Origin of the sequence: Pelomonas margarita (assembly GCF_043555875.1) — a bacterium.
Taxonomy (GTDB): domain Bacteria; phylum Pseudomonadota; class Gammaproteobacteria; order Burkholderiales; family Burkholderiaceae_C; genus Pelomonas; species Pelomonas margarita.
In genome coordinates this window covers 1-111,545 of record NZ_JBIGHW010000012.1, presented here as the reverse complement: position 1 = coordinate 111,545, position 111,545 = coordinate 1, and the positions used below count along the sequence as shown (strand labels likewise).

At 69.4% G+C, this 111,545-nt stretch carries 103 protein-coding genes (1 of these 103 running past the window's edge); 36 read left to right on the top strand and 67 right to left on the bottom strand.

The window, feature by feature from the left end; all coding sequences use genetic code 11:
- From ACG0Z3_RS18935 to ACG0Z3_RS18885, 11 genes are all read right to left on the bottom strand, one after another.
- Nucleotides 1-620, bottom strand: the 5' portion of a protein-coding gene (locus ACG0Z3_RS18935) for a tetratricopeptide repeat protein (RefSeq protein WP_394400344.1). 76 nt of this gene lie to the left of the window's left edge; 620 of the gene's 696 nt are visible here — the first part of the coding sequence; the start codon lies at nt 618-620; the stop codon falls past the left edge of the window.
- Nucleotides 617-1,033 carry a cytochrome c-type biogenesis protein gene (locus tag ACG0Z3_RS18930; protein WP_394400342.1) on the bottom strand — a complete coding sequence of 139 codons (417 nt, stop codon included), beginning with the start codon at nt 1,031-1,033 and terminating at the stop codon, nt 617-619. Before ACG0Z3_RS18930 ends, ACG0Z3_RS18935 begins: the two co-directional genes overlap by 4 nt.
- Nucleotides 1,030-1,560 (bottom strand): DsbE family thiol:disulfide interchange protein, encoded by a 531-nt coding sequence (locus tag ACG0Z3_RS18925; protein ID WP_394400340.1) that lies wholly within the window; start codon nt 1,558-1,560, stop codon nt 1,030-1,032. Before ACG0Z3_RS18925 ends, ACG0Z3_RS18930 begins: the two co-directional genes overlap by 4 nt.
- The gene (locus ACG0Z3_RS18920) at nt 1,557-3,470 is read right to left on the bottom strand and encodes a heme lyase CcmF/NrfE family subunit (RefSeq protein ID WP_394400338.1); all 1,914 of its coding nucleotides are present in this window, start codon (nt 3,468-3,470) and stop codon (nt 1,557-1,559) included. The genes ACG0Z3_RS18925 and ACG0Z3_RS18920 overlap by 4 nt, the downstream gene beginning before the upstream one ends.
- Nucleotides 3,467-3,889, bottom strand: a complete 423-nt coding sequence (gene ccmE / locus ACG0Z3_RS18915) for a cytochrome c maturation protein CcmE (RefSeq protein ID WP_394400336.1) — start codon at nt 3,887-3,889, stop codon at nt 3,467-3,469. Before ccmE ends, ACG0Z3_RS18920 begins: the two co-directional genes overlap by 4 nt.
- Nucleotides 3,886-4,044 (bottom strand): hypothetical protein, encoded by a 159-nt coding sequence (locus ACG0Z3_RS18910; RefSeq protein ID WP_394400334.1) that lies wholly within the window; start codon nt 4,042-4,044, stop codon nt 3,886-3,888. The genes ccmE and ACG0Z3_RS18910 overlap by 4 nt, the downstream gene beginning before the upstream one ends.
- Nucleotides 4,041-4,781 (bottom strand): heme ABC transporter permease CcmC, encoded by a 741-nt coding sequence (ccmC, locus tag ACG0Z3_RS18905; protein WP_394400332.1) that lies wholly within the window; start codon nt 4,779-4,781, stop codon nt 4,041-4,043. Before ccmC ends, ACG0Z3_RS18910 begins: the two co-directional genes overlap by 4 nt.
- A complete protein-coding gene (ccmB, locus tag ACG0Z3_RS18900; RefSeq protein WP_394400330.1) occupies nt 4,778-5,452 on the bottom strand; it encodes a heme exporter protein CcmB in 675 nt (224 codons plus the stop codon). Before ccmB ends, ccmC begins: the two co-directional genes overlap by 4 nt.
- Complete coding sequence (gene ccmA / locus ACG0Z3_RS18895) at nt 5,449-6,069, bottom strand: heme ABC exporter ATP-binding protein CcmA (RefSeq protein WP_394400328.1); 621 nt, start codon at nt 6,067-6,069, stop codon at nt 5,449-5,451. The genes ccmB and ccmA overlap by 4 nt, the downstream gene beginning before the upstream one ends.
- Before the next feature lie 69 nt (nt 6,070-6,138).
- Nucleotides 6,139-6,969 (bottom strand): BON domain-containing protein, encoded by an 831-nt coding sequence (locus ACG0Z3_RS18890; RefSeq protein WP_394400326.1) that lies wholly within the window; start codon nt 6,967-6,969, stop codon nt 6,139-6,141.
- Nucleotides 6,970-7,104: 135 nt separating this feature from the next.
- Nucleotides 7,105-7,959 (bottom strand): phytanoyl-CoA dioxygenase family protein, encoded by an 855-nt coding sequence (locus tag ACG0Z3_RS18885; RefSeq protein WP_394400324.1) that lies wholly within the window; start codon nt 7,957-7,959, stop codon nt 7,105-7,107.
- A 151-nt stretch (nt 7,960-8,110) separates the two neighbouring features.
- Between ACG0Z3_RS18885 and ACG0Z3_RS18880 the strand changes: the two genes are divergently transcribed.
- A complete protein-coding gene (locus ACG0Z3_RS18880; protein ID WP_394400322.1) occupies nt 8,111-9,472 on the top strand; it encodes a S41 family peptidase in 1,362 nt (453 codons plus the stop codon).
- On the opposite strand, the gene ACG0Z3_RS18875 is transcribed toward ACG0Z3_RS18880, so the two are convergent.
- The 3 genes from ACG0Z3_RS18875 to ACG0Z3_RS18865 form a co-directional block, all read right to left on the bottom strand.
- Complete coding sequence (locus tag ACG0Z3_RS18875; RefSeq protein WP_394400320.1) at nt 9,429-10,127, bottom strand: hypothetical protein; 699 nt, start codon at nt 10,125-10,127, stop codon at nt 9,429-9,431. The two genes, ACG0Z3_RS18880 and ACG0Z3_RS18875, sit on opposite strands and share 44 nt — an antisense overlap.
- 107 nt (nt 10,128-10,234) lie before the next feature.
- The gene (locus ACG0Z3_RS18870) at nt 10,235-12,469 is read right to left on the bottom strand and encodes a penicillin-binding protein 1A (protein WP_394400318.1); all 2,235 of its coding nucleotides are present in this window, start codon (nt 12,467-12,469) and stop codon (nt 10,235-10,237) included.
- A gap of 48 nt (nt 12,470-12,517) precedes the next feature.
- Nucleotides 12,518-13,363, bottom strand: coding sequence for a transposase (locus ACG0Z3_RS18865; RefSeq protein ID WP_394400316.1), 846 nt, complete (start codon nt 13,361-13,363; stop codon nt 12,518-12,520).
- Nucleotides 13,364-13,407: 44 nt separating this feature from the next.
- Here ACG0Z3_RS18865 and ACG0Z3_RS18860 point away from each other — a divergent pair, with 44 nt between their 5' ends.
- From ACG0Z3_RS18860 to ACG0Z3_RS18850, 3 genes are all read left to right on the top strand, one after another.
- A complete protein-coding gene (locus ACG0Z3_RS18860) occupies nt 13,408-13,647 on the top strand; it encodes a hypothetical protein (RefSeq protein WP_394400314.1) in 240 nt (79 codons plus the stop codon).
- An 11-nt stretch (nt 13,648-13,658) separates the two neighbouring features.
- Nucleotides 13,659-14,279, top strand: a complete 621-nt coding sequence (locus ACG0Z3_RS18855; protein ID WP_394400312.1) for a UPF0149 family protein — start codon at nt 13,659-13,661, stop codon at nt 14,277-14,279.
- Nucleotides 14,280-14,342: 63 nt separating this feature from the next.
- A complete protein-coding gene (locus ACG0Z3_RS18850) occupies nt 14,343-14,654 on the top strand; it encodes a hypothetical protein (protein WP_394400310.1) in 312 nt (103 codons plus the stop codon).
- Nucleotides 14,655-14,681: 27 nt separating this feature from the next.
- On the opposite strand, the gene ACG0Z3_RS18845 is transcribed toward ACG0Z3_RS18850, so the two are convergent.
- Nucleotides 14,682-16,532: an ABCB family ABC transporter ATP-binding protein/permease gene (locus ACG0Z3_RS18845; RefSeq protein WP_394400308.1), complete on the bottom strand. Its 1,851-nt coding sequence runs from the start codon at nt 16,530-16,532 to the stop codon at nt 14,682-14,684.
- Between ACG0Z3_RS18845 and ACG0Z3_RS18840 the strand changes: the two genes are divergently transcribed.
- The 3 genes from ACG0Z3_RS18840 to ACG0Z3_RS18830 all read left to right on the top strand — a co-directional run bounded on the left by ACG0Z3_RS18840 (nt 16,531) and on the right by ACG0Z3_RS18830 (nt 18,673).
- Nucleotides 16,531-16,953, top strand: a complete 423-nt coding sequence (locus ACG0Z3_RS18840; RefSeq protein WP_394400306.1) for an acyl-CoA thioesterase — start codon at nt 16,531-16,533, stop codon at nt 16,951-16,953. The two genes, ACG0Z3_RS18845 and ACG0Z3_RS18840, sit on opposite strands and share 2 nt — an antisense overlap.
- Nucleotides 16,954-17,201: 248 nt before the next feature.
- On the top strand, nt 17,202-18,005 hold the full coding sequence (locus ACG0Z3_RS18835) for a hypothetical protein (protein WP_394400304.1): 804 nt from the start codon (nt 17,202-17,204) through the stop codon (nt 18,003-18,005).
- 71 nt (nt 18,006-18,076) lie between these two features.
- Entirely contained in the window at nt 18,077-18,673 is a 597-nt protein-coding gene (locus tag ACG0Z3_RS18830; protein WP_394400302.1) for a phage tail protein, read from the top strand.
- A 65-nt stretch (nt 18,674-18,738) separates the two neighbouring features.
- On the opposite strand, the gene ACG0Z3_RS18825 is transcribed toward ACG0Z3_RS18830, so the two are convergent.
- Genes ACG0Z3_RS18825 through ACG0Z3_RS18790 form a run of 8 tightly spaced genes read right to left on the bottom strand, consistent with a single transcriptional unit; the run spans nt 18,739 to nt 27,247 of the window.
- Nucleotides 18,739-19,503, bottom strand: a complete 765-nt coding sequence (locus tag ACG0Z3_RS18825; protein ID WP_394400300.1) for an enoyl-CoA hydratase — start codon at nt 19,501-19,503, stop codon at nt 18,739-18,741.
- Nucleotides 19,504-19,516: 13 nt separating this feature from the next.
- Nucleotides 19,517-20,050 (bottom strand): DUF1569 domain-containing protein, encoded by a 534-nt coding sequence (locus ACG0Z3_RS18820; RefSeq protein ID WP_394400298.1) that lies wholly within the window; start codon nt 20,048-20,050, stop codon nt 19,517-19,519.
- A 3-nt stretch (nt 20,051-20,053) separates the two neighbouring features.
- Nucleotides 20,054-21,268: an acetyl-CoA C-acyltransferase gene (locus ACG0Z3_RS18815; RefSeq protein ID WP_394400296.1), complete on the bottom strand. Its 1,215-nt coding sequence runs from the start codon at nt 21,266-21,268 to the stop codon at nt 20,054-20,056.
- 29 nt (nt 21,269-21,297) lie between these two features.
- Nucleotides 21,298-21,828, bottom strand: a complete 531-nt coding sequence (locus tag ACG0Z3_RS18810; protein WP_394400294.1) for a DUF4442 domain-containing protein — start codon at nt 21,826-21,828, stop codon at nt 21,298-21,300.
- 11 nt (nt 21,829-21,839) lie between these two features.
- A complete protein-coding gene (locus tag ACG0Z3_RS18805; RefSeq protein ID WP_394400292.1) occupies nt 21,840-24,236 on the bottom strand; it encodes a 3-hydroxyacyl-CoA dehydrogenase/enoyl-CoA hydratase family protein in 2,397 nt (798 codons plus the stop codon).
- 25 nt (nt 24,237-24,261) lie between these two features.
- Entirely contained in the window at nt 24,262-24,687 is a 426-nt protein-coding gene (locus ACG0Z3_RS18800) for a DUF2147 domain-containing protein (protein WP_268167254.1), read from the bottom strand.
- A gap of 49 nt (nt 24,688-24,736) precedes the next feature.
- A complete protein-coding gene (locus ACG0Z3_RS18795; RefSeq protein ID WP_394400289.1) occupies nt 24,737-26,527 on the bottom strand; it encodes an acyl-CoA dehydrogenase C-terminal domain-containing protein in 1,791 nt (596 codons plus the stop codon).
- A gap of 36 nt (nt 26,528-26,563) precedes the next feature.
- Entirely contained in the window at nt 26,564-27,247 is a 684-nt protein-coding gene (locus ACG0Z3_RS18790) for a TetR/AcrR family transcriptional regulator (protein ID WP_394400415.1), read from the bottom strand.
- 239 nt (nt 27,248-27,486) lie between these two features.
- Between ACG0Z3_RS18790 and ACG0Z3_RS18785 the strand changes: the two genes are divergently transcribed.
- The 4 genes from ACG0Z3_RS18785 to ACG0Z3_RS18770 all read left to right on the top strand — a co-directional run bounded on the left by ACG0Z3_RS18785 (nt 27,487) and on the right by ACG0Z3_RS18770 (nt 29,750).
- Nucleotides 27,487-28,044, top strand: a complete 558-nt coding sequence (locus tag ACG0Z3_RS18785) for an HNH endonuclease (protein ID WP_394400287.1) — start codon at nt 27,487-27,489, stop codon at nt 28,042-28,044.
- Between the two features lie 102 nt (nt 28,045-28,146).
- Nucleotides 28,147-28,641: an outer membrane lipoprotein gene (locus tag ACG0Z3_RS18780; protein WP_394400285.1), complete on the top strand. Its 495-nt coding sequence runs from the start codon at nt 28,147-28,149 to the stop codon at nt 28,639-28,641.
- A gap of 80 nt (nt 28,642-28,721) precedes the next feature.
- The gene (locus tag ACG0Z3_RS18775) at nt 28,722-29,213 is read left to right on the top strand and encodes a hypothetical protein (RefSeq protein WP_394400283.1); all 492 of its coding nucleotides are present in this window, start codon (nt 28,722-28,724) and stop codon (nt 29,211-29,213) included.
- 72 nt (nt 29,214-29,285) lie between these two features.
- A complete protein-coding gene (locus tag ACG0Z3_RS18770) occupies nt 29,286-29,750 on the top strand; it encodes a DUF1203 domain-containing protein (RefSeq protein ID WP_394400281.1) in 465 nt (154 codons plus the stop codon).
- 72 nt (nt 29,751-29,822) lie between these two features.
- Here the strand turns inward: ACG0Z3_RS18770 and ACG0Z3_RS18765 are convergent, their stop codons facing one another.
- The 4 genes from ACG0Z3_RS18765 to ACG0Z3_RS18750 all read right to left on the bottom strand — a co-directional run bounded on the left by ACG0Z3_RS18765 (nt 29,823) and on the right by ACG0Z3_RS18750 (nt 34,405).
- A complete protein-coding gene (locus ACG0Z3_RS18765; protein WP_394400279.1) occupies nt 29,823-30,578 on the bottom strand; it encodes a nitrilase-related carbon-nitrogen hydrolase in 756 nt (251 codons plus the stop codon).
- A complete protein-coding gene (locus ACG0Z3_RS18760) occupies nt 30,575-31,807 on the bottom strand; it encodes a saccharopine dehydrogenase family protein (protein ID WP_394400277.1) in 1,233 nt (410 codons plus the stop codon). Before ACG0Z3_RS18760 ends, ACG0Z3_RS18765 begins: the two co-directional genes overlap by 4 nt.
- The gene (locus tag ACG0Z3_RS18755; protein ID WP_394400275.1) at nt 31,807-32,349 is read right to left on the bottom strand and encodes a GNAT family N-acetyltransferase; all 543 of its coding nucleotides are present in this window, start codon (nt 32,347-32,349) and stop codon (nt 31,807-31,809) included. The genes ACG0Z3_RS18760 and ACG0Z3_RS18755 overlap by 1 nt, the downstream gene beginning before the upstream one ends.
- 61 nt (nt 32,350-32,410) lie before the next feature.
- On the bottom strand, nt 32,411-34,405 hold the full coding sequence (locus ACG0Z3_RS18750; protein WP_394400273.1) for an SDR family oxidoreductase: 1,995 nt from the start codon (nt 34,403-34,405) through the stop codon (nt 32,411-32,413).
- Nucleotides 34,406-34,578: 173 nt separating this feature from the next.
- Between ACG0Z3_RS18750 and ACG0Z3_RS18745 the strand changes: the two genes are divergently transcribed.
- Both ACG0Z3_RS18745 and ACG0Z3_RS18740 read left to right on the top strand, forming a co-directional pair.
- Nucleotides 34,579-35,256, top strand: coding sequence for a phasin family protein (locus tag ACG0Z3_RS18745; protein WP_394400271.1), 678 nt, complete (start codon nt 34,579-34,581; stop codon nt 35,254-35,256).
- A gap of 23 nt (nt 35,257-35,279) precedes the next feature.
- Nucleotides 35,280-36,524, top strand: a complete 1,245-nt coding sequence (locus ACG0Z3_RS18740; RefSeq protein WP_394400269.1) for a patatin-like phospholipase family protein — start codon at nt 35,280-35,282, stop codon at nt 36,522-36,524.
- Nucleotides 36,525-36,528: 4 nt separating this feature from the next.
- Here the strand turns inward: ACG0Z3_RS18740 and ubiM are convergent, their stop codons facing one another.
- Nucleotides 36,529-37,686: a 5-demethoxyubiquinol-8 5-hydroxylase UbiM gene (gene ubiM, locus ACG0Z3_RS18735; protein WP_394400267.1), complete on the bottom strand. Its 1,158-nt coding sequence runs from the start codon at nt 37,684-37,686 to the stop codon at nt 36,529-36,531.
- A gap of 110 nt (nt 37,687-37,796) precedes the next feature.
- On the opposite strand from ubiM, the gene ACG0Z3_RS18730 reads away from it, so the two are divergent.
- The 4 genes from ACG0Z3_RS18730 to ACG0Z3_RS18715 are packed head-to-tail and all read left to right on the top strand — an operon-like array spanning nt 37,797 to nt 40,189.
- Nucleotides 37,797-38,177: a thiol-disulfide oxidoreductase DCC family protein gene (locus ACG0Z3_RS18730; RefSeq protein ID WP_394400265.1), complete on the top strand. Its 381-nt coding sequence runs from the start codon at nt 37,797-37,799 to the stop codon at nt 38,175-38,177.
- Nucleotides 38,174-38,710 (top strand): demethoxyubiquinone hydroxylase family protein, encoded by a 537-nt coding sequence (locus ACG0Z3_RS18725; RefSeq protein ID WP_394400263.1) that lies wholly within the window; start codon nt 38,174-38,176, stop codon nt 38,708-38,710. Before ACG0Z3_RS18730 ends, ACG0Z3_RS18725 begins: the two co-directional genes overlap by 4 nt.
- A gap of 10 nt (nt 38,711-38,720) precedes the next feature.
- A complete protein-coding gene (ubiG, locus tag ACG0Z3_RS18720; protein ID WP_394400261.1) occupies nt 38,721-39,458 on the top strand; it encodes a bifunctional 2-polyprenyl-6-hydroxyphenol methylase/3-demethylubiquinol 3-O-methyltransferase UbiG in 738 nt (245 codons plus the stop codon).
- Complete coding sequence (locus ACG0Z3_RS18715) at nt 39,455-40,189, top strand: SDR family NAD(P)-dependent oxidoreductase (RefSeq protein WP_394400259.1); 735 nt, start codon at nt 39,455-39,457, stop codon at nt 40,187-40,189. Before ubiG ends, ACG0Z3_RS18715 begins: the two co-directional genes overlap by 4 nt.
- Here the strand turns inward: ACG0Z3_RS18715 and ACG0Z3_RS18710 are convergent.
- The 3 genes from ACG0Z3_RS18710 to ACG0Z3_RS18700 are packed head-to-tail and all read right to left on the bottom strand — an operon-like array spanning nt 40,161 to nt 45,130.
- On the bottom strand, nt 40,161-41,906 hold the full coding sequence (locus ACG0Z3_RS18710; protein WP_394400414.1) for an ABC transporter ATP-binding protein: 1,746 nt from the start codon (nt 41,904-41,906) through the stop codon (nt 40,161-40,163). The two genes, ACG0Z3_RS18715 and ACG0Z3_RS18710, sit on opposite strands and share 29 nt — an antisense overlap.
- Before the next feature lie 37 nt (nt 41,907-41,943).
- Nucleotides 41,944-43,722 carry an ABC transporter ATP-binding protein gene (locus ACG0Z3_RS18705; protein WP_394400257.1) on the bottom strand — a complete coding sequence of 593 codons (1,779 nt, stop codon included), beginning with the start codon at nt 43,720-43,722 and terminating at the stop codon, nt 41,944-41,946.
- Between the two features lie 7 nt (nt 43,723-43,729).
- Nucleotides 43,730-45,130 carry a sodium:solute symporter gene (locus tag ACG0Z3_RS18700; RefSeq protein ID WP_394400255.1) on the bottom strand — a complete coding sequence of 467 codons (1,401 nt, stop codon included), beginning with the start codon at nt 45,128-45,130 and terminating at the stop codon, nt 43,730-43,732.
- Nucleotides 45,131-45,235: 105 nt separating this feature from the next.
- On the opposite strand from ACG0Z3_RS18700, the gene ACG0Z3_RS18695 reads away from it, so the two are divergent.
- The 3 genes from ACG0Z3_RS18695 to ACG0Z3_RS18685 are packed head-to-tail and all read left to right on the top strand — an operon-like array spanning nt 45,236 to nt 49,363.
- Nucleotides 45,236-48,034 (top strand): ExeM/NucH family extracellular endonuclease, encoded by a 2,799-nt coding sequence (locus ACG0Z3_RS18695; protein ID WP_394400253.1) that lies wholly within the window; start codon nt 45,236-45,238, stop codon nt 48,032-48,034.
- Between the two features lie 32 nt (nt 48,035-48,066).
- A complete protein-coding gene (locus ACG0Z3_RS18690) occupies nt 48,067-48,570 on the top strand; it encodes an FxDxF family PEP-CTERM protein (protein WP_394400251.1) in 504 nt (167 codons plus the stop codon).
- 40 nt (nt 48,571-48,610) lie between these two features.
- Nucleotides 48,611-49,363 carry an FxDxF family PEP-CTERM protein gene (locus tag ACG0Z3_RS18685; RefSeq protein WP_394400249.1) on the top strand — a complete coding sequence of 251 codons (753 nt, stop codon included), beginning with the start codon at nt 48,611-48,613 and terminating at the stop codon, nt 49,361-49,363.
- 51 nt (nt 49,364-49,414) lie between these two features.
- Here ACG0Z3_RS18685 and ruvC read toward each other — a convergent pair whose 3' ends face one another.
- The 12 genes from ruvC to dusB all read right to left on the bottom strand — a co-directional run bounded on the left by ruvC (nt 49,415) and on the right by dusB (nt 60,323).
- Nucleotides 49,415-49,963, bottom strand: coding sequence for a crossover junction endodeoxyribonuclease RuvC (ruvC, locus tag ACG0Z3_RS18680; protein WP_394400247.1), 549 nt, complete (start codon nt 49,961-49,963; stop codon nt 49,415-49,417).
- A gap of 131 nt (nt 49,964-50,094) precedes the next feature.
- The gene (locus ACG0Z3_RS18675; protein WP_394400245.1) at nt 50,095-51,093 is read right to left on the bottom strand and encodes a phosphatidate cytidylyltransferase; all 999 of its coding nucleotides are present in this window, start codon (nt 51,091-51,093) and stop codon (nt 50,095-50,097) included.
- Nucleotides 51,093-51,743 (bottom strand): lysophospholipid acyltransferase family protein, encoded by a 651-nt coding sequence (locus ACG0Z3_RS18670; protein ID WP_394400243.1) that lies wholly within the window; start codon nt 51,741-51,743, stop codon nt 51,093-51,095. Before ACG0Z3_RS18670 ends, ACG0Z3_RS18675 begins: the two co-directional genes overlap by 1 nt.
- Nucleotides 51,744-51,820: 77 nt before the next feature.
- Entirely contained in the window at nt 51,821-52,210 is a 390-nt protein-coding gene (locus ACG0Z3_RS18665; protein WP_394400241.1) for a GFA family protein, read from the bottom strand.
- Nucleotides 52,207-52,740: a GNAT family N-acetyltransferase gene (locus tag ACG0Z3_RS18660; protein WP_394400239.1), complete on the bottom strand. Its 534-nt coding sequence runs from the start codon at nt 52,738-52,740 to the stop codon at nt 52,207-52,209. The genes ACG0Z3_RS18665 and ACG0Z3_RS18660 overlap by 4 nt, the downstream gene beginning before the upstream one ends.
- A gap of 35 nt (nt 52,741-52,775) precedes the next feature.
- Nucleotides 52,776-53,456 (bottom strand): energy transducer TonB, encoded by a 681-nt coding sequence (locus tag ACG0Z3_RS18655; protein ID WP_394400237.1) that lies wholly within the window; start codon nt 53,454-53,456, stop codon nt 52,776-52,778.
- Nucleotides 53,456-55,066: a GMC family oxidoreductase N-terminal domain-containing protein gene (locus ACG0Z3_RS18650; protein ID WP_394400235.1), complete on the bottom strand. Its 1,611-nt coding sequence runs from the start codon at nt 55,064-55,066 to the stop codon at nt 53,456-53,458. Before ACG0Z3_RS18650 ends, ACG0Z3_RS18655 begins: the two co-directional genes overlap by 1 nt.
- A complete protein-coding gene (locus tag ACG0Z3_RS18645) occupies nt 55,063-55,572 on the bottom strand; it encodes a hypothetical protein (protein WP_394400233.1) in 510 nt (169 codons plus the stop codon). Before ACG0Z3_RS18645 ends, ACG0Z3_RS18650 begins: the two co-directional genes overlap by 4 nt.
- Nucleotides 55,572-56,981, bottom strand: a complete 1,410-nt coding sequence (locus tag ACG0Z3_RS18640; RefSeq protein WP_394400231.1) for a coniferyl aldehyde dehydrogenase — start codon at nt 56,979-56,981, stop codon at nt 55,572-55,574. The genes ACG0Z3_RS18645 and ACG0Z3_RS18640 overlap by 1 nt, the downstream gene beginning before the upstream one ends.
- A gap of 272 nt (nt 56,982-57,253) precedes the next feature.
- Entirely contained in the window at nt 57,254-58,831 is a 1,578-nt protein-coding gene (purH, locus tag ACG0Z3_RS18635) for a bifunctional phosphoribosylaminoimidazolecarboxamide formyltransferase/IMP cyclohydrolase (protein WP_394400229.1), read from the bottom strand.
- Between the two features lie 176 nt (nt 58,832-59,007).
- Complete coding sequence (locus ACG0Z3_RS18630) at nt 59,008-59,256, bottom strand: helix-turn-helix domain-containing protein (protein WP_394400227.1); 249 nt, start codon at nt 59,254-59,256, stop codon at nt 59,008-59,010.
- A 17-nt stretch (nt 59,257-59,273) separates the two neighbouring features.
- Nucleotides 59,274-60,323 (bottom strand): tRNA dihydrouridine synthase DusB, encoded by a 1,050-nt coding sequence (gene dusB / locus ACG0Z3_RS18625; protein WP_394400225.1) that lies wholly within the window; start codon nt 60,321-60,323, stop codon nt 59,274-59,276.
- A gap of 69 nt (nt 60,324-60,392) precedes the next feature.
- Between dusB and ACG0Z3_RS18620 the strand changes: the two genes are divergently transcribed.
- Complete coding sequence (locus ACG0Z3_RS18620; RefSeq protein WP_394400223.1) at nt 60,393-60,890, top strand: YqaA family protein; 498 nt, start codon at nt 60,393-60,395, stop codon at nt 60,888-60,890.
- A complete protein-coding gene (locus ACG0Z3_RS18615) occupies nt 60,887-62,374 on the top strand; it encodes a carboxypeptidase M32 (protein ID WP_394400221.1) in 1,488 nt (495 codons plus the stop codon). Before ACG0Z3_RS18620 ends, ACG0Z3_RS18615 begins: the two co-directional genes overlap by 4 nt.
- Before the next feature lie 250 nt (nt 62,375-62,624).
- Here the strand turns inward: ACG0Z3_RS18615 and ACG0Z3_RS18610 are convergent, their stop codons facing one another.
- The 4 genes from ACG0Z3_RS18610 to ACG0Z3_RS18595 all read right to left on the bottom strand — a co-directional run bounded on the left by ACG0Z3_RS18610 (nt 62,625) and on the right by ACG0Z3_RS18595 (nt 66,481).
- Nucleotides 62,625-62,810: a hypothetical protein gene (locus ACG0Z3_RS18610; RefSeq protein ID WP_268167217.1), complete on the bottom strand. Its 186-nt coding sequence runs from the start codon at nt 62,808-62,810 to the stop codon at nt 62,625-62,627.
- A 13-nt stretch (nt 62,811-62,823) separates the two neighbouring features.
- A complete protein-coding gene (lpxC, locus tag ACG0Z3_RS18605) occupies nt 62,824-63,759 on the bottom strand; it encodes a UDP-3-O-acyl-N-acetylglucosamine deacetylase (protein ID WP_394400219.1) in 936 nt (311 codons plus the stop codon).
- Between the two features lie 102 nt (nt 63,760-63,861).
- On the bottom strand, nt 63,862-65,829 hold the full coding sequence (locus tag ACG0Z3_RS18600) for a sensor histidine kinase (RefSeq protein WP_394400217.1): 1,968 nt from the start codon (nt 65,827-65,829) through the stop codon (nt 63,862-63,864).
- Between the two features lie 91 nt (nt 65,830-65,920).
- Nucleotides 65,921-66,481 carry a TetR/AcrR family transcriptional regulator gene (locus tag ACG0Z3_RS18595; RefSeq protein ID WP_394400215.1) on the bottom strand — a complete coding sequence of 187 codons (561 nt, stop codon included), beginning with the start codon at nt 66,479-66,481 and terminating at the stop codon, nt 65,921-65,923.
- A gap of 109 nt (nt 66,482-66,590) precedes the next feature.
- Here ACG0Z3_RS18595 and ACG0Z3_RS18590 point away from each other — a divergent pair, with 109 nt between their 5' ends.
- From ACG0Z3_RS18590 to ACG0Z3_RS18580, 3 genes are read left to right on the top strand one after another with little or no spacing between them, the layout of a single operon-like run.
- On the top strand, nt 66,591-67,283 hold the full coding sequence (locus ACG0Z3_RS18590) for an SDR family oxidoreductase (protein WP_394400213.1): 693 nt from the start codon (nt 66,591-66,593) through the stop codon (nt 67,281-67,283).
- 14 nt (nt 67,284-67,297) lie between these two features.
- Nucleotides 67,298-68,116: an alpha/beta hydrolase gene (locus tag ACG0Z3_RS18585; protein WP_394400211.1), complete on the top strand. Its 819-nt coding sequence runs from the start codon at nt 67,298-67,300 to the stop codon at nt 68,114-68,116.
- The gene (locus ACG0Z3_RS18580; RefSeq protein WP_394400209.1) at nt 68,113-69,300 is read left to right on the top strand and encodes a Bcr/CflA family efflux MFS transporter; all 1,188 of its coding nucleotides are present in this window, start codon (nt 68,113-68,115) and stop codon (nt 69,298-69,300) included. Before ACG0Z3_RS18585 ends, ACG0Z3_RS18580 begins: the two co-directional genes overlap by 4 nt.
- A gap of 52 nt (nt 69,301-69,352) precedes the next feature.
- Here the strand turns inward: ACG0Z3_RS18580 and ftsZ are convergent, their stop codons facing one another.
- From ftsZ to mraZ, 15 genes are all read right to left on the bottom strand, one after another.
- Nucleotides 69,353-70,600 carry a cell division protein FtsZ gene (gene ftsZ, locus ACG0Z3_RS18575; protein ID WP_394400207.1) on the bottom strand — a complete coding sequence of 416 codons (1,248 nt, stop codon included), beginning with the start codon at nt 70,598-70,600 and terminating at the stop codon, nt 69,353-69,355.
- A 96-nt stretch (nt 70,601-70,696) separates the two neighbouring features.
- Nucleotides 70,697-71,926: a cell division protein FtsA gene (gene ftsA, locus ACG0Z3_RS18570; RefSeq protein ID WP_394400205.1), complete on the bottom strand. Its 1,230-nt coding sequence runs from the start codon at nt 71,924-71,926 to the stop codon at nt 70,697-70,699.
- Between the two features lie 8 nt (nt 71,927-71,934).
- Nucleotides 71,935-72,768: a cell division protein FtsQ/DivIB gene (locus ACG0Z3_RS18565; protein WP_394400203.1), complete on the bottom strand. Its 834-nt coding sequence runs from the start codon at nt 72,766-72,768 to the stop codon at nt 71,935-71,937.
- 8 nt (nt 72,769-72,776) lie between these two features.
- The gene (locus ACG0Z3_RS18560) at nt 72,777-73,751 is read right to left on the bottom strand and encodes a D-alanine--D-alanine ligase (RefSeq protein ID WP_394400201.1); all 975 of its coding nucleotides are present in this window, start codon (nt 73,749-73,751) and stop codon (nt 72,777-72,779) included.
- A complete protein-coding gene (gene murC / locus ACG0Z3_RS18555; RefSeq protein ID WP_394400199.1) occupies nt 73,748-75,139 on the bottom strand; it encodes a UDP-N-acetylmuramate--L-alanine ligase in 1,392 nt (463 codons plus the stop codon). Before murC ends, ACG0Z3_RS18560 begins: the two co-directional genes overlap by 4 nt.
- On the bottom strand, nt 75,136-76,221 hold the full coding sequence (gene murG, locus ACG0Z3_RS18550) for an undecaprenyldiphospho-muramoylpentapeptide beta-N-acetylglucosaminyltransferase (protein WP_394400197.1): 1,086 nt from the start codon (nt 76,219-76,221) through the stop codon (nt 75,136-75,138). The genes murC and murG overlap by 4 nt, the downstream gene beginning before the upstream one ends.
- Before the next feature lie 142 nt (nt 76,222-76,363).
- A complete protein-coding gene (gene ftsW, locus ACG0Z3_RS18545; RefSeq protein ID WP_394400413.1) occupies nt 76,364-77,638 on the bottom strand; it encodes a putative lipid II flippase FtsW in 1,275 nt (424 codons plus the stop codon).
- 2 nt (nt 77,639-77,640) lie between these two features.
- The gene (gene murD / locus ACG0Z3_RS18540) at nt 77,641-79,344 is read right to left on the bottom strand and encodes a UDP-N-acetylmuramoyl-L-alanine--D-glutamate ligase (RefSeq protein WP_394400195.1); all 1,704 of its coding nucleotides are present in this window, start codon (nt 79,342-79,344) and stop codon (nt 77,641-77,643) included.
- A 3-nt stretch (nt 79,345-79,347) separates the two neighbouring features.
- The gene (gene mraY, locus ACG0Z3_RS18535; protein WP_394400193.1) at nt 79,348-80,526 is read right to left on the bottom strand and encodes a phospho-N-acetylmuramoyl-pentapeptide-transferase; all 1,179 of its coding nucleotides are present in this window, start codon (nt 80,524-80,526) and stop codon (nt 79,348-79,350) included.
- Nucleotides 80,516-81,988 carry a UDP-N-acetylmuramoyl-tripeptide--D-alanyl-D-alanine ligase gene (locus ACG0Z3_RS18530; RefSeq protein WP_394400191.1) on the bottom strand — a complete coding sequence of 491 codons (1,473 nt, stop codon included), beginning with the start codon at nt 81,986-81,988 and terminating at the stop codon, nt 80,516-80,518. Before ACG0Z3_RS18530 ends, mraY begins: the two co-directional genes overlap by 11 nt.
- Complete coding sequence (locus ACG0Z3_RS18525; protein WP_394400189.1) at nt 81,985-83,451, bottom strand: UDP-N-acetylmuramoyl-L-alanyl-D-glutamate--2,6-diaminopimelate ligase; 1,467 nt, start codon at nt 83,449-83,451, stop codon at nt 81,985-81,987. The genes ACG0Z3_RS18530 and ACG0Z3_RS18525 overlap by 4 nt, the downstream gene beginning before the upstream one ends.
- Nucleotides 83,451-85,184 carry a peptidoglycan D,D-transpeptidase FtsI family protein gene (locus ACG0Z3_RS18520; protein WP_394400187.1) on the bottom strand — a complete coding sequence of 578 codons (1,734 nt, stop codon included), beginning with the start codon at nt 85,182-85,184 and terminating at the stop codon, nt 83,451-83,453. The genes ACG0Z3_RS18525 and ACG0Z3_RS18520 overlap by 1 nt, the downstream gene beginning before the upstream one ends.
- Nucleotides 85,185-85,240: 56 nt before the next feature.
- Nucleotides 85,241-85,504 (bottom strand): cell division protein FtsL, encoded by a 264-nt coding sequence (gene ftsL / locus ACG0Z3_RS18515; RefSeq protein WP_394400185.1) that lies wholly within the window; start codon nt 85,502-85,504, stop codon nt 85,241-85,243.
- 86 nt (nt 85,505-85,590) lie between these two features.
- Nucleotides 85,591-86,532 (bottom strand): 16S rRNA (cytosine(1402)-N(4))-methyltransferase RsmH, encoded by a 942-nt coding sequence (gene rsmH, locus ACG0Z3_RS18510; protein WP_394400183.1) that lies wholly within the window; start codon nt 86,530-86,532, stop codon nt 85,591-85,593.
- Between the two features lie 11 nt (nt 86,533-86,543).
- Nucleotides 86,544-86,984, bottom strand: coding sequence for a division/cell wall cluster transcriptional repressor MraZ (gene mraZ / locus ACG0Z3_RS18505; RefSeq protein ID WP_394400181.1), 441 nt, complete (start codon nt 86,982-86,984; stop codon nt 86,544-86,546).
- A 405-nt stretch (nt 86,985-87,389) separates the two neighbouring features.
- Here mraZ and ACG0Z3_RS18500 point away from each other — a divergent pair, with 405 nt between their 5' ends.
- Both ACG0Z3_RS18500 and groL read left to right on the top strand, forming a co-directional pair.
- Nucleotides 87,390-87,680 (top strand): co-chaperone GroES, encoded by a 291-nt coding sequence (locus ACG0Z3_RS18500; RefSeq protein WP_394400179.1) that lies wholly within the window; start codon nt 87,390-87,392, stop codon nt 87,678-87,680.
- 83 nt (nt 87,681-87,763) lie between these two features.
- Nucleotides 87,764-89,413: a chaperonin GroEL gene (gene groL / locus ACG0Z3_RS18495; protein ID WP_394400177.1), complete on the top strand. Its 1,650-nt coding sequence runs from the start codon at nt 87,764-87,766 to the stop codon at nt 89,411-89,413.
- Nucleotides 89,414-89,496: 83 nt separating this feature from the next.
- Here groL and ACG0Z3_RS18490 read toward each other — a convergent pair whose 3' ends face one another.
- Nucleotides 89,497-90,324 carry a MipA/OmpV family protein gene (locus tag ACG0Z3_RS18490; RefSeq protein WP_394400175.1) on the bottom strand — a complete coding sequence of 276 codons (828 nt, stop codon included), beginning with the start codon at nt 90,322-90,324 and terminating at the stop codon, nt 89,497-89,499.
- Nucleotides 90,325-90,575: 251 nt separating this feature from the next.
- Between ACG0Z3_RS18490 and ACG0Z3_RS18485 the strand changes: the two genes are divergently transcribed.
- On the top strand, nt 90,576-92,618 hold the full coding sequence (locus ACG0Z3_RS18485; protein WP_394400173.1) for a DUF1631 family protein: 2,043 nt from the start codon (nt 90,576-90,578) through the stop codon (nt 92,616-92,618).
- Here the strand turns inward: ACG0Z3_RS18485 and yihA are convergent.
- Nucleotides 92,592-93,326 (bottom strand): ribosome biogenesis GTP-binding protein YihA/YsxC, encoded by a 735-nt coding sequence (yihA, locus tag ACG0Z3_RS18480; protein ID WP_394400171.1) that lies wholly within the window; start codon nt 93,324-93,326, stop codon nt 92,592-92,594. The genes ACG0Z3_RS18485 and yihA overlap by 27 nt on opposite strands.
- A gap of 70 nt (nt 93,327-93,396) precedes the next feature.
- Between yihA and ACG0Z3_RS18475 the strand changes: the two genes are divergently transcribed.
- The 3 genes from ACG0Z3_RS18475 to ccsB all read left to right on the top strand — a co-directional run bounded on the left by ACG0Z3_RS18475 (nt 93,397) and on the right by ccsB (nt 97,515).
- The gene (locus tag ACG0Z3_RS18475) at nt 93,397-94,017 is read left to right on the top strand and encodes a c-type cytochrome (protein WP_394400169.1); all 621 of its coding nucleotides are present in this window, start codon (nt 93,397-93,399) and stop codon (nt 94,015-94,017) included.
- A gap of 67 nt (nt 94,018-94,084) precedes the next feature.
- Complete coding sequence (locus tag ACG0Z3_RS18470; protein ID WP_394400167.1) at nt 94,085-96,169, top strand: cytochrome c biogenesis protein ResB; 2,085 nt, start codon at nt 94,085-94,087, stop codon at nt 96,167-96,169.
- Complete coding sequence (ccsB, locus tag ACG0Z3_RS18465) at nt 96,166-97,515, top strand: c-type cytochrome biogenesis protein CcsB (protein ID WP_394400165.1); 1,350 nt, start codon at nt 96,166-96,168, stop codon at nt 97,513-97,515. Before ACG0Z3_RS18470 ends, ccsB begins: the two co-directional genes overlap by 4 nt.
- 11 nt (nt 97,516-97,526) lie before the next feature.
- On the opposite strand, the gene ACG0Z3_RS18460 is transcribed toward ccsB, so the two are convergent.
- On the bottom strand, nt 97,527-98,543 hold the full coding sequence (locus ACG0Z3_RS18460) for a sensor domain-containing diguanylate cyclase (RefSeq protein ID WP_394400163.1): 1,017 nt from the start codon (nt 98,541-98,543) through the stop codon (nt 97,527-97,529).
- A 77-nt stretch (nt 98,544-98,620) separates the two neighbouring features.
- Nucleotides 98,621-99,085, bottom strand: a complete 465-nt coding sequence (locus tag ACG0Z3_RS18455) for an Lrp/AsnC family transcriptional regulator (RefSeq protein ID WP_394400161.1) — start codon at nt 99,083-99,085, stop codon at nt 98,621-98,623.
- A 118-nt stretch (nt 99,086-99,203) separates the two neighbouring features.
- Here ACG0Z3_RS18455 and ACG0Z3_RS18450 point away from each other — a divergent pair, with 118 nt between their 5' ends.
- Nucleotides 99,204-102,815, top strand: a complete 3,612-nt coding sequence (locus ACG0Z3_RS18450; RefSeq protein ID WP_394400159.1) for an indolepyruvate ferredoxin oxidoreductase family protein — start codon at nt 99,204-99,206, stop codon at nt 102,813-102,815.
- 171 nt (nt 102,816-102,986) lie between these two features.
- On the opposite strand, the gene ACG0Z3_RS18445 is transcribed toward ACG0Z3_RS18450, so the two are convergent.
- A complete protein-coding gene (locus ACG0Z3_RS18445) occupies nt 102,987-103,532 on the bottom strand; it encodes a DinB family protein (RefSeq protein WP_394400157.1) in 546 nt (181 codons plus the stop codon).
- A gap of 128 nt (nt 103,533-103,660) precedes the next feature.
- Here ACG0Z3_RS18445 and ACG0Z3_RS18440 point away from each other — a divergent pair, with 128 nt between their 5' ends.
- The 4 genes from ACG0Z3_RS18440 to ACG0Z3_RS18425 all read left to right on the top strand — a co-directional run bounded on the left by ACG0Z3_RS18440 (nt 103,661) and on the right by ACG0Z3_RS18425 (nt 111,503).
- On the top strand, nt 103,661-106,351 hold the full coding sequence (locus tag ACG0Z3_RS18440; protein ID WP_394400155.1) for a sensor domain-containing diguanylate cyclase: 2,691 nt from the start codon (nt 103,661-103,663) through the stop codon (nt 106,349-106,351).
- Between the two features lie 105 nt (nt 106,352-106,456).
- The gene (locus tag ACG0Z3_RS18435) at nt 106,457-108,982 is read left to right on the top strand and encodes a S8 family peptidase (protein WP_394400153.1); all 2,526 of its coding nucleotides are present in this window, start codon (nt 106,457-106,459) and stop codon (nt 108,980-108,982) included.
- 287 nt (nt 108,983-109,269) lie between these two features.
- Nucleotides 109,270-111,351 (top strand): TonB-dependent receptor, encoded by a 2,082-nt coding sequence (locus ACG0Z3_RS18430; RefSeq protein ID WP_394400151.1) that lies wholly within the window; start codon nt 109,270-109,272, stop codon nt 111,349-111,351.
- 2 nt (nt 111,352-111,353) lie between these two features.
- Entirely contained in the window at nt 111,354-111,503 is a 150-nt protein-coding gene (locus ACG0Z3_RS18425) for a hypothetical protein (RefSeq protein WP_394400149.1), read from the top strand.
- Nucleotides 111,504-111,545: the final 42 nt, after the last annotated feature.

The window sequence follows — 111,545 nt, the reverse complement described above, 5'->3', positions numbered from 1 at the left end:
TCACGCAGGTGGGTCCACAGCCGTGCAGCCTCGTCGCGTCGGCCGGCCTGCCAGGCCACGGCAGCGGCCAGCGCCAGCGCGCGCGGGTGCTCGGGCGCCAGTGCCAGGGCCTGGGCGATGAGTTGCGCCGGCTCGCCCTGCAGCGCGCCGCCACGGCCGGTGGCCAGCAGGTCGGCCAGGGCGGTCAGCGTGTCGGCATCGGGCTGCAGCGCCAGCGCACGGCGGTAGGCCTCAGCGGCCTCGGCATCGCGGCCCAGCACGGCCTGCGAGCGCCCCAGCATGGCCCAGTCAGCCGCGCTCGCCGCGCCAGGGTCGGCGGCCAGCCGGCCGGCCAGCCGCTGCACCATGGCCTCGCCGGCATCCACCGGCGGACGTGCCTGCCAGCCCTGCAGGCTGCCGGTAGCGGCATAGCCCGCCAGGCCCACGCACAGCACGAAGCCCGCCAGCGCCAGGCGCTGGCGCCAGGGCAGCGGCGGGTGTTCGGCCGGTCGCGTGGCCATCACGGCCGCCACCAGCGCCGCCGTGACCTCGGCGCGCTGCGGAGATTCGGTCGGCAACTGCTGCAGCTGCTCGCGCAGCCCGCGCAGCTGGGACAGGTGGCGCAGGGGGTCGTGGGTCATGTCGGCGGCTCGTCCGGGTCGGGGTCGAAATCCTGCGCGGGCACGGCCGCACGGCGCCGCAGCGCCAGCACCAGCCCGGCGAGCGCGGCGCCAAACAGCAGCACCGGGCCCAGCCACAGCAGCCAGGTGCTGGCCTTGAGCGGCGGCTTGTAGCGCACGAAGTCGCCGTAGCGCGCCGTCAGGTGCGCCAGCACCTCGTCGTCGCTGCGGCCGGCCTGCACCTGCTCGCGCACCTGAGCCTTCAGGTCCAGGGCCAGCGGCGCGTGGGAGTCGGCCAGCGTCTGGTTCTGGCAGACCAGGCAGCGCAGCTGCGTGGCCAGGTGCTGCACACGCGCATCGACCTCGGCCGGCGGCGGCGATCCCGCCACAGCCACGCCCGCCCCCAGCAGCCATGCCAGCGCGACGCGCCTCATGCGCCCTCCTTGAGCAGCGGCTCGATACGGCGCGCGATGACCTCGTCGGTCAGCGGGCCCACATGCTTGAAGAGAATGCGGCCCTGCGCATCGACGACAAAGGTCTCCGGCACGCCGTACACGCCCAGCTCGATGCCCGCGCGGCCATCCAGGTCGGCGCCAATCTCGGCGAACGGGTCGCCCAGCTGGGCCAGCCAGCGGCGCGCGGCCTGCGGCTCGTCCTTGTAGTTCAGCCCGGCCACGCGCACGCCAGGGTGGCGCCGCGCCAGCGCCAGCAGCTGCGGGTGTTCCTCGCGGCAGGGCCCGCACCAGGAGGCCCACACGTTCAGCAGCGTCACCCGCCCGCGCCAGCCATCAGTGCGCAGACCCGCCCCGCCATCGTGCAGCGCCGTCAGCGTCAGCGCCGGTACGGGCTTGCCCACCAGCGGCGACGGCAGCTCGTGCGGGTTAAGTTGCAGCCCGCGGGCCAGCAGCAGCGCCAGCAACGCGAAGGCAAGCAGCGGCAGCCAGATGCGCCAGCGGCTCATGCGGGCGCTCCCCGGTAGCGCCGGTCCGACGCCGCCAGCAGCCCGCCGAGCGCCATCAGCACGCAGCCGCCCCAGATCCAGTTCACGCAGGGCTTGATGGACACGCGCACGATCCAGGCCCTGCCACGCGGTGTGTCCAGCGGCTCGGCCAGCGAGGCGTAGAGATCGCGCCACCAGCCGCTGTCGATGCCAGCCTCAGTCATGGGCATCTCGCTGCTGTTGTAGACGCGCTTCTCGGGCCGCAGCACCGCGACGGTATGACCGTCACGGCTGAAGGCCAGCTGCGCCTGCGCAGCGCGGTAGTTCGGCCCCTCCACCGTGCGCAGCGACTGCATCTGCACGCGGTAGCCGCCCACCTCGGCCACGTCACCCGGCGCCAGCTGCACGTCCTGCTCGACCTGCAGGCTGCCGACCAGCGTGACGCCGACGATGAACACGCCCACGCCCGCGTGGGCCAGCTGCATCGCCGCCACCGAGCGCGGCATGCCGGTGCGCCAGCGCGCGCCCACATCGGCCGCCACCGTAGCGAGTACCCACCACGCCAGCAGCAGGCCCAGCACACCCGGCAGCGACGTCAGCCCGCTGGCCCACGCCTGCACCCCGGCCGCCAGCGGCGCCAGCAGCAAGGGCAGGCGCAGCCGCTTCAGCAGCTCGGCCGTGTCGGCTTGCTTCCAGCGCAGCAGCGGCCCCAGGCCCATCAGCAGCACGACCGGCGCCATCAGCGGCACGAACACGGCCTCGAAGTACGGCGGCCCCACCGACAGCTTCTGCCCGGTCAGCGCATCCAAGAGCAGCGGGTACAGCGTACCCAGCAGCACGGCGCCGCAGGCGGCCACCAGCATCGCGTTGTTGGCCAGCAGCGCCGTCTCCCGGCTGCGCCAGTGGAAGCGCGCGCCCAGGCCCAGCCGGCCGGCGCGGGTGGCATACAGCGCGAGCGAACCGCCCACCACCACCACGAGGAAGGCGAGGATGAACAACCCGCGCCGCGGGTCGGTCGCGAACGCGTGCACCGAGCTCAGCACGCCGGAGCGCACGAGGAAAGTGCCAAGCAGCGCCAGCCCGAAGCACAGCACCGACAGCAGCACAGTCCAGGCCTTGAAGGCGCCACGCTTCTCCGTCACGGCCAGCGAGTGCAGCAGCGCCGTGCCAGCCAACCAGGGCATGAAGGATGCGTTCTCCACCGGGTCCCAGAACCACCAACCACCCCAGCCCAGTTCGCTGTACGCCCACCAGCTGCCCAGCGCGATGCCCAGCGTCAGGCTGCTCCAGGCCGCCAGCGTCCAGGCCCGCGCGCGGCGCGCCCAGGCCGGCGTGATCTCGCTGCCCAGCAGCGCCGCGACCGCGAACGCGAAGGCCACCGTGAAACCGACGTAGCCCATGTAGAGCATTGGCGGGTGCAGCACCATGCCGGGATCCTGCAGCAAGGGGTTGAGGTCGTTGCCGTCCGGCAGCGCCGGCAGCACGCGCTCGAACGGGTTGGACGCAGCCAGCAGGAACAACAGGAAGCCCGCCGCCAGCCCACCCATCACGCCCAGCACCCGAGCCCGCAGAGCATCGGGCCAGTCGCCGCTGGCGGCGCGCAGCGCCAGCATCCAGCCCGACAGCAGGGCCGCCCAAAGCAGCAGCGAGCCCTCATGCCCGCCCCACACCGCCGCCAGCCGGTAGGCCAGCGGCAGCTCCCGGTTGGCATGCCGTGCCACATAGGCCACCGAAAAATCGGCGCTCGCAAACGCCCAGCTCAGCGCGGCGTAGCCCGCGAGCACGAACACGCCCAGCCAGACCGTCAACGGCGCGGCCAGCCGCATGCCGCGCAGGTCGTCCCGCGCCGCCGCCCGCAGCGGCAGCACAGCCAGCAGCACCGCCACGGCCAGCGCCAACCACAACGCCAGATGCCCCAGCTCGACGATCAAGGCGCGTGCCCTCCCGCTTTCAGCGCGGCTGCTGCCTCGGGAGGCATGTAGTTCTCGTCATGCTTGGCCAGCACCTCGCGGGCCAGGAAGTCGACGCCGTCCAGCCGGCCCTGCACCACCACGCCTTTGCCTTCCTTGAACAGGTCGGGCAGCGCGCCCTGGTAGCGCACGGGCAGGCGCTGCGCGCCGTCGCTGACGACGAAGCGAACCGCCAGCCCCTCACGGCTCAGGCTGCCGGGCTCCACCAGCCCGCCGACGCGGAAGCTGCGCCCCTGCGGGGCCTCGTGCGCGACGACCTGGGTCGGCGTGTAGAAGAACACCAGGTTGGAGCGCATGGCATTGACCACCAGCGCCGCGATGACGCCCAACACGGCCAGCACACCCGCCGCCAGCGCGAGTCGACGATGACGCAGCTTCATGCCAGGTCCCGTTCGTCGACACCGGACTCGTCGTCCGCAGCCAGCGCACGGCGCGCCCGGGCCAGCCGGCGCGCAGCCAGCAGCGGCTCCAGCACAAAGACCAGCGCGCCCAGCAGGTAGCTGCCAAGCACAAAGGGCCAGGGGTTGGTACTCATGTGTCGACTCCCAGTTGGCGGGCCCAGCGCGTGCTGGCCTCGCGCTCCAGCACCAGCGCGCGGGCGCGCAGGAACACCACGGCAAAGGCATAGGCCCAGCAGGCCAGCGTCATCAGCAGCATGCCCAGCAGCATCGTGTGCGCCATCGTGGGCGCCGCCGTCAGGCTGACACTGGCGCCCTGGTGCAGCGTGTTCCACCAGCGCACCGAAAAATAGATGACCGGCACATTCACCACCCCCACCAGCGCCAGCAGCGCGCTGGCCGCATCGGCGCGGTGCGCGTCCTCGATGGCACCCGCCAGCGCCATGTAGCCGGCAAACAGGAACAGCAGGATCAGCTCCGATGTCAGCCGTGCATCCCACACCCACCAGGTGCCCCAGGTGGGCTGCCCCCACAGCGCGCCCGTCACCAGCGCGAGCAGCGTGAACAGCGCCCCCGTGGGGGCTATCGCGTGGGCCAGCAGCGACGCCATGCGCGCCTTGAACGCCCACCCCACAACAGCCCAGAACGCCATCGCCACGTACAGCACCATGGACAGCCAGGCCGTGGGCACGTGCAGGAAGATGATGCGGTACACCTCGCCCTGCGTGGCATCGGTGGGCGCCACCACGAAGCCCACCACCAGGCCCGCCACGCCCGCCAGCGCCGCCAGCGCCCACAGCCAGGGCAGCAGCGTGCCGGCCAGCGCGAAGAAGCGCTGCGGCGCAGCAAAGGTGTACAGGCGCAGCCGGTTCATGACAGCGAGATCCGCAATGCGGCCGCCGTGGCCCAGGGCACGCACAACAGCGCCGCCAGCAGCAGCGCGGCCAACAGCGACAGGTGACCGTCTACCGCCAAGCCGGCCTGGCGCGCCGCCAGCGCGCCGCTGCCGAAGATCAGCACCGGCACCGCCAGCGGCAGCACGATCAGCAAGTTCAGCAGCGCACCGTGGCGCAGGCCCAGCGTTAGCGCGGCAGCCAGCCCGCCCAGCAGGCTCAGCAGCGGCGTGCCCAGCAGCAGCGTCAGCGACAGCAGGCCCAGCTCCGACACCGGCAGACCGAACATCAGGCCCAGCAGCGGTGCCACCAGCAGCAGCGGCAGGCCATGGATCAACCAGTGGCTGGCCGCCTTCACCGCCGCCAGCCGCAGCGCGGAGTGCGGTGCCATCAACAGCTGATCCAGCGTGCCATCCTGGGCGTCGGCCTCGAACAGTGCATGCAGCGACAACAGCGCCGCCAGCAGCGCGCAGACCCAGATCACGCCGCCCGCCATCTCGCGCAGCCGCTGCGGTTCCGGGCCAACACCCAACGGGAACAGGCTGGCCGCGACGATGAAGAACACCAGCGGCAGCAGACCCTGCGTGGGGCGACGCAGCGCCAGGCGCAGCTCACGCCACAGCAGCAACCGGGCCGACACACCCGCGCTCATGCGGACAGCCTCAACTCGTCACCCCGGCATACGACCAGGGCCGCCGCTTCCTGGTGGCTGGTGAACAACACCGCGCCACCGCTGCGGGCGTGCGCGTCTAACAGGCCCTGCAGGCGACGCACGCCGTCATCGTCAAGCGCGTCAAAGGGTTCATCCAGCAGCCACACGGTGCCGGCAGGTTGTGGCAGGGCCAGCGCCGCCAGCGCCGCGCGGCGCCGCTGGCCCTGGCTGAGCTGGCGCACCGGCCGCGCGGCCTCGCGCAGCAGGCCCAGCCGCTCCAGCGCCGGCCGCAAGGGCTCGCTGGCCGACAGCCCCTGCAGGCTGGCAGAGAAGCGCAGCGATTCGCTGACGCTGAGTTCGGCGGACAGCGCCTGGGCATGCCCGAGGTAGCGTAGCGTGCCCCGCGTCACGCGGCCCGCCGACGGCGCGCGCAGCCCGGCCAGCGTGCGCAGCAGCGTGGTCTTGCCACAGCCGTTGGCGCCCCGCAGCCAGCGGCAGTCGCCGGCGTGCAGCTGCAGGTTCAGCCCGCGCCACAGACGCCGGCCACCGCGCTCGGCGCAGAGATCGGCGGCTTCCAGCAGGGCGGCTTCAGGGGCGGAGGGAGGCGTCGGGGACATGCCGGCGCAGTGTCATGCCCCGCCCCCTGCCCTGCTTTGAACTGGATCAAGCCAGCGACAAAAACCCGCTCACGACCGTGCCGGCGAGAGGCTCAGCCCCGCCAGCAGCGGCAGCGTCAGCCGGTTGTCCACCGCTCTCACGCCGGCCGCGCTGGCCGCCACGACCGCCGCATGCTCACGCGTGGTCGCATCAGGCGCCTGGCCGTCCAGCCGCACCACACCCTCGTGGGTGCTGACTGCAATCGGCAGCGGGGCCAGCGTGGCGTCCGCGGCGAGCGCACTGCGCACCTGCGCCGTGATGCCGCTGTCCTCGGCGATGGGCTGCGCCGCGGCATCGACCGGCGATGCCACCGCAACAGGGCCGGCGGCCGTCGGCGGCAGTTCCAGCGGCAACTCAGCGGCCGGCGGCGGCTGCAGCGCCGGCGTGCGCGGCGCGACCCGTGCCACCGGCTCGGCGCGCGGCGCTGCCGTGCGCAGGGTCGGCCGCTCAGCCGCAGGCTCGGCAGCCACGGCGGGCGGCACCGGCTCTGCAGCGGGCTCGGCCGAGGGCGCTGCTGCCGCCAGCACCGGGTCGGGCTGCACCGTGCCGCTGATCACCGCCGGCGACACGGGCGTCATGCCCGGGCGGCCCAGATACTGCAGATCCCACAAGGCCAGCCCGGCCACCGCCACGGCACCCGCGCCCACCGCCATCCACCAGGCCGTCGGCCGCGCCCATTGCGGTGCCGGCGCTGCGGCCATGGCGGACACCCGCTCGGGGTGCCCGGGCTCGCCAGCCCATGGCGCCCGCACATCCAGGCGCGCACCCGGCCGGGGCGCATGGCGCGCCGGCATTGCAGACGGTGTCGTGTCGATGTGTCGGGCCCAACCGTCGGCGTGCACAGATGTCGGGAACTTCATGTCAGCCTCCTGTCGTCGTCTGTCGACGTTTGCGATGGAGGCAACTGTGGGCGGCGGCCGGCGTCGGCCGTGCCGGCGTGGCGGCCCTCGGGCTGTAGGACGATGGGCAGCGCCCGTGAGCGGATGTGAGGCCTGTCAGAAACCTTGTACGGGCAACTGCGCGCCACGCTGCAACCAGTTGCGCGGCGAGTAGCGGCTGGCCGCGTCCGTTACATGCAGCGTGTAGGCATGGCGCGACTTCTCGGAGCGGTTGGCCGCCGAGTAATGTGGCAGCAGGCCGTGGAACACCACCAGCGACCCGGCTTCCACCTCCAGCGGCACGGCCTGCCGGGAATCGGCCGCCGGCCATGGCGTGGCGTCGACCTGTTCCATCCAGGCCTTGCGGCCCTCGCGCACGAAGCGCTCGCGCAGCACACCGCGCGGGCCCTGATGGCCGCCGGGCTCCGCCCACAGGCAGCCGTTCTGCAGCGTCGCGTCTTCCAGCGCGAACCAGAAGGTGGTCACCGTGATGGGGTCGCTTTCGAAGAAGCTGGCGTCCTGGTGCCAGCGCACCTCGCCGCCGATGCCGGGCTGCTTGAAGATGAACATGCTCTGCCAGACCTGCGGCCTCGTCAGGCCCAGGCCAGCAGCCACGCCGCGCAGCGCTTCGCCCTTGGAGAAGGCGCTGAAGACCGGATCGAGGTCGTGCATCGCGTGGCCGATCTTGTTGATGGCCAGCTCCTTGGGCACGCGCAGGCGGCCCTCCGCATCAAAGGCCTCTTCCTCGAAGAAGCAGCGCACCTGATCGCCGCTGTCCAGGAAGTAGTCGTCCACATGGCGCTGCTGCTCCTCGGTCGTGAACACCGGGCGCTGCTCGCCGGGATCGAATGCGTCGACGATCTGCAGCGCGCGCTCGCGCAGAGAGGCGATGTCGGCGGCGGACTTGAAGCCGGGGATGACGAGAAAGCCCTGGTCGGCATACATGGCGGCGAGGTCGGCAGCGGTGCTCATGGTGTCTCGGACAACTGGGTGCCTGATTGTGTGGCCTCCGCCGACCCAGCGCTTACGATGGCCGCCGACGGCTGGTCTGACGCCACCGTCGCACGGCGCGCGCCGGTCGTGGCGACGCTCGCAACGCCCACCCCGTTCGTTGGATTCCGCCATGAAGAAGATGCTGATCGCGCTGCTGCTCGTGCAACTGCTGGGCTGCGCCGCCGTGGCGCCGCTGCCGCCAGGCGCGACGCTGGACGCCGCGCAGCGGGCCGAGGCCTTCGACACCGTGCGGCATCGCGTGCGGGAGCAATACGTCGACCCGCAACTGCGCGGCGTGGACTGGGACGCCAGTGCCGCTCGCCTGCGCCCGCAGGCCCTGGCCGCCGCCACTGACGAGCAGTTCTGGGAGCTGCTGGATCGCCTCACCGCCGAGCTGGGCGATGCTCACACTCAGGTGCTGTCGCCACGCCGCCATGCATGGTGGAAGGCCAAGCAGTCGCTGACGCTGGGCCTGCGCGTCAACGAGATCGCTGGGGAGCTGGTGGTCACGGGCGTGGCGCCGGGCTCGGACGCCGAGCGCCAGGGCCTGAAGCCCGGTGACGCGGTACAGCGCATCGCTGGCCAGCCGGCACTGGACTGGTGGCACGCCACGCTGGCGGACGCACGCAAGAGCTCGACGCCACGGGCCCAGCTGCGCAGCGCCGCCCGGCGGCTGAATGCCGGCGATGCCGGCAGCACTGAACCCACGCTGGCTCTGGATCTGGAGGCTGGCGGTCAGCGCCGGCAGCACATGCTCACGCGCGCCCTGCTGCCGGACCGCCCGGTGATGAGCAGCCAGCTGCTGCCCTCGGGCCACGGCTATCTGCGCCTGTCAGCCTTCGACCCCGACCTCGCTAAGCGCACCCCGCTGGGGGTGGCCCTGTTCGACCTACGCCAGGCGCCCGGCCTGGTCATCGACCTGCGCCAGAACAGCGGCGGCTCTATGGCCATGGCCACCACGCTGCTGACAGAGTTGTTCCCGCGCAAGGTGGCCGTGGGCAAGCTGCTCACGCGCGACGGCAAGCCACTGACCCGCCTGTTCGGGCTGTTCAACGTCACCGGGACCGAGCTGATGACGCACGGCAACGCCGCGCCCTACGGCGGCGCCGTGGTCGTGCTGGTGGACGAGGGCAGCGCCAGCGCCAGCGAGCTGGTGGCGGCAGCGCTGCAGGGGCTGGGCCGCGCCCAGGTGGTGGGCCGCACCAGCTGCGGCTGCCTGCTGGGCGTGCAGGGCCTCATCGAGCTGCCCGGCGGCGGCGCACTGTCGTTCAGCCAGGTGGACTTCGCGCTGCAAGGCAGCCCGCGCATCGAAGGCCGGGGCGTGGTGCCGGACGTGGCCGTGCCGCTGGACCGCGCCGCACTGCAGGCAGGCCGCGACCCGGACCTGGAGGCCGCCGTGGCATTGCTGGGCCGCCTTGCCGCGCGCGGCCCGGTGGCTGCCAAGCCGCTCAGCGCTCCGACACCAGCAGCAGCGCCCATGCAGCCTCGGTGACGGCGCGGCCCAGCGGCGTGGCGGGGTCGGGCCGGCGCAGCCGCGGCGTGACCCCTGACAGGTCCAGGCTGCCCACCACAGTGCCCTGGTGCAGCATCTCGTAACCCACCGCCTGCGGCTGCGGTGGCGCGCCGCCCTCCCGCTGGTGCGCCGAGCGCAGGCCCACGGTCAGGTCGCCGCGCCGGTAGGCCCCCTCGCGCACGCGCTGGCCCTGACGCAGCGGCCCCTCGCCGATCTGCAGCATCGCTGCCGGGCCCCGGCCCCACTGGCAACTCAGCACCCAGGACGGCGGGGCCAGGCCGGCCGCTGACGACGGCGTCCAACCCTCGCAGACGATGACGGTCTCGCCCGCCTGAAAGCGCAGCGGCTCGCGCACACCGGCGGGCAGCGGCTCGAACAGCGACAGCCTCTCGGCCCCGCGCGTGTAGCGCACGCGCTGGCCGTCCAGCGTCAGCTCGCCCTGGCGGCCCCAGGGCAAGCGGCCCAGAGGCTCCTCGGCCACGCCGGCCACCGACGGCGCCTGCGCCATGCGGGCCTCGGTGGCCACCTCACGCGGCGCGGCACGGTCGCGCGCTTCTCGTCCCTCTCGCCCCTCACGCAGGGCAGCGCAGCCAGCCAGCAGCAGCAGGGCGACGAGGAGCAGGGAGCGCGGCATGGCGAACAACGGGCAGTGCAGAGGCCACCCACTCTAGGCCCGCAGCGGCCCCGCCATGAACTGTTACCCCGGTGAGGCCTGCTCACATCTCGGCAGGCCGACCACGCTCAGGGCGGCGCCGACGCGGGCGTGTCGGGCGGCGTGGCCTCGGCCGGCTGGTCGGCCACGCCGATGCGGGCAATGGCCAGGTCGCCCGCAAACTCGCTGTAGAACCACTGGCCGTCCTGCTCCAACAGGCCGCCGTCCTGTGGCGGTGCCAGCGGACTGCTGGGCTGGCCGCGCAGCGCCACGGCCATGGTCGAGGCCCACACCGGCAGCGCCAGGCCGCCGCCGCTCTCACGCTCGCCCAGGGACTTGGGCGTCGGATAGCCGATCCACACCGCGCCGGCGCGAGCCGCCTGGAAGCCGCAGAACCAGGCGTCCACCGCGTCATTGGTCGTACCTGTCTTGCCGTACAAGTCCCAGCGGCCCAGCAGGCTGCTGGCACGGGCGCCGGTGCCCTCTCTCGTGACTGCGGCGAGCAGCTGTGACGTCATGAAGGCATTGCGCGGACTGATGGCTGGCCGCAGCTTGGGCGGCTCGGCCTGGAACAGCAGCTCTCCCTGGGCATCCTGCACGCGCTGGATCAGCCAGCCGGTGGGCAACTGGCCGCCGTTGGCAAAGACGGCATAGGCCTGAGCCATCTGCAGCGGCGTGACAGCACCGGAGCCCAGCGCCAGCGTCAGGTTCAGCGGCTGGCGCTCCTCGTCCAGCCCGAACTTGCCGGCCCAGCCGCGCACGCGCTGCGGCCCCAGCGCCTGGGCGACGCGGATGGTCACCATGTTCTTGGAGCGCGCCAGGCCCTCGCGCAGCGTCAGCGCGGGCTCGTACTGGCCGTCGTAGTTGCGCGGCGCCCACTCGCCCTGAACGAAGGGCTCGTCGCTGACCAGGGTGCCGGCCCAGCCGCCCTGCTCGATCAAGGCCGAGTAGACGAAAGGCTTGAAAGCCGAGCCCGGCTGGCGCCAGGCCTGCGTGGCGTTGTTGACCTGATTGCGCGCGAAGTCGAAGCCACCCACCAGGGCACGGATGGCACCGGTCTGCGGATCCAGCGTGACGACAGCGCCCTCGGCCTGCGGCGTCTGGCTGAGCAGCCAGGTCTTGCCCGAGGCCAGAACGCGCACGACGGCGCCGCGCTTGGCCGACTGCAGCGGCCGCGCCGCGCCGCCCTTGAGCTGCAAACGCTCGCCATCGGCCAGCACGAGCTGGGCGCCGGCCTTGTCCTGCGCCAGCAGCACGGCGGTGCGCAGCTCACCCAGGTCGGGGTGGGCGTCGAAGGCGGCGTCCAGCGCGTCGTCGAAGCCCTCGTCCTGGTCGCTCGCGGGCAGCTTCGCCGTCGCCTCGGGGCCGCGGAAGGGCTGGCGGCGTTCCAGATCGAACAGCGCCTGGCGCAGCGCCTGCTGCGCGGCCGCCTGCTCGGCGTACAGCAGCGTCGTCGTCACCGTGATGCCACGTGTGTAGACATCCTCGCCAAAGCGCGTGAGCATCTCCTGGCGCACCTGTTCGGCGGCGTGGTCGGCCACGCCGGACAGCCGCTTCGGGCGCTGGATGACCAGCGGCTTGTCGCGGGCCGCCTGGGCCTGCACAGCCGTGATCTGGCCCACGCTGGCCAGGCGTTCCAGCACCACGGCCTGACGGCGCCGCGCGCGCTCGGGATAGAGAACGGGGTTCAGGCCGTTAGGGTTCTTAGGCAGGCCGATCAGCAGCGCCATCTCACCGGTGCTTAGGCGCTCCAGCGGCTTGCCGAAATAGCGCTCGGCCGCCGCGGCGAAGCCGTAGGCGCGGTTGCCCAGGTAGATCTGGTTCATGTAGATCTCCAGGATCTGCGCCTTGCTGAGCGCTCCTTCGATCTTCAGCGCCAGCAGCGCTTCCACGAACTTGCGGGTCCAGCGCTGCTGCTTGCTCAGGTAGGTGTCACGGGCGAGCTGCTGCGTGATGGTGGACGCGCCATGCAGCGGCCCGCTGTGCGTGAGGTTGCGCACGAAGGCGCGCAGGATGCCGCCGAAGTCGATGCCGCCATGGGTCCAGAAGTCGGCGTCTTCGACGGCCAGCAGCGCATCCTGCAGGGGCTTGGGGATGTCCTTCAGCGGCACGAAGCGGCGCCGCTCGGCCCCGAACTCGCCCAGCAACTGGCCGTCGGCGCTCATCACGCGCAGCGGCTGGTGAGGCTGGTAGTCGGTCAGCGTGTCCAGCGCGGGCAGCTGGGTCCAGACGATGGCCGCCGCGATGGCGGTGAGCAGCAGCGTCGCCAGCGGGATGCCAACCAGCGCGGCCAGCCAGGGACGTCGGGCAAGGAGCTTGAGCATGGCGCGCATCCTAGAGGCTGCACAGCGCCACGCCGGCGGGGCGCACGCTCAGGGGCTGCGCTCGGCCGCAGCGATCAGCCGGCTGATGCGCGACACCGACAACCCCAGCCGCTCAGCCAGCTCGGTCATGGACACCCCCCCTTCGGTGTGGGCCAGCCACAGCGCCTGCTCACGCCCACCTTCGGCGCGGCGCAGCCACTCGGCCCAGCCGGTGCGAGCCACGCGTCGCGGCGCCACGCCGGCCGCGCGCATGCGGCGAGCGAAGTCGGCGTCGCCCAGGAAGATCTGCTCGCGCAGCCGGCCCGGCCACAGCTGCAGCCCCGGCTCGGACGCCACCAGCCGCGCATAGCGCTCACCCGCCAGACGGCGCTGCGCGGCAGTGGCCGCGGGCTTGCCCAGCAGGTGGCCGTGCAGGCCATCCACATCCAGCCAGGCGGGCGCGGCCTCCATGCCGGCCAGCGCGCGGAAGCTGGAGCCTGCCCACTCGGCCGCGCCGCGCGCCAGTCCGGCGCGCACGGGGTTCAGGTCCACCCAGCGGCAGGCGTCCAGCAGATGCTGCTCGCGATCCACCAGCACGGCATGGAAGCGCCCCTGAAACAGCGACCCGGCAAAACCATGGCGCCGCTGCGCATGCTGGGTGTAGACGCCGTTGAGGTGGCGCATCAACGCCGACAGGTTGGCGCGCCGCGTGAACAGCAGCAGCTCGTAGTGCTCCGGCATCAGCGCATAGGCCAGCGCCTGCGCATCGAAGCGGTGCAGCGCCTGGGCCAGCAGCGCCCGCATCTCGGCGCGGTCAGCGTCGTCGGCAAAAGCCTGCAGCCCGCCATCGGCAGGACAGCGTGCGCTGATGAGGTAGACCGCGCCGGCGATCTCGAGTCGAGGGGGTCGCGCCATGCGGCGACCTTATGCCGACCGGCCCGGAATGGCAAGATAGCCGGATGAAGACGCATCAGATCGAGATCCAGAAGTTCAAGGCTGCGGCCAACAACGTCCATGGCCAGGTGCTGTTCAAGGTGGACGCGCTCGTGTCCCACCGCGAACCGCTGGAAGGGATGGAGCCCAGCAGCATGCTGATGCTGACCGAGCAGAATGCCCGCGTGCTGATGGCGCTGCTGAAGGCGCAGCTGGCCGAGTTCGACACCAAGAAACCCAAGAGCCGCCACGGCCGCCACGGCTGAGAACGACACCCATGAACTACCCCCACTACAACCCCGCCTCCGACAACCGCCCGCTGTCCGACGAGGAGCTGAACGACCTCGACGAGTTGCTGGCCGACCTGCCCGCCGACGCCGCCCTCAACATCGAGGCGCTGGACGGCTACCTGGCCGGCCTGCTGCTGACGCCCGGCCGCGCGCTGGCCGACCTGCCCGGTGCCGACTGGCTGCCGGTGATCTGGGGCGGCGACGGCGAGGACGACGACAACGCGCCGTTTGCCAGCGGCAAGCAGCGCAAGAAGGTGGTGATGCTGGTACTGCGCCACCTGCAGTCCATCGCGCTGGCCTGGGCCGAGCGTCCGCAGGCCTGGGAGCCGATCTTCAGCTTCGCCGACGGCGAGGACGAGGACGAGGACACCGAGTACGCCGACGCCGAGGACTGGGCCGCCGGCTTCCTGACCGCTGTGGACCTGGCGCCCGAGGCCTGGGCGCCGCTGTTCGAGGGCGGCGCCACGGCACCGCTGCTGGCGCCCATCGCGGCGCTGGGCAGCCCCGAAGGCGCGCTGGCCGAGGCCGGCGCCGAGGCGCGCGACGAAGCCAGCCGCGGCATTCCTGACGCCATGCTGGCGTTGTGGGCGATTCACCAGCAAGCGTGATCCACGGGCCGCATCCCTTCAACGCAGGTGGATGCCGCCCCGGCTTTGCTTCACACTCCCGCCATGCTCAACACCGTGCTCGCCGCCCTGGGCCTCGCCACCTGCATCGCGCTGGCCGTGCACATGGCCCTGCCCGACCGGCTGCGTCGTCGCGTGGACACGGTCTTCGCCCGGCTGGGTGACACGCTGCGGGCGCAGATCGACCGTGCGACCGGCTGGCGCCGACGCCAGCGCCAGACGCGCGCTGCCGCGCTGGAGGCCGAACGCGTGATCCGCCGCGCCCGCGAGTCCGCCCAGAGCGGCCGCGTGGAGGGCGAGTGGGACGGCAACGTCTACCGACCCAAGAGCTTCGAGAAGCCCAAGAAGCCACACTGACGGCGCGTCCGGGGGCTCACCGGAGCCTCAACCGGCGGACTGCTGCAGCCGCCACATTTCCGCATAGCGGCCGCTGCGGGCCAGCAACGCGTCATGCCGGCCTCGCTCGACGATGCGGCCCTGCTCCAGCACCAGGATTTCGTGCGCGTCCACCACCGTGGACAGGCGGTGCGCAATGACGAGCACGGTCTTGTCCTGGCCGGCGGCCTCCAGCTCGGCCTGGATGGCACGCTCGTTGGTGGAGTCCAGCGCCGAGGTGGCCTCGTCGAAGATCAGCAGCGGCGGGTTCTTCAGCAGCGTGCGGGCGATGGCCACGCGCTGCTTCTCGCCGCCCGACAGCTTCAGCCCGCGCTCGCCCACCATGGTGTCATAGCCCTTGGGCGTGGCGGCGATGAAGGCATGGATGTGGGCCGCCCGGGCGGCCGCCTCCACCTCGGACTGGCTGGCGCCAGGGCGGCCGTAGGCAATGTTGTAGGCCACGGTGTCGTTGAACAGCACGGTGTCCTGCGGCACGATGCCGATGGATTTGCGCAGACTGTGCTGGGTGACGGTACGGATGTCCTGTCCGTCGATGCTGATGCAGCCGGCGCCGACGTCGTAGAAGCGGTACAGCAGCCGCGCCAGCGTGCTCTTGCCGGAGCCGCTGGGGCCGACGACGGCCACCTTTTTGCCCGCCGGGATCTCGAAGCTGACACCATGCAGGATGGGGCGCTCAGGGTCGTAGGCGAAGTGCACGTCGTCAAAGCGTACGGCGGCGCTACTGACGGCGAGCTCGCGCGCATCCGCCGTGTCGGCCACCTCGCGCTGGCGGTCCAGCAGGACGAACATCTTCTCGATGTCGGCCAGGGCCTGCTTGATCTCGCGGTAGATGACGCCCAGGAAGTTCAGGGGGATGTAGAGCTGGATCATGAAGGCATTGACCATGACCAGGTCTCCCAGGCTCAAGCGCCCGTCCACCACGCCCTGCGTCGCCCGCCACAGCATCAGCACCAGCGCCATCGCGATGATGAGCTGCTGGCCGGTATTGAGCAGCGACAGCGTCGTCTGACTCTTGAGCTGCGCTCGGCGCAGCTTCTCCAGGCTCTCGTCGTAGCGGCCGGCCTCGAAGCCCTCGTTGTTGAAGTACTTGACCGTCTCGTAGTTCAGCAGCGAGTCGATCGCGCGGCTGTGGGCCACTGAGTCGAGCTCGTTGAGCTGGCGCCGGAACTTGGTGCGCCATTCGGTGACGACGACGGTGAACGCGATGTAGACGGCCAGCGCCGCCACCGTGATGCCGGCGAACCAGACGTCGAACTGCACGCCCAGCAGCGTCAGCACCAGCACCACCTCGATCAGCGTGGGCACGATGCTGTAGAGCGAGTAGCTGATCAGCGAGTGCACGGCGCGCGTGCCGCGCTCGATGTCGCGCGTCATGCCACCGGTCTGGCGCTCCAGGTGAAAACGCAGGGACAGGTCGTGCAGATGCCGGAACACCTGCAGCGAGATGCTGCGCGCCGTGCCCTCGGTGGCTTTGGCGAAGATCAGCTCACGCAATTCGGTGAATAGCGACGTGGACAGCCGCAGCGCGCCATAGGCCAGCAGCAGCCCCAGCGGCACAACCAGCAGGGCCTGAGGCTCACCGGGCTTGAGATCCAGGCTGTCGACGAGGTGCTTGAGCAGCACGGGCACGCCGACGTTGCTGAGCTTGGCGCCCACCATGAAGGCCAATGCGAGGCCGACGCGCCAGCGGTAGCGCCACAGGTAGGGCAGCAGTCGGGCGACGGTGCCCCAGTCGCCACGCGCGGCAGGGCCGCTCGGTGGCACGGATGATGCTGAAGGTGAGGATCTCAAGCGCAGGCCCGACAATATGAACGCCGGATTCTCCCCACTGAACGACATGCCTCAGGATTCCATCCCCGCCCAGCACAAAGCCGGCGACCGCGAGCTCGTGCTGCGCGTGATGCCCATGCCCGCCGACTCCAACGCCAATGGCGACATCTTCGGCGGCTGGATCATGGCGCAGGTGGACATTGCCGGTTCCATCCTGCCGGCCCGGCTGTCACGCGGCCGGATCACGACAGTGGCGGTCAACGAATTCACGTTCAAGCAGCCTGTCTCCATCGGCGACCTGCTGAGCTTCTACGCCACCATCACCCGCGTGGGCCGCACCTCCATCACGGTGCATGTGGAAGTGTTCGCCGAGCGCGACCCCGAGAACCTGCACATCGTCAAGGTCACCGAGGCCAACCTGACCTACGTGGCCATCGATCGCGAAGGCAAGCCTCGCCTGGTCAACCCGGCTCGCGACACACCGGCCTGACGCCACGCGCCACCGACCCACGTCGCGGCGCAGCACCAGAGCGCCGCCCCCGCGAGCAGAGCCGCAGGCGGCCGGGACCCGCCGAGCACCTCACCGGTTTTCAAGCCCGAGTTTCCCGATGTCAGCGGTTTTGCCACCTACGCGCAGGCACTTCGCTGCTGCCGCCGCAAGTCATTGACGGACAAAGAAAACCTGCTGCCGGCATGCTTTCTGCTCGCCCCTGGACACCGCCTTCCAGGGAGATTCGCATGCCCTTCCTCTCGCGTCCCCAACTCGGCCTGATCACAGCACTGCTGCTGGCCGGCGTCGCGGCCCAGGCAGCCCCGGTGCCCGCTGGCCTGAGCATCACCGGTCAGGTCAGCTTCGATCTGCCCAACTCCACCACACCCACCGGCGGCGCCGCGCAGACGGGGCAGCTCAGCTTGCTCAGTGGCGGCGGCAGCACGTCCAGCAGCTTCAACGGCAGCCCTGCGGGCGGCCCGCTGTCCGGCGCCTTCACCGCCACGGGCGACGGCATCGGCGCGGCCCTGTCTGGCAGCGGCAGCATGAGCAGCCCGACCGCCCCGGACATGACCGCCGGTTTCGTATTTGTCGACTACCGCATCGACCTGATCAACACCTCAGCCACCCAGACCTTCACCATCCTGTTCCAGGCTGCCTACGGGCAGGGCAACCTGGCTCAGGCCAGCGGTGACGATGCCTTCGCGGCGTCCTCGCTCAGCGTCTATGACGCGGTCTACACCGAGCTGATCTACACCGACTTCTTCACCGACACGCTCAACCCCGGCAACAACAAGGCCCTGGCCAGCGTCGCCGACACCTTCTCCATCACCCTGGCACCGGGTCAGTCGGGCTATTTCACTGCCCTGCAGACGATGCGAGGCGGAGTGTTTGAGCCAGGCAACTTCAACGCCGGGCTGGATGCCTTCCTCAGCCTGCAACGCATCGACGCCAGCGGCGACGACCCCGGCAGGCTGCCGCTGCCGGCCAGCCTGCCACTGGCCCTGACCGCGCTGGGCCTGCTGGGCCTGGTTCGCAAGGTTCGCAGCTGACCCACTCCCCCTGAGCGGGTCGGGTCGGCCCGCAAGTCTCGCAATCACTTCCATCACCCCGGAGGCCTGTCATGACCCTGCGCTACCTGATCCCGCTGTCTGCCGCCCTGCTCGCACCGGCCGCCCATGCCACCTGCTCCACCGAGCCCATCCTGGGCTCGATTTGCATGTTCGCGGGCAACTTCTGTCCACGCAGTTATGCCGAGGCCGCTGGCCAGACTCTGGCGATCAGCCAGAACACAGCACTGTTCTCCATCCTGGGAACGACCTACGGCGGCAATGGCCAGACCACCTTCGCCCTGCCCGATCTGCGCGGGCGCAGCGCCATCGGCGACGGACAGGGCCCCGGGCTTTCTCAGGTCGGACTGGGCGAGCGAGCCGGCACTGAAACCGTGACCCTCAACGTCAGCCAGATGCCGGTCCACAGCCACGCCGCAGTGGCGCGCGGCACGACAGGTGCCGGCACCACCGACAGCCCGGCCAGCGCGGTGCCGGCCAAGCTGGCACGCTCCAATATCTACAGCAGCGGTGCAGCAGACACAAATATGGGTACGAGCGCCATCACGGTGACGTCGGCGGGGGGCAGCCAGCCGGTGCCCATGCGCAACCCCTACCTCGGGCTCAAGATGTGCATCGCGCTGGAGGGCATCTTCCCCTCGCGCAACTGAGGCCAGGGCGGCCCGCAGGAAATCAACGGGCCACAGGCGGGGCCTCTTGACCCCGTCTCTGGCTCTCAGCTGAACTTCGAGAAGTCCGGCACGCGCTTCTGGAAGAAGGCCTGGAAGGCTTCCATGGCCTCCGGGCTGCGCAGCCGGGCACTGAACAGCTCGGCCTCGCGCGTGACAGCCGCCTTGATGGCCTCGCGCTGCGGGCCGCGGATCAGCTGCTTGCTGTCGCGCACGGCGCCCGGGGCCAGCGTGTTGAAGCGCTCGGCCACACGGCGCGCATGGTTGAGCACCTCGCTGCCGGGCAGTACGCGATTGGCAATGCCGCACTCCACGGCCTGCTCACCGGTGAAGGGGTCACCCAGCAGCAGCTTCTCAGCTGCACGCACATTACCCATCAACTGGGGCACGACCACGCTGGACGCGAACTCGGGCACAAGACCCAGCCCGACAAAGGGCATGGCCAGGCGCGCCTCATCTGAGACGAAGACGAGGTCGCAGTGCAGCAGCAACGTCGTGCCGATGCCGATCGCCGCGCCGGTCACGGCTGCCACGACGGGCTTGCCGCAGTCCAGCAAGGCATGCATGAACTGGAACACGGGCGCATCCTCGCCGCGCGGCGGCCGGCCCATGAAGTCTTCGAGATCATTGCCAGACGTGAAGATGCCGGGCTGGCCCGTGATCAGCACGGCCCGCACCTCGGCTGCCGCATCGGCGGCGCGCAGCGCGTCGGCCATCTGCTGGTACATGTCCTGCGTGATGGCGTTCTTTTTCTCGGGGCGGGCGATCTCGATCGTCGCCACGCCGTTGACGGTGTAAGTCTTGATGGTCATCGGGCTCTCCGGTTCAGGCCTGGGCCGTCCTGGCGTGGAACTGTGTCCAGTGATTGGCCAGGTGCATCAGGTGCGCACGTTCGTACTGCGCCTTGGTCAGTTCGCCATAGGCGAAATGGGGTCGCAGCGTACCGCTGAATTCAGCAAACGCGTCCATCGCCGCCAGCAAACGGTTCACCGCATCCTTCAGCGCCTGGGCTGCGTCCAGCGCGGGCGCCCCGGGGATGGGCTCGCTCAAGTCGTGGCTCATCTCGCCCCGGCCGCTGAAGACGGCGAAGGCCGCCGAGCCCACCGTGGAGCGGAACCAGGCCCCCTTGAGCATCGGAAAGCCCTGCATGGAGAACTCGATGCTCTGGGCCAGGTGCTGCAGGACCTGGCTCAGGTTCCAGGGGTTGCCCTGAACGAGCTTGTCCTGGAACAGCAGTTCCAGCACAGCCTGGCGGGCCTGTTGCCAGGCCGTGAAGGTCTTGAGCCGGCCCGAGCAGCCGGCCAGCGGCGCCGCTGCGAGCAACACCGTCGTGGTCTTCAGCGCGCAGCGGCGGTCCATGGATTACAGGCGCTCGAAGATGCCTGCAGCGCCCTGGCCGGCGCCGACGCACATCGTCACCATGCCGTACTTGCCGCCAGTGCGGCGCAGGCCGTGGATGACCGAGGCCGCGCGGATGGCACCGGTGGCGCCGAGCGGGTGACCCAGCGCGATGGCGCCGCCGTTGGGGTTGACCTTGGCGCGGTCCAGCTCGATGCCCTTGCTGTCCAGATCGTTCAGCACGGCCAATGACTGCGCGGCAAAGGCTTCGTTCAGCTCGATCCAGTCCAGCTGTGCGGCAGTGATGCCGGCGGCCTTCAACGCAGCCGGGATGGCCTCGATGGGGCCGATGCCCATGATCTCGGGCGGCACGCCGCGCACGGCGAACGACACGAAGCGGGCCAGCGGCGTCAGGTTGTAGCGCTTGAGCGCCGCTTCACTGACGATCAGCAGGCCGCCCGAGCCGTCGGACGTCTGCGAGCTGTTGCCGGCGGTGACGCTGCCCTTGGCAGCGAACACGGGCTTGAGCTTGGCCAGGCCCTCGATCGATGTATCGGGGCGCGCGCCTTCGTCGAGCTTGACGGTGCGGGTCTTCACGTTGACGGTGCCGTCGGCCAGGTTGGGCGTGCGCTCGACGACGTCGAACGGCGTCATCTCGGCGTCGAAGTAGCCGGCCTGCATGGCGGCCACGGCGCGGCGGTGAGACTCCACCGAGAACGCATCCTGTGCGTCGCGGCTGATCTTCCACTGCGCGGCGACCTTCTCGGCCGTCAGGCCCATGCCGTAGGCGATGCCGATGTTCTCGTCACGTTCGAAGATCAGCGGCGACAGGCTGGGCTTGTTGCCGCCCATGGGGATCATGGACATGCTCTCCACGCCGCCGGCGAACATCACGTCAGCCTCACCCACGCGGATGCGGTCAGCCGCCATCTGCACGGCGGTGATGCCCGACGCGCAATAGCGGTTCACGGTCACGCCGCCGATGGTGTTGCCCAGGCCGGCCAGCACCGAGGCCACACGGGCGATGTTCATGCCCTGCTCGCCTTCGGGGAAGGAACAGCCGACGATGGCGTCTTCAATGGCCGCGGGGTCCAGGCCCGGGGCCTGGGCCAGCGCGGCCTGCATCACCTTGACGAGCATTTCGTCAGGGCGGGTGTTCTTGAAGTAGCCGCGGCCGCTCTTGCCGATCGGCAGACGGGTGGCGGAGACGATGTAGGCGTCTTGGACTTGCTTGCTCATGGTGTTTCCTTGGTCAGTTGGGGACAGAGCTACGCGCGGGTACGCGCTTCGGTCTGTCCCGCAAGGTCTTGGGATTGGGGCTTCTCTTTGGGCACCCAGGCCCAGACAAATTCACACTCGATCGGCTCGATGCCGGCTTCATCGGTCACAGTGACGGCGACGCGCACTTCGCCCTTGGTCTCGCTCGCCATGCAGGCGCGCTGGGCCTCGGTCAGATGCGCACGAGCGACGAGGCCGCCGGTCGCGCGCTTCCTGAAGTTCACCTGCAGCGACTTGCACAGCGGCAGGCAGTCGTCGCGCACGTTCATGCCCACCACCATGCCGGTCGCCGTTTCGGCGAGCAACGACATGGCAGCCGCGTGCACGCCCTTGATGTGGTTCTGCACCGGGCGCTTGTTGGCGACGCGGATCTCGCTGCGCTCGGGCGTGAGCGCGACGAAATCGAGCGCCGCCGTGCCGGTGAAGGGCACCGCACGGCGCAGCGCGAAGTTGCGCGCGGCGCTTCGCAGCGGGCCGGGCAGGCCGTCCAGCTTGGCGAGGGTGCGTTGAAGCCGGTTCACGAACTGGGACCTTAGTTGCGCACCGGCTTGCCGGTCTGCAGCATGCCCATGATGCGTTCCTGCGTCTTGGGGTTGTCCAGCAGCGAGCAGAAGTGCTTGCGCTCCAGCGCCATCAGGTACTCCTCCGTCACCAGGGAGCCGGCCTCGACCTCGCCGCCACAGACCACGTCGGCGATCGCCGCAGCCAGGTGGTAGTCGTGCGCGCTGACGAAGCCGCCGTCACGCATGTTGGCGACCTGGCCCTTGATTGTTGCGATGCCGCTGCGGCCGGCCACTGGGAACAGCGCCTTGTGCGGCGGACGGTAGCCCGCCTCGGACATGCCGATGGCGGTGGCCGTGGCCACGTGCAGCAGTTCGTCCTTGTGAGGCACGATGATGTCGCTGTCCAGCAGGAAGCCGTTCTTCTTGGCCTCGTGGGCCGACGTCGCGACCTTGGCCGTGGCCGCGGTCAAGAAGCCGTCCTTCAGGAAGCTCAGGATGTCCGCACCGGCGTTGCCGGCGGCAGCCATCTCGGCGGCACGGCGGGCAATGTAGGTCAGGCCACCACCGCCGGGGATCAGGCCCACACCGACTTCGACCAGGCCGACATAGCTTTCCACGTGGGCAACACGGCGCGCGCAGTGGACGGCCAACTCGGCACCACCACCCAGCGCGAGGCCGCGCATCGCAGCGACGACCGGCACGGCGGCGTAGCGCAGGCGCAGCATCATGTCCTGCAGCTTCTTCTCTTCCGGCGCGATGCCCTTGCTGCCCATCTTCATGAAGACGGGCATCAGGCTCTCGAGATTGGCGCCGGCCGAGAACACGTCGTCCGGCGACCAGATCACCAGGCCTTGATAGTCGGCTTCAGCGATCTCGACGGCCTTCAACAGGCCCTCGGTGACGGCCGGGCTGATCAGGTGCAGCTTGGCGGTGATGGAAGCAATGACAACCTTGCCGTCCAGCGTCCAGACGCGCACTTCGTCGTTCTTGAACAGCTCGGTACCGGACTTCAGCGGGTCGGCAGCGCCGGTGCCCAGCAGCGATTCACGGAAGGCCTGGCGGCTGTAGACCGGCAGCTCGCTGCGCGGCTTGAACTTGCCCTCCGCGGCGCTCCACGAGCCCGCAGGCGTGTGCACGCCACCCGCTTCGGCGACGGGGCCGGACGTGACCCAGGCCGGCAACGGCTCGGTGCTGAGCGCCTTGCCCGCGGCGATGTCTTCGGCGATCCAGCCGGCCACCTGGTTCCAGCCGGCGGCTTGCCACAGCTCGAACGGGCCTTGGCTGCTGCCGAAGCCCCAGCGCATCGCGAAGTCGATCTCGCGCGCGGTGTCGGCCACGGTGTTCAGGTGCACGGCAGCGTAGTGGAAGCTGTCGCGCAGGATGGCCCACAGGAACTGGGCCTGCGGGTTGGTGGACTCACGCAGCAGCTTCAGGCGGTCGGCCGGGGCTTTCTTGAGCATGCGGGCGACGATCTCGTCGGCCTTCTTGCCGCCGGCAACGTACTCACCGGTCGCGAAGTCCAGACGCTGGATGTCCTTGCCGACTTTCTTGTAGAAGCCGGCGCCGGTCTTCTGGCCCAGCGCGCCCTTGGCAATCAGGCCGGCCAGCACGGCGGGCGTGGCGTAGGTGCTGTAGAACGGGTCGTCCTTCAGGTTGTCCTGCATCGTCTTGACGACGTGGGCCATGGTGTCCAGGCCGACGACGTCCGCGGTGCGGAAAGTGCCCGACGACGCGCGGCCCAGCTTTTTGCCGGTCAGGTCGTCGACCACGTCCACGCTCAGGCCGAACTTCTCGGCCTCGATCATCGTGGCCATCATGCCGGCGATGCCGACGCGGTTGGCGACGAAGTTGGGCGTGTCGTGGGCGCGCACCACGCTCTTGCCCAGCGACGTCGTGACGAAGGCTTCGAGCTGGTCGAGGATTTCTGGCTGCGTGGTCGGCGTGTTGATCAGCTCGACCAGCGCCATGTAGCGCGGGGGGTTGAAGAAGTGGATACCGCAGAAGCGCGGCTTGATCTCCTCGGGCAGCACTTCGCTGAGCTTGGTGATGCTCAGGCCCGAGGTGTTGGACGCGACGATGGCATGTGAGGCGACGAACGGCGCGATCTTGGTGTACAGGTCGAGCTTCCAGTCCATGCGCTCGGCGATGGCCTCAATGATGAGGTCGCAGCCCTTCAGCACGTCCAGGTGCTCTTCGTAGTTGGCCTGCTGGATCAGCGCGGCCTCGGCGCTGTCACCCAGCGGCGCGGGCTTGAGCTTTTTGAGGCCGTCGACTGCCTTGGTGACGATGCCGTTCTTGGCACCTTCCTTGGCGGGCAGGTCGAACAGCACGACCGGCACCTTGCAGTTGACGAGGTGGGCGGCGATCTGCGCACCCATCACGCCGGCGCCGAGCACGGCGACCTTGCGGACTTGGAATCGACTCATGGGATCTATCTCCTAAAGGTTCAGTTCACTCGACGCGGATCCACGTCTGCGTGCGGTAGAAGGGGCCGATGTAGCCGCGCATCTCCAGTTTCTTGCCACCGTCCACGGGCTTCAAGCGCGTGCGGTAGGTCTTGCCGTTGTTGGGGTCGAGGATCTCGCCGCCCCCCCAGATGCCGTCACCCTCGCCCTTGACGCCGCGGATGATCTGCAGCCCCACCACGGGCTGGTTCTTGCGGTCGTCCGCGCACTTGTCGCACTTGGCGTCCGGCTGCGCGGCGGGATCCAGCAGCTTGTCGATACTGCCGACCAGGGTGCCCGCCTGTTCGCTGATGCGGACAAGCGACTTCGCGGTTTTGCCGTCGTCGTCGATGGTCTTCCAGAGGCCCACGGGGGTGGCCTGCGCGAAGGCAAGCGTGGGCAGCAGCAGTGCAGCAGCGAACAGGGATTTCATCGGGCGTTGTCCTTGTCGTCCAGTGAATCGTTCAGCGGTGAGGCCGGGGTCAGAACAGAGCTTCGTCCATCGCCATCAGCGGCGACAGGCCGGCGCGGCAGGTGCGGATCAGCGAGGCCGTCTCGGGCAGCAGCTTGGCGAAGTAGAAGCGCGCCGTGTGCAGCTTGGCCGTGTAGAACGGGTCGCCGCTGCCTTGCTTGGCCAGCGCGATCTTGGCGGCTTGAGCGAAGAAGTAGGCAAATGTCATGTGGCCCACCACGCGCAGGTAGTCCACCGCGGCGGCGCCGACTTCGTCGGGGTTGCCGAAGGCCTTCATGCCGATTTCCTGCGTCAGCTTGTTGACCTTGTCGCCCAGGTCGGCGAGCGGGTTCACGAATTCCTGCATGGCTTCGTTGGTGCCCTCTTCCTCGATGAAGGCGGCGATCTTCTTGCCGAACTTCTTCAGCGTGGCGCCGTTGTTGCCCAGCACCTTGCGGCCCAGCAGGTCCAGCGACTGGATGGTGTTGGTGCCTTCATAGATCATGTTGATGCGCGCGTCGCGCACGAACTGCTCCATGCCCCACTCGTGGATGAAGCCGTGGCCGCCGAACACCTGCAGGCAGTGCGATGTAGCCAGCCAGCCGTTGTCCGTGATGAAGGCCTTGATGATGGGCGTCAGCAGCGCGACTTCGGCATCGGCCTCCTTGCGCTCGTCCTCGTCGTCGCTCTTCAGCGCCTTGTCGAGTTGCAGCACCGTGTAGGCCTGCAGCATGCGGCCGCCTTCGGCGAAGGCGCGCGCGGTCAGCAGCATCTTGCGCACATCGGGGTGCACGATGATGGGGTCGGCGGCCTTGTCCGGCGCCTTGGGGCCGCTCAGGGCGCGCATTTGGATGCGGTCCTTGGCGTAGGCCACGGCGTTCTGGTAAGCCACCTCGGTCAGGCCCAGCGACTGGTTGCCCACACCCAGGCGGGCGGCGTTCATCATCACAAACATCGCGGCCAGGCCCTTGTTGGGCTGGCCAACCAGCGTGCCGGTCGCACCTTCCAGCACGATCTGCGCGGTGGCATTGCCGTGGATGCCCATCTTGTGCTCCAGGCCGGCGCAGAAGACGGGGTTGCGACTGCCCAGCGAGCCGTCAGCGTTCAGGTTGAACTTGGGCACGACGAAGAGCGAGATGCCCTTGGAGCCGGCCGGTGCGTCCGGCAGGCGGGCCAGCACCAGATGGACGATGTTCTCGGCCAGGTCATGCTCGCCGGCCGAGATGAAGATCTTGGCGCCGGTGATCTTGTAGGTGCCATCGGCCTGCGGTTCGGCCTTGGTGCGCAGCAGGCCCAGGTCCGTGCCGCAGTGCGGCTCGGTCAGGCACATCGTGCCCGTCCACTCACCGCTGGTGAGCTTGGGCAGATAAGTGGCCTTCTGCTCGGGCGTGCCGTGCGCATGCAAGGCCTCGTAGGCACCGTGGCTCAGGCCGGGATACATCGTCCAGGCCTGATTGGCCGAGTTCAGCATCTCGTAGAAGAACTGATTCACCGTGTGCGGCAGGCCCTGGCCGCCGTAGTCAGGGTCGCAAGACAGCGCCGGCCAGCCGCCGTCGACGTACTGCTTGTAGGCCTCCTTGAAGCCCTTGGGCGCGGTCACCTCGTGCGTGGCCTTGTCGAGCGTGCAGCCCTCGGCATCGCCGCTGAGGTTGATGGGGGCGATGACTTCGGCGGCGAACTTGCCACCTTCTTCAAGCACCGCATTGATCGTGTCGGCGTCGATGTCCTCGTGGCCGGGCAGCATCTTCAGCTCGTCGACGACATTCAGCAGCTCGTGCATGACGAACTGCATGTCACGCAGGGGCGGGTTGTACTGGGGCATCGGGAACTCCTGGAGCAGTCGGTGGATAGGAAGGGGTCAGCGCTTGACGGCGCTGGTCTTGGAACTCTTGAGCGAGGCCTCGATGTCGAGGCCCGCAGGTGTGGCGTAGTACTGCATCGTTCGCTCGAAGCCCACCCCTGCGCGCGCCAGCGCGCCAGGGATGCGCATGAAGCGCGCGTCATGGTGCAGCGACAGGATCAGGCCGTGCAGCTCGAAGCAGACCTGCTCCACATCCGCATCAGCCTGCAGATGGCCCTCGACGATGGCCAACTGCGTGGCCTTCTGCAGCGCCGCGTGCCAGGCCTTGACCATGGCCACCAGCGCATCGCGCACCGGGCCCGGCCTGTCATCGAACTCCACGGCACCGCTGATGTAGATGCAGCCGGAATCGACTTCGACAGACACGCGACGCACCCAGCGCTCGAACATGGCACGCAGGCGCGGCAAGCCACGTGGCTCGCGGATCGCGGTGAAGAAGACTTCCTCTTCGAACTTGGCGTGGTACTCCGTGACCACGGCGATCTGTAGCTCTTCGCGGGATCCGAAGTGCGCGAAGACGCCCGACTTGCTCATGCCCGTCTGATCAGCCAGCGCGCCGATGGACAGGCCTTCCAGGCCCATGTGCGACGCCAGGCCCAGCGCGGCCTCGAGGATGGCCGCGCGGGTCTGCTGGCCTTTCTGCAGGGAACGCGCCACACGCACCGGCTTGGCGGCGCGCAGCGGGGCGGCTTTCTTGGCGGGGACGGGAGGCGTGGACACAGGGCAAGAATAAAACGAACGATCGTTCTATTTTGCAGGTCGCTCGTGTGACAACGCCAGCTTGCCCCCATGAAATCCTAGGGTGATGTGCCTAATACGCACGCCACCCTAGGGATCACCCTGAGATTCCCGCATGTCACGGAACCACGCTTGAGCGCTGGCCTGGTTCTCGCTAGGCTCCGGGCAGGAGGTGTGACTCTGTGGACGTGCTCCAACTTGATGTCTCCGGCCGGCCCCAGGCCTGGATCACCACGCGCGAGGCGGCGGTGATCTACGCCAGCGACGGCGTTGCCTGGACACTGGGCGACCCCTGCCAGGTACTGCGAGGCGGCCTGCAGCGCATCACCGGGCGGCAGTCGCGCATCGAGGTGCACCCCATCATTGCCGTGCGTGGCGCCGTGCCCAGCCGGGCCTGGCGGCAGGCGCCGGCGCTGAGCAACAGCAAGCTGTTCGTGCGCGACCGCTTCGTCTGCGCCTACTGCGGCCACCGCTGCCTGCCGGAAGACCTGACGCGGGAGCACATCCAGCCCACCTCGCGCGGCGGCGCCGACACCTGGATGAACTGCATCACCGCCTGCCGCCCATGCAACGGCCGCAAGGGCAGCCGCCTGCCTGAGGAGGCGCGCATGAGCCTGCTCTACCTGCCCTACGTGCCCAGCCTGCACGAGGACATGATCCTGCGCGGCCGCCGCATCCTGGTCGATCAGATGGAGTTCCTGCTCGCCAGCGTGCCGCGCTCCAGCCGGCTGCACGGCTGAGCGCACGCAGCGCGTAAAGAGTTGTAGCCGGACGCCTCCCCACGTCAACGGCCTGACAATTCGGTGCGTTGGGCAGATGTCGTGCCCAAGGAGACCCGAATCATGTCCAAGCTCTTCACCACCCTCACCCTCGTCGCTGCCGTGGCACTGTCGGCCTGCTCGACGACCAACCCCGACGTGGTCAAGCGCGGCGACGCGCAGCGCATGTCGCAACTGCAGGACGCCACTGTGCTGTCCTCGCGGCCCGTCACTGTGGACGGCTCGCAGAGCGGCGTAGGCGCCGTGGCCGGCGGCGTGACCGGGGCCATTGCCGGCAGCACCGTGGGCGGCCGGCGCGAAGGTCAGATCGTCGGCGTGCTCGGCGCCGTGGCCGGCGCCGTCATCGGCAATGCCATCGAGCGCGCCTCCACCCAGGAAGACGCGCTGGAAATCATCGTCCAGCTGCGCAACGGCGAACGCCGCTCCATCGTGCAGGCCAAGGGCAACGAGACCTTCAACAGCGGCGACCCAGTCGTGCTGGTCACCACCGGCAGCAAGACCCGCGTGACGCGCGCCCCGACCGTGGCGCCCGCGCCTGCCGCAACCGGCAAGAGCTGACACCACCAGCAGGCCCGATGGCCATCGACAATGGCGGGCTTCGGCCCGCCATTTCCATTTCTGCCGCCCTTCCTGACGCCATGTCCGACGCCCCTGACACCGACGAACCTCTGCACGAACCCCGCCTGTGGCGCGACAACGGCTGGACCGCCCAGGTCATCAAGAACGAGGACGACGAGGGCTGGGCCGTGGCCATGTTCAAGGCCGGCGAAAGCGAACCCGCCCTGGTCGGCCCCTGGACGATGGGCCGCGACAAGAAGAACCCCAAGCCGCTGGACAGCGCCGCGTTCAATACGCTGGTGAAGACGGCCTCTGAGGTCATCCGCCGCCATGAACAACAACTGCACGCGCAGCTGAACAAGGCACTGCATGTCGCCCGCGACGGCACGTGGATCAAGGTGACGCTGGAGATCGTGCCGGCCGAGGACGAGCCCTACGCCTGGCTGCGCGCCCTCGACACCGCCGGCGAGCCTCTGGCCCAGGTCAAGGTCGGCGCCAACTTCCGCTTCACGCAATCGGCCGCCGAGGCCTGGGTGGACGCCGGTTTCGAACGCCCGGCCGGGCGCGATTGAAGGTCCGATAGCGGCCAGACACGCCGCAGCCACCCGAGAAGAATGGTGCGCACCCCCTCAACGGAGCACACCATGTCCTTTCGCATCACCGGGCTGCCGGCCCAGCCCTTCGCTCATCTCTTCGGCCTCAGCGAAGCAGCGCTTGCCCACCATCGCGCCCTGCGTTTGACCACGAACGAGGGCGACCGCTACCCTGACCGCGTCACGCTGCGACTGGCTCGCGCTGGCGAGACGGTGCTACTTGTCAACCACGAGCACCAGGGCGCCGAAACCCCCTATCGCTCGCGCCACGCCATCTTCGTGCGCGAGCACGCCGAGGCGACGTTCGATGCCGTCGGCACCGTACCGCTCGTGCTGCGCAGCCTGATGTCGCTGCGCGCCTTTGATGCGAACGACATGATGGTCGACGCCGATGTGGCCGAAGGCGAGGCGGTTCAGGGCCTGATCGAGCGCCTGCTGGCTCAGCCCGAGGTGGCGTACATCCACGCCCACTACGCCCGCCGCGGCTGCTACGCCGCGCTGATCCGGCGCGCCTGAGCCAGGCCTACGGCGCGTTTCAGCTCTCTGAGCCGGGCGCGCAGGGCCCGCCCGCCAAGCACCGCCGCTGCATCAACCCGCGCCCAGCGCCACCACCATCAGCGCCGCCGCATCGACCGGCAACGTGCGGACAAGGCGACCGTCCGGCGCGATGACGACACCCCCACCGAAGCCACGCGCGCAGGGTTCGTTCAACGATTCGGCCCAGTTGCTGTTCAGCACCCATGCTCCCAGCGCGCGCGCCATGGCCGAAGCGCCATCACGGTAGGCTTGGCCGAGTTCCGCGTCGGCCTCTGAGATGTAGCTGGGCCAGAAGATCACGCGCGGCCGCACATCGCCGGTGGGCAGTGCCGCGTGCAGCAGCGGCAGCAGTTCGTCGCCATCCAGCATCTCGCGGCACAGCACCGACACGGCGAGCACGCTGCCCAGTCCAGTCCAGCACCGCTCCTGGCCGGTTGTGAAGAACGTGGCCTCGCTGGGCGTCAGGCCGCGCTTGTGTGTACGGCACAGCTCACGCCCATCGGCTGCGATGGCAATGTGGCTGTTGAAAACCTCGCCCGCCGCGCCTAACGTTGGCATGCCTACGACCGCCGCGATGCCGAGCAGAGCGCAGGCCGCGCGAATACGCTGCTGTGCATCCGCCAGCGCCACGGCGTCGAGCAGTTCCGGCACGCGGCGATGAAAGCCCGTGACAGCCAGCTCCGTGCAGACGCAGCCCTCGGCGCCCGCAGCCGCCGCCTCCTCCAGCGCAGCCAGCACCTCACCGACGTTGCCGTCCAGCGTCCAGTGCATGCGTGGCTGGGCAATGGCCCACAACGCTGACGTCAAGGCGCGATCTCGAAGCTCAACCCGGCGCGCGCCTGCAGCCGTCGTGCGAGCGCGAGGCCCATCGCCGCACCCGGCGTCCACACGCCACCAGGTGTGACGTCGCGGCCCACATCCTGGACCAGGCACAGCGCGGTCTCGCTGATGAGCTTGCAGGTGGAGCCGTAGCCCGGGTCGCGGTCGCCCTTGACGATGGCCCGCAGCAGCTTGCCGCCGCTGGAGCGGCCGGTGAACCAGACCTCGTAGCGGCCTGCCTCGCGCGCTGCGCGGTCGGGGCCGTCGCCAGGCTGCGTCAGCACGAACCGGCGCAGCAGTGCCCGCGTCGGGCCGATGCCCAGCAACAGATTCTGGGCTTGCGTGATGCACTTCAGCACCGTGGCCCGGCGGCGCCCCTTGTCGCCATAGCCGGGGCGGCCGGTCAGCAGCTTCTCGCTGTAGACGAAATCCTCGCCCCAGGGGTGGCCGCGCAGCGCGTTGCTGCGGTGGACATTCTTGGTGTTGATGGTGGCCATCACGAACGGGCCAGCCCAGGCGTCGGCCCAATCGTCGAAGGCCACGCGCTGGTCATCGGGCTGGCGCGGCCCCTTGAAGCCGGGCGTCAGCGCAAAAGGGTTGGCCAGCAGCTTCATGAGGCTGGGCTCACGCCGCACGGCCTCGATGGTCTCCATCATGCTGGCCAGCGTGCCACCGGAGGCGCCGCCCTTCAGGCGCGCGACACGCCCGCGCACCTCGTGCAGCGCGCCGCCAAAGCGCGACTGCGCCTCGGCCTGCAGGTAAACCACGCCGAGGTCGAAGGGGATGGAATCGAAGCCACAGGAAAACACGATGCGTGCGCCGCTCTGCCGGGCCAGGGGCGTCAGCTTGTCGATCATTCGCGCCATCCACAGCGGCTCACCGCAGAGGTCCACGTAGTCCGTGCCGCCCTCGGCGCAGGCCGTGGCCAGCGGCTCGCCATGTAGCTGGTAAGGACCGACGGTCGTGATGACGCAGCGCGTACGCGCCACTAAGGCCTTCAGCACGGCCGCATCGCCAGCATCCGCCTTCAGCAGCGCGACGGACGGCGGCAGGTGCAACTCATCGCGCACCCGGGCGAGCTTGTCGAGGCTGCGCCCGGCGATGGCCCAGCGCGCGCCAGCCGCGCCGCTGAGGTGCAGGTACTCGGCCACCAGCCGGCCGGTGAAGCCGGTGGCGCCAAAGACGACGAGGTCAAACTCGCGGGCTGGCGCGGTCATCAGGCCATCGCCTTCATGGCCAGCCAGTCGCTGCGCAGCAGGCTCAGCGCATAGCAGTCCACATACTCGCCGGCCACGAACACGATGCCGCGCTGGATGCCCTCGTGCTGGAAACCGCACTTCTCGGCCACGCGCCGCGACGCGTGGTTGTGCACGGACATGCCGCAGGACAGCCGGTTGACCGGCCAGTTCTCGAACAGGTAATCCACCAGCAGGCCGGCGGCCTCGGTGGTCAGGCCCTGGCCGCGCATGGAGATGTCCGCCATCGTCCAGCCGATCTCGCGTGCCGTCGGGTAACGGGCCGCCGCAAAGTGAACCACGTCGCCGATGACGCTGCCGTCGATGAGGTGGCAGATCAGCAGGCGCTCGGCGTCATCGCTGGAGAAGCCGTTGTCCTTCCAGCGCTGCTCCACCGTGTGCGGCGTCATCATGCGCGTGCCCATGAAGGGGCCGCGGATCTGCGGGTCGCTGGATGTGCGCTTGAGCCAGGGCAGGTCTTCTTCGGTGACGTGGCGCAGGCCGACGCGTTGTCCTCTGAGCATGTTGCAGATCCCTGAACGAAAAAGCCCGGCCGAAGCCGGGCCGTGATGCGAGTGTGCCTCGTCAGAAGTGGATGCCGCGCATCATCTGCTGCAGCGCAATGGCCTCGGGCGACAAGCCGCCCTTGCCGCCCTTCTCGCCCTTGGCTGCATCGCTATCCGGGAACATGCGGAAGCTGGTGTTCATGACGATCTGCGCGATGCGCGGTGCGGCGGCGTGCAGCAGTTCGCCCGAGATGCCCAACCGCGTCGCGATGCGCACAGGCTTGTTGATGCAGGCCTCGGCAATCATGTCGGCGGCCTCTTCCGGCGACAGCGTCGGCACGTTGTTGTAGATCTTGGTGGGCGCGATCATGGGCGTGCGCACCAGCGGCATGTTGATGGTCGTGAATGTGATGCCGGTGTCGGCGAACTCGCTGGACGCGCAGCGCGTCCACGCATCCAGCGCGGCCTTGCTGGCCACGTAGGCGCTGAAGCGCGGCGCGTTCGTCAGCACGCCGATGGAGCTGATGTTCACCACATGGCCGCGCCGCTTGGCCGCCATGCCGGGCAGCAGGCCCATGGTCACGCGCAGGCAGCCGAAATAGTTCAGCTGCATGGTGCGCTCGAAGTCGTGGAAGCGGTCGTAGCTGCTCTCTACCGCGCGGCGGATGGAACGGCCCGCGTTGTTGATGAGGAAGTCCACGCCGCCAAAGTTCTCGGTGCACCACTGGATGAGATTGGCCGCACCGGCCTCGTCGGCGATGTCGCAGGCAAAGGCATGCACCTGGGCGCTCTTGCCAGCCTTGTCCTTGATCTCCTTGACGGCCTCGTCCAGTTTGATCTGGTCACGCGCACAGATCAGCGTGATGGCGCCGGCCTCGGCGAATTTGATGGCCGCCGCCAGGCCGATTCCCGAGGAGCCTCCCGTGACCAGCACTACCTTGCCACCGGTCGCGCCCTTGAGCGAGCGGTCGATGAACAGCGCCGGGTCCAGGTGGCGCTCCCAGTAGTCCCACAACCGCCAAGCGTAGTCTTTCAGGTCGGGGCAGGCGATGCCGCTGCCCTTGAGCGCGGCCTCGGTGTCGCGGCAGTCGAAGCGCGTCGGGTAGTTGATGAAGGTGAACATGTCCTCGGGCAGGCCGAGATCCTTCATCACCGCGTTGCGGATGCGGCGCACCGGCGCCAGCGCCATCAGGCCCTTCTTGACGCTCTTGGGGATGAAGCCCATCAGCGCCGCGTTGATGAAGAGGTTCATCTTGGGCGCATGCGCGGCCTTGCTGAAGATGTCCAGCACATCGCCGACGCGGTAGCCCTTGGGATCCACGAGGTGGTAGCAGCCCTGGCCCTTGGTGACCTTGTGGGAGATGTGATCCAGCGCCTCGACGACAAAGTCCACAGGCACGATGTTGATGCGCCCGCCCTCCAGGCCCACGCTTGGCATCCACGGCGGCAGGATCTGGCGCATGCGCTGGATCAGCTTGAAGAAGTAGTACGGCCCGTCGACCTTGTCCATCTCGCCGGTCGTGGAGTCACCCACCACCAGCGCGGGGCGGTACACCGTCCACGGCCGCTTGCACTCCTTTCGCACGATCTTCTCGCTCTCGTGCTTGGTCATGAAGTACGGGTGGTCGAGGTTTTCGGCCTCGTCGAACATGTCCTCGCGGAACACGCCCTCGTACAGGCCGGCCGCGGCGATGGACGACACGTGGTGCACATGGCCGGCATCGATGGCCTGCGCAAACTCCACCATCGAGCGGGTTCCCTCGATGTTCACGGCCACCTGCGACTCCTCGTCGGCGCCCAGATCGTAGACCGCAGCAAGGTGGTAGAGGTGGTCGATCTGGCCCTTCAGGCTCTTGATGACGTCGGCCGCCACACCCAGCTTCTTGCTGGTGAGATCGCCGTAGACGGGGATCGCGCGGGTCTTGCTGACGCCCCAGTACGCGAGCAGGTCAGGCAGCTTGGCCGCACTCTCCTCGCGCATCAGGAAGTGGACCGTGCTGCCCCGGCGCGCCAGCAGCTTCTTGACGAGGCGCTTGCCGATGAAGCCGGTGGCACCGGTGACGAAATACTGCATGCGGGTCTCCTGATCTTGGGGGCGGTCGCCTGATTCTTCACCACGCTCCGCAGCCGGCCGGTGCGCACTTTCCCGGGGCCCGGCATAGAGCCCAACCACTAGGAATCGCCGCGCCAGCATGGCGGGTCGCGGCTACAGTGGCTTCGCGAACCCGCACATTCGAAAGGACACCCATGGTCAAGAAGCTCCAGAAGATGGCTGACAAGAAGAAGGCGGCAGCCGCCACCGGCTTCCCGGCCGGCCTGCTCGACAGCGCGATGGCTCAGAACGTCAAGGACAGCGCCCAGCAGATCTGGGCCGCCGGTCTCGCCTCCTTCGCCAAGGCCCAGGGCGAAGGCTCCAAGGTCTTCGAGGCCCTCGTCTCCGAAGGACTGAAATTGCAGAAGAAGACCCAATCCGCCGCTGAAGAAAAGCTCAGCGCCGTGGCCAGCAAGGTCAGCGGTGTCGCCAGCGACGTCGGCGCCAAGGCCGGCCAGCAATGGGACAAGCTGGAAACCATCTTCGAAGCCCGCGTCGCCAAGGCGCTGCAGGGCCTGGGCGTGCCCACCAAGGGCGACATCGACGCGCTGATCAAGCGCATCGACGCCCTGGCCGTGGCCACCGGCGTGGAGCCGGCCAAGAAGTCCGCCAAGAAGCCGGCGGCCAAGCCCGCCGCCAAGGCAGCTGCCGCCAAGCCGGCCCCGGCCGCCAAGAAGGCTGTTGCCGCGCCGGCCAAGAAGGTCGCTGCCGCCAAGCCGGTGGCCCCTGCCAAGAAGGCTGCCCCGGCCAAGAAAGCCCCGGCCGCCAAGAAGGCCGCTGCCCCCAAGGCCGCCGCCCCGGCCCCCAAGGCCGAGCCCACTGCTCAGGCCTGAGCACGGGCTGACGCATCCCGCCCATGAGCCAGCCACGCATCGGCCTGGCCCTGGCGGGCGGTGGCCCGCTCGGAGCCATCTACGAAGTGGGCGCGCTGTGCGCCCTTGAAGAGGCCATTGACGGCCTGGACTTCACCGCCTGCGACGGCTACATCGGCGTCAGCGCAGGCGGCTTCATCGCGGCCGGCTTGGCCAATGGCATGACGCCGCGCCAGCTCTGTGCCGCCTTCATCGAAAACACCGCCGAGGCGCCCGACCGCTTCGACCCCGCCGAGCTGCTGCAGCCGGCCTGGTCTGAACTGGGCCAACGCCTGCGCCTGCTGCCGGGCCTGATGGCCGACGCGGCGCGAGAGGTGCTGCTGGAAGGCCGCTCGCGGCTCGGGGCACTGGAGCGGCTGGGCCGCGTGCTGCCCACCGGCCTGCTCAGCAGCGAGCGCTTTGGCGAGGCGCTGACCCGCGTGCTGACCCAGCCCGGCCGCAGCAACGACTTCCGCCGCCTGCGCCGCCCGCTGGTGCTGGTGGCCACCGACCTGGACAGCGGCGAGGCCGTGCCCTTCGGCGCGCCGGGCTGGGACCATGTGCCCATCTCGCGCGCCGTGCAGGCCAGCGCCGCGCTGCCGGGGCTGTTCCCGCCGGTGCAGATCGGCGGCCGGCATTACGTGGATGGCGCACTGAAGAAGACGCTGCACGCCTCCGTACTGCTGGACCGCGGGCTTGACCTGCTGATCTGCCTGAACCCGCTGGTGCCTTATGCCAGCGACCGCCGCTCCACCGCACGCGAAGACCGCTCCCGCCGCGCCCGCGGCCTGGCGCGCAAGCTGGGCCGCCCGGCTGGCCGCGCGTTGCAACCGCACATCCACCGGCTGGTGGACGGGGGGCTGCCGCTGGTGCTGTCGCAGACCTTCCGCTCGCTGATCCACTCACGGCTGGAGCTGGGCCTGCGCGGCTACGAGCTGAGCCACCCGCAGACCGACATCGTGCTCGTGGAACCCAACCCGCGCGACGCCGAGTTCTTCCTCGCCAACACCTTCAGCTACCGCCAGCGCCGCCACCTCGCCGAACACGCCTACCAAGCCACGCGCGAGCTGCTGCGCCAGCGCGCGGCGCTGCTGGCACCTCGCCTGGCCCGCGCCGGGCTGACGCTGCGCGAAGACCTGCTGGCAGACCACGAAGCCCGCCTGCTGCCCGCACCGCACGAGACCCGCACCGAGCAGGCCCTGCGCAGCCTGCGCGGCAGCCTCAGCGTGCTGGAAGCCCGCGCCCGCTAAGACCTCAGGCGTCCACCAGCCGCCGCGTGATCGCTGTGCGCAGCGGCGGCACGTGTCGGGCCAGGTCGATGACCGCCCGCCGCAGCGCCAGCACCGGCGCGCGGTCGTCCGTGAAGAAGCGCACCAGCGCGTTCGTGCCCGCGTACAGCGGCCCGGCCGCGCGGCGGTGCTCAGCCTCGTAGGCCTGCAGCGGGCCGGGCGCGCCCGCATCACCCGCCGCATCCAGCCGGCGTGACAGCGCCTCGATGCCGTACAGCCCGAGGTTGTAGCCATGCGCCGTCACCGGGTGCATGCCCACGGCCGCATCGCCGATCAGCGCGAACCGTGGCGCGACGAAGCGCTCCGCCCACACCGCCACCAGCGGGTAGACGTGGCGCGCACCCGCCACCCGCATCGCGCCCAGGCGGCCGTCGGCGGCGTGGGTGATGGCAGCGGCCAGCGCGGCATCGTCCATCGCGGCCAGGCGCGGCAGCTCGGCGTTCGCCACGGTCCACACGGCAGAGCTACGCTGGCCGTTCATCGGCAGCAACGCCAGCGTGTGGCCCTGCAGAAAGCACTCCTGCGCCAGGCCGCCGTGGTCCACCTCGTGCGCCAGCGGCACCAGCAGCGCGCTCCGACCGAAGTCGCGGTGGCGCGCTCCGAGGCCAGCCAGCCGGCGCAGCGTGGAGAAGCGGCTGTCCGCCGCGACGACCAGCGGCGCCGCATGCACCTCGCCACAGCGGGTGCGCACGCGCGCCCGTTGCGCGTCGGCCTCGAAGCCCGTGACCGTGCGGCCGCACAACACCGGCACGCCGCGCTCGCGCGCACCGGCCCAGGCCGCCGCGCGCAGCAGGTGGTTGGACACCAGCCAGCCCAGGTCCTGCCCCGGAGCCTCGAACGGCAGCGCCGTGGACGAGCCGCTGGAGCGCACGCTGGCGCGGCGCAGTGGCGCGATGTCGGGCAGGCGCTGCCACAGGCCCAGGCCTTCCAGCACGCGGCGCGAGCGGTGCGTCAGCGCAATCTCGCGGCCGTCATTGGCCGGCGCGGCGAGGGTCGACTCGTCGGCCTGCTCAAGCACTTGGACAGCCAGGCCGCGGTCATGCAGCGCGCAGGCCAGCGCAAGGCCAGCCGGGCCGGCTCCGCAGATAACAACTTGGGGCTCAGGGCGTACGAGGTCGTTCATGGCCGCGCAGCCTAGGGGCGGAGCGCGGGCACAGCCTTGATGCAGGTCAGCACGGCCCGGATTCCCGAGCTCGCCATGGGGTTCCCCGTCTGCAGGCAGCATCCCGGGCCATGACATCGCCCTCGACCACCGACAAGCCCACCGTCTACTTTGACGGGGCCTGCCCCGTGTGCAGGCGCGAGATCGCCGTCTACCAGCGCGGCGCTGGCGCTGACGCCCTGTGCTGGGTGGACGCCAGTGACTGCCCGGACGACGCATTCGGCCCCGAGCTGGCCCGCGATGCGGCGCTGGCACGGCTGCACCTGCGCCAGCCGGATGGGCGCCTCGTTCACGGCGCGGCCGCTTTCCTGGCGATGTGGACCGCCCTACCCCAGCACCCCGGGCTCGCCGGCCTGGCCCGGCTGCTGGACCGCCCGCCGCTCGTGCGCCTGCTGGACCTCGCCTACGGCGCCTTCCTGCGGCTGCGCCGGCTGTGGCGCCCGGCAGTATGAGCGCCGTCTGGACGCCGGCCGCCATGCCCACCGCGCTGGTAGCCGACCTGCGCAGCGACCAGGCCGGCGAGACCGGCGCGGTGTGGATCTACCGCGGCGTGCTGGCCGTGAGCCGCGACCCGGGCCTGCGCGCCTTCGCACAGCGCCACCTGGCCACCGAACGCCGCCACCTCGGCCTCATCGAGGCCTGCCTGCCCACAGCGGAACACAGCCGGCTGTTGCTGCTGTGGCGCGCGGCCGGCTGGCTGACCGGCGCCCTGCCCGCGCTGGCCGGGCCGCGTGCGGTGTACGGCACCGTCGCGGCGGTGGAAAGCTTTGTCGACCAGCATTACCAAGCCCAGGTCGACCACCTGACCGGCCTGCCCGCTTGGGCGCCGCTGCGCGAGCTGCTGGACGGCTGCCGACGCGACGAGGTCAACCACCGCGATGAAGCCGCCGCGCTCGCCGGGCCGCCCAGCCTGCTGATGCGGGCCTGGTGCCGCCTCGTGGGCGCGGGCTCGGCCGTCGCCGTTGCCGTGTGCCGCCATGTCTGACACACCGTCCGTGAGCACCGTTCGCCCGGACGAGGTCGCCCGCTACGACGCCTGGAGCGCCACCTGGTGGGATGCCCGCGGCCCGATGCGGCCGCTGCACGTCACGCAGGCCCTGCGCGGGCGCTGGGTGCGCGAGGCCGCCGAGCGCCACTTCGGCCGGCCACTGGCCGGACTGCGCGTGCTGGACGTGGGCTGCGGCGGCGGGCTGATGAGCGAGGCGCTGGCCCGCGAGGGCGCGAGCGTCGTTGGCATCGATGCCTCAGCCGGCAACATCGGCGCTGCGCGACGCCATGCGGATCTTGACCCCGCGGTGGCCACCCGGCTGGACTACCGCCATGGCGATCCGGCTGCGGCGCTGGCGCACGACGAACGCTTCGACCTCGTGCTGGCACTGGAGGTGGTGGAGCATGTGGACGACGTGCCCGCCTTCCTCGCGCAGGTCGCCGCCGCCGTCGCGCCGGGCGGGCTGCTGGTCGCCTCCACGATCAACCGCACCGCGCGCAGCTGGCTGCTGGCCATCGTGGCGGCCGAGTACCTGCTGCGCGTGCTGCCCATCGGCACGCACCGCTGGCGCCAGTTCGTCACGCCCCACGAGCTGGAGGCCGCCGCCGCCCAAGCCGGCCTGCGGCCGCTGCAGCGCCTGGGCATGCGCTACCTGCCGGTGCTGCATCGCGCGCGCTGGACGCGCGACACCTCGGTCAACTACCTGGCGAGCTTTGCCCGCCCATCACCGGAGACCCGCCCATGACTTCCATCGCTCTCGTCACCGGCGCCCGCGGCGGCATCGGCCGCGCGCTGTGCGTTCAGCTGCAGGCCCAGGGCTGGCAAGTGGCCGCTGTCGGCCGCGACGCCGCCACGCTGGCCGATGTGCCAGCCCAGCTGCACATCGCCGCCGACACCACCACGCCCGAAGGCGCCTCTGCAGCCATCGCGGCCTGCCGCGATGCGCTGGGCACGCCCACGCGGCTGGCCCACTGCGTGGGCAGCACGCTGATCGCACCACTGCACCGCAGCAAGCCCGAGCAAGTGCGCGAGGTGCTGCGCGTCAACCTCGACAGCGCGCTCTACATGCTGGGCGCCTGGGTGGAGGCGCTGCGCGAGCCGCCGCAGCCGGGCGCGGCGGTGCTGGTGAGCTCGGTGGTGGCCAGCATCGGCGTGGCCAACCACGAGGCCATCGCGGCGGCCAAGGGCGGCATCGAGGCGCTGGTGCGCAGCGCGGCGGCCAGCTGCGCGGCTCAGGGGCTGCGTATCAACGCCGTGGCGCCCGGCATGACCGACACGCCCATGACCGCCGCCATGCTCAAGCAGCCCGCCATGCGCGAGGGCGCGGCCAAGCAATACCCGCTGGGCGGCGTGCAGACCGCCGACGAGGTGGCCAACGTGATGGCCTGGCTACTGTCCGACGCCGCCGCGCGCCTCACCGGCCAGGTGCTGCCGGTGGACGGTGGCTTCACGAAGATCCGGCCTCTGGTTCGCTAGGCGCTTCTTCCAGCGTCTGCAGCTCCACCAACCGGCGATACAGGCCGCCATCCAGCGCCATCAGCGCCTCGTGCGGGCCGCGCTCCTGCAGCCGGCCGTGGTTGAGCACCAGGATCTGGTCGGCTGCGCGGATGGTGGACAGCCGGTGCGCGACGGCGATGACGGTCACGCGGCCATGCAGCGCGGCCAGCGCCTCGCCCAGACGGGCCTCGGTCTCGCTGTCGACGTTGCTGGTGGCCTCGTCCAGAAACAGCAGGCGCGGCGCGCCGGCCAACGCGCGGGCCATGGCCAACAGCTGCTTCTGGCCGCTGGAGACGCGCGCGCCGCCTTCGCCCAGCCGGGTGTCGTAGCCCTGCGGCAGGGCCAGGATGAAGTCATGCGCGCGGGCCGCCTTTGCCGCGTCCTCGACGGCCGCATCGCTGATGCCGGGCCGGCCCATCGCGATGTTCTCGCGCACGCTGGCCGCCATCAGCGTCGCCTCCTGCGGCACCAGGCCCAATGCGTCGCGAAACGCCGCGTCGGGCACCGCATGCAGCGGCTGGCCGTCGATGGTGATGCGACCCTGCTGCGCGGTGTAGAAGCGCAGCAGCAGCGACAGCAGCGTGCTCTTGCCGCTGCCAGTGTGGCCCACGATGCCGGTGAAGCTGCCGGCCGGGATGTCCACGTCCAGCCCGTGCAGCACCGGCCGCGCGGGGTCGTAGCCAAAGCTCAGGGCCTCGACGCGGATCTCGCCGCGCGTGATGGGCGCACCGTTCTGCCTGATCGGGTCCATGCCCCGGTGCTCATCCTCCTCCAGCAACGCCCGCACGCGCGACGCGGCCACCATGGCCTGCTGCAGCTGGCCGAACTGCATGGTGATCTGGATCAGCGGCTCGACGACGCGGGCGATGTAGGACAGGAAGGCGTAGAGCAGCCCCACTTCCAGCCCCGACAGCTCGCGCCGGCCGAAGCCGTAGATGACGGTGACGAGCAGCAGCACGTTCAGCAGGTCCAGCGCCGGGCGCAGCAGCCACGCGTTGGCGCGCAGCTCGGCGATGCGCGACAGCCGGTGCTCGGCGTTCACCGCCTCGAAGCGCTCGCCGAAGCGCCCGGCAGCACCGGCTGCCTGCAGCACCGCCATGCCGGCCATGCTCTCGGCCATCTGCGCGTTGATGTCGCTGCGCAGCTGGCGCGTGCGCGCCACGGCCGGCGCGGAGAGCTTTTGGTAGCCCAGGATGATGCCGACCATGGCCGGCACCAGCGTCGCGACGATGAGCATCAGCCGCCAGTCCAAGAAGGCCATCGCCACCAGAGAACCGGCGACGACGATGCTTGAATCCAGCATCACGTACAGCACCTGCCGGTAGAGCTGGTTCACCGCCTCGGTGTCGTTGGTGACGCGGCTGACGAGCTGGCCGGTGATGGCCTTGTCGAAGAAGGCCATGGGCAGCGCCAGCACATGCGCGTAGACCCGCTCGCGCAGCCGCAGCACCGAGCGCCGAGCCACGCCGGCCATGCGCGACAGCTGCGCGTAGCGGATCCAGCTCGCCGCCCAGCCGGTCAGCAGCACCGACGCCAGCAGCGCGGCCATGGCGCCGAGGTCGTAGTGGGCGGGCAGCAGGTGGTGGTCGATATAGCGCTTGCCGAGGATGGGGCCCAGCGCCTCCAGCGCGGCCGCCAGCAGCAGCCACAGGCCGCCGCGGATCAGCTGCGGGCGCTCGGGCGCCGCCGAGTCCATCAGCAGGCCGATGCTTTGCCAGGGCTTCTCGGTCGGCTTACTCGGCTTCAAGGCTGGCCTCGATCTGTTGATAGCGCCACTGCGACGCGTACCAGCCACCCAGCTCCAGCAGCTGCGCATGCGTGCCGCGCTCGATGATGTGGCCCTGCTTCAGCACGATGACCTCGTCGGCGTCCATCACCGCTGACAGCCGGTGCGCGATGACGATGACGCTGCGGTCGGGCCGCGCAGCACGCAGCTCGCGCAGGTGATCGAGGATGGCCGTCTCGGTGCCGGTGTCGACAGCCGACAGCGCGTCGTCCAGCACCAGCAAGGGTGAATCGCTCAACAACGCTCGGGCAATCGCCACGCGCTGGCGCTGGCCGCCGGACAGCGTCACGCCGCGCTCGCCCACCTCCGTCGCGTAGCCGTGGGGCAGCCGGGCGATGTCGTCGTGCACGGCGGCCAAGCGGGCGGCGGCCTCGATGTCGGCCGGCGTGGCGCCAGGTCTTGCCAGCGCGATGTTGTCGGCCACCGACGCAGAGAACAGGAAGGGCTCCTGCGGCACCCAGGCAATGTGACGGCGCAGCGTGGCCAGCGGCAGGTCCGGCAATGGCACGTCGGCGAGCAGCAGCCGGCCTGCGTCGGGCTCCGCCTGGCGCAGCAGCAGCCGCACGAACGTGGACTTGCCGGCGCCGGTGGCGCCGACGATGCCCAGCGTGCGGCCGGGCGCGAGCGTCAGGTCCACGCCGTCCAGCGCTGGCCGCTTCGCGCCCGGGAACCGGAAGCTCAGCCCCTCGGCCTTCAGCGTCGCGCCGGCCGGCAGCGCGGCCCGGCCCGCATCGGCCAGCGTCAGCGGCGCATCCAGCACCGGCGCCAGCCGCGCCCAGGCGGCGCGGCCGCGCTCCAGCAGCGACAACACCCAGCCCGCCGCGAACATGGGCCAGATCAGCTGGCCCAGGTACATCGTGAACGCGGTCAGCTGGCCGATGGTGATCTCGCCCTGCGCCACCAGCCAGCCGCCCATGGCCAGCGCGATGGCGTAGGCCGCCGCCAGCGTCATGCCCACCGCCGGCTCGTAGGCGGCCTCCCAGCGCTGCGAGCGGAAGGCCGCCTCGGCGGCGCTGTCGGCCAGCACGCCGAAGCGCTGGCGGCTGCGGTCCACCAGGCCCAGCGCCCGCAACGTGCGCACGCCGGCCAGGCTCTCCTGCACCTGCTGGTTGAGGTCACCAAAGCGGGTCAGCGAGTCCTGCGCGGCCTCGTGCAGATGCTTGCTGATCCACCAGAACGCCAGCCCCATCAGCGGGAACGGCAGCAGCGCGGCCAGGCCGAGCCGCCAGTCGATGGACAGCGTCATCATCGCCAGCACCAGCAGCAGCGTCTGCGTGCCGTCGAAGCCCGCCAACATCGCCTCGCCGGCGGCCATCTCGACGGTGTCGATGTCGTTGGTGGCCAGCGCCATCAGGTCACCGGTGCGCTGCTGCTGGAAATAGGCCGGCCCCTGCAGCGCCAGCCGCCCGAACAGCCGCGTGCGCAGCCGCGCGCCGAGCCGGTAGGCCGCCTTGAACAGCGTGAGCCGCCAGCCCACGCGCAGCAGGTAGATGACGAGACCCGCGGCGATAAGCAGGCCCAGTTGTTCGATCAGCGCCGCGCCGTGCAGCCCACCGGCCACGAGGTCGTCGACGACATGGCCCACCTGGCGCGGAATCCAGACCGTCAGCGAGGCGATGCACGTGAGCATCGCGCCGGCCGAGGCATAGGCGCGCCAGTGCTCGCGCACGAAGGCGGTGAGCAGGCGAAAAAGGGATTGCTGCAGGAGCGGCGGCGCAACGGGCATGGCGCTGTCAGTGTCGCCGCTGGGCAAGCGTCCACAGACCCGCCCATGTCAGCAGCCCGTTGAGCAGCAACAGCTCCAACCCAATCTGCCACCCACCCCAAGGCTGCCCGAAGTCCACCACCGCGCACAGCAGCGGCGCCGCCACGCACACCGCCACCAGCGCACGACCTGACACCGGCCGCGGCGTGAACAGCGCGAACGCGAACAGCCCCAGCAGCGGGCCGTAGGTGTAGCCCGCGAGCTTGAGGATCAGGAACACCATGCTCGCGTTGTCCAGCGCCTTGAAGCCCAGCACGAGCAACAGGAACAGCACCGCGAAGCCCAGGTGCACGCGGCGCCGGGTGCGGGTGTCGTCCTGGCTCACGCGCAGCAGGTCCAGACAGGTGCTGGCTGTCAGCGCGGTCAGCGCGCCGTCGGCGCTGGGCAGCAGGGCCGACACCAGCGCCAGCACGAACACCACCTGCACCCAGGCCGGCAGGTGCTGCATGACGACGGCGGGGAACAGCGCGTCGCCGGTGGCCGCCAGCCCGTGCTCGCGGGCGAACAGCGTGAGCAGCCCTCCCAGCAGCAGGAAGGCGCCGATGACGACGACCAGCAGCACGGCCAGCAGCAGCAGGTTCTTCTGCGCGTCGCGCAGCTTCGCGACGGACAGGCTCTTCTGCATCATTTCCTGGTCCAGCCCCGTCATCGCGATGGCGATGAACATGCCGGCCAGCAGCGCCTTCACGGAGAAGTCGCGGGACAGCGGGTCGCCCACCCACACACGGCTCAGGCCGGCGGCGTCCAGCTGCGCCAGCGCATCGGGCCGCCATAGCAGCGCGATGCAGACGACCAAGCCCGTCAGCATGCCGGCGGTCTGCAGCGTGTCCGTCCACACCAGCGCCTTCACGCCGCCGTCCACGGTGTAGAGCAGGATCATCGCCAGCACCACGGCCGCACCCGCGGCGAAGGGCACGCCCAGCGGCTGCAGCATCAGCAGGTACAGCACCTGCACGACGAGGTAGAGCCGTGCTGTCGCGCCCACCGTGCGGCTGAGGATGAAATAGGCCGCGCCCAGCCGCCGTGCGCCCGGCCCCAAACGCTCACCAAGCAGCTCATAGATGGAGGTGACGCGCAGCCGGTGGTAGGCCGGCAGCAGCACGAAGGCGATGGCCACGTAGCCGGCCACATAGCCCAGCGTGACCTGCAGGTAGCTGAAGCCGCTGGCCGCCACCGAGCCGGGCACGCTGATGAAGGTGACGCCGGACAGCGAGGTCCCGACCATCCCGAACGCGACGACCGGCCAGGGACTTTCCCTAGCCCCCACGTAGAAACCCGCAGCACCAGCACCGTGCGCGACGCACCGCGCCAGCACCAGCAGCCCGGCAAAGTAGGCAATAACCCCGAGCAAAAGCAGTGCAGGCGACATCGGTGGGGATCATGCCCGATGACACCCCCGTGAACACGGTGGATCAAATCGTCATCAAGCATCCCTACCATCCGCCCCGTTTCGGCCAATTCTTACTAACCCGTCATGCAACTCCGACCCCTGGTAGCCCTTCTTGCTGCGGCCTTTGCGGCGCCCTCCGTGTTCGCGGCCGACGGCCCGCTCATCAGCCAGATCTACGGTGGCGGCGGTCGTGCCAGCGCGGTTTACAAGAATGATTTCGTCGAGATCCGCAATGCCGGCGCATCGGCGGTCGACATGAGCACCTGGTCGCTGCAGTACTCGTCCGCTGCGGGCACCAGCTGGGCCAACCAGAAATTCAACCTCACCGGCACGCTGCAGCCTGGTCAATACCTGCTGGTGAAGTTCGGCAACGGGCTCAGTGCCAGCACCACGCCTGCGGGCGTCGACCTGCCCGCGCCCGATCTCACGTTCGGCTTCGACATGAGCGGCAGCGCCGCCAAGCTGGCCCTGGTCAACAGCACGACGGCGTTGGCCGCTGTCACCTGCCCGTCTGACGCCAGCATCAAGGACCTCGTCGGCTTCGGCACGACGGCCAACTGCTCCGAGATCTCGCCCGCACCGGCGCCGACCAACAACGGCTTCGCCTTGCTGCGTGCCGACGCAGGTTGCACCGACAACGGCAACAACAGCACTGACTTCGCCAACGGCGTGCCGACCCCGCGCAACAGCAGCAGCGCCTACGCCGTCTGCACCGCGGCGGCCCCCGGCCCGGCGCCCGCGCCCGCCCCCGGCCCAGCCCCCGCGCCCGGCGCCTTCAAGCCGATCTACGAGATCCAGGGCAGCGGCGCCACCAGCCCGCTGAGCGGCGCGGCCATCACGACCGAAGGCGTCGTGACCCGCCTGACCAACACCGGCTTCTACATGCAGGCCGCCGTGGGCGATGGCAACCCGGCCACGTCGGATGGCATCTTCGTGTTCACAAGCACAGCGCCCACCGTCGCCCTGAACCAGCTGGTGCGTGTGGCCGGCACGGTCACCGAGTTCTCGACCGGTGGCGGCACCGTGACGCAGATCGGCACCGTCACCGGCATCACGCTGGTGAACCCTGGCCAGAGCATCGCCCCCACGCCGATCAGCCTGCCCGTCACCGGCGGCCTGGAGCGTTATGAGGGCATGCTGGTCACGCTGGCCGGCCCGCTGACCGTCGGCCAGAACTCCTTCCAGGCCCGCTATGGCCAGCTGACGCTGTCGGCCGGTGGCCGGCTGGAAACGCCCACCAACAAGTACCGCCCGGGCAGCGAGGCCGCCAAGGCCCTGGCCGCCGACAACGCAGCCCGCCTGATCGTGCTGGAAGACGGCAGCACGCTTCAGAACGTGAGCCCGACGCCCTTCACCGGCCCCACCGGCGCGCTGCGCGGCGGCGACACGATCGGCACCATCACCGGCGTGATCGACTTCGGCCCCACGACCACCAGCACCGGCGCGCCGGGCGCCTACCGCATCGTGCCGCAGCTCAACACCTCGCTGCAGTACGCACAGACCAACCCGCGCACCACCACGCCGCCGGCCGTGGGCGGCAACGTGAAGCTGGCCAGCTTCAACGTGCTGAACTACTTCACGACCTTCACCAACGGCCAGACGGCTGACGGTGCGGGCGCCAGTGCCCAGCCCTGCGCTGGCGAATGCCGTGGCGCCAACAACCTGGCGGAGTTCAACCGCCAGCAGGCCAAGATCGTCGCCGCGCTCAGCGCCATCGACGCCGACGCCGTGGGCCTGATGGAAATCCAGAACAACGCCATCGCGCCGCTGAACTTGGTGGCCGCGCTGAACGCCAAGGTGGGCGCTGGCACCTATGCCGTCGTGTCGGGCTCCGCCGCCGGTGCGGTGGGCACGGATGCCATCAAGAACATGATCATCTACAAGCCCGCCAAGCTCACGCCGGCTGGCGTCTCGGTGATCGACACGGACTCGGTCAACAACCGCCCGACCGTGGCCCAGAGCTTCACGCTGGCCAACGGCCAGAAGTTCACGCTGGTGGTCAACCACCTGAAGTCCAAGGGCTGCGGCAGCGCCACCGGTCTGGACCTGGACCAGGGTGACGGCCAGAGCTGCTACACCGCCACGCGCGTGAAGCAGGCCTCCCGCCTGCAAAGCTTCGTCGCCTCGCTGCAGACCAGCAGCGGCAGCAACGACGTGGTGCTGGTGGGCGACTTCAATGCCTATGGCATGGAAGACCCCATCACCCGCCTGACCGACAACGGCTTCGTGGACCAGATCGGCCGCTTCAACACGCTGGGCTACTCCTACGTGTTCGATGGCGCCGCCGGTCGCCTGGACCACGCCATCACGACCTCGTCGCTGTCGCCCAAGGTCAGCAGCGCGACCGAGTGGCACATCAATGCCGACGAGTCGGTTGCCCACGACTACAACCTGGAGTTCAAGCAGCCCGCCTGCGCCACCTGCGCCCCGGACCCGTATGAGGCCAGCGTGTACCGCTCGTCCGACCACGACCCGGTGGTAATGGGCCTGAACCTCTACAACGCCTACATCACGGCCGCCAGCACGACGGTGGCGGGCACGGCGGGGGATGACCTGATCACGGTGGGGGCACTGCGCCCGACGCTGACCGGTGGCGCAGGTCGCGACCAGTTCGCGTTCAGCGCCAGCTTCTCCGGTGGCGCCACGATCACGGACTTCACGCCCGGCACGGACCTCATCAACCTGCGCGCGGTGATGAGCACCGCCGGCATCACGGCCGCCAACCCGCTGGCCACCGGCCAGGTCACCTGCCTGCGAAGCGGTGTCGGCGATGCACTGATCTCCATGGACGCCGACACGACCGGCCCGCTGCCGCGCCGCCCCCTGCTGCTGCTGAAGAACGTGGGCTGCGCATCGCTGAACGCCAGCAGCTTCCAGTTCTGAGCCGCCCTCCCCTCTTCGAACCGAAGCTTGTCATGAACCACCTCCACACCCTTCGCAAGCCCCTGGCTGCCGCCGTCCTCACGCTGGCCTGCGCCGCCGCCTCCGCCGCAGACTTCCGCGTCGACGGCAGCATCACGTTCTCCGACATCGTTGGCCTGAGCGGTCAAACCTTCTCGGGCCAGTTCTCGCTGGACCTGCCGACCGCCAGTTTCACGGGCGACGTGCCACTGACCGCCTTCCGCCTCACCGTCGGCGCCCAGACCTACACGCTGGCGGGTACCGCGCCGTCGGTCTACTTCGACAACGGCCAGTTCACCGGTTTGCAGTACCTGTGGACCGGCAGCGACGGCGCGTCCTTGAACGTGACCACGGGCTTCATTGGCGCGTTCGAAGGCACGCTGGACTACACCGCAGCTGACCAGAAGTTCGCCACCGGCAGCTTCACGATCTCCGCCGTCCCCGAGCCCGAGTCCTACGCGCTGATGCTGGGCGGCCTGGGTCTCGTCGGCTGGATGGCCCGCCGCCGCAAGGCCTGATCCGTTTTCGACACGCACTTCAACCTGGGAGATTTCATTGATGACCAAGTCCCTGACCGCCCTCGCACTGGCCGCCCTGGCTGCGCTGCCGGCGCATGCCGCGCTCACTGCGGGCGACATCGCCTTCACATCGTTCAATGCCGACGAGAAAGGCTGGTCCTTCGTGACCTTCGTCGACATCGCGGCGAACACCACCATCTACTTCTCCGACAACGAGTGGCAAGGCAGCGCCTTCAACACCGGCGAGGGCTACCAGAGCTGGAACAGCGGCACCGGCACGATCGCGGCGGGCACGGTCATCCGTTTCTCAAGCATTCAGAACAGCTCACGGGCCGCGTCCCTGGGCACCTTGAGCGCAGTGACCGGCATCCCGAACGCGGGCAGCCTCGACCTCAGCGCCAGCCCTGACAGCCTCTTCGCCTACATCGGCTCCGCCACCAGCCCGACCACCTTTCTGGCGGCCATCGCCAGCTCGTCGTTTGGTGCAGCGGCAACCGGCGTGCTGACAGGCACCAGCCTGACGACGAGCGCCTTCGAGCTCGGTGTGTCGTCGGGCTCGGACTGGGCTCAGTACACGGGCGCACGCGCGGGCCAAACCACCGTTGCCGGCTACAAGGCCCTGGTGGCCGACAAGGCCAACTGGACCATCAACGGTGACGGCGTCTTTACCACCGCAGTCCCCAACACGACCGCCTTCGTCGCCACACCCGTCCCCGAACCCCAGACCTACGCCCTGATGCTGGGCGGCCTGGGTCTGGTGGGCTGGATGGCTCGCCGCCGCAAGGCCGCCTGAGCGCCACGCACGCCGCGTCAAAACGGCCCGCTGCTGCGGGCCGTTTTTCATTCAGTACGTCCGACTGCCCTTGAACTGCGCATGCTGGCGCCGCTGCAGCGTCGTGCTGCGGCTCATGGCGTTGAACGTCACGCTTGCATGGGCGTGCATGATGGCCAGGCCCAGCGCGTCGGCAGCGTCCTTGCCGGGCACGCCGGGCAGGTTCAGCAGCCGCTGCACCATGGCCTGGATCTGCTCCTTTTTTGCGTGGCCGTTGCCGGCGATGGCCTTCTTCATCTGCAGCGCGGTGTACTCGCTGACCGGCAGTTCCGCCGACACCAGCGCCGTGATCGCCGCGCCACGGGCCTGGCCCAGCAGCAGCGTGGACTGAGGGTTCACGTTGACGAACACGATCTCCACTGCGGCGCACTGCGGCTGGTAGCGGGCGCTGACCTCACGGATGCCGTCGAACAGGATCTTGAGCCGCGCCGGCAGGTCGCCCACGGCGACGCCGCTGGTCTTGATGGTGCCGCTGGCCACGTAGGCCAGCCGCGGGCCGTCGGCGTCGATGACGCCGAAGCCGGTGGTCTGCAGGCCCGGGTCGATGCCGAGAATCCTCATGCCAAGCCTGTAGGGCGGGTCACGACCCGCCATGCGTTGGTGTGTGCGAAGGCACCGTCCGGCAAGGAGGGTGGGACGAAACGGCGGGTCTCGACCCGCCCTACGGTGCTGTGATTGCCAGCGGTCTTCATTCAGCGGTACCCCAGCGGCAGCTGGAAATACCAGCGCACCGAATGGAAGAACACCGGCGCTGCAAAGCACAGCACGGCAATGCGGTCCAGCAGGCCCACGGCGCCGGTGATGGAGCTGCTGTTGCCCCAGTAGCGCACGCCGGCGTCCTTCTTCAGCGCCTTCATCACGAGCCCGCCGAAGCCCGCCGCGGCAGCGGCCAGAAAGGCCATCACCAGCGCCTGGCCGGCCTTGAACGGCGTGATCCAGTACAGCAGCGCGCCGGCCAGCGAGCCGGTCAGCGTGCCTATCCACCAGGCTCGCATCGAGAAGCTGCGGCTGATGCGCCGCGCCACAGGCCGGCGGCGCAACGTGCGCGTGGCGATCTCCTGCGCGATCTGCGAGGCAGCCACCACCATGACAAGGAAGAACAGCAGGAAGGCGCCGCGCCCGGTGAAGCCGGGGAAGTCCAGCAGTAGCAGCGCCGGTGCGTGCGACAGGCCGTAGACGCAGACCATCACACCCCACTGGATCTTGGCGTTGCGCTCCAGGAAGCGCATCGGGTCATCAGCCAACGCGCTGACGATGGGCAGCGCCAGGAAGCCGTAGACGGGCAGAAACACCGTGAACAGGTCGAAGAAGCGCGTGCCGCACAGCATGTACTGCACCGGTACCAGCACGAAGAACGCGACGATGAGCGTGCGGTGGTCGCTGCGCTGCGTGTGCACGAGGGTGATGAACTCGCGCAGCGCCAGGAACGAGAACAGCGCGAACAGCAGCGTGGCGCCCAGCGGGCCGGAGATCCAGGCCACCCAGAACATGCAGCCGCCTATCCACGCGGCGCGCAGGTCGCGGCGCACGCGGGCCCAGGTCAGCTCAGATTGGCGGCGCGCGTCCTCGTTGGCTCGCTCGCGCAGCGAGTTCAGGAACAGACCCACCGTGAGCAGCAGCAGGAAGCCGAACAGCACGACGAACAACAGCGCCACCTGCTCGCTGGCATTGAGGGACTTGAGCCAGCGCATCAGTCTTCTCCCTCGACGGGCACGACCCAGTCGGGGTCGGGCCGCTGCTCCATGACGGCCTCGCGGGCGCGGCACAGAAAGTCGGCCTTGCTCTCGCCATCCTGCAACTGGATGGGCGCACCGAAGGTGACGGTGCACAGGATGGGCACAGGCACGACCTCGCCCTTGGGCATCACGCGCTGCACGTTGTCGATCCAGGTGGGAATCAGCTGCACATGCGGGAATTGCTGGGCCAGGTGGTAGATGCCGCTCTTGAACGGCTGCGGGTTGCCCTTGCTGGAGCGCGTGCCCTCCGGAAAGATCACCAGCGAGTCGCCATGGGTCAGCGCCTCGACCAGCGGCTCCAGCGGGTCTTCATCGGGGTTGGCGCGCGTGCGGCTGACGTAGATGGCGTTGAACACCTCGGTGGTCAGCCAGCGCCGGAAGGCGCTTTTCGTCCAGTAGTCGCGCGCGGCGATGGCGCGGGTCTGGGCCCGCAGCTCGTGGGGGAAGGCGGCCCAGATGAGCACCAGGTCGAAGTGACTCTGGTGGTTGGCGATGTAGATGCGCTGCTCGGCTTTTGGCGGGCAGCCCTTCCAGTGGCCCTGCGCGCCGGTGATGAGACGGGCGATGAAGGCGAGCAACTGGCCGGTCAGGGCGGCGGGCGTCATGGGACGGGATTATCGGTGTCACCCTCACCGTCGGTTTTGGGGGACGACCTGAAGCGGCCTGCTGGAGGAGGCGCCGCCTAAAACCAATAGTCCTTCACGCAGCGCCCGTCACGCGGCAGGTCGTCGAAGGTGTCGAAACCGTCGAAGTGGTCAATGGGGATGTCGGCCACGGCAGCCGGCTCGGCCAGCCGCAGGTTGACGGCAATGCGCCGGCGGCCCTGCTCATCCAGCCGCAGGCCGCGCCAGTGCGTCACGCAGCCGCAGCTGGGGCAGAAGTGAAACTCCAGCGCCGTGCCGCGCACATAGGCCTGCGTGGGGCCGGTCACGTGGATGCCTTCGTCGACGTAGTCGTAGGCCCACAGCGTGCCGTAGCGGCGGCAGGCAGTGCAGTTGCAGGCCGTGGCGCCGTCGGGCTGACCGTCGAAACGCCAGTGGACGCCGCCACACAAGCAGGAACCTTGGATCATGGAATCTCCATGACCGGCGTGGCATAGATGGGATCGGTGTAAGGGCGCCCGCCGAACAGGAATTCGTCGGTGCCCACCTGCGCGAAGCCGAAGCGCCGGTAGAACTCGACGGCCCGCACGTTGCGATCGTAGACACCCAGCCACAGCGTGCGCGCGCCGCGCTGGCGCGCCCGGGCCTGCACCTCGCCCATCAGCTGCGCGCCCAGGCCCTGGCCGATGAAGCCCTGGCCCAGGTACAGCCGCCACAGCTGCAGCGGCGACGGCCCGGCCACGCAGGCTGGCGCCGGCTTGTCGCGCAGCACGGCGTAGCCGGCCAGCTGGCCGTCGATGCGGGCCAGCCACGTCGTGCAGGCCGGGTCCAGGATGACGCCGGCCATCACGTCGGGCGTGAAGTGCTCGGCGACGTAGTCGGCAATCTCCTGCGCGTCGTCCAGTCCGCGGTAGGTGTCGGTGAACGCCTGAGCGGCGAAGGCGGCGAGCACGCCGGCATCGGCCGCGGTGGCCAGGGTGATGACAGGTGGCAGGGGCATGCGGACGATTCTCGTCCGCCGCGGGGGCGAGGCGCTCAGCGGGCCTTCTTGACCAGCTCGACGAACACCTTCGAATACAGCGCGTCGGGCGCCGCCACGCAGGCTGCCGCGATGCCGGCGGCTGCCGCATTGAGCTGCTTCGCCTGCGCCACCAGCGCCTCGCCGCTCTGGCGCGGCATGCCGGCCAGCAGCAGCATGCCCGTCGTCATGCGCACCACCGGCATGTGCGACGGGTCGGTCTCGGGGAAGGTGGCCTTGAAGTAGGCCGTGTCGGTATTGAACTCGGCGCAGGTCTTGGCCGCCAGCCCTTCCACCGTGTCGCGCATGAACTCCACCGGCACGATGACGTCGGGCAGCGGCGCGCCGCTGCCGCCCGACTTGGCGCCGAAGCGCAGGCTGCGCACGAAGGTCAGCGCCAGCTCATCCAGCGCCGCGGAGCGCGACGACGCGTGCAGCCTGACCTCGGCCGGCGTGCCGTCGGGCGCAATCTTCACGAAGACATCGGCCGTGCCCTGCACGCCCTGCCCGGCCAGCTCGACGGGGTAGGCCGTGCCGCCGGGGCGCAGCGACTGGGCCCGCAGCCGGGCAACACGAGCTGCGGCGGGCGCAGACGCGGCGGACGCCGCGGGCTCGGCAGCGGTCGGCGGCTGGGCGTGGGAGAACGGGGCAACGGCGGCCAGCAGGACCGGCGCCAGGCGGGAAAGCTGCAGAGGCATCAGGCCAGTATCACGGTCTTGGCGCCCAGCCGCTGCAACAGCCCGTGCGTCAGCCGTGTCGCCAGGCCGTAGACCGTCAGCTGAGGGTTGGCGCCCAGACTGGTGGGGAACAGCGAGCCGTCGTGCACCGACAGGTTGGCGAGCTGCCAGTGCTGGCCGTCCGGCCGCACGACGCCACGGGCCGCGTCGGCGGCCATCGTGCAGCCGCCCATCACGTGCGCGCTGCCGACGGTGGCGAGGAAGGGCTTCATCGCCAGCCCCGCGATGCCGGCCTTGGCCTCGGCCAGCGTCGCGTAGTTGGCGGCCAGCTCGTGCACGGGGCGCACGGCCTGGGCGCCAGCCGCGAACTGGATCTCGGCCATCGTCAGGTAGGCGCGGCGCACGCCGTCGAGCAGGTAGTCGGTGACCGCGTAGTCCAGCACCGGCGAGCCGTCGCTGCGCAGCTTGACGGCGCCGCCGGCGGCGTCGGCATGGAAGCCGTCGCGCAGCAGCGCGATCATCAGTTGCGTGCGCGGCATGTCCTTCGCGCGCTGAGCCAGCTCGGCGCCGATGCCGCCGCCATTGCCCATCGCGAACGTCGGGTGCACGGGCGCCACCTCCAGCTTGTAGCCCACCGGGCCGTCGACCGGACCGGTGTGCAGGAAGTGGTCGCAGAACACCGACAGCGGCGCACCGGCCCAGCCGGCGACGTCGTGGTCGAACAGCGCCGAGCCGCCGGCCGTCGGGTGCAGGAAGGTGCGCTTGCCCAGCAGGCCGTGCGGGTCCGGTGCGTTGGAGCGCAGCAGCAGCCCGGGCGAGTTGATGGCGCCACCGGCCACGACGTAGTGCTTGGCGGTGATGCGCACCGGTGCGCCTGTCACGGCGCCGTCCAGCGCGACCGGCTCGGCCACCAGCGCGCTGACGCGGTCGCCCTGCAGCTCGACCCTTGCGGCGCGCGTCTGCACCAGCAGCGTGGCGCCATGGTCCAGCGCCACCGGCAGAGTGCTCACCAGCATGGACTGCTTGGCGTTGGTGGGGCAGCCCATGCCGCAGGAACCGAGGTTCCAGCAGCCCTTGACGTTGCGGCGCACGACCTTCGTCGGGATGCCCAGCTTCTCCGCGCCGCGGCGCAGCACGTCGTTGTTCTCGTTGGGCGCGGTCTGCCAGTCGGCGATGTTCAGGCGCCGCTCAGCCTGCTCGAACCACGGCGCCATCGCCGCCTCGTTGAAGTCCGTGAGGCCGAACTTGTCGCCCCAGTAGGCAAGCGCATCGGGTGGCGTGCGGAACGAGCCGGTCCAGTTGACGGTGGTGGAGCCGCCCACGCAGCGGCCCTGCAGGATGTTGACGACCTGGTCCTGGGTCTTGCGGCCACCGCCCTCCTGGTAGAGCTGGCCGTAGGCGTCGGTCTCGCGCTGCTTGAACTGGCGGCTGGAGCGCAGCGGGCCTTCCTCGACGATGACGATCTTCAGCCCGGCACGCGCCAGCATCTCGGCCGTGATGCCGGCGCCGGCGCCGCTGCCGATGATGGCGACGTCACAGTCCAGCGTGGCGGGCAGCGCAGCGTGCGGGCCGCCATGCACCTTCCAGCCACGCTGCAGGCCGTCGACGATGGGGTCGGGAATCGAGCTCATGGGATTTGCACCGGGCCGGGATAGCCCACGCTGCGCCAGTTGTCCGGCGCGTTGAAGAAGGCGACCGCGTTCAGGTCGCGCAGCGCGTGATAAATCTGCTGCTTGGTGTCGGACGTGGAGACGCGCATGGCGTTGAGCGCCTCGTGGACCTCGTACAAGGTGGCCGTGGCCCAGGGGCTGGACAGCCCCACCAGCGCATACCGGCCCGCCGCCGTGGCCAGCAGGCCCAGCGCGTCGGACAGCTCCTTGCGCGTGGGCGCGGGCAGGCCGGCGATGAAGGCGTCCAGCCGGTCCAGCTGCAGCGCCAGTGCCGCGTCGCGCGCGGCGCCCGGCGGCGGCAGCAGGTCGGACAGCACGGCCTGCGCGGCGGCGCGCATCACGTTGCGCGCGCCGGGGCCCAGCTTGCCGTCCACCAGGCCCGGCTTGATGAGGGCCACGCCCGCCCCGGCCACGCCGATGACGACGGCGGCGCCCACGCCCAACTTCAAAAATCCGCGGCGCTTCATCACACGATCTTCTTCAACAGGCCGAGCAGGCGCTCGAAGGTGGGGCCATACGGCGGCTGGAACAGCCGGGTGCCGGCGAAGCGCGACTGGATGAACAGCGGCTTCTCCTTGCTGAAGGTGCGGAAGCCCCACTCGCCGTGGTACGAGCCCATGCCGCTGGCGCCGACGCCACCGAAGGGCTGGTCTTCTTGGCCCAGATGCCACAGGCAGTCGTTGATGGTCACGCCGCCGGCATGGGTCTGGGCCATCACATGGTCGCGCGCGGCACCGTCCTGGCCGAACCAGTACAGCGCCAGCGGGCGGTCGCCGGCGTTGATGTGGGCCAATGCCTCGTCCACCTTGTCGTAGCTGACGATGGGCAGCAGCGGGCCGAAGATCTCCTCCTGCATGACGGTGGCCTCAAGCGGCACGTCCAGCAACAGTGCCGGCACGAGGCGGCGGTCATCGGGCTCCTCGTCGTGCGTGCGCAGCACGCGCGCGCCGCGCTGGGCTGCGTCGACGATCAGTCCTTGCAGCCGCGCGTGATGGCGCGGCGTGGCGATACTGGTGTAGTCGGCATTGCCGGCGATGCGCGGGTACATTCGGCGCATCTCGGCCAGGATCTGCTGACTCAACGGCTCGATGAGTTCGCGCGGCACCAGCAGGTAGTCAGGCGCCACGCAGGTCTGGCCGGCGTTGAAGAGCTTGCCAAAGGCCAGCCGCGACGCGGTCAGCGCCAGGTCGGCGCTGCGGTCGACGATGGCGGGCGACTTGCCGCCCAGCTCCAGCGTCACCGGCGTCAGGTTCTTCGCCGCGGCCTGCGCGACATGGCGGCCCACGGCGGTGGAGCCGGTGAAGAAGAGATGGTCGAACGGCAGCGTCGTGAACGCCTTGCCGACCTCCGCGTCGCCGGTGATGACCAGCATCTCCTCGGGCTTGAAGTGCTCGGCGACGAGGCGGGCCATCAACTCGCTGGTGGCCGGTGTCAGCTCCGACGGCTTGATCAGCACGCGGTTGCCGGCCGCCAGCGCGGCGACGGCCGGCTCCATGGCCAAGTAGTACGGGTAGTTCCAGGGCGCGACAACGCCGACGACGCCCAGCGGCTGGCGCATGAGCACATTGCGGCCGGGCAGGAAGTGCAGCGGCGTCGCCACGCGGCGCGGCTTCATCCACGCGCGCAGGTGCTTGAGCGCGTGGCGGGCGCCGGCCTCGACGGTGAAGATGTCGGCCAGCAGCGATTCCTGGCGGGCGCGGTGGCCGAAGTCCTGCGCCATCGCTGCGGCCAGTGCTTCGCCGTGCTGGCGCGTCATGTTGAGCAGCCGCTCCAGGCGGTCTCGGCGCACGGCGTAGGACGGCATGCGCTCGGCGTCGAACGCGCGGCGCTGCGCCGTCAGCGCCAGGTGCAGGCGTTCCTGCAGCGCGGTGTCCATGGCCTTGTCTCCGGTTCTTGATCGAATCCGGGGAGGCTAACCGCAAGTGGTGGACGCCCCAACAGGGGCGGCCCTGGACTAGAGGGCTGCGTCTAGTCCCGAAGGTGACAACAAGCCCTTCGCCCGATCTCGCACCGCTGAACGCGGGCGAGCCCGGTCGGTCCCCCGAGGGGACGGCGATGCCCGCGGCATTGAGCCGCGGGCACATCGCCAGCGCGGGCCGGCTTGGGAGCGGCCCGGCGCTCGGCCCGCAAATCCGGCACCGATCCGAATCAGTGTCGGAAGTGGCGAACGCCGGTGAGGACCATCGCAATGCCGCGCTCGTTGGCGGCTGCAATCACTTCGTCGTCGCGCATCGAGCCGCCCGGCTGGATGACGCAGGTGGCACCGGCATCGGCCAGCACGTCCAGGCCGTCGCGGAACGGGAAGAAAGCGTCGCTGGCGACGGCAGAACCCGCCAGCGTCAGGCCGGCGTGGCCGGCCTTGATGGACGCGATGCGGGCCGAGTCCAGGCGGCTCATCTGGCCGGCACCAACGCCCAGAGTCATACCACCGCCGCAGAAGACGATGGCATTGCTCTTGACGTACTGGGCCACGGTCCACGCGAACATCAGGTCGTCGAGCTGCTGTTCGGTCGGCTTCAGTGCGGTGACGACCTTGAGGTCTTCACGCTTCAGGAAGTGGTTGTCGGCGGTCTGCACCAGCAGGCCCGAGCCGACGCGCTTGACGTCCTGCGCGTTGCGGCCCTGATCCCAGGGGCGCGAGCCTCCCGCCGGCAAAGCGATCTGCAGCAGGCGCACGTTGACCTTGCCCTTGAAAACTTCCAGCGCCTCGGCGCTGAAGCTCGGGGCCATCAGCACTTCGACGAACTGCTTGACCACCAGCTGTGCAGCGGCGCCATCCAGCTCACGGTTGAACGCGATGATGCCGCCGAAGGCGCTGGTGGGGTCGGTCTTGAAGGCCTTGCTGTAGGCCTCCGCCGGGTTCACGCCCACGGCCACGCCGCAGGGGTTGGCATGCTTGACGATGACGCAGGCCGGCGTGTCGAAGCTCTTCACGCATTCCCACGCGGCGTCGGCGTCGGCGATGTTGTTGTACGAGAGCTCCTTGCCCTGCAACTGTTTGCCGGTGACCAGCGAGCCGGGCGCGGGGAACAGATCGCGGTAGAGCGCCGCGGTCTGGTGCGAGTTCTCGCCGTAGCGCAGGTCCTGCACCTTCACGAACGTCGAGTTCATCTGTGCCGGGTACTCGGCCAGGCTGCCGTCGTCCTGGCGGGCCGACAGGTAGTTGCTGATGGCGGCGTCGTACTGCGCGATGCGGTTGAACGAGGCCACGCTGCAGGCGAAGCGGGTCTTGTCGCTGGTCTTGCCATGGGCCTTCAGCTCTTCCAGCACGGCGGCGTACTGGGCGGCGTCGGTGAGCACCGTCACGTCTTTCCAGTTCTTGGCCGCGCTGCGCACCATGGCCGGGCCGCCGATGTCGATGTTCTCGATGGCGTCTTCCAGCGTGCAGCCGGGCTTGGCCACCGTGGCCTCGAACGGGTAGAGGTTGACGGCCAGGATGTCGATGCGCGTGATGCCATGCTGGGCCATCGCGGCCACATGCTCGGGCAGGTCAGAGCGGGCCAGCAGGCCGCCGTGGATCTTGGGGTGCAGCGTCTTCACGCGGCCGTCCATCATTTCGGGAAAGCCGGTGTGCTCGGCCACTTCCGTGACGGGCAGGCCAGCGTCAGCCAGCAGCTTGGCGGTGCCACCGGTGGACAGCAGCTTCGTGCCCAGAGCGTGCAGCTCCTTGGCGAATTCGAGGATGCCGGTCTTGTCGGAAACCGAGAGGAGTGCAGTGAGGGCCATGGAGGTCTCGCAGTTCAGAAGCTGTGAAGGGATTCCGCGCGGCCGAGCAGACCGTCGCGGTGGCGCCAATCAAGGCGCAAGGCGGAGCCGTAGCGCGTGCTACGGCGAGCGATTGCAACGCCGCATGACGGCGTTGCAGCGGGATGAGCGGGCGTGCGGAGTTCGTTCACAGCTTCTCAGAGGTTGTGGTCGGTCAGCTTGCGCCGCAGCGTGTTGCGGTTCATGCCCAGCCATTGCGCGGCCTTGCTCTGGTTGCCACCGGCCTCACGCATGACGATCTCGAACAGCGGCTTCTCCACCAGCTTGACCAGCATGTCGTGCATGGAATGCGGCTCCTGCCCGTCGAGGTCGCGGAAGAAGGCTTCGAGGTTTTCGCGCACACAGGCGTCAATGGGGTTGGGCGGGGCGTTCTTCTGGGCACTCATGGCAGGGTCAGGCAGGTTCAGGCGGCGCAGGCTTCGTCGGCTTGCGCGTCTTCGTCGATGGCCACCTCGGTGGGAGGCAGGCGGTAGTGGGTCTGGCCGAGGTCGTCGAACCAGTCGCGGAGCGCCTGCAACTGCTCTTCGCAGCGCTCCAGAGTGTTCATGTGCTGGCGGAAGACCTCGCCGCCAGGCAGGCCGCGCACGGCCCAGCCGATGTGCTTGCGGGCGCTGCGCACGCCGCTGAGTTCGCCGTACAGGCCGTAGTGGTCGTGCAGGTGCTCGGTCAACACGTCGCGCGCCTCGGCGACGGTGGGCGCGGCCAGGTGTTCGCCCGTCGCCAGGAAATGCGACACCTCGCGGAAGATCCACGGCCGGCCCTGCGCGGCGCGGCCGATCATGACCGCGTCAGCCCGTGTGTAGGCCAGCACGTCGCGGGCCTTCTCGGGCGAGTCGACATCGCCGTTGGCCACGACGGGAATGGCCAGCGCGGCCTTCACGGCGGCGATGGTGTCGTACTCGGCCAGGCCCTTGTAGCCCTGCTCGCGCGTGCGGCCGTGGATGGTCAGCATCGCGATGCCGGCAGCCTCGAACAGCCGCGCCAGGCGCAGCGCGTTGCGTTCGTCGGCGCTCCAGCCGGTGCGCATCTTCAGCGTAACCGGCACGCCACGCGGCGCGCACACGGCCACGACAGCTTCCACGATCTCCAGCGCCAGTGCCTCGTTGCGCATCAGTGCCGAGCCGGCCCACTTGTTGCAGACCTTCTTGGCCGGGCAGCCCATGTTGATGTCGATGATCTGCGCGCCGCGGTCGATGTTGTAGGCAGCGGCCTCGGCCATCATGGCGGCGTCGGTGCCGGCGATCTGCACGGCAATCGGCCCGGGTTCGCCACTATGGTCGGCGCGGCGCGAGGTCTTCAGGCTGCCCCACAGCTCCTTGCGCGAGGTGACCATCTCGCTGACCGCATAGCCCGCGCCAAGGCGGCGGCAGAGCTGACGAAAGGGCCGGTCCGTCACCCCCGCCATCGGCGCCACGAAGAGCCGGTTGGGTAAGGAGTGGGGGCCAATTTGCACGAAGGTCTGCTCAAAAAAGAGGCGAGATTGTAGCCATCGGGGTGGACGGCAGCCGTCGACAATGCCGGCATGGAAGCTTGGCTCAGCCAATTCGTCAGCGCGCTGCTCGGCGCGCTGGCCCTGCCGCAGGTGGGGCTGGTGGCGGTGTTCATCGTCGCCTTCATCTCGGCCACGCTGCTGCCGCTGGGCTCGGAGCCGGCGGTGTTCCTCGTCGTCAAAGCCGACCCCGGCATGTTCTGGCCCGCCATCGCCGTGGCCACGGTCGGCAACACGCTGGGCGGCGTCGTGTCATGGTGGATGGGCTATGGCGCGGAGCGCGCCGTCGAGGCGGTCAAGCAACAAGCGCCAGCCCACTCGCGCGCGATGCGCTGGCTGCAGCGCTTCGGCCCCAAAGCCTGTCTGCTGAGCTGGCTGCCCGTCGTGGGCGACCCGCTGTGCGTCGTGGCGGGCTGGCTCAAACTGCCGTTCTGGCCCTGCGTCGGCTACATGGCCGTGGGCAAGTTCCTGCGCTTCCTCTTCTACACCGCCGCCTTGTTGTGGCTTGTTCCCGAAAGCTGGCTCTCATGACCTCTGCCTACCAAGACCTGGCCGCGCGACAGCAACGCCTGCACCGCCTGACCCACCTGCAGTCCATCGCCCAGTGGGACCAGGCCGCCAACATGCCCGCCAAGGGCAACGAGGCGCGCAGCCTGGCGCTGGCCGAGATGGATGGCCTGCTGCACCAGCTGGCCACCGAACCGGCGCTGGCCGACCTGCTGGACGCCGCCGCCGCTGAGCCGCTGGACGACACGCAGCGCGCCAACCTGCGTGAGATCCGCCGCGCCTGGCGCGCCGCCAACGCGCTGCCGCAGGCGCTGGTGGAAGCCAAGAGCCTGGCGAACAACCGCTGCGAGCACGCCTGGCGCGCGCAGCGCCCCGCCAACGACTGGGCCGGCTTTGCGCCCAATCTGCGCGAGGTGCTGGCCCTCGCGCGCCAGGAGGCCGAGTACCTGTCGCAGAGCACCGGCCTCGCCAGGTACGACGCGCTGCTGGACCAGTACGAGCCGGGCATGCGCAGCGCCGAAGTCGAGCAGGCCTTTGCGCCGCTGCGGCAGTGGCTGCCGGGGCTGATCCGCGACGTCACAGCCCAGCAGTCGCGCCAGACCGTCATCCAGCCCGTGGGCCCCTTCCCCACCGCCGCACAGAAGGCACTGGGCCTGGACGCGATGCGGCTGATGGGCTTCGACTTCGACGCTGGCCGGCTGGACGAGAGCACGCACCCCTTCTGCGGCGGCGTGCCCGAGGACGTGCGCATGACGACGCGCTACCGCGAGGATGACTTCCTGCCCGCGCTGATGGGCGTCATCCACGAGACCGGCCACGGCCGCTACGAGCAGGGCCTGCCGCGCGCGCTGCTGGGCCAGCCCATCGCCCGCGCGCGCTCCATGGGCATCCACGAGAGCCAGAGCCTGTCCTTCGAGATGCAGCTAGGTAGCCACCCGGCCTTCGCCGGCTTGCTGGCGCCGCTGCTGGTGAAGCGCTTCGGCGACCAGCCCGCCTTCGAGCCCGGCAACCTGCACAAGCTGCTGACGCGCGTGGCGCCGGGCTTCATCCGCGTGGACGCCGACGAGGTGACCTACCCCGCCCACATCCTGCTGCGCTTCGACATCGAACGCGCACTCATCGAGGGCGACGCCGAAGTGGAAGACATCCCGGCGCTGTGGGACGCCAAGATGGCCGAGCTGCTGGGCCTGGACACGCGCGGCAACTTCAAGGACGGCCCCATGCAGGACGTGCACTGGCCCGCCGGCCTGTTCGGTTACTTCCCCTGCTACACACTAGGCGCGATGTACGCCGCGCAGTGGTTCGCGACGATGCGCGCGCAGCAGCCCGACCTGGATGCGCGCATCGCCCGCGGTGAACTGGGCGGCGTGTTCGACTGGCTGCAGACGCATGTGTGGCAAGCCGCTAGCCGCTGGGAGACGCCCGAGCTGGTGAAGCGCGCCAGCGGCGAAGCGCTGAACCCCACGCATTTCGAGGCCCACCTGCGCAGCCGCTACCTCGCCGGCTGAACGCCTTCGCGCGAAAAAAAAGGGCCGCCCTGCGGGGCGGCCCAAGTTCGGTTCGAACGTTCTCTCTGTCGTGCCGACCACTGCGCTTCCCCGGCCCCCCGGCCTTCTCCGCGCATGGCGCCCGGTCACATGTGGTCTACCGGGCTGGGCCGCCGCATCGCTACGACAGGCTTGGCGTCATTCTGGGCAGGTCCGCGTCGACTGGCATCCCCGCAAGCCCAGAGGGCGCACGAGCGCCGCGTGACGGGCGTCACAGCATCAGCACCAGCCGCTCCAGGAACAGCACGCCGAAGAAGCCCAGGCCAGCCACCAACGTCCACTTGACGATGACGACACCCAGCTGCCGCCAGCGCGGCTGACGCGTGGCGATGGACAGCGCAAAACAAAGGATGGCCGCGAACAGCAGCAGGCCGATGACGAGGCGGGCGATCAGCATGGCGCTGCCCCGCTCACCACGCCGGCGCCAGTTCGGCGAAGCCCTTGGGCGCGGCCTTGGCGTCTTCGAAGGTGACGATCTCGTACGCCTCCTCGTCGGCCAGCAGCGCGCGCAGCAACTTGTTGTTCAGCGCATGGCCTCCCTTGAAGGACGTGTACGCCGCCAGCAGCGGCATGCCGGCCACGTGCATATCGCCGATGGCGTCCAGGATCTTGTGCTTCACGAACTCGTCGTCGTAGCGAAGGCCGTCGGCGTTCAGCACCTTGTAGTCGTCTACGACGATGGCGTTGTCCATGGAGCCACCCAGCGTCAGGCCACGGGAGCGCATCAGGTCGATGTCGGCCGTCATGCCGAACGTGCGCGCGCGGGCGATGTCCTTCTTGTAGGCGCCCGAACCCATGTCGAATACGTACTGGCTGCCGGTGGCCGCCACGGCCGGGTTGTCGAACTCGATCTCGAAGCTCAGCGTGTAGCCGTGGTGCGGCACCAGCCGGGCCCACATCAGCTTCTTGCCCTCGCCCTGGCGCACCTCGACGGGCTTCTTCACCTTCAGGAAGCGCTTGGCGCCGTCCTGCATCGCGATGCCGGCGGACTGCAGCAGGAACACGAAGCTGGCGGCCGAGCCGTCCAGCACGGGCACCTCGTCGGCGTTGATGTCGACGTAGAGGTTGTCCAGCCCCAGGCCGGCGCAGGCCGACAGCAGGTGCTCGATGGTCTGCACCTTGGGGCCGCCGGGGTCGCCGCCGGGGCTGATGGTGGTCGCCATGCGCGTGTCGCTGACCGAGTGGACGCCGACCGGGATGTCAACGGGCGGGCACAGGTCCACGCGGCGGAACACGATGCCCGTGTCCATGGGCGCCGGGCGCAGCGTCAGCTCGACCTTCTGGCCGCTGTGGATGCCCACGCCGACGGCGCGCGTGATGGACTTCAGGGTGCGTTGCTTGACCATGTCAGTGGCGCCCGGCCGCCCGAAGGCACTGACGCACCCCCTCGGGGGGCAGTGAGCGAAGCGAGCGTGGGGGCTGGTTCATACCCAGGGATTGTCCCAGCATCAGGCGCTGCCCTTGCGCTCCACGGGCAATCGCAGCGATAGCCGGGTGCCATGGCCTGGCGAGGAATCGACGCGCAGCTTGCCGCCCAGGGCCTGTGCGCGTTTGATCTGGCTTTTCAGCCCGCGGCCGTGCTGGATGGTCTGCAGGTCGAAGCCGGCGCCATCGTCCTCCACACGGATCTCGACGTAGCTGCCGTGGTGGCGCGTGACCATGCGCACGCGGCTGGCTCGGGCATGCTTGAGCACGTTGTTCAGCGCCTCCTGCATCAGCCGCAGCACATGCAGCGCATCAGGCGGCTCCAGCCAGGCCAGCGGCGGCAGGTCCTGCACGTCCCAGTCCAGCTTCAAGCCGCCGATCTGCAGGCGCTTGCCCAGGCGGTAGCGCATGGTGGCCAGCAACGACACCAGGTCGTGACCCACGGGCTCCAGCGAATCGATGACCAGCCGCAGGTCGTCCACGCATTCGCGCAGCACTTCGACGACCTTCTCGTGCGACATGCTGCCCTGCTCCACGGCCACCAGCGCCGACAGCAGCGACGAGCCCAGGCCGTCGTGCATGTCGGCCATGATGCGTTGGCGCTCCAGCAGCAGCGCCTGCTGGCGCTCGACCTCGCGCAGCTGCGCATTCTGCGCCTGCAGCACGGAGACCTGCTCGTCCAGGTCCTCCTGCAACTGGCTGTTCTCGGCCTGCACCTGCTCGACCGTGCCCACGTAGCGGCGCTGCACGGCATGCAGAAAGCTGAGCATGACCGCTAGCGTCGCAAACGGCAGCCCGAAGAAATGCTCGGGCCAGGCCCAGCCGGCCAGCACGGCCAGGTCGTGCCCGCCCACCGCCACCGCGCCGACCATGGCCAGCACCATCACGCGCAGCTCCGTGCAGCGCTCGCGCCAGGCAAGCACGGCCAGCCAGCCCGTGCCGATGGCAGCCACGGCTGCCGTCACGCCGTACTGCAACACCACCATGTCGACCTGACGCAGCCACAGCGGCATGCTGACCACGCTGACGAGCACAACCGCCGTCACCAGCCCGCGCTCCAGCAGCCGCGCACGCCGGCACGCAAAGCGCAGCGCGAACAGCAGGGCGGTCAGCATGACCCAGGCCAGGGAGGCGTGCGTGGCCCACCAGAACCAGTCCTGCCCCGTTGTCGATGCCGGCTGGCTGACGTAGTAGTGCAGGTTGCGCACCATCCACGACAGCGCCACAAGCGCGAACAGCCCGTAGATGGCCTCGTCGCGGCGGCGCAGCCACAGCGTCAGCGCGAACGCCCCCAGCACCACCAGCGTCAGGCTCACGGCCTGCGGCAGGCCGGTCTGCATGCGCACCCGCCACTGCCAGCGCTTCTCCAGCACCTCGCGCGGCCCCACCCACAGGCGCGACACAGCGTGGTATCTGCCCGCGGGCACGGGCAATGCGACGACGATGTCCAGCCCCTGCTCTCCCGGGCCGGGCAGCGGCAGCCACAAGGGCTGCACCCATTGCTCGCGCTCTGCATGCTGGTTGTCCAGCAGCAGCCGCCAGCCGCCGTCGGGCGAGCGCGCCAGCACGGCGGCCGACAGCGTCACCAGCCGTGGCACGTACAGCGCCTGCGGCTCGTCCACGCCGGCCGGCACATGCACGCGATACCAGCGCATCTCGTAGCCGCGGCCGTCCTGCACGACGGCCGCGCCGGGGCGGGCGCGCACGTCGGGCATGGCGACTGGCTGCCAGGCCGCAGCGGCCTCGGGCGGCAACAGGTCAGCGGGCAGCGACAGCCGGTCGCTCGCCAGCAGGGCCTGGCGACGCAGCGCGCTCCACCAGGCGTCCAGTTGGTCGCGCCGCCATGCGGTGGTGGCGAGCTCGGCGGGCGCGGCGTCGTCGCCGGCATGGCGCGGCGCGGGCTGGGGCAGACGCTGGGCCTGCGCCAGCATGCAGCTCCCCAGCAGCACCAGCATCAGCCAGCGGCGCAGAAGCAGGCCCAGCTCAGGCATGCCGGCAAAAACTTCTAGGCGTTGACATGGGGCGCCAGCATGCCACAGGGGTAGCGCCCGCTTGCACCGCCCGGCCCGGCAGGGCGACCGTTCAGCCGCCGACAGGCAGTTGGTGGCGAGCCGCCTCGCGCAGCTCGCGCGACAGCCCAGCGTCGCCCACGGCGCGCGACAGCAGCAGCGCGCCCACAAGCGTGGACAGCATGGCCAGCGCCTGCTCACGTCGCTCGGCGTCATCTCCCCCTGGCATCTGGCCTTGCAGCGTCGCGGCCAGGCTCTCCACGCCCTCGGCAAACACGGTCTTCACCGCCGCACCGCCCCGAGCAGCATCGGCCGCTAATGCCGCCAAACCACATCCGGCACCGGGGTGGTCACGGTGTGCGTCCGACAGGTAGGTCTGCACCCACGCCGACAGGTGGTGTTCGGCCTGTTGCTGCCACTGGACGCGGTTGGCTTGCAGCGCGCGCTTCGTGGCCTGGGCCGCCAGGTCGTCCTTGGACTCGAAGTGGCCATAGAAGCCCCCACGCGTCAGCCCGGCCGCTTGCATCAGGTCGTTCAGGCCGATGCCATCGAAGCCGCGCTCGCGGAACAACTGGGCGGCGTTGTCGAGGATGCGTTCGCGGTTCTCTTCGGCCTGGGCGCGCGTGACCTTCATGTCGGCTTCCTGTGGTTTTTCGGACGGTACTTGACCGATTTTACATGTTGACCGACATTTATCTCAATCATGTCAGTCGACATGAATATTCAACCGAGAAGGAATCGCCATGCAGCTCAAGAACGCCATCGTCTTCGTCACCGGTGCCAACCGCGGCTTGGGCCGCGCCTTTGCAGAAGCGGCGCTGGCCGCCGGCGCGGCCAAGGTCTACGCCGCTGTGCGCGACCCGGCGGCTATGGCCCTGCCCGGGGTCGTGCCCGTCCGGCTGGACGTGACCGACCCCACCCAGGTCGCCGCCGCCGCCGCGCAATGCGCCGACGTGACACTGCTCATCAACAACGCCGGCGTGTCGCTAGGCGCCGGCGTACTGGCCACCGACGCCATCGCCACCGCACGCCATCACTTCGAGACCAACGTGTTCGGCGTCTGGTCGTTGGCACAGGCTTTCGCGCCGGTGCTGCAGGCCAATGGCGGCGGCGCGGTGCTGAATGTGCTGTCGGTGCTGAGCTGGCTGACGCTGCCGGGCCTGGCGCCCTACAGCGCCAGCAAGGCCGCCGCCTGGGCGCTGAGCAACGGCCTGCGCGCCGAGCTGAAGGCCCAGGGCACGCAGGTCACCAGCCTGCACGTGGGCTACATGGACACCGACATGACGCGCGGCCTGGACGCGCCCAAGTCCGCTCCCGCCGACATTGCACGCCTCGCGCTGCAGGGCGTGGAGGCCGGCGCCATCGAAGTGCTGGCCGACGACATCAGCCGCCAGGTCAAGCACAGCCTGTCCACGGCCACGCCGGCCTACGCCTGAGCGCGGGAGATCCCATGCCTGCGTCACACGCCATCGCCACGCCAGTCACGCCCCAGACCAATGGCCACCTGGCCGCCGCCCGTCACGCGTTCTCCACGCCCGAGCGTGTCGGGCTCACCGCCGACGAGCGCAGCGCGCTGGCCGGCGCCGCGCAACCACCGCTTCACCATGAAGGCCTCAAGCTCGCGCGCTGGACTCTGGGCAGCGGCCCGCGTGTGCTGCTTGTACACGGCTGGAACAGCCGCGGCTCGCACCTGCTGGGGTTGGCGACATCGTTGGTAGACGCCGGCTTCTCGGTCACGCTATTTGACCTGCCGGGCCATGGCGACTCCGGCGGCCAAGCGGCGAGCGTCGTGCATGCCGGCCGGGCACTGCGCGCAGTGATGGCGGACCTCGGCGAGATCCACGGCGTCATCGCCCATTCCATGGGCTCGGCCGCATCGCTGCATGCCTTCGCGCACGGAGCGGCGGTGCAGCGCAGCGTGCATCTGGCCGGCCCCTCGTCGCTGACGCACATGGTGCAGGGGCTGGCTCGCGCCCACGGCCTGCAAGCCGCCGACGCGGCCACCTTCGCCGCCTGGGTGGAACGCTTCATCGGCACACCCATCGCCCACGTCGATCTGGAGCGGCTGCGGCACGGCCTGCGCCACCCCGGCCTCATCGTGCACGACCGCGAGGACCGCACGGTGCCGTTCGCCGAGTCCGAGGCGTTGCACCAGGCCTGGGTCGGCTCGCGCTTCGAGCCGGTCTCGGGCCTGGGGCATCGCCGGCTGCTGGCGGACGCCACGGTCATCGCGCGCAGCGTGGCCTTCATCGCCGGGGTCGATGCATGAGCACCGCGCCACACGCCTGGCTGCTGACGCTATCGGCGCTGTCGGCGCTGGCGACACTGTCCACCAACATCCTGCTGCCGGCGCTGCCCGTCATCGCGCGGTCACTGGCCATCGACGAGGTGCGGCTGACGGCGGCGGCGCTGGGCCTGTTTCTCGCAGTGTTCGCGCTGGCACAGCTCGTCGTCGGGCCGCTGTCGGACCGCCTGGGCCGTCGCCCCGTTGTGCTGGCAGGCCTGGCCGTGTTCAGCATCGGCAGCGCCGTCGGCGCGTTCGCGATGACGCTACCTTTGCTGCTTACCGGCCGCGTGCTGCAGGCCTTGGGCGCCGCCGCAGCCTCGGTGTTGGCGCGGGCAGCCGCGCGGGACCGCTTCGAGGGGCCGCAACTCGCAGCGCTGCTGGGCCGCATCATGGTCGTCATGGCCGCAGCGCCAGGCTTCTCCCCGCTGCTGGGCGGGCTGGTGGAGGCTGCGGCTGGATGGCGGGCGTTGTTCGCCACGCTGGTGCTGGCGGGGCTGGCACTGGCGCTCGCCTATGTGCGCATCGTCGGCGAAACACTGCCCGCCGAGCGCCGCCGCCAGCAGTCGGCCGGTGCGCTGGCACGTGCTTACTTCGTGCTGCTGGGCGACGCCCGCTTCATGCGGCCCGCGCTGGCCACGGCCGCTGTCCTCGGCGCGCTGTTCGCGTTCTTCGGCACGGCGCCGCTGGTGCTGTCGCACCGCTTCGGTTTCACGGCGCTGCACGTGGGGCTGTTCTTCGCCGCAACGGTGTTCATCGTCTTCGCCGCAGGCCAGGCAGCGCCGCGCTGGACGGCCCGCTGGGGTGCCCCCACCGTGCTGCGACTTGGTGCCACGCTGGCCATCGCCGGCGGGCTCGCCCTGCTGGCAAGCCCCGGCGCGGGCCTTGCCGGATTCGCCACGGCGGGCGGTATCTTTCTGTTCGGCATGGGCCTGGTGTCGCCCACCGGCACGGCGCTGGCGCTGACGCCGTTCGGCACACAGGCCGGCCAGGCCTCAGCCTTGCTGGGCTTCCTGCAGATGGCTGCTGCGGCGCTGCTGACCACCGCGGCCACCACGCTGCCAGGCGCTCGGCTGGACGCGCTGGCCGCCGTGCTCACCGCGGGCGGCCTGTTGGCGCTGCTGTCGGGCCCCGCCAGGCTGGTTGCACCGCCGACTCGCACGCCCTGAAAGCAAAAAGCGAGCCTCGCGGCTCGCCCTTGCTGGCTGGTTGGCGACGAGTTCAGTCAGCCTGCTTGCGCAGGAATGCCGGGATCTCGATCTCGTCCATGCCGTTGGACGACAGCGCCTCCACCTTGGCAGCGGCGCTGCCCGAGCGGCCGTGGCGCCACACGCTGGGCACGTTGGCATTGGCGAAGTCACCCAGGCCCAGGCCCACATTGGCCTGCGCTGCCGTCGGCGTGACGGACTGGCCCATCGCGACTGCCTGCGTCAGCACGGGCATGGCCATGCCGTCGGTGCCGTTGCGCACCACCTGCTGGGTCTGCACCACTTGCAGCGGCGCCGCCTGGCGGGCGCGGTTGGTCAGACCGGTGGCGATGACCGTGACGCGCAGCGCATCGCCCAGACTTTCGTCGTAGGCCGTGCCGTAGATGATGTGTGCATCCTCAGACGCATAACGCTTGATCGCGTTCATCGCGTTCTTGGACTCGCTCAGCTTGAAGTTGCTGCGACCGGCGGCGATCAGCACCAACACACCCCGCGCGCCGGACAGGTCGATGCCCTCCAGCAGCGGACAGGCCACCGCAGCTTCCGCGGCCTTGGCGGCGCGGTCCGGGCCGGTAGCCTGGGCCGTGCCCATCATGGCTTTGCCGGGTTCGCTCATCACCGTCTTCACGTCCTCGAAGTCGACGTTGACCAGGCCAGGGATGTGAATGATGTCGGAAATGCCGCCAACAGCGTTCTTCAGCACGTCATTGGCATGCGCAAAGGCCTGATCCTGCGTGACGTCGTCACCCAGCACGTCCAGCAGTTTGTCGTTCAGCACGACGATCAGAGAGTCGACATTGGCCTCCAGTTCGGCCAGGCCAGCGTCGGCAGCCTTCAGACGGCGACCGCCTTCGAACTCGAACGGCTTGGTGACCACGCCCACGGTCAGGATGCCCATTTCCTTGGCCACGCGTGCAATCACCGGCGCAGCGCCCGTGCCAGTGCCGCCGCCCATGCCGGCGGTGATGAACAACATATTGGCGCCGGCGATGGATTCGCGAATGCGGGATTCGGCTTCTTCAGCCGCCGACTTGCCCATTTCGGGTTTCGCACCGGCACCCAGGCCCGTGGAGCCGAGTTGCAGCAATTGGTCGGCCTTGGAGCGGTTCAGTGCCTGCGCATCGGTATTCGCACAGATGAATTCAACCCCCTGCACGCCCTGGGCGATCATGTGGTCCACGGCGTTGCCGCCGCCACCACCAACACCGATCACCTTGATTTGGGTGCCTTGGTCAAATTCTTCGATCATCTCGATGGGCATATGAAACCTCCTAACTGATGCAATTGTGCCGTGGCACTCAATGAATGACTAGTTGCTGAAACAACTTTTTCGTGGTGGGGCGTGGTTTTTTGGGGGTCAAAAATTCCCCATGAACCAATCCTTGACGCGCCCCAGCAGGGTTTGCACGGAGCCAGCCTGCTGCGCGGCCTTGAAACCCCGATTGCGCGACAGCCGGGCTTCTTCCAGCAATCCCATGACGGTGGCCGACCGCGGATTCGCCACCATGTCGTAAAGCGCGCCGGAATACGTCGGCAGACCGCGACGAACAGGTTTCAGGAAAATGTCCTCGGCGAGTTCCACCATGCCTGGCATGACCGCCGAGCCGCCGGTCAGCACGATGCCGCTGGACAGCAATTCCTCATACCCGCTTTCGCGGATGACCTGGTGCACGAGCGAGAAAATCTCCTCCACACGCGGTTCGATGACGCCGGCCAGCGCCTGCTTGGACAGCATGCGCGGGCTGCGATCGCCCAGGCCGGGCACTTCGACTTGGTCGGCCGGGTCGGCAAGCAGTTGCTTGGCAACGCCATATTCGACCTTGATTTCCTCGGCATCCTTGGTCGGCGTGCGCAGCGCCATCGCGATATCGGAGGTGATCAGGTCGCCCGCGATGGGGATGACGGCGGTATGGCGGATGGAGCCACCGGTGAATATGGCGACGTCCGTCGTGCCGGCACCAATATCCACCAACGCCACGCCCAGGTCACGTTCGTCGGCAGTCAGCGCGGCATGGCTGGAGGCGCTCGGGTTCAAAACCAGCTGATCCACCTCCAAACCGCAGCGGCGCACGCACTTGACAATGTTTTCCGCGGCACTCTGGGCGCCGGTCACGATATGAACCTTGACCTCCAGCCGGCCGCCGCTCATGCCGATGGGCTCCTTGACCTCATGGCCGTCGATGACGAATTCCTGCGGCTCGACCAGCAGCAGGCGCTGGTCGTTGGGAATATTGATGGCCTTGGCGGTTTCCACTACGCGGGTCACGTCCACCGGCGTGACCTCCTTGTCGCGCACGATGACCATGCCGGTGGAGTTCTGGCCGCGGATATGGCTGCCAGTGATCCCCGTGTAAACCCGCGATATTTTGCAGTCGGCCATCATTTCAGCCTCTTTCAAGGCCTGCTGGATGGACTGCACGGTCGCGTCAATATTGACGACGACGCCGCGCTTGAGCCCGTGCGACGGCGCCACACCGAGGCCGGCAATGCGCAATTCACCCGTCGGCAATACCTCGGCCACCACCGCCATGATCTTGGCGGTACCGATATCCAGTCCAACGACCAAATCCTTGTATTCCTTGGCCATGTCCGTCCTCAGCGCTTTCTAGTTACGGGTTTACCCGTGGTTTCTGTCGTCGTCACGCCGCGCAGCCTGACCGCGTAGCCGTCGGCGTGGCGCAGATCGGCGGCCTGCAGCGGGCTGCGGTAGGTGCCGGTGACCTGCGTGATGGTGTGGGCGAAGCGACCGAAGCGCTGCACCACGTCGGCATCAGCGCCCCGCCCCAGTTCGATGACGGCACCGCTGCCCAGCGTGGCGCGCCAGGAGCCGCGCCCGGAGAGGTCCAGCCGCTCGACGCTGTCGCCCAACTGGCGGGCGGCCGGCGTCAGCGCGCGCCACATCGCCAGCATGCTGCCCGCCGCGTGGGCCGGGCCGGCCAACAGCGGCAGGGACTCGTCTTCTACGTCGCCGAGGTTGGCGTGAAAGACTTCGCCGAAGCTGTTCACAAGCGCCCGTTCGGTGCTGGCCTCGGTGGCGGCATCCGCGCCGTCGGCTCGGGCCTCCCAGTAGGCGGCCGCGCGGTGTTCCTCCAGCGTGACCTTGAGCCGCATAGGCCAGACACGGGTCAGTTTCGCCTGTCGCACCCAGGGCACGGCCTCGAAAGCGCGGCGCCCCTCGGCCAGGTTCATGCTGAGGAAGGATCCCTGCAGCCGCGGCAGCGCATTGGCGCGCAGCGAGGCCACGCTGTTGCGGCTCACGTCGCCCTCCACCTGCACGGCACGCAGGTTGAACGCCGGCAGCCGCACCACCCAGCGCAGCGCCGCCCAGGCGGCCGTCGCCAGCAACGCCGCGACCAGCAGCGCCGACACCGCATTCATCAGGCGGACGTCGGGCGGAAGGGCAGCAGCAGTGGCGACAGCGTTGCGCATGCGGCAGATCAGCGGCGGTCGAGCCGCGCCTGGGCCAGCAGCCACAGGCACAGTTGCGGATAAGCGATGCCCACGGCCTGGGCGGCCTTGGGCACCAGCGAGTGCGAGGTCATGCCCGGGCTGGTGTTCATCTCCAACAGGAAGGGCTTCATGTCCGCCTTGCGCAGCATCAGGTCGGCGCGGCCCCAGCCGCGGCAGCCCAGCAGACGGTAGGCCTTGAGCACCAGTTGCTGGATCTCGGCCTCCAGCGCAGCGGGCAGCGTGCCAAACAGGTACTGGGTGTCGTTGGACACGTACTTGTTCTCGTAGCTGTAGTCGCCACCCGCAGCGCGGATCTCGACCACCGGCAGCGCCACGGCCGACTCGCCCTGGCCCAACACGGCGCAGGTAACCTCGGGGCCGTCGATGCATTGCTCGAACAGCAGTTCGTCGTCGAAGCCCAGCGCCAGGTCGACGGCGCCCTGCATGTCGGAGTAGCCGACGGCCTTGGTGATGCCGATGCTGCTGCCCTCGTGCGGCGGCTTGACGATGACGGGCAGGCCCAGCTCGTCCGGAATCTGGCGGATGCGCTCGCGCGTCAGCTCAGCGCGGGCCAGGGCGAGGTAGGGCGGCGTCGGCAGGCCTTCAGTGCCCCAGACGCGCTTGGTCATGGTCTTGTCCATGGCGACACCCGAGGCCGTCACGCCGGAACCGGTGTACGGGATGCCTAGCCATTCCAGCGCGCCCTGCAGCGTGCCGTCCTCGCCGCCACGGCCGTGCAGCGCAATGAAGGCACGGTCGAAGCCATCGGCCTGCAGCGCCTGCAGCGGGCGCTCGGCGGGGTCGAACGCATGGGCATCGACGCCGACAGCGCGCAGCGCGGCGAGCACGCCGTTGCCGCTCATCAGCGACACCGGACGCTCGGCGCTGCCGCCGCCCAGCAGCACGGCGACCTTGCCCAGCGCGGCGGCGTCGATGTTCAGGTCAATCGGCGGGGTGGTCATGCCGAAGCTCCTTGGTGGAAATGCGCCGCCACCAGACGAGGCAGCGCGCTCATCGAACCCGCACCCATGCCGATGACGACATCGCCGCCACGGGCTAGCGCAGCCAGCGCGGCCGGCATGTCGGCGACCGTCGGGACGAAGTACGGCGTGCCGACCGCCTGCGCCAGCGCCGCGCCGGTTGCCCCGGCAATGGGCGCCTCGCCGGCCGAATACACCTCGGTCAGCAGCACCACGTCAGCGCCCTGCATCACACGCACGAAGTCGTTGAAGCAATCGCGCGTGCGGGTGTAGCGGTGCGGCTGGAAGGCCAGCACCAGGCGGCGGCCGGGATAGGCGCCGCGCGCGGCCGACAGCACGGCGGCCATCTCGACCGGATGGTGTCCGTAGTCGTCGATCAGCTCGAAGCAGCCGCCATCGGCAGCGGGCCACTCGCCGTGTTTCTCGAAGCGGCGGCCCACGCCGGAGAAGCCGGCCAGGCCGCGCCGGATGGCCGCGTTATCGCAGCCCAGCTCCGTCGCGATCGCAATGGCGGCCAGCGCATTGCGTACGTTGTGCTCGCCGGCCAGGTTCAGCAGCACGTCCAGGTCTGCTTCGCCTTCGCGGCGGCAGCAAAAACGCATCTGCGCACCAGCCAGCGCCTGCACGTCAATGGCTCGCACGCTGACTCCCTCGGACAGGCCGTAGCTGACCACCGGCCGCTCGATGCGGCCGAGGATGGCGCGCACGCCCGGATCGTCGGCGCAGACCACGGCGGCGCCGTAGAACGGCATGCGGTGCAGGAACTCCACGAAGGCGTCGTGCAGCTTCTGGACCGAGTGGCCATAGGTGTCCATGTGGTCTTCGTCGATGTTGGTGACGACGGCCAGCACGGGGCTGAGCTTCAGGAAGGAGGCATCGCTCTCGTCCGCCTCGACGACGATGAACTCGCCCTGCCCCAGCCGCGAGTTGGCACCGGCCGCATTGAGCTTGCCGCCGATGACGAAGGTCGGGTCCAGGCCCGCCTCGACGAGGATGGCCGTGACCAGCGAGGTCGTCGTCGTCTTGCCATGCGTGCCGGCGATGGCAATGCCGCGGCGCAGCCGCATCAGCTCGGCCAGCATGACAGCGCGCGGCACGACCGGCACCTGACGGCCACGGGCAGCCTGCACCTCGGGGTTGTCCGCCGCCACGGCGGTGCTCGTCACCAGCGCCTGCGCGTCACCGATGTGCGGCGCCGCATGGCCGATCTCCACGCGCAGGCCCAGCGAGCGCAGCCGCTCGGTCGTCGCGCTCTCGGCCGCGTCCGAGCCGCTGACCGTGAAGCCCAGGTTGTGCAGGATCTCGGCAATGCCGCTCATGCCGGCGCCGCCGATACCCACAAAGTGCAAACGCTGTACGGCGTGCTTCACTTCAACATTCCCTCAATTTCATCCGCCACGCGCGCGGCGGCGCGGGGCCTCGCCAGCGAGCGGGCCTTCTCAGCCATGGCCAGCAGGGCCGGGCGGTCCAGGCCGCTGAGCAGCTCATGCAGCTTCTGCGGCGTCAGGTCTTGCTGCGGCAGGTGGATGGCCGCGCCGTGCTGGGTCATGAAAATGGCGTTGTCGCGCTGGTGCGAGGTGGTGCTCACCACCAGCGGCACCAGCACCGCCGCACAGCCGGCGGCGCACAACTCGCTGACCGTGATGGCGCCCGCGCGGCAGACGACGACATCGGCCCAAGCCAGCGCAGCAGCCATGTCGTCGATGAAGGGCCGCACCTCGGCCGACAGGCTGGCGTCGCTGTAGGCCTGCCAGACGGCGCCCAGATGATCCTGCCCCGCCTGATGCAGCACCTGCGGGCGCTGCTCGGCCGGCCACAACGCCAGCGCCTGCGGCACGGCCTGATTGATGGCGCGCGCGCCCAGCGAACCGCCCAGCACCAGCAGGCGTAGCGGGCCCTGCGTGCGGGCCGGGTCGGCCATGCGCTCGGCCGGCAGCGGCAGCGCCTCGATCTCGGCGCGCACCGGGTTGCCGCTGACGATGGCGCCCGGCGTGGACGCCGCGGCAACCCCATCAAAGCCGAAGGCCAGGCGACGCGCGAACGGCTTGAGCACCGCGTTGCTCTTCAGCATGGCCGCATCGGCGTTCACCAGCATCAGCGGCCGCCCGCTGAACGCCGCAGCCAGGCCGGCCGGCACGCAGACGTAGCCACCCATGCCTAGCACGGCCGTCGCGCGGCGCTGCTCGTACACGCGGCGCGCCGCGCCCAGCGACTTGAAGAAGCCGACGAGGCCGCGCAGCGTGTGCTTCAAGCCCTTGCCGCGCAGACCGGCGAACGGCAGTGCGTCGATCTCCAGGCCACGTGCCGGCACCAGCCGGTTCTCCATGCCCTGCGGCGTGCCGATCCAGGACACGGTCCAGCCGCGGCGCTGCATCTCCTCGGCCACGGCCAGGCCGGGGATGACGTGGCCGCCCGTGCCGGCCGCCATCACCACCAAGTGCTTGTCGCTCATGCGCGCCCTCCCCGCATCATTTGCCTGTTCTGGTGCCTGCCGGTCGCTTGCGCTCCCTTCACATGGCAACGCCATGTGAGCAGTCCCCGAACAGGCCAACCACCCGCTGCGCGGGCAGCGGTCATCGTCAAGACGATGCCCGTCATGCGCGGCCTCCGCGCATCATTTGCCTGTTCTCCAGGTCGATGCGCAGCACGACGGCGAGCGCCACACAGTTCATCAGGATGGCCGAGCCGCCGAAGCTCAGCAGCGGCAGCGTCAGGCCCTTGGTGGGCAAGGCACCCAGGTTCACGCCCATGTTGATGAAGGCCTGGCCGCCCAGCCAGATGCCGATGCCCTGCGCATACAGGCCTGCGAACACGCGGTCCAGCGCGATGGCCTGGCGGCCGATTAGGAAGCATCGCCGCGTGAGCCAGAAGAAGGCCACGATGACGATGGCCACGCCGACGAAGCCCAGCTCCTCACCGATGACGGCGAGCAGGAAGTCGGTGTGCGCCTCAGGCAGGTAGTGCAGCTTCTCGACGCTGCTGCCCAGCCCCTGGCCGAACCACTCGCCACGCCCGAAAGCGATGAGGCTGTGCGTCAGCTGGTAGGCCTTGCCCTGCGCGTACTTCTCGTCCCAGGGGTTGAGGTAGGCAAAGATGCGCTCACGGCGGAAGTCGCTGAGCGTGATCATCAGCACGAAGGCGCCCACCAGCACCAGCGTGATGAGCAGGAACATACGGCCGTTGACGCCGCCCAGGAACAGCACGCTCATCGCGATAGCCGCGATGACGAGGAAGGCGCCCATGTCCGGCTCGGCCAGCAGCAGCACGCCGACAAAGGCCAGCGAGATGGCCATGGGCGTGACTGCCTGGAAGAAGTTCTCCCGCGCGTCCATCTTGCGCATCATGTAGTTGGCCGCGTACAGCGCGATGCCGAACTTGGCCAGCTCCGAGGGCTGGAAGTTCATGACCCCCAGCGGGATCCAGCGTCGTGCGCCGTAGACCACCTTGCCGACGCCCGGGATCAGCACCGCCACCAGCAGCACCAGCGACACGACGAACACCCACGGCGCCCAGCGCTCCCACACCGCGACCGGGATCTGCACGGTAATGAGCGCCGCGATCAGCGCGAAGCTGATGGCCACCAGATGGCGGGTCAGGAAGTGAGTGGGTAAGTACTTGGCGAAGCGCGGGTTGTCCGGCAGCGCGATGGAGGCCGAATAGACCATGAGCAGGCCGAAGGCCATCAGCGCGATGACCACCCACACCAGCGTGATGTCGAAGCCCTGCAGCTGCGTAGGCCGGCCGGCGGACGTGGACACCCAGTCGCGAACCGGCACGCTGGCGTTGTCGCCCTCGCGCTTGCGCAAGGACTGCAGCCGCGCGAGGACGCTGCCCAGCGCGGCTTTCACCGAAGTCCCGGCCTGCCGCATGCTCACAGCGCGACACCCCGCTCGTCGGCCATCTGCTGCACCGTGGCCACGAAGACCTCGGCGCGGTGCGCGTAGTTGCGGAACATGTCCAGGCTGGCGCAGGCCGGGCTCAGCAGCACGCTGTCGCCCCCTTGCGCCTGCGCCAGGCACCAGGCGGTGGCGGCTTCCAGCGTGTCGTGGCGCTGCAGGGGTACGCCGGTCTGGGCCAGCGCGGCCGCGATCTGCGGCGCATCCCGTCCGATCAGCGCGACGGCGCGGGCATGGCGGGCCACGCCGTCGGCCAGCGGCGCGAAGTCCTGGCCCTTGCCGTCACCGCCGAGGATGAGCACCAGCTTGGCCGGCGCGCGGTCGGCGCCCAGACCGGAGATGGCGGCCACGGTGGCGCCGACGTTGGTGCCCTTGCTGTCATCAAAGAACTCGACGCCGTCGATGCTGCCCACCGGCTCCACGCGGTGCGGTTCGCCGCGGTACTCGCGCAGGCCGTGCAGCATGGGCGCCAGCTCGCAGCCGGCGGCGGTGGCCAGCGCCAGCGCGGCCAGCGCGTTGGCTGCGTTGTGGCGGCCGCGCACACGCAGCGCGTCGGCAGGCATCAGGCGCTGGATGACCAGCGGCTCGGCCTCCTCGCCACGCTTGCGCTTGACGGTGGGGTCCAGCTCGCGGGCGCGCACCAGCCAAGCCAGGCCACCCTCCTCCACCAAGCCAAAGTCGCCGGGTGCTGTCGGCGCATTGAGGCCGAAGCGCACCACGCGGCGCGACACTGTCCGGCCGGGCTTGCCGCGCGTGCCCTTCACGAACACAGGCTGCGGCACCAGGCCTTCGACCTCGGCGTCGTCGCGGTTGGCGACGATGACCGTGGGGCAGTCCATGCCCGCACCAAAGACGCGTGCCTTCGCGCGGCCATAGGCGGCCATGTCGCCATGCCAGTCGAGGTGGTCCTGCGTCAGGTTCAGCACGGCGCCTGCGGTGGGCGCGAAGTGGTTCACGCCGTCCAGCTGGAAGCTCGACAACTCCAGCACCCAGACCTCGGGCAGCGTCTCGAACACCGGGCCGCGCGGTGGCGGCAGGGCGATAGGCAGGGGCGTGTCCTCGTCGGGCAGCACAGCGGCCGCTGCGTCTTCCGCGGCGGCTTCTTCATCGACGGGCAGGTCTTCGATCTCGGCGGCCACGACCTCGTCGGGCGTCAGCACCGGCGCGGGGTCAGGCTCCTGCGCCAACGCCTCGGTCAGCGTGTCCATCAGCGTCGGGCCGATGTTGCCGGCGATGGCCACACGCTTGCCGGCACGCTCGACGAGCAGGCCGGTCATGCAGGTCGTCGTGGTCTTGCCGTTGGTGCCGGTGATGGCCAGTACGGCGGGCGCATAGCCATGCTGGGCCTTGAGCGCGGCGAGCGCGTCGGCGAACAGGTCCAACTCGCCGCGCACCGCGGGGCCGTGCTCGTAGACAGCCTTGAGGCGTTCATCCAGCGGCGACAGGCCGGGACTCTTCAGCACCGCGTTGAAACCGGCGGCCGTCTCGGCCGTCAGCTCGCCGGTGATGAAGACTGCCGTGTCGCCCAGGGCGCCGAGCTGCGGTGGCTGGGCGCGCGAATCCCACACGGTGACCTGCGCCCCAAAGCACGCGCACCAGCGGGCCATCGCGAGACCGGAGTCCCCGAGGCCCAGCACGAGCACGCGCTGATCCAGGAGTGGCGGCAGGTCCAGCTTCATGGCTTACCGGAGCTTCAGGCTCGCGAGACCCACGAGGCACAGCAGCATCGTGATGATCCAGAAACGGATGACGACCTGCGTCTCGTTCCAGCCGCTCTTCTCGAAGTGGTGATGCAGCGGCGCCATCTTGAAGATGCGCCGCCCCTCGCCGTAGCGCTTCTTCGTGAACTTGAACCAGCTGACCTGGATCATCACGCTCAGCACTTCGGCCACGAAGATGCCGCCCATGATGCCCAGCACGATCTCCTGCCGCGTGATGACGGCCAGCGTGCCCAGCCCGCCGCCCAGCGCCAGTGCGCCGACGTCGCCCATGAAGACCTGCGCCGGGTGCGCGTTGAACCACAGGAAGGCCAGGCCCGCGCCGGCCATCGCGGCGCAGAAGATCAGCAGCTCGCCCGCGCCCGGGATGTAGGGCAGCAGCAGGTACTTGGCAAACACCGACGAGCCCGTCAGGTAGGCAAACAAGCCCAGTGCCGAGCCCACCAGCACAACCGGCATGATGGCCAGGCCGTCCAGCCCGTCGGTGAAGTTCACTGCATTGCTGGTGCCGACGATGACGAAAAAGGACAGCGCGACGAAGCCCCACACGCCCAGGGGCATGGAGATGGTCTTGAAGAACGGGATCAGCAGGTCGGCCTTGGGCGGCAGCTCGGTCGAGAACCCGCTGCTCACCCAGCGGAAGAACAGCTCCACGACACCGAGGAAGGAGGTCTCCGACACGCTGAACGCGAGGTATAGCGACGCAACCAGGCCGATGAGGCTCTGCCAGAAGAACTTCTCGCGGCTACGCATGCCCTCGGGGTTCTTGTCGACGACCTTGCGCCAGTCGTCCACCCAGCCCACGGCGCCGAAGCCCATCGTGACGAGCATGACAACCCAGACGAAGCGGTTGCTCCAGTCGAACCACAGCAGCGTGGACACGCCGATGCCGATCAGGATGAGCACGCCGCCCATGGTGGGCGTACCGCTCTTGGCCAGGTGGGCCTGCACGCCGTAGCTGCGCACGGGCTGGCCGATCTTCATCGCGGTGAGGCTGCGGATGACCCACGGGCCGAAGGCCAGGCCGATCAGCAGCGCCGTCATCGCGGCCATGACGGCGCGGAAGGTGATGTAGTTGAACAGGCGCAGGAAGCCCAGGTCGGGGTAGAGGCCCTGCAGCCATTGGGCGAGGCTAAGCAGCATGCGGGCCTCCGTCTTGTGCGGTTTGCAGTGCGGCGACCACGTGTTCCATCTTCATGAAGCGCGATCCCTTGACCAGGGTTTGGGCCGCGTCGGGTTGTTCGTTCAGGGCTGCGATGAGCGCGCCGGTGTCGTCGAAGGCGCGGGCCGCCGGGCCGTAGGCCGCCGCAGCGTCGCGGGCAGCGGCGCCAGCCGTCCACAGGTGGGCGATGCCGCGCTCGGCCGCGTAGGCGCCCACCTCGCGATGGAAGGCCGGGCCGTCATTGCCGACCTCGCCCATGTCGCCCAGCACCAGCCAGCTGTCGCCGGCCAAACCAGCCAGCACGTCGATGGCGGCGCGCACACTGTCGGGGTTGGCGTTGTAGCTGTCGTCGATGAGCGTGTGGCCACGCGCGTCGCGCTTGAGCTCGCTGCGGCCCTTGACGGCGCGAAAGCCCTCCAGCCCCTGCTGGATGGCCGGCAGCGGCGCGCCGGCCGCCAGCGCGCAGGCGGCCGCGGCCAGCGCATTTCGCACGTTGTGCTCGCCGGCCATGTGCAGCGCCACCGGCGCCGTGCCGGCCGGCGTGTGCAACTCCAGCGCCCAGTGCGTGCCCTGCCACTGCGCGTCCCCGGTCACATCGGCCGCACCGCGCAGCGCGAAGGTCAGGTGCGGCCGGCTGCCGGCCAGCTCGTACCAGATCGGCGCGCAGACGTCCTCAGCCGGGAACACGGCGCAGCCCGTCGGCGACAGCGCGTCCAGCACGGCGCCGTTCTCCCGCGCAACAGCCTCGACGGTGGCCATGAACTCCTGATGCTCGCGCTGCGCGTTGTTGACCAGCGCCACCGTGGGCGCCGTCATCGCGGCCAGCGGCGCGATCTCGCCGGGATGGTTCATGCCCAGCTCGATCACGGCGGCACGGTGGCTGCGTTCGTCGTCATGGCGCAGGCGCATCAGCGTCAACGGCACGCCGATATCGTTGTTGTAGTTGCCCTGGGTGGCCAGTGCGGCGGAGGGGCGAGCGCCGGGCCGCTCCCAAGCTCGCCCAGCGTCCCCGAGGGGGACAGGGCTGGCGAAGGCAGCCCCAGGGGCGCCATCGAGCCAGGCACGCAGGATGCTTGCGATCATCTGCGTCGTCGTCGTCTTGCCGTTGGAGCCGGTGACGGCAATGACGGGAATCGGGTGCTGGCGGCGCCAGGCCGCCGCGAGCTGGCCCAGCGCGAGCTTGGCGTCGGGCACCAGCAGGCCCGGCAGACCAGCTTCGGCCAGGCCGCGCTCGGCAAGCGCGGCGACGGCACCCGACGTCCGGGCCTGCACCAGGAAGTCGTTCGCATCGAAGCGCTCGCCGCGCAGCGCGACGAACAGGTCGCCGGCCTGCAGCGTGCGCGTGTCGCTGTGCACGCGGGTGAAGGCGGTCGCGCCGTCACCCACCAGCGCCGAGCCGGGCAGCAGCGCCTGCGCTTCAGCGAGCGTGAGGAAGAAGCTCACAGGCCCGCCCTTTCCAGCAGCGCCGCGCGCGCCTCAGCCACGTCGGAGAAGGGCCGGCGCACGCCGTGCACCTCCTGGTAGTCCTCATGGCCCTTGCCAGCGATGAGCACGATGTCGCGCGCGCCGGCCTCGGTGATGGCCACACGGATGGCTTCCTCGCGCGCCTCGATGACGGTGGCTGCCGGGGCGCTGCCCGTGATGTCAGCCAGGATGCGCACCGGATCCTCGGTGCGCGGGTTGTCGGTCGTCACGACGACGCGGCCCGCCAGCCGGGCAGCGATGGCGCCCATCAGCGGGCGCTTGGCGCCATCACGGTCACCGCCGCAGCCGAACACGCAGATGAGCTCGCCGCCACGCGCCTGGGCCATGCCCTGCAGCGCCGACAGCGCCTTGTCGAGCGCGTCGGGCGTGTGCGCGTAGTCGACGACGACCTGCGGCAACTCGCGGCCATTGCCCACGCGCTGCATGCGACCGGGCACCGGCGTCACGCGGGTCAGGGCGCGCGCCACGTCGGCCAGCGTGTGGCCTCGGGCGCGCAGTGCGCCGGCCACACCCAGCAGGTTGGCGGCGTTGTAGTCGCCAATCAGCGTGGTCTGCACCGGCAGCGAGTCGCCGCCTTCATGCAGCTGGAAAGCCAGGCCCTCACCTGTGTAGTGCAGCCCGCGCGCAGTCAGGCGCGCGTCCTGGCGCTCGAAGCCGGTCGTCCACACGTCCAGCGCCGACAGCTCGGCCGCCAGCGCGTCGCCCTTGGCGTCGTCCAGGTTGACGACCGCCGCGCGCAGGCCCGGGAAGCTGAACAGCGCCCGCTTGGCCGCCCAGTAGGCATCCATGTCGCCGTGATAGTCCAGGTGGTCCTGCGTGAAGTTCGTGAACACGGCGACACGGATCGCGCTGCCGGACATCCGCCCCTCGACGATGCCGATGCTCGACGCCTCGATGGCGCAAGCGGCGAAGTCGTCGTCGCGCATGCGGGCGAACGCGGCCTGCAGCAGCACCGGGTCGGGTGTTGTCAGGCCGTTGTAGTCCAGCTTGGGCGGCTCACCGATGCCGAGCGTGCCCACCACGCCGCAGCGCTTGCCGAGCTGAGCCGAGGCCTGCGCGATCCACCAGGCGGACGAGGTCTTGCCGTTGGTGCCGGTGACGGCGATGACATCCAGCGTGTCGGCCGGCGCGCCGAAGAACGCAGCGGCGACCTCGCCGGTGCGCGCCTTCAGCCCCGGCAGCGAGGCGACGCGCGCATCGGTGAAGCCGAAGCGCTCGACATCAGCCTCCTCGACGAGACAGGTGGCCGCGCCCGCGGCCAGCGCCGCCGCCACATACTCGCGGCCGTCGCGCGCATAGCCAGGCCAGGCGATGAAGGCATCGCCCGCCTGCACCTGGCGGCTGTCGGTGCGCAGCGTGCCGGTGCACCATTCGGCCAGCCAGCGGGCCGCTGCCTCAGGGCTCTTCAGGCGCGTCAACATCAGAAACTCTCCTCGACCGGCACGGCCTTCTGGTTGGCGACGATCTGGCTCTTCACGTCCAGGTCGGGCTGCACGCCCAGCAGACGCAGCGTCTGCGCAGTGACCTGGCTGAACACCGGGCCGGCCACGGCGCCGCCGTAATAGACGCCGGCCGTGGGCTCGTCCACCATGACGGCAACGACGATGCGCGGCTTGTTGATGGGCGCCAGGCCCACGAACCACGAGCGGTACTTGTTGACGTAGCCGCGGCCCTCCTGCTTGTGGGCCGTGCCGCTCTTGCCGCCCACGCTGTAGCCGGGCACCTGCGCCAGACGCGCGGTGCCGCCGGGGCCGGCGGCGTCCTGCAGCATGCTGCGCAGCTCGCGAGTGACCTCGGGGCTGAACACGCGGATGCCGGGCACCGGATGCTCACGCGGCTGGCGCAGCATGCTGACGGGGATGATCTCGCCGTCACGCGCAAACACCGTGTAGGCGCGCGCCAGCTGGAACAGCGAGGCCGACAGGCCGTAGCCGTAGCTCATCGTGGCCTGCTCGATGGGGCGCCAGGTCTTGTAGGGGCGCAGCTTGCCGCTCACTGCCCCGGGGAAGCTGATCTGCGGCCGCTGGCCCAGGCCGATGGCCGTGAACATCTCGTGCATCTCGCGCGCCGGCATCTGCATGGCGAGCTTGGTCGTGCCGATGTTGCTGGACATCTGGATGACCTCATGCACGGTGATGAGGCCATGCGGCTTGGTGTCGCTGATGACGGCGCCCTGAAAGGGGTAGCGGCCGTTGCCGGTGTCCACCAGCGTGCGCGACGTGACGCGGCCGGTCTCCATCGCCAGACCGGCGATGAAGGGCTTCATCGTCGAGCCGGGCTCGAACACGTCGGTCAGCGCGCGATTGCGCAATTGGTCGCCGGTGAGGTTCTGACGGTTGCCGGGGTCGTAGCTCGGGAAGTTGGCCAGCGCCAGCACCTCGCCGGTCTGCACGTCCAGCACGACGACGGAGCCGGCCTTGGCCTTGTTGGCCGCCACCGCGTCGCGGATGCGCTGGTAGGCGAAGAACTGCACCTTGGAATCGACGGCTAGGTCGATGTCGGCACCGTTGCTGGCGGGCACGATGTCGCCAATGTCTTCGACGACACGGCCCAGCCGGTCGCGCACGACGGAGCGCGAGCCGTCACGGCCCTGCAGCTCTTTCTGGAATGCGAGCTCGATGCCTTCCTGGCCCTTGTCCTCGACATTGGTGAAGCCGACGACATGCGCCGCCGCCTCGCCCTCGGGGTATTTGCGGCGGTACTCGCGGTCCTGGAAGATGCCCTTCAGGCCGATGGCCTTGACCTTGGCGGCCGTCTCGTCGTCGGCCAGGCGCTTGAGCCACACGAAGCGCGCCTCGGGGTTGAGCTTGGCCTGCAGTTCCCTGGGCGTGATGCCAAGCACCTTGGCCAGCTCGCGGCGCTTGCCCTCGTCGGCGTCCACTTCCTTCGGGATGGCCCAGATGGAAGGCACGGCCACGCTGGCGGCCAGCACCTGGCCGCTGCGGTCGTTGATGCGGCCACGGCTGGCCGGCAGCTCCAGCGTGTGCGCGTAGCGCGCCTCGCCCTGCTTCTGGAAGAACTCGGTGTGCAGCACCTGCACATAGATGGCACGCCCCAGCAGGCCCGCGAACGCAAGGCCGACCAGGCCAACCAGGAAACGCGAGCGCCACGGCGGCGTCTTGGACGCCAGCAGCGGGCTGGTGGAGTAGTTCACCGCCCGGCCCGAGCCCAGGGCGCGCGCGCCGGCCTTGTTCGCCTTGCCGCCGCCGATCACTGCGCCACCCCCGACGCGACGACGGCCGGCGAGATCAGACGCATGCCCAGGCGCTCGCGCGCGACCTGCTCCACACGCAGGTTGGTGGCCTGCGCATGGCGCTCGGCCTTCAGCCGCTCGGCGTCGGCGGCCAGGCGCTGGCCCTCTGCCTTGGCGCGCTCGCGTTCAGTGAACAGCCGGCGCGACTCGTAGGCGGTGTGCACCAGGACGAGGCCGCTGGCCAGCACGGCGAGGATCAGCAGGAGGTTGATCTTGGCCATGTCAGCGCCACCCGCCCGCACCAAGGCACTGACGCACAGCCTCTGGGGGCCACGAGCAAAGCAAGCGAAGGGGCTGACGTGTCATGTCAGTCCTTCAACGGGGCATCGGTGCGTTCGGCGATGCGCAGCACAGCGGAGCGCGAACGCGGGTTGGCCGCCACCTCGGAGTCGCTGGGCTTGATGCGGCCCAGCGCGTTCAGGATCAGCGGCGCGGGTTCCGCGAACGGTGCACGGCGGTCGAACACATGCTTGCTGTATTCGGCGATGAATTGCTTCACCCGGCGGTCTTCCAGCGAGTGAAAGCTGATGACGGAAAGCCGGCCACCCGGCGCCAGCAAGCGCAGCGCAGCTTTCAGCCCCTGGTCAAGCTGCTCCAGCTCGCCGTTGACATGAATCCGAAGAGCTTGAAAGGTGCGCGTGGCCGGGTCCTGGCCGGGCTCGCGGGTCTTGACCGTGCGAGCCACGAGTTCGCGCAGTTCGTCGGTGCGCGTGAGCGGCGCACCGGCTTCTCGGCGAGCAACAACCGCCTTTGCAATCTGGCCAGCAAACCGTTCTTCGCCATAGTCCCGAATCACCTGTGCGATGGCGCGCTCGTCGGCGCGCGCCAGAAAGTCCGCCGCGCTCTCGCCACGCGTGGTATCCATGCGCATGTCCAGCGGCCCGTCAAAACGGAAGCTGAAGCCCCGCTCAGGGTTGTCGATCTGCGGGCTGGACACGCCCAGGTCCAGCAGCACGCCGTCCACCTGATGCACCCCGATGGCCGCCAGCTCCTCGGCCATGTCGGCAAAGCCGGCATGGACGATGGCGAAGCGCGGGTCGGTGATGGCCGCAGCGGCCGCGATAGCCTCCGGGTCGCGGTCGATGCCGATCAGGCGACCCTGAGGCCCCAACTTGCTCAGCAGCAGACGCGAATGACCGCCCCGGCCAAAGGTGCCATCCACGTAGACACCGTCGGGGCGCGCCAGCACGCCATCCACCGCCTCGTCCAGCAGCACGGTCGTGTGACGGAACGTGGCGTTCTCGTTCATCCTGGCGCTCATCAGAAACTGAAGTCCTTGAGCGCGTCAGGCATGGGCCCGGCCAGGACCTCGGCCTCCTGGGCAGCGTGGGCCTTCTTGTCCCAGATCTCGAAGTGGCTGCCCATGCCCAGCAGCACGACGTCCTTGTCCAGCCCGGCGCTTTCGCGCAGCTCGGGCGAGATCAGCACGCGCGCCGCCGAGTCGATCTCGACATCCATCGCATTGCCCAGGAACACGCGCTTCCAGCCCGCTGCGGACATCGGCAGGCCGGCGACCTTGTCGCGGAACGTCTCCCACGTGGGGCGCGGGAACAGCATCAGGCAGCCGTCGGGATGCTTGGTGATGGTCAGGCGCCCGCCGCACAACAGCTGCAGCACCTCACGGTGGCGCGTCGGCACGCCCAGGCGCCCCTTGGCGTCCAGCGCCAAGTTTGAAGCTCCTTGAAAGACGATTTCCGACACTTTTCACCACGAAACGACACTTCTCCCCACTTTAAGCGCTGCCAACACCAGGGTCAAGAATTCGCACAAGTTTTTTCAATGAAATCAAGCACTTAGCGCGACACTGTCAAAAACAACAGCCGCTCGGAAAATCTCTTTCATAAATAAGGACTTGCCGAGATATTGCGAAGTTCCGCTTGAGGTTCGGCACGCAGCCTTCGGGCCGAATGGCCAGTCCGATCGCGCTTGATCAACAGATCGCAGGCAGGTCTTGAATCGCCACATCCCGTCCCTATAATCCTCGCTGCTAGCACTCTCCAAACTCGAGTGCTAACGAAATCGGGCCTTGTGTCGGCCCCATTTTTTCGGCGCGCCGCGACCCCCGGGTTGCGGCAGCCGCGGTTCAAACTCTCTGAAGGAGACCTCATGAAGCTGCGCCCCCTGCACGATCGCGTGATCGTTCGCCGCCTGGAACAGGAAACCAAGACCGCCTCGGGCATCTTCATCCCCGACAACGCCGCCGAGAAGCCCGACCAGGGTGAAGTGCTTGCCGTGGGCCCCGGCAAGCGCAACGACAAGGGTGAGTTCGTCGCCCTGAACGTCGTCGTCGGCGACCGCGTGCTGTTCGGCAAGTACTCTGGCCAGACCGTCAAGGTCGACGGCGAAGAACTGCTGGTCATGCGCGAGGAAGACCTCTTCGCCGTCGTCCAGAAGTAATTGCCTTCCGGGGCGACGCGCAAGCGGCCCCATCGACTCAGAGAAATTGTCTCTGACCCCAATTTAAGTATTCGGAGAATCAAATGGCAGCAAAAGACGTGATCTTTGGCGGCGAAGCCCGCGCCCGCATGGTTGAAGGCGTGAACATCCTGGCCAACGCGGTCAAGGTGACCCTGGGCCCCAAGGGCCGCAACGTGGTGCTGGAGCGCTCCTTCGGCGCCCCCACCGTGACCAAGGACGGCGTGTCCGTGGCCAAGGAAATCGAGCTCAAGGACAAGCTCCAGAACATGGGCGCCCAGATGGTCAAGGAAGTCGCTTCCAAGACGTCCGACAACGCCGGTGACGGCACCACCACCGCCACCGTGCTGGCCCAAGCCATCGTCCGCGAAGGCATGAAGTACGTGGCCGCCGGCATGAACCCGATGGACCTGAAGCGCGGCATCGACAAGGCGGTCACCGCCCTGGTCGCCCAGCTGAAGGCCGCCTCCAAGGCCACCACGACCTCCAAGGAAATCGCTCAAGTCGGCACGATCTCGGCCAACAGCGATGCCGACGTCGGCCAGATCATCGCCAACGCGATGGACAAGGTCGGCAAGGAAGGCGTCATCACCGTTGAAGACGGCAAGAGCCTGAACAACGAGCTGGACGTCGTCGAAGGCATGCAGTTCGACCGCGGCTACCTGTCGCCCTACTTCATCAACAACCCCGAGAAGCAAGCCGCGATCCTGGACAACCCGTTTGTCCTGCTGTTCGACAAGAAGATCTCGAACATCCGCGACCTGCTGCCCACGCTGGAGCAAGTGGCCAAGGCCGGCCGCCCGCTGCTGATCATTGCTGAAGAAGTCGACGGCGAAGCGCTGGCGACGCTGGTGGTCAACACCATCCGCGGCATCCTGAAGGTCGTGGCCGTCAAGGCGCCTGGCTTCGGCGACCGCCGCAAGGCCATGCTGGAAGACATCGCCATCCTGACGGGCGGCAAGGTCATCGCCGAAGAAGTCGGCCTGACGCTCGAGAAGGTCACGCTGGCCGACCTGGGCCAGGCCAAGCGCGTCGAAGTGGGCAAGGAAAACACCACCATCATCGATGGCGCTGGCGCTGCTGCCGACATCGAAGCCCGCGTCAAGCAAGTGCGCATCCAGATCGAGGAAGCCACCAGCGACTACGACCGCGAGAAGCTGCAAGAGCGCGTGGCCAAGCTGGCCGGCGGCGTGGCCGTCATCAAGGTCGGTGCCGCCACCGAAGTCGAGATGAAGGAAAAGAAGGCCCGCGTGGAAGACGCGCTGCACGCCACGCGTGCCGCCGTTGAAGAAGGCATCGTCGCCGGTGGCGGCGTGGCCCTGCTGCGCGCCAAGCAAGCCGCTGGCGAGATCAAGGGCGACAACGCCGACCAGGACGCCGGCATCAAGCTGATCCTGAAGGCCATCGAAGCCCCGCTGCGCGAGATCGTCTACAACGCCGGTGAAGAGTCGTCCGTCGTCGTCAACGCCGTGCTGCAAGGCAAGGGCAACTACGGCTATAACGCCGCCAACGGCACCTATGGCGACATGATCGAAATGGGCATCCTGGACCCGACGAAGGTCACGCGCACCGCGCTGCAGAACGCCGCGTCCGTCGCGTCGCTGATGCTGACGACCGAGTGCATGGTTGCCGAGTCGCCGAAGGAAGAAGCTGCCGGCGGCGGCATGCCTGGTGGCATGGGCGGCATGGGTGGCATGGGCGGCATGGACATGTAAGTCCACGCCGGCGACACACCCGTCGCTGACAAACAAAAGGGGCTCCCGCGAGGGAGCCCCTTTTTTTCATGCCTGCGACGACCTCAGTCGCTGGCGCTGGCGGCCGAGCGCATCAGCGTGTAGCTCAGGCCGATGCCGTACGTGAAGCCCGTCGTCTGCCGCACCAGCGCGCTGTCGCGGTTGGCCGCGCCGGCCAGGCTGTCCAGGCGGCCGAAGGCGTACAGGCGCAGGTCCGGCGTCAGGTTCTTCGCGACGCTGCCACCCAGCCGCCAGGCAATCAAGCCCGCCTTCGCGTCGAACGCCGGGCGGTCCGGCCGCGCCTCGCCGGCGGTCACGCCGTAGAAGGTCGAGCCCAGCCGGCGGTCGCCCACCACGGCACCGACGCTGGCTCCGTAGGCCCAGCCGTTCGCCTGGGGGCGGTGCTGCCACGCCAGGCGCGGCTCGAAGGTCATGCCGCGGTGGCGGCTCAAGTGACTCAGCTCGAACACGCCGCGCACCGGCAGTTCCAGCACCAGGCGCTCGGCAGCACCGCGCCCGTTGACGAACCAGCGCGCCACCGGCCCGGCCTCCACCAGCGTGCCCAGCCGCGGCATGCCCTCCCGCGCCCGCAGCGTCTCGGAGCCCGAGCTCAGCGTGCCGGCGAACGACACGTCCAGCTCAAAAGCGTCGGTGCGCACCGCACGCAGGCCGGCGCCGTCGCCGTCGGCGCGCAGCACCTTGCCGCGGTAGATCAGGTAGGGCAGCACCAGCGCGCGGCGGGCCTGCTGGTCGGAACCCGGATAGGCCTGCTGCGAAACACCCGCCGCACCGAGGCCCAGCTCCCACAACGGCGGCGCCTCACGGCGCGTGGAAGGTTCCGAGGCCCAGACGCTCGACGCCGCCAGGCACATCAACAGGGCAGGAGTTCTCATGGGACGCACGGCAGTGAAGCTGGCGCGCATCATGCCGTCGCGCGGCGGGTTCGTGCGATCAACGCATGCGAGAACGCCGGCCCAACGCACCACTGAGGACAGGTCACCGCACGCTGCGGCCTGCGCCGGATGAAGGCGGGGGAATCGTGAAAAGCTGCCGCCGCACTGCGGCAAACCTTGGGATCAGGGGGGCGCGAATGAAGGGCCGACGCCAGGGCGCGCCAATCGCGTGCTCCGATAATCCGACATCCTTGTCCTACCGCTCCATGTCGTCCAGCCTGCATCCCCAAGCCCTGCTCGACCACGCCCTGACCGAGGCGGGCCCGCTGGCCCGCGAGTTGCTCAATCTCGTGCAGGACGAGCTCGACGCACAGCCCCAGCACTTCCCGCTGCGCGAGGGCTGGCGCAAGGTGCGTGCGCGCTTTGCTGCCGATTTCGAAGGCCGCCTCATCGAGCTGCTGCAGGCGGGCCGGCGCGGCGAAGACCCCTTGCAGCGCACGCTACCGCCGTTGGGCGGCCTGGAGGCGCTCAGCCTGGTCGACGAGCACCAGGCGCTGCAGGACGTGGCCATCGCCCACATCGCCCGCACGGCCGAGGAGCTGAGCCGCGCCGAGCTGCACCAGATCGGCAACTTCTACGCTGCCTTGCGCGGCATCGCCCGTGCCCGCGAGCGCGACAACCCGCTGCGCCCGGCGCTCTACGCGCACGCCCTGCATCACGCCCTGGCGGCCAGCGCGCTGAGCCCGCAGGCGCAGTACGAGCTGATGCGCGTGGCGGCCGCACCGCTAGCGAACGCCTTGCACCGGCAGTACAGCCACGCTGTGGCTGTACTGCAGGCAGCCGACATCAGCGACATGGTCGCCTCGCATGGCCAGGGCATCAGCGATCCGCTGGCCCACCAGCGCCTGGCTGCGGCCCATGGCGTGGCGGCCCGCACACCGACGCACGGCACGCTGGACGGCCTGTCCCGCCGCGTCGACGCTTTCAACTCCAGACCCCAAGGCCTCGGCAACCTCGCGGCACGCGACCCGCAGGCGCCGGCACCGTTCGTACGCACCACCGGGCCCGACATGCTCAGCCGGCTGTACGACCAGATCCTCGCCGACCCACGCCTGCTGCCGCCGCTGAAGGCGCTGCTGGCCCGGCTGCAGATCGCCGTCGTGCGGCTCGCGCGCACCGACGCCTCGCTGCTGCGCCGCCAGGACCACCCCACTTGGTCACTGCTGAACCGCGTCGCGGCGCACGGCATGGCCTTCGACCGCCCCGACGACGCCCGCTTCACGAGCTTTCTACGCTTCATGGAAGCCGAGGCCCAGCTGCTGGTGGACACGCCCACCCCCACGGCCATGCTGTTCCAGCAGGTACTGAGCCGCGTGGACACCCACATCGACCAGCAGGCCCGCCAGAGCAGCGAGCGCAACGCCGACGCCCTAGCGCTGCTGGAGCGGGAGCAGCTGCGCAGCCAGTGGCGCGACCTCGTGCGCGAGCAGATCGACCACCAGATCAACGACGCCCCGCTGGGCCCGCGCATGCACCGCCTGCTGCAGACGGCCTGGGTGGACGCCATCGTCACGGCCATGGTGCGCCACGGCCGTGACTCGCAGGAAGCCCTGGCGGCTATGGAATTGGTGGACGCGCTTATCGACAGCCTCGTCACGCCGCGCGACCTGGCTGACCGCGAGGCGCTGCGCATGCGGCTGCCGGTGCTCATCGAGCGGCTGGTGGCCGGCTGCGACAGCATCCAGCTCGCGCCCGCCCAGCGCGAACCCGCCTTCGCCGAACTGATGGCCCAGCACGCCCGGCTGCTGCGCGGGCTGCCGGCGCTGGAACACGGCACGCCCCGCCCAGCCCCGCCGCGTCCGGCTGCACCAAGCGCCGCGCCGTCCTCGGCCGACGAGATCGTGCAACGGCTGATGGAGGAGCGCGACTCGCAGGTGCCTTCGCACTGGCTCAGCGCCGATGTGGACCGCGGCGAACTGCCCACGGTGCCAGTGCAGCTCTACAACGACGCCCCCGACGCACGCCAGGCCGTGGCGCGCTGGATGGACGAGCTGCAGATCGGCCGCTGGTTCCACCTGTTTATTCAGGGCAACTGGCACACGGCCCAGCTGGCCTGGTTCAGCGAGGGGCGACAGCTGACGCTGTTCGTGGGCCGCGAGGCCGACGAGCGCCTGCCGCTGACGCGCCGCGCCCTCGAGGCGCTGCTGGCCAACGGCCTCATCACGGCGCTGGACGAGGACAACATCGTCCAGCGCGCCGTGGACACGCTAATCAGCGACCTGGACGGCGGCTGACGCCGCCGCCACGGGCGCCGGCATCAAGGCGTGCGTCCACTCGTGCAGCGCCAGGGCCACATCGCCCACGCCGCTCTTCTTGAGCGCCGAGAACAGCGTGACGGCCACGTCAGAGTTCTCGGTGGTCATGCCGGCCAAGAACTCGCTGGTGGCCCGCAGCGCGGCGTCGGCCTCCTTGCGGTTGAGCTTGTCGGACTTGGTCAGCAGCACCAGCAAGCGAATCTCGCCGGTGGCCACGCGCGCCGCAACGAACTCCAGCAGCTGCTTATCCAGATCCGTCAGCCCCAGGCGGGAATCCACCATCAGCACGACGCCGGACAGGCTGCGCCGCACGGCCAGGTAGTCGGCCATCACCTTCTGCCAGCGGAGCTTGGCAGACTTGTTGACGGCCGCGTAGCCGTAGCCCGGCAGGTCGGCGAACAGCGCGTCTGCCGCGTCTTTCGGACCCAGCTCGAACAGGTTGATGTGCTGGGTGCGCCCCGGCGTCTTGGACGCAAAAGCCAGGCGTTTCTGCTGCGCCAGCGTGTTGATCGCAGTGGATTTGCCGGCGTTGGAGCGGCCCACGAAGGCAATCTCGGGCAGCTCGGTGGCAGGCAGGTGAACCAGCTGGCTGGCGGTGGTCAGGAAGCGCGCAGTGTGCGTCCAGGCCAGGGCCAGCTTCTCGGTCACGGGTTCCGAGGTTTTGGCATCAGGGATTTCGTTGGTCATGGGCAGCTCAAGCGCAGTGATCCAGCATTGTAAAATTTCAAGGTTGCGCCCTTAGAGATCCAACAAATCCATGAAGACTGCCGCCATCGTCCTGTCGAGTCTGTTGCTGGCCACCACGGCCTTCGCCAGCGGTGCGCCTGCCGCGCCGGCCAAGCCCGACCTCGCCAAGGGTGGCGCCATCGCCAGCCAGGTCTGCGCCGCCTGCCACACCGCAGACGGCTCGCGCGGCTCGCCGGCCAACCCCATTCTTGCGGGCCAGCACCCCGAGTACCTAGCCAAGCAGCTGGCCGAGTTCAAGAGCGGCAAGCGCAAGAACGCCATCATGCAGGGCATGGCCACGCCGCTGTCTGAGGATGACATGCGCAACGTCGCCGCGTTCTACGCCAGCAAGACGGCCAAGCCGGGCTTCGCGAAGAACAAGGACACCGTCGTGCTGGGCGAAAAGATCTGGCGCGGCGGCATCGCCGACCGCAGCATCCCCGCCTGCGCAGGCTGCCATGGCCCCACGGGCTCTGGCATGCCGGTTCAGTACCCGCGCCTGGGTGGCCAGCATGGCGACTACGTCGAAGCCCAGATGGTGGCGTTCCGCAGCGGCGCCCGCGCCAACAACGCCGTCATGACCGGTGTGGCCGCCAAGATGAACGACAAGGAAATCAAGGCCGTGTCCGACTACATTGCTGGCTTGCGCTGAACCCGAACCAAGCCTCTGGAAGAAGGCCGGTGAACCTCACCGGCCTTTTTTTCGCCCTCTCCACCTGATGTCGTCAGCCTCCTCCTCCCGCCCCTCGCTGGCCCGCGAACTGCTGGACCTGCTCGCCTCCATGCGCTTCGCGATCGCGCTGCTCAGCGTGATCTGCATCGCCTCGGTCATCGGCACCGTGCTGCGCCAGAGCGAGCCCATGGGCAACTACATCAATCAGTTCGGCCCGTTCTGGGCCGAAGTGTTCGGCAAGCTGGGCCTGTACACGGTCTACAGCGCGCCGTGGTTCCTGGTGATCCTGGCCTTCCTGGTGATCTCCACCAGCCTGTGCGTGCTGCGCAACACGCCCAAGATCCTGGCCGATCTGAAGAACTACAAGGAAGGCGTGCGCGAGCAGTCGCTGCAGGCCCACCACCACAAGGCCATTGCCGAGCTGCCCAGCAACCCGCAGATGGCGCTGGCCGAGATCGGCAGCACGCTGACCGCGCTGGGCTGGAAAGCGCGGGTGCAACAGCGCGAGCACGGCACGATGATCGCGGCCCGCCGCGGCGCGTCCAACAAGCTGGGCTACATCGCCGCCCACTCGGCCATCGTGCTCATCCTCATCGGCGGCGTGCTGGACGGCAACGCCATGGTGCGGCTGGCCATGTGGCTGCAGGGCAAGGAGATCTTCGATGGCGCCGGCTTCATCGCCGACATCAAGCCCGAGCATCGGCTGTCGGCAGCCAACCCGAGCTTCCGCGGCAACGTGTCGGTGCCGGAGAAGCAGCGACAGGGCATCGCCGTGCTCAGCCTGCCCAACGGCGTCGTGCTGCAGGACCTGCCGTTTGACATCGAGCTGAAGAAGTTCAGCGTCGAGTACTACGACACCGGCATGCCCAAGAGCTTCGCTAGCGACATCGTCATCCACGATGGCGGCACGCGCCGCGAGGCCACCGTTAAGGTCAACGAGCCGGTGATCCACAACGGCCTGGCCATCTACCAGAGCAGCTTTGAGGACGGCGGCAGCCAGCTGCAGCTGCAGTTGCTGCCGCTGACGGGCGGCAAACCCGTGCCTCTGGCCGGCCGCGTGGGCACCAAGACCGGCGTGGGCGAGCTGACGCTGGAGCTGGATGGCCTGCGCGTCATCAACGTCGAGAACATGGCCGACAACGGTGCCGGCAACACCAGTGGCGCCGATGTGCGCAAGGTGGATCTGGGCGAGCGCCTGAGCAAGCACCTGGGCAGCGGCGCCAAGGGCGACAAGGCCAAGTCGCTGCAGAACGTCGGCCCCAGCTTCAGCTACAAGCTGCGCGACGCGGCCGGCCAGGCACGTGAGTTCAACAACTACATGGTGCCGGTGGCGCTGGACGGGCAACGCCTGTTCCTGGCGGGCGTACGCGAGTCGGCGTCGGAGAACTTCCGCTACCTGCGCATGCCGGTGGACGAGAACGACCGCCTGGACGGCTGGCTGCGCCTGCGCCACGCCCTGGGCGACGCGGGCCTGCGCGAGGCGGCAGCGCGGGCCTACGCCCGCTCGGCCACACCACCCACGCAGCCCAAGATGCAGGAACAGCTGCAGACCACGGCGCTGCGCGCGCTGACGCTGTTCTCCGGCGCCGCCACGACTGCATCCAACGGCGACGACACCAAGGGCGGCCTGCCCGCGCTGTCGCAGTTCATTGAGCGCGACGTGCCCGAGACTGAGCACGCGCGCGTGTCGGAAGTGCTGCTGCGCATCCTCAACGGCAGCCTGTTCGAGCTGCACCAGTTGGCCCGGGCGCGCGACGGCCTGGCGCCCGCCGTGGTGAACGAGGCCACGCAGGCCTTCATGACGCAGGCGGTGCTGTCGCTGTCCGACAGCCTCTACTACCCAGCGCCCATGCTGGTGCAGATGGACAGCTTCGAGCAGGTGCAGGCCAGCGTGTTCCAGGTGGCGCGAGCCCCCGGGCAGAAACTGGTCTATCTGGGCGCCGTTTTGCTGATCATCGGCGTCTTCGCCATGCTCTATGTGAAGGAGCGCCGGCTGTGGGTGTGGATCGCGCCCAGCGCCGACACGGCGAGCTCGCAGGTGCGCATGGCCATGTCCAGCACCCGCGAATCCCCCGACAACGCCACCCTCTTCGCGCAGCTGAAAGCTGTCCTGCTCAAGGAGATGCAATGAACACCACCACCTTCGACCTGCCGCGCCGCCATGCGCTGCAGCGCCGTGACGCGCTGGACTGGGTCTTCGCCGCCCTCGTGCTGCTGGGCGGCGGCTACGCCTTTCAGCGCTACCACGCCAGCATGGACGTCTACGAGCAGGCCATCCTCGCCTGCTCCCTGCCCTCGCTGATCGCGCTGGGCTGGTTCTGGAAGCCGCTGCGCGTGTTGAGCCTGGCGACCGGCGCGGCCACGCTGCTGGCCATAGCCCTGTATGCACGCCAGCCGGATGCCTTCGGCGCCGACCTGGCTGCCGCCGAGCAGGTCTTCCTGCTGAAGTACATGCTGTCCAGCCAGAGCGCCATCCTGTGGATGAGCCTGCTGTTCGTCATGAGCATGCTGTTCTATTGGGGCGGCTTCTTCACCGGCGCCGGCCGTGACAGCGTGGCCGAAGTCGTGGGCTCCAAGCTGGCCTGGGGCGGCGTGTTCATGGCGCTGGTGGGCACGCTGGTGCGCTGGTTCGAAAGCCACCAGATCGCGCCCGACATCGGCCACATCCCGGTCAGCAACCTCTACGAAGTGTTCGTGCTGTTCTGTTGGATGACGGCGCTGTTCCACCTGTACTACGAGCAGCGCTTCGCGACGCGCTCGCTGGGTGCGTATGTGATGCTGGTGGTAAGCGCGGCGGTGGCCTTCCTGCTCTGGTACACGGTGGCACGCGGCGCGCAGGAGATCCAGCCGCTGGTGCCGGCGCTGCAGAGCTGGTGGATGAAGATCCACGTGCCTGCCAACTTCGTCGGATATGGCGCCTTCGCGCTGGCCGCCATGGTGGCGCTGGCCTACCTGCTGAAGACGGCCAGCACCTACTCACTGCTGGTGGGCCTGATCGGCGTGCCGGGGCTGATCCTGGCGCTGATCGGCGCGGTCTGGGCGTTCGGCAGCGTGTCGGCCGAGACGGCTGCAGGCCTGGTCAGCTGGGCCGGCAAGATCGCCAGCGTGATGGTTTTCCTGGGCCTGTGCGTCGCGGCGCGCCGGCCGCTGAGCGCCCGTCTGCCCGACCTGCCCCAGCTCGACGACCTGATGTACAAGGCCATCGCGCTGGGCTTCGCGTTCTTCACCATCGCCACCATCCTGGGCGCCTTCTGGGCCGCCGAGGCCTGGGGCGGCTACTGGAGCTGGGACCCGAAGGAGACCTGGGCGCTCATCGTCTGGCTGAACTACGCCGCCTGGCTGCACATGCGGCTGATGAAAGGGCTGCGCGGCGCCGTGTCGGCCTGGTGGTCACTGGTGGGCCTGCTGGTGACGACCTTCGCCTTCCTGGGCGTCAACATGTTCCTGTCCGGCCTGCACAGCTACGGCGAGCTGTGAGCGGGCGCGCCTCAGTGCGGCACTGACTGGCGGCGCTGCAGCTTGACGCGATACATGGCCGCGTCCGATTCGCGCAGCACCTCGTCGGCGCCCACCCGCTGCGGGTCCACGCAGGCCACGCCCACGCTGGCACCGGCGTAGTCGATGCGAGCCGCGCCGGCCGGGTAGACGGCGGCCGTAGCGCTGGCCAGGCGCTGTCGCATCAACCGGGCTGCGGCGGCGCCGTCTTCCACCAGCCTGGGCCCCAGGCCCAGCACGACGAACTCGTCGCCGCCCATGCGGGCCAACACGTCACCACCGCGCAAGGCCGCCTGCAACCGCACAGCCACGCCACACAGGAACTCGTCGCCGGCATCGTGGCCGTGCGTGTCGTTGACCTGTTTGAAGCCGTCCAGGTCGATGGCGCCAGCCAGCAGCCAACAGCCGGTGCGCTGGGCCAGCGAGATGAGCCTCGCCAGCTCCTGCTGCAGCGCCCGACGGTTCAACAGGCCGGTCAGCGCATCCGTCAAGGCCTGCGTCTGCAGCTCCGCATTGGCCTGCTGCAACTGCTCCACCAAACGCTCGCGGCTGACATGCTGCTCAATGAGGCTGGCAAACAGGCGCAGCACGTTTGCGGCATCTTCGGTCAACGGCCGCCGCCGTGAGCTGGCGCCGCAGAGCGTGCCGTACAAGGCACCATCGTCAGTGTGCACCGGCGTGCTGACATAGGTCTGGATGCCCAGTTGCTGCGCGGCCTGCGAGTCGGCCCACACGGCGCCCACCTCGTCGGTGAACGGCCGTCCTTCGTCCAGCGCACGCTTGCACAGCGTGTCGCCCCAGGGCACCACCAAACCTTCCGGGATCTGCAGGTCGCGGGAGTTGCGCGCGTACAAGACATGCTGCAGGCCGGCCGCGAGGTCCACCGTGGTCAGGTAGGTGGATTCCAGCCCGCTGACGGCCTCCAGCATCTCCAGCAAGGGGCGGGTCAGCTCCTCCAGCGTGCGGGCACCGTGGATGGAACTGGCGAGTTGGGCGAAGACGGAGTCCATGAGTGGCAGCTTGTGAGGACCGGCCTACTGTATGCAGCCAGCGGCCGATCGGGAACACCGCATGCACGACATCCTCATCACCCCACCGGCAAAGCCGTCTCGTACTTGACCTCACGCAGCACCACGTTGCTGCGCACGCTGGCCACGCCGGGCAGCTTGAAGATGTGCTGCTGCAGGAACTGGTCGTAGGCCTTCATGTCGGCGGCGACGACCTTGATGACGTAGTCCGAATCGCCCGTGATGGCGTGGCATTCGATGATCTCGCGGCGCGTGCCGACCAGCTGCTCGAACTGCTCCACCGCGCCCTCGCTGTGTCGCACCAGGCTGACCTGGGCCAGCACGAGGATGGACAGGCCCAGCTTCTCGCGGTCCACCAGCACGACCTGACCCCGGATCACGCCGCGCTCCTCCAGCTCCCTCACGCGCCGCCACACCGGCGTGGCAGACAGCCCCACCGCCTCGGCCAGCGCCTGCGTCGACTGTCGAGCGTCCACCTGCAGGGCCTCGAGGATCTGTCGACTGGCACGATCAAAGTCATTCATTTCTTGATTTTCCTCCTTTAGAGAAAAATCATCTCACCGCTACGCGCGATCTGCGGCAATGAGGCAAGTTATTCCGGCCGTCGAGGGAAAGAATCTCCCGCCCATCCAGGAACTTCCGATGACCGACACCCTGCGCCCCTACCAGCTCAGCGACAACCTTGCGGCTGACGGCGGCGCCGTCTTCCTGACCGGTACCCAGGCGCTGGTGCGGCTGCTGCTAGCGCAGAAGAAGCAGGACGAGCGCGCGGGGCTGAAGACGGCCGGCTTCGTGTCCGGCTACCGCGGCTCGCCGCTGGGCATGGTGGACCAGCAGTTGTGGAAGGCCAAGAAGTTCCTCGACAAGGCCCACATCGAGTTCCTGCCCGCCATCAACGAAGACCTGGCCGCCACCGCCTGCCTGGGCGTGCAGCGCGTGGCGCTGGACCCGCAGCGCACCGTCGATGGCGTGTTTGCAATGTGGTACGGCAAGGGGCCAGGTGTTGACCGCTCGGGCGACGCACTCAAGCACGGCAATGTCTACGGCACCAGCACGCAGGGCGGCGTGCTGGTGGTGTGCGGCGACGATCACGGCTGCGTCTCCAGCAGCACGCCGCACCAGAGCGACCAGGCGCTGCAGGCCTGGAGCATGCCGCTGGTGCACCCGGCCAATGTGGCTGAGTACCTGGAGTTCGGCCTGTACGGCTGGGCGCTGTCGCGCTTCAGCGGCGCATGGGTCGGCTTCAAGGCGATCTCGGAAGTGGTCGAAAGCGGCATGACCGTCGATCTCGACACCGTGCCCCTCGACTTCGAGCATGCCGTCGACTACACGGCCCCGACCAACCTGCACATCCGCGCGGTCGACCTGCCGTCGCTGGAGCTGGAGTCACGCCTCGCGCACAAGCTGGACGCCGTGCGCGCCTTCGCCAAGGTCAACAGCATCGACAAGCACATCGTCACCAGCCCTGCGGCCACGCTGGGCATCGTGACGGTCGGCAAGGCGCACTACGACTTCATGGAAGTGCTGCGCCGGCTGGACCTGGACCCCAACGCACTGGCCGCCGCCGGCGTGCGCGTCTACAAGGTGGGCCTGGTGTTCCCGCTGGAGCCCACGCGCATCGTCGAGTTCTGCAGCAACCTCACCGATGTGCTCGTCATCGAGGAGAAGGGCCCGGTCGTCGAGCGCCAGATCAAGGAGCTGCTGTACCACCTGCCCGAGTTCCAGCGCCCGCGCGTCGTCGGCAAGACCGACGAGCACGGCGCGCCGGTGCTGTCGGCACTCGGTGAGCTGCGCCCCAGCCGCATCATGGGCACCGTGGCCGATTGGCTGGCACGGCTGAACCCCGCGCTGGACCGCCGCCACCTCGTGGTGGACTTCCTCACGCCCTGCCTGCTGAGCAACGCCGCCGATGGCGTGCGCCGCCAGCCTTACTTCTGCTCGGGCTGCCCGCACAACACGTCCACCAAGTTGCCCGAAGGCTCGCGCGCGCTGGCCGGCATCGGCTGCCACTTCATGGCCAGCTGGATGGAGCGCGGCACCTCCGGCCTCATCCAGATGGGCGCCGAGGGCGTGGACTGGGCCGCGCACTCGCGCTTCACGAAGGAGAAGCACGTCTTCCAGAACCTGGGCGACGGCACCTACTACCACTCGGGCTATCTCGCCATCCGCCAGGCCATCGCGGCCAGGGCCAACATCACCTACAAGATCCTCTACAACGACGCCGTCGCGATGACCGGCGGCCAGCCGGTGGACGGCAGCACCAGCGTGCCGCAGATCGCGCGGCAGGTGGAGGCCGAGGGCGTAAAGAAGCTGGTCGTCGTGTCCGACGACATCGACAAGTACAACGGCCATCACGGACTGTTCCCCGCCGGCACCACCTTCCACGACCGCAGCGCGATGGACGGCGTGCAGCGCGAGCTGCGCGAGATCGAAGGCGTCACGGTGCTGATCTACGACCAGACCTGTGCCGCCGAGAAGCGCCGCCGCCGCAAGAAGGGAGAGGCCGAGCGCCGGGCCGCCCCAAGCTCGGACGGCGCCCCCCTCGGGGGGGCAGTCGCCGCAGGCGACGTGGGGGGCTCCGTCATTGCCGACCCGCCGAAGCGCATCTTCATCAACGAGGCCGTCTGCGAAGGCTGTGGCGACTGCGGCGTGGCATCGAACTGCCTGTCCGTCGTGCCCGTCGAGACCGACTGGGGCCGCAAGCGCGCCATCGAGCAGAGCAGCTGCAACAAGGACTTCTCCTGCGTGAACGGCTTCTGCCCCAGCTTCGTGTCCGTGCATGACCCGGTGCTGAAGAAAAAGGCCGGCGCCCGCTACACCGCGCAAGACCTGGCGCGCGAGATCGCCGCCATCCAGCCGCCCGCCGCGTGGCGCTGGACCGGGCCGTTCGACATGCTGGTCACCGGCGTCGGCGGCACCGGTGTCGTCACGGTCGGCGCGCTGGTGACGATGGCCGCCCACCTCGAAGCCAAGCAGGCCTCGGTGCTGGACTTCATGGGCTTTGCGCAGAAGGGCGGTGCGGTGCTGTCCTTCGTGCGCGTGGCGCCGACGCTGGACCTGCTGAACCAGGTGCGCATCGACACCCAGCAGGCCGACGTGCTGCTGGCCTGCGACATGGTGGTGGGCGCATCGCCCGACGCACTGGGCACCGTGAAGGCCGGCCGCACCGTCATCCTCGCCAACACCCATGAACTGCCCACCGCCGGCTTCGTGCGCAACCCGGATGCGTCGCTGCAGGCGCCGTCGCTGCTGGAGAAGATGAAGTTCGCTGTCGGCGAGAGCGGCGCACTCGAGACCATCGACGCGCAGGACATCGCGCAGCGCCTGATGGGCGACACGCTGCCCAGCAACATCGTCATGCTGGGCGCCTGCTGGCAGCGCGGGCTCATCCCCGTCGGCGAGGCGGCGCTGATGCGCGCCATCGAGCTCAACGGCGTGGCCGTGGAGGCCAACAAGACCGCGTTCGCGCTGGGCCGCCTGGCCATCGCCGCACCGGATGCGCTGCAGCGCCTGGCCGGCGATGTCAACGTCGTCAAGCTCTTCAACTTCGACCAGCTCGACGGCGCTGACGGGCTGATCGAGCGGCGCGTGCAGTTCCTCACCGACTACCAGGACGCCGCCTACGCGCAGCGCTACCGCGCGCTGGTCGAGCGTGTGCGCGCCGCCGAGGCGACGCTCGGCAAGGGCCAGCGCCTGACGCAGGCCGTGGCCCGCCACTACGCCAAGCTGCTGGCCATCAAGGACGAGTACGAGGTGGCGCGCCTCTACACCGACGGCCGCTTCGAGGCAGCGATGAAGGATCAGTTCGAGAACTGGAAGTGCCTGTCCTTCCACCTTGCCCCGCCGCTGATCAGCAAGCCCGGCGCTGACGGCTGCGCGAAGAAGATCGAGCTGGGCTCGTGGACCTTCACCGCCTTCAAGTGGCTGGCGAAGTTGAAGGGCTTGCGCGGCACGGCGCTAGACATCTTCGGCAAGACTGCAGAGCGCCGCATGGAGCGGCAGTTGATCGCCGACTACGAGGCACTGGTGGCCGACATCCTCGCGTCACTGACGGCCGACAACCTGAGCACCGCCGTCGACCTGGCCCGCCTGCCCGAGAAGATCCGCGGCTACGGCCACGTGAAGCATGCCAACGTCGTGGCGGTGAAGCAGCAGTGGCAGGCGCTGCTGGACCGCTTCCATGGCCGCATGGCCGAAGTGGCGCCGCAGCCGGTGGCACTGCCGGTGCGGGTCAAGGGCGTGGCGGAGCTCTGACGGGCCGCCTCAGAGGGTGAGAGTTTTTCGGCCATGCCAGAAAGGCGCGTCAAAGCGCCCTCGAACTAGGCGCAAAGCGCAGCCATAGCTCGGGCTATGGCGAGCATTTGCAACGACGGGCGAGGGCGTTTTGGCGGGCAAGGCGGGCATGGGTGAAAGACTCTCAACCTCTCAGACCGGCTCGGCCCAGCCCAGCGCCGCCATGTCCGCCTCACGGTGGACGCAGTCACCCAGCAGGATGAAGTCATCCAGCTGCGGCGGCTCCACCGCCGTGCCGGCCAGCATCGCATGCGCCTGGCCGCGGTGGTGGGTCTGGTGCATGAACAGGTGAGCCAGCACCCTGCCCAGCGGCTCGCGCGGGCCGGCCTCGATGCCGGCGCCACGGTCGAAGGCGACGATGCGCTCCTCGTCGCCCGCCTTCAGGCAGGCGCAGAAATCGATCAGCCGCCGGTCGCTGTCGTCCTGCCGCGCCGCCAGCTCGGTCACCGTCGCTGCCGGCACATAACTTGCCCAGACGTGGCACATCGCCGCGTCGCCATACAGCGCGGCGAGATAGTAGTGATCGACGTTGAGGAGGTGATTCAGCGTCAGCGCCAGGCTCGGGAAGAAGCTGGTGCGCGGCGCATGGAATTCGGCGTCGGGCAGCGTCGCCACGGCCGCGAGCAGCCGATAGTTGGCAAGGCGGTTGGCGCGGGCCAGGGTCAGCAGCAAGCTCATGGCCAGGATTGTGCGGGGCTGGCGGCATGTTCGGGGCTGACTCTGCGGCCCGGACATGCTTCAATCCTTCCAGCCACCTCATCAGTGAGATTCGCTTGCGCATTGGAGACGGCTACACCGGGCCTGAGATGAACAGCCCCACCGCCTGGGTGGCGGCCGCCGTGGTGCTGGCCCTCGGGCTGACGCTGACGGCCGCCGCCGCCATCTGGCAGCAGCGCCAGGCCAGCGCCGAGGTGCGCAGCCTGCAGGAGCGCCAGACGGAGCGCCTGCAGGCCGATGTCGTCAAGCGGCTGACCACGCCCGTCTACGGCCTCAAGGGCGCGCGCGGCGTGCTGGCCGCGATGGAAGGGCACTTCAACCGGAGAGCCTTCGACGCCTACGTCGAATCGCGCGACCTGCCACGTGAGTTTCCCGGCGTGCCCGGCTTCGGCTTCATCGAGCGCGTGCAGCGCACCGACCTCCCTGCCTTCGTGGCGCGGCACCAGCGCGAGCGATCGGTCGAGTTCCGCGTGCACGGCTCGGGTACCGACCCCACGCTGTACGTCATCACGCAGATCTCGCCGTTCCCGCCCAACTTCGCAGCCTGGGGGCTGGACGAAGGCGCCGACCCGGTGCGCCGCCAGGCCATCGAGCAGGCCATCGACACCGGCGAGCCCACGCTGTCCAGCCCGGTGCACCTGGTGCAGGACCCGGCCCAGGGCCCGGGCTTCCTGCTGTTGGTGCCGGTCTACCGGCAAGGGCACGACCCCGACACGCCGGCGCGTCGGCGCGCTTCGCTGCAGGGGCTGCTGCTGGCGCCGCTGGTGGCCAGCGAGTTGCTGCGCGGTGTGGCCGAGCCCGCCGCGTCGCTGCTGGACGTGAAGCTGGCCGCGCGCATGCCCGGCGGCGACTTCGCGCCGCTGCTGGCATCGCATAACGGCGTGCTGCTGTCGCCAGCCGGCGCGCAGGACTACGCGCTGGCCGACGCGCCGACGGCCGAAACCACCCGCTTCACGGTCAATGGCCGCGAGTTCCAGTTGGAGACGGCGCTGACGCGTGCCGCCGTCGTGCGGCTGCTGGGCCTGTCGGGCATCGGGCTGGGGCTGGGCGGTGCGCTGCTGAGCCTGCTGCTGGCCGCGACGGTCTACCTGCTGGCCGCAGGCCGCGCGCGCGCCGAGCAGATGGCCCGCGACATGACGGCCGACCTGACCCGGCTGGCCACGGTGGCCAGCCACACGACCAACGCGGTCATGATCACCGACCCCGCGCACCGCATCGTCTGGGTCAACGCCGGCTTCACGCGCATGACGGGCTACACGCCGGCCGAAGCGCAACAACGGCTGCCCGGCGAGCTGCTGCACTCCGAACTGACCGACGCCAACACCGTGCACGGCATGCGCGAGGCCATGGCCGTGGGCCTGGGCTGCGACGTGGAACTGGTGCAGCGCGCCAAGGATGGCCACGACTACTGGGCCGACATCGAGATCCAGCCGCTGCATGCCCCCGACGGCGAGCTCAGCGGTTTCGTCGTCATCGAGTCCGACATCTCCACGCGCAAGCAGCTGCAAGCGCTGGCCGACGAGGCCCGCGAGAGCCTGCAGGACCTCTACGACAACGCCCCCTGCGCCTATTACGCGCTGGACGGCGACGGCTGCTTCCTGCAGATCAATGCGCTGGGGCTGCGGTGGCTGGGTTGCAAGGCCGACGAGCTCATCGGCCGCGCCAGCCCGCGCGACTTCTTCAGCGCCGAGGGCCGCGCGCTGTTCGACGAGGCCTTCCCCCGCTTCAAGCGCGAGGGCCGCGTCAAGGGGCTGGAGTTCGACCTCACCGGCCGCGACGGCCGCACCCGCCGCGTCAGCCTGTCGGCCACCGCCATCTACGACGCCGACGGCCACTACCTGCGCAGCCGCTCCGTGATGTTCGACATCACCGAGACCCACCGCATCCGCCAGCAGTTGCAGCAGCTGACGCTGGACCAGGAGGCCATGCTGGAGAGCGACCTCGTGGGCATCGCCAAGATGCGCGACCTCCACATCACCTGGCGCAACCAGGCGCTGGAGCGCATGTTCGGCTACGCCGAGGGCGAGTTGCTGGGCCAGACGGCGCTGCAACTGCACGTGGACGCCGCCACCTACGAGGCGCTGGGTGCCGCCGCCCTGCCGCAGATGCATGCCGGCGGGCGCTTCCGCACGCAGCTGCAGATGCGCCGCAAGGACGGTGCACTGATCTGGGTGGACCTGGCCGGCGTGGAGCTGACCGCCGCGACCCAGGAGCGCGGCGGCGAGTCGATGTGGATGATGGTGGACATCACGCAGAGCAAGGCCCACGAGGCGCGGCTGGAGCAGGCCGCACTGCACGATGCGCTGACCGGCCTGCCCAACCGCCTGCTGCTGGCCGACCGGCTGCGCCAGGCCATCGCCGGCGCGGAGCGCAGCGGCCACGTCTTCGCGCTGGCCTACCTGGACCTGAACGGCTTCAAACAGGTCAACGACCACCACGGCCACGATGCCGGCGACGAGGTGCTGCAGGCCGTGGCCACGCGCCTGCAGGCCGGCCTGCGCGCCTCCGACACCGTGGCCCGGCTGGGCGGCGACGAATTCGTCGTGCTGCTGACACCCGCCCAGGGCCCGGCCGACGCCGAACCGGTACTGAGCCGGCTGCTGGACGCGCTGACCCAGCCCATCACGCTGAGCAGCGGCATTGACGTGGCCGTGGGCAGCAGCCTGGGGCTGGCTCACTATCCACCCGACGGCCGCTCGCCCGACGCGTTGATGCGCCATGCCGACGAAGCGATGTACGCGAACAAGCGCGCCGGCCGCTCGCGGGCGCTGCAGCGATAGCGACGGGGGTCGCGCGGCGGTCATGTGTCCGCCACGACACAGACCGTACGCAAGCCGGATACGGGACGGCCCGAGCATCGCGGCAGTCCACCCTGGAGCCCGCCCGTGCGCCTGCCCCCACCCCGCCTCTGTCTGCCCCTGCTGCTCGTGCTGATAGCCGCCATCGCCCTGCTGGCGCTGGTGCTGGCCGCCCTGCCCGCCCATGCGGCCTCGGCCGGCGCCGACGGCGCGCGCGTCATCGTCAAGTTCAAGGCCCTGGGCCCGCTGATGCGCGAGGCCCGCGCCCGCGGCGATCGCGGTCCGCAGCAGGCCGCCACGCTGGCCGGCCGGCAAGGCCTGACCCTGCGCGACGGCCGCATGATCGACGCGCGCAGCCAGGTCGTGTGGGGCGACAGCACACTCACTTCCGCCGCGCTGGCCGCGCGCCTGGCGCAGGACGTCGACGTCGAGTACGCCGTGCCCGACGAGCGCCGCTACCCGCTGGCCCTGCCCAACGACCCGCTGCTGCCCGCCAGCAGCAGCGCCGCACTGGCGGCCGGGCAGTGGACCCTGCAGGCGCCGGACAGCACGCTGGTGTCCGCCATCAATGCGGTCGGCGCCTGGGCGCTGACCACCGGCTCGGCCAGCATCGTCGTCGCCGACGTGGACACCGGCGTGCTGCTGACCCACCCCGACCTGTCGGCCAAGCTGGTGGCCGGCTACGACTTCGTCAGCTCGACCACCACGGCCGGTGACGGCGGCGGCCGCGACAGCGATGCCACCGACCCCGGCGACTGGACCACCGCCAACCAATGCGGCAGCGGCCAGGCCGCCACCAGCAGCAGCTGGCACGGCACCAAGACGTCCAGCATCATCGGCGCGCACACCAACAACGGCGTGGGCATGGCAGGCGTGGGGCATGACGTGAAGATCCTGCCCGTGCGCGTGCTGGGCAAATGCGGCGGCAGCGACTCCGACATCATTGCCGGCATGCTGTGGGCCGCCGGGCTGACCAGCGTGCCGACCGCCAACCCCAACCCGGCCAAGGTCATCAACCTCAGCCTGGGCGGCAGCGGCAGCTGCGGTGCGGCCTACCAGGACGCCATCAACCAGCTCGTCGCAGCCGGCGTCACGGTCGTGGCCGCCGCCGGCAACGAGGAAGGGCTGGCCGTCAGCGTGCCCGCCAACTGCACGGGCGTCGTCGCCGTGGCCGGCGTGCGCCACAGCGGCACCAAGGTCGGCTTCTCCAGCCTGGGCCCGGAGGTCGCTCTCGCTGCGCCCGGCGGCAATTGCATCAACAGCAGCGGCGCCTGCCTCTACCCCATCCTCACCGCCACCAACAGCGGCACAACGACCGCCGGCACGCACGGCTACAGCAACAGCAGCAACTACTCAGTGGGCACCAGCTTTGCAGCGCCCATGGTGTCGGGCGCCGCGGCGCTGATGCTGTCGGTCAACCCGTCTCTGAAACCGGCGCAGATCAAGTCGCTGTTGCAGAGCACGGCACGCAGCTTCCCCACCCAACCCGCGGGCAGCAGCGTGCCCGCCTGCCGCGCACCGACAAGCACCGTGCAGGACGAGTGCTACTGCACCACCTCCACCTGCGGCGCCGGCCTGCTGGACGTGGGCGCGGCCGTGACGGCCGCCGCCAGCGCGGCTGCACCGACCGCCAGCATCACCGCCAGCGCGTCCACCGTGACCGCCGGCAGCACCGTGACGCTGGACGCTGCCGGCTCCACCGCGCCCGGTACGCGCGGCATCACCGGATGGGCCTGGCGCATCACGGCCGGCTCGGGCCTGGCCAGCTTCAGCGGCGCCACCAATGCTGCCACCGCCAGCCTGGTGAGCACCGGCATCGGCAGTGTGACCGTGCAGCTCACCGTGACCGACAGCGCCGGCCAGCAGGCGGCCGCCACACGCACGCTGACGCTCACCGCCCCGGCCGCCCCCACCGTGGGCATCGTCGCCTCAGCCAGCGCCGTGGCGGCCGGCACACCGGTCAGTTTCGACGGCAGCAGCGCCAAGGCGGCCACGGGCTTCTCCATCGCCAGCTACCAGTGGAGCGTCAGCGCCACGCCCACCGGCCTGGCCACGTTCACCACGGCCACCAACGCCGCCACGGCCAGCGTCGGCACGCTGGGCAGCAGCAGCGGCAGCTTCACCGTGACGCTGACCGTCATCGACACGCTGGGCCAGACCGGCAGCGCCAGCACCACGGTGACCGTGACGCCGCTGGGCCCGACGGCCAGCATCAACGCCTCGGCCACGACCGTGACCGCCGGCAACAGCGTGACGCTGGACAGCGCCGGCTCCAGCGCCCCGGCCGGGCGCACGCTGACCGGCTATGCGTGGAGCATCACCAGCGGCAGCGCCATCGCGGCGTTCAGCGGCAGCACGACGGGCACCACCGCGACAGTCGCCACCAGCGCGGCGGGCACGTTCACGGTGCAGCTGACGCTGACCGACAGCGCGGGCGCGCAGTCGGTCAAGACGCAGACGCTCACGGTATCAGCGGCCAGCACGGCGACAAGTGGGGCGAGCAGCGGCTCGGGCGGCGGGGGTGGCGGCGGGATGTCGGCGTGGTGGCTGCTGGGTTTGCTGAACGCAGCACTGATGCTCGGTCACTGCACGCGCCGGCTCTCAGGCACGTGAGCCCGGGCTGAGAGCCGGCGTCGGCTGGGCTGTGACCCCAAGCCCGACAGATGCCCAGAGCAAGCACAAGCGGTTAGCCACACAACATCGTCAATGCGAACCAATCTCATTCGCAAGCTAAACTGACGGGCTTCCCTGAGTGAGCGGGTGTGGCGGTGCTGTCGCCGCCCGGCTCGCACGACCCATCGCCCGCAACAACCATGCCCCGCAAGACCGTTTCCGCCGACTCGCAAGTGCCTCGGCGCGCCCCAGCCCTTCGCCCGCTCGCGTTGGCCCTGGCAGCCGCCATGCTCAGCCCCGCCGCACGCGCCGCTGACGACGCCCCCACCCAGCAGCTGGAGGCCGTTCTCGTCACCGCCACGCGTGGCAGCAAGGCGCTGGACCGCATACCCGGTGCCGTGGGCGTCATCTCCCGGGCGGACATCGAGGCCCTGACCCTGGTCAGCGAGGATCCCAGCGCCCTGCTCGCCCAGCAGGTGCCGGGCTACGCGCCATCACGCCAGAAGCTCAGCAACTTCGGCGAAGGCCTGCGCGGCCGCAACGCGCTGCTGCTGCTGGACGGCATCCCACAAACCAACCCGCTGCGCTTCGGCGGCCGCGAGGGCTACTTCGCCGATCCGATGATCGTGGAGCGCATCGAGGTGGTCAGCGGCGCCTCGGCGGCCCAGGGCATGGGTGCGACCGGCGGCATCATCAACACCATCACGCGCCGCCCGGTAAAAGCCGGCACGCAACAGTCGGTCGAGCTCAAGCTCGGCAGCCAGTTCCACGGCGATAGCAGCAGCTGGAAGACCGGCTACCTGCTGCAGCACCGTAGCGAATCCAGCGCCACGAGCCAGCCGTGGGACGTGATCTTCTATGCCGGCGCGCTGTCGCAGGACACCGGCGTCGATGGCGCCGGCCGGTCGCTGGCCACCGAGTCGCTGCATCGCTCGGCCGACCTCTTCCTCAAGGCCGGCACGGAGTTCGGCGCCCAGCGCCTGCAGCTCATGCTCAACGGCTTCAATGCCCAGGGCTTCGACGACCGGGTCGACGTTCCCGGCAACCGCGCCACGGGCCAACCCACCACGTCGACCGACGGCACGCCCGCCTGGGACGCACCGCAAAACCGCGTGCGCTCGGTCAGCCTGGACTGGACACACGACGACCTCGCCGGCGGCCGCGCCAGCGTGCAGCTGTTCAAGCAGGACTTTCATGCCCGTTACAGCGGCGGTTTGATCACGACCTTCCAGGACACCAGCATCGCACCGGCAGGCACGCTGGTGGATCAAAGTGAGATCGTCGCCCGCAAATGGGGCCTGCGCAGCAGCTGGGTACGGCCGGATCTGGGCCTCACGGGTCTGGAGCTCACGACCGGCATCGACCTGCTGGACGACACCTCCTCGCAGCGTCTCACGCAGACCGGCCGGACCTGGGTGCCACCGCTGCACTACCGCAGCCTCGCCCCTTTTGTGCAGCTGGAGTACGAGGCTGGCCCGCTGACGGTGCGCGGCGGCCTGCGCGACGAGCACACAAAGCTGCAGGTGGACAGCTACCGCACGCTGGCCTTCTACAACAACACCCTGGTGACCGGTGGCGAACGGCGCGCCAACCAGCTCGTCAAGAGCCTGGGCAGCGTGTGGCGCTTCGGGCGCAGCGGCTGGTCGGCCTTCGCTGCCTACAACGAGGGCTTCGGCCCGCCTGACGCTGGCCTGATCCTGCGCGCCGTAAGGACTGCCAACCAGTCCGTGACCCAGCTGGTGGACCTGCAGCCCATCGTGGTGAAGAACCACGAGATCGGCGTGAACTGGCGCGGCGGCGCCTCCACGCTGTCGGCCTCGGTCTACCGCTCGCGCTCCGAACTGGGCAGCCAGATCATCGTCTCCAACGGCATTGGCACGGTGCAACGCGTGCCCATCCAGGTGAAGGGTGTGGAGGTGATGGCGGAGCACCGCGTCGACACACATCTCAAGCTCAACGCCACCTACGCCCGCACGCTGGGCCGCACCGCCAGCGCCGCCGGCCAGCCGCTGACCCTGATGCTGGGCGCCCGCTCGCAGGGGCCGGACAAGCTGCTGATCGGCGCGCAGTGGATGCCGCGCAACGACTGGCAAACCCAGCTCAATGCCACGCACTACCGACCACGCGAGGCCAACCTCGGCCGGGTCTCGGGCACCACGTCGCTGGCGGAGCGCTTCTCGGGCTACACGGTGCTGGACCTGTCCACCCGCTGGCAGACCGCCTCCGGCCAGTGGGGCCTGGGCATCGAGAACCTGCTCGACCGCCGCTACTTCACCTACTACGGTGAGGCCCACTACGCGGGTACGAACGACGACTACTACGCCGGCCGCGGCCGCAACGTCACGCTGAGCTGGCGCCGCGACTTCTGAGCATGCGCAAGCTCCTGACCTGGCTACACCGCTGGGTCGGCCTGATCGCTGGCCTCGCGCTGGTGCTTGCGTATTTCAGCCCATCGTGGACGGCGTTTCAGACTGATGGTGGACGGGATTTCAGCGTGATCGTGGACGGCGTTTCAGTCTGATCGTGGACGCTGTTTCAGCGTCATCGTGGACGCTGGGGGTGG

Bases quoted from the DNA above. Each gene is read 5' to 3' on its own strand.
- ACG0Z3_RS18930 (WP_394400342.1), bottom strand. From the start codon at position 1,033: ATGAGGCGCGTCGCGCTGGCATGGCTGCTGGGGGCGGGCGTGGCTGTG.
- ACG0Z3_RS18925 (WP_394400340.1), bottom strand. From the start codon at position 1,560: ATGAGCCGCTGGCGCATCTGGCTGCCGCTGCTTGCCTTCGCGTTGCTG.
- ccmE (WP_394400336.1), bottom strand. From the start codon at position 3,889: ATGAAGCTGCGTCATCGTCGACTCGCGCTGGCGGCGGGTGTGCTGGCC.
- ACG0Z3_RS18910 (WP_394400334.1), bottom strand. From the start codon at position 4,044: ATGAGTACCAACCCCTGGCCCTTTGTGCTTGGCAGCTACCTGCTGGGC.
- ccmC (WP_394400332.1), bottom strand. From the start codon at position 4,781: ATGAACCGGCTGCGCCTGTACACCTTTGCTGCGCCGCAGCGCTTCTTC.
- ccmB (WP_394400330.1), bottom strand. From the start codon at position 5,452: ATGAGCGCGGGTGTGTCGGCCCGGTTGCTGCTGTGGCGTGAGCTGCGC.
- ccmA (WP_394400328.1), bottom strand. From the start codon at position 6,069: ATGTCCCCGACGCCTCCCTCCGCCCCTGAAGCCGCCCTGCTGGAAGCC.
- ACG0Z3_RS18890 (WP_394400326.1), bottom strand. From the start codon at position 6,969: ATGAAGTTCCCGACATCTGTGCACGCCGACGGTTGGGCCCGACACATC.
- ACG0Z3_RS18885 (WP_394400324.1), bottom strand. From the start codon at position 7,959: ATGAGCACCGCTGCCGACCTCGCCGCCATGTATGCCGACCAGGGCTTT.
- ACG0Z3_RS18880 (WP_394400322.1), top strand. From the start codon at position 8,111: ATGAAGAAGATGCTGATCGCGCTGCTGCTCGTGCAACTGCTGGGCTGC.
- ACG0Z3_RS18875 (WP_394400320.1), bottom strand. From the start codon at position 10,127: ATGCCGCGCTCCCTGCTCCTCGTCGCCCTGCTGCTGCTGGCTGGCTGC.
- ACG0Z3_RS18870 (WP_394400318.1), bottom strand. From the start codon at position 12,469: ATGCTCAAGCTCCTTGCCCGACGTCCCTGGCTGGCCGCGCTGGTTGGC.
- ACG0Z3_RS18865 (WP_394400316.1), bottom strand. From the start codon at position 13,363: ATGGCGCGACCCCCTCGACTCGAGATCGCCGGCGCGGTCTACCTCATC.
- ACG0Z3_RS18860 (WP_394400314.1), top strand. From the start codon at position 13,408: ATGAAGACGCATCAGATCGAGATCCAGAAGTTCAAGGCTGCGGCCAAC.
- ACG0Z3_RS18855 (WP_394400312.1), top strand. From the start codon at position 13,659: ATGAACTACCCCCACTACAACCCCGCCTCCGACAACCGCCCGCTGTCC.
- ACG0Z3_RS18850 (WP_394400310.1), top strand. From the start codon at position 14,343: ATGCTCAACACCGTGCTCGCCGCCCTGGGCCTCGCCACCTGCATCGCG.
- ACG0Z3_RS18840 (WP_394400306.1), top strand. From the start codon at position 16,531: ATGCCTCAGGATTCCATCCCCGCCCAGCACAAAGCCGGCGACCGCGAG.
- ACG0Z3_RS18845 (WP_394400308.1), bottom strand. From the start codon at position 16,532: ATGTCGTTCAGTGGGGAGAATCCGGCGTTCATATTGTCGGGCCTGCGC.
- ACG0Z3_RS18835 (WP_394400304.1), top strand. From the start codon at position 17,202: ATGCCCTTCCTCTCGCGTCCCCAACTCGGCCTGATCACAGCACTGCTG.
- ACG0Z3_RS18830 (WP_394400302.1), top strand. From the start codon at position 18,077: ATGACCCTGCGCTACCTGATCCCGCTGTCTGCCGCCCTGCTCGCACCG.
- ACG0Z3_RS18825 (WP_394400300.1), bottom strand. From the start codon at position 19,503: ATGACCATCAAGACTTACACCGTCAACGGCGTGGCGACGATCGAGATC.
- ACG0Z3_RS18820 (WP_394400298.1), bottom strand. From the start codon at position 20,050: ATGGACCGCCGCTGCGCGCTGAAGACCACGACGGTGTTGCTCGCAGCG.
- ACG0Z3_RS18815 (WP_394400296.1), bottom strand. From the start codon at position 21,268: ATGAGCAAGCAAGTCCAAGACGCCTACATCGTCTCCGCCACCCGTCTG.
- ACG0Z3_RS18805 (WP_394400292.1), bottom strand. From the start codon at position 24,236: ATGAGTCGATTCCAAGTCCGCAAGGTCGCCGTGCTCGGCGCCGGCGTG.
- ACG0Z3_RS18800 (WP_268167254.1), bottom strand. From the start codon at position 24,687: ATGAAATCCCTGTTCGCTGCTGCACTGCTGCTGCCCACGCTTGCCTTC.
- ACG0Z3_RS18795 (WP_394400289.1), bottom strand. From the start codon at position 26,527: ATGCCCCAGTACAACCCGCCCCTGCGTGACATGCAGTTCGTCATGCAC.
- ACG0Z3_RS18780 (WP_394400285.1), top strand. From the start codon at position 28,147: ATGTCCAAGCTCTTCACCACCCTCACCCTCGTCGCTGCCGTGGCACTG.
- ACG0Z3_RS18775 (WP_394400283.1), top strand. From the start codon at position 28,722: ATGTCCGACGCCCCTGACACCGACGAACCTCTGCACGAACCCCGCCTG.
- ACG0Z3_RS18770 (WP_394400281.1), top strand. From the start codon at position 29,286: ATGTCCTTTCGCATCACCGGGCTGCCGGCCCAGCCCTTCGCTCATCTC.
- ACG0Z3_RS18760 (WP_394400277.1), bottom strand. From the start codon at position 31,807: ATGACCGCGCCAGCCCGCGAGTTTGACCTCGTCGTCTTTGGCGCCACC.
- ACG0Z3_RS18755 (WP_394400275.1), bottom strand. From the start codon at position 32,349: ATGCTCAGAGGACAACGCGTCGGCCTGCGCCACGTCACCGAAGAAGAC.
- ACG0Z3_RS18750 (WP_394400273.1), bottom strand. From the start codon at position 34,405: ATGCAGTATTTCGTCACCGGTGCCACCGGCTTCATCGGCAAGCGCCTC.
- ACG0Z3_RS18745 (WP_394400271.1), top strand. From the start codon at position 34,579: ATGGTCAAGAAGCTCCAGAAGATGGCTGACAAGAAGAAGGCGGCAGCC.
- ACG0Z3_RS18740 (WP_394400269.1), top strand. From the start codon at position 35,280: ATGAGCCAGCCACGCATCGGCCTGGCCCTGGCGGGCGGTGGCCCGCTC.
- ubiM (WP_394400267.1), bottom strand. From the start codon at position 37,686: ATGAACGACCTCGTACGCCCTGAGCCCCAAGTTGTTATCTGCGGAGCC.
- ACG0Z3_RS18730 (WP_394400265.1), top strand. From the start codon at position 37,797: ATGACATCGCCCTCGACCACCGACAAGCCCACCGTCTACTTTGACGGG.
- ACG0Z3_RS18725 (WP_394400263.1), top strand. From the start codon at position 38,174: ATGAGCGCCGTCTGGACGCCGGCCGCCATGCCCACCGCGCTGGTAGCC.
- ACG0Z3_RS18715 (WP_394400259.1), top strand. From the start codon at position 39,455: ATGACTTCCATCGCTCTCGTCACCGGCGCCCGCGGCGGCATCGGCCGC.
- ACG0Z3_RS18710 (WP_394400414.1), bottom strand. From the start codon at position 41,906: ATGGACTCGGCGGCGCCCGAGCGCCCGCAGCTGATCCGCGGCGGCCTG.
- ACG0Z3_RS18705 (WP_394400257.1), bottom strand. From the start codon at position 43,722: ATGCCCGTTGCGCCGCCGCTCCTGCAGCAATCCCTTTTTCGCCTGCTC.
- ACG0Z3_RS18700 (WP_394400255.1), bottom strand. From the start codon at position 45,130: ATGTCGCCTGCACTGCTTTTGCTCGGGGTTATTGCCTACTTTGCCGGG.
- ACG0Z3_RS18695 (WP_394400253.1), top strand. From the start codon at position 45,236: ATGCAACTCCGACCCCTGGTAGCCCTTCTTGCTGCGGCCTTTGCGGCG.
- ACG0Z3_RS18690 (WP_394400251.1), top strand. From the start codon at position 48,067: ATGAACCACCTCCACACCCTTCGCAAGCCCCTGGCTGCCGCCGTCCTC.
- ACG0Z3_RS18685 (WP_394400249.1), top strand. From the start codon at position 48,611: ATGACCAAGTCCCTGACCGCCCTCGCACTGGCCGCCCTGGCTGCGCTG.
- ruvC (WP_394400247.1), bottom strand. From the start codon at position 49,963: ATGAGGATTCTCGGCATCGACCCGGGCCTGCAGACCACCGGCTTCGGC.
- ACG0Z3_RS18675 (WP_394400245.1), bottom strand. From the start codon at position 51,093: ATGCGCTGGCTCAAGTCCCTCAATGCCAGCGAGCAGGTGGCGCTGTTG.
- ACG0Z3_RS18670 (WP_394400243.1), bottom strand. From the start codon at position 51,743: ATGACGCCCGCCGCCCTGACCGGCCAGTTGCTCGCCTTCATCGCCCGT.
- ACG0Z3_RS18665 (WP_394400241.1), bottom strand. From the start codon at position 52,210: ATGATCCAAGGTTCCTGCTTGTGTGGCGGCGTCCACTGGCGTTTCGAC.
- ACG0Z3_RS18660 (WP_394400239.1), bottom strand. From the start codon at position 52,740: ATGCCCCTGCCACCTGTCATCACCCTGGCCACCGCGGCCGATGCCGGC.
- ACG0Z3_RS18655 (WP_394400237.1), bottom strand. From the start codon at position 53,456: ATGCCTCTGCAGCTTTCCCGCCTGGCGCCGGTCCTGCTGGCCGCCGTT.
- ACG0Z3_RS18650 (WP_394400235.1), bottom strand. From the start codon at position 55,066: ATGAGCTCGATTCCCGACCCCATCGTCGACGGCCTGCAGCGTGGCTGG.
- ACG0Z3_RS18645 (WP_394400233.1), bottom strand. From the start codon at position 55,572: ATGAAGCGCCGCGGATTTTTGAAGTTGGGCGTGGGCGCCGCCGTCGTC.
- ACG0Z3_RS18640 (WP_394400231.1), bottom strand. From the start codon at position 56,981: ATGGACACCGCGCTGCAGGAACGCCTGCACCTGGCGCTGACGGCGCAG.
- purH (WP_394400229.1), bottom strand. From the start codon at position 58,831: ATGGCCCTCACTGCACTCCTCTCGGTTTCCGACAAGACCGGCATCCTC.
- ACG0Z3_RS18630 (WP_394400227.1), bottom strand. From the start codon at position 59,256: ATGAGTGCCCAGAAGAACGCCCCGCCCAACCCCATTGACGCCTGTGTG.
- ACG0Z3_RS18620 (WP_394400223.1), top strand. From the start codon at position 60,393: ATGGAAGCTTGGCTCAGCCAATTCGTCAGCGCGCTGCTCGGCGCGCTG.
- ACG0Z3_RS18615 (WP_394400221.1), top strand. From the start codon at position 60,887: ATGACCTCTGCCTACCAAGACCTGGCCGCGCGACAGCAACGCCTGCAC.
- ACG0Z3_RS18610 (WP_268167217.1), bottom strand. From the start codon at position 62,810: ATGCTGATCGCCCGCCTCGTCATCGGCCTGCTGCTGTTCGCGGCCATC.
- lpxC (WP_394400219.1), bottom strand. From the start codon at position 63,759: ATGGTCAAGCAACGCACCCTGAAGTCCATCACGCGCGCCGTCGGCGTG.
- ACG0Z3_RS18600 (WP_394400217.1), bottom strand. From the start codon at position 65,829: ATGCCTGAGCTGGGCCTGCTTCTGCGCCGCTGGCTGATGCTGGTGCTG.
- ACG0Z3_RS18595 (WP_394400215.1), bottom strand. From the start codon at position 66,481: ATGAAGGTCACGCGCGCCCAGGCCGAAGAGAACCGCGAACGCATCCTC.
- ACG0Z3_RS18590 (WP_394400213.1), top strand. From the start codon at position 66,591: ATGCAGCTCAAGAACGCCATCGTCTTCGTCACCGGTGCCAACCGCGGC.
- ACG0Z3_RS18585 (WP_394400211.1), top strand. From the start codon at position 67,298: ATGCCTGCGTCACACGCCATCGCCACGCCAGTCACGCCCCAGACCAAT.
- ACG0Z3_RS18580 (WP_394400209.1), top strand. From the start codon at position 68,113: ATGAGCACCGCGCCACACGCCTGGCTGCTGACGCTATCGGCGCTGTCG.
- ftsZ (WP_394400207.1), bottom strand. From the start codon at position 70,600: ATGCCCATCGAGATGATCGAAGAATTTGACCAAGGCACCCAAATCAAG.
- ftsA (WP_394400205.1), bottom strand. From the start codon at position 71,926: ATGGCCAAGGAATACAAGGATTTGGTCGTTGGACTGGATATCGGTACC.
- ACG0Z3_RS18565 (WP_394400203.1), bottom strand. From the start codon at position 72,768: ATGCGCAACGCTGTCGCCACTGCTGCTGCCCTTCCGCCCGACGTCCGC.
- ACG0Z3_RS18560 (WP_394400201.1), bottom strand. From the start codon at position 73,751: ATGACCACCCCGCCGATTGACCTGAACATCGACGCCGCCGCGCTGGGC.
- murG (WP_394400197.1), bottom strand. From the start codon at position 76,221: ATGAGCGACAAGCACTTGGTGGTGATGGCGGCCGGCACGGGCGGCCAC.
- ftsW (WP_394400413.1), bottom strand. From the start codon at position 77,638: ATGCGGCAGGCCGGGACTTCGGTGAAAGCCGCGCTGGGCAGCGTCCTC.
- murD (WP_394400195.1), bottom strand. From the start codon at position 79,344: ATGAAGCTGGACCTGCCGCCACTCCTGGATCAGCGCGTGCTCGTGCTG.
- mraY (WP_394400193.1), bottom strand. From the start codon at position 80,526: ATGCTGCTTAGCCTCGCCCAATGGCTGCAGGGCCTCTACCCCGACCTG.
- ACG0Z3_RS18525 (WP_394400189.1), bottom strand. From the start codon at position 83,451: ATGTTGACGCGCCTGAAGAGCCCTGAGGCAGCGGCCCGCTGGCTGGCC.
- ftsL (WP_394400185.1), bottom strand. From the start codon at position 85,504: ATGGCCAAGATCAACCTCCTGCTGATCCTCGCCGTGCTGGCCAGCGGC.
- rsmH (WP_394400183.1), bottom strand. From the start codon at position 86,532: ATGAACGAGAACGCCACGTTCCGTCACACGACCGTGCTGCTGGACGAG.
- ACG0Z3_RS18500 (WP_394400179.1), top strand. From the start codon at position 87,390: ATGAAGCTGCGCCCCCTGCACGATCGCGTGATCGTTCGCCGCCTGGAA.
- groL (WP_394400177.1), top strand. From the start codon at position 87,764: ATGGCAGCAAAAGACGTGATCTTTGGCGGCGAAGCCCGCGCCCGCATG.
- ACG0Z3_RS18490 (WP_394400175.1), bottom strand. From the start codon at position 90,324: ATGAGAACTCCTGCCCTGTTGATGTGCCTGGCGGCGTCGAGCGTCTGG.
- yihA (WP_394400171.1), bottom strand. From the start codon at position 93,326: ATGACCAACGAAATCCCTGATGCCAAAACCTCGGAACCCGTGACCGAG.
- ACG0Z3_RS18475 (WP_394400169.1), top strand. From the start codon at position 93,397: ATGAAGACTGCCGCCATCGTCCTGTCGAGTCTGTTGCTGGCCACCACG.
- ACG0Z3_RS18470 (WP_394400167.1), top strand. From the start codon at position 94,085: ATGTCGTCAGCCTCCTCCTCCCGCCCCTCGCTGGCCCGCGAACTGCTG.
- ccsB (WP_394400165.1), top strand. From the start codon at position 96,166: ATGAACACCACCACCTTCGACCTGCCGCGCCGCCATGCGCTGCAGCGC.
- ACG0Z3_RS18460 (WP_394400163.1), bottom strand. From the start codon at position 98,543: ATGGACTCCGTCTTCGCCCAACTCGCCAGTTCCATCCACGGTGCCCGC.
- ACG0Z3_RS18455 (WP_394400161.1), bottom strand. From the start codon at position 99,085: ATGAATGACTTTGATCGTGCCAGTCGACAGATCCTCGAGGCCCTGCAG.
- ACG0Z3_RS18450 (WP_394400159.1), top strand. From the start codon at position 99,204: ATGACCGACACCCTGCGCCCCTACCAGCTCAGCGACAACCTTGCGGCT.
- ACG0Z3_RS18445 (WP_394400157.1), bottom strand. From the start codon at position 103,532: ATGAGCTTGCTGCTGACCCTGGCCCGCGCCAACCGCCTTGCCAACTAT.
- ACG0Z3_RS18440 (WP_394400155.1), top strand. From the start codon at position 103,661: ATGAACAGCCCCACCGCCTGGGTGGCGGCCGCCGTGGTGCTGGCCCTC.
- ACG0Z3_RS18430 (WP_394400151.1), top strand. From the start codon at position 109,270: ATGCTCAGCCCCGCCGCACGCGCCGCTGACGACGCCCCCACCCAGCAG.
- ACG0Z3_RS18425 (WP_394400149.1), top strand. From the start codon at position 111,354: ATGCGCAAGCTCCTGACCTGGCTACACCGCTGGGTCGGCCTGATCGCT.